The following is a 113882-nucleotide window of genomic DNA, read 5'->3' on the forward strand; positions in this document are numbered from 1 at the left end:
TTAGGCGTCAGGCCGGCGGCTTGTCCATCCGGCGGGGGTCTCCCATGGTGCCGCAGGCTTATCTAGGGGCGCATGCGCCAGCTTGCAGGAGCACCGGGAAGATGCGCCCATAGGCCGCGTCTTGCCTGGCGCGCTGTGGCTTCCGCCCTCGCCAGCGTAGCCTCGTCATCCTCGGCCAAGGCCCAGCCGGCCTCCACCAGCGCGGCGCCCATGTCCATACCGCCTGCCTTGCAGGTGCCGAGTGCGCGCCCGAGCCGGTCGCGGCCCTGCACCCGGCAGGCGATGTCATGCCCCTGAGCCAGCCGGGCCAGCGCCTCGGCCGCGGCGGCGCCGCAGTCGAAGCCGACGCCCTGGGCCGTTGTGCAGGTCTGCCCGCGTTGCGGCGAAAGCAGGCCTGCCAGCCGTAGCGTGCGGCTCCCCAGGCGCAGTGTGTCGCCGTCCGCCACCCGGACCAGTGCGGCTTCCGCCGCCCAATCCTGCTCGCGCGGCGCAAAGCCCGATAGGCTGGCCGGCAGACCGAGGCCGACCAGCCCGAGGGCGAGGAGTGCCGCGCTGCCCCCAAGGGCAGCGCCGCCCCATCGGCGAGACGACCTGGCAGGACGGAAGATGCGGCGGCGGGACAACACGTCGTGAAGCGTTAGACCAGGGAGAGGTACCCCTTCAAGCGATGATCGGCCTCATTCCCGCCGGCCTTTCACTCCGTGCCCCAGAAGGGATCAAGCCTGGAGAAGCGGCGCCAGGCCGGAAGCGTCTGCTGGCGTACGCCGCGCGTCGCCGCCAAGGCCCATCCCTCCGCCAGCCCGACCGCCCAGGCAGGCGCGCCCCGGCCGAGGCCCGCAACCAAGGCCCGAGACGTGACGGTATCATTGGCCACTCCCAGCGCCTGCTGCAGGGCGGCGATACGCTTGAGGAAACGGCGCGCCGGCTTGCCCGGCCACAAGGGGGCGAACAGTTCCGCGGCGTAGCGCAGGCGCTTGGCCTTCAGGCGCAGCTCGTGCAGCGCCGTGTCGGACAGGGAGGCGATATCCCGGCCATCTTTCAACAGCTTGCGGTGGCGCTTGCTCAGGAGCCCCGCGGCGAGAGCCCGCAGGGGGGGCGCCGCTTCGGCGCCTTCCCAGTCCCGCAGGGCTGCGAGCCGCACCGCCTGCCATACCAGCCTGCGGAACACCGGCCCGTCGAGCATCGCGCGCAGCTCCCCGTAGGCAGCGACCCGGCGGGCTTCGGCGGCCCGCAGCAGCCGTGCCCAGCGCCGCTCCGGCCCCAGCGCCGCGGTGAGCTGCGCCCCCAGCTCCGACAGAAACACGTCCCATTCACGCGCCTCGCCCAGCGCCCCCGCGAAGTCACGCAGGGCGGCGTCCAGGCTGCGCAGGGCGGGCCCGTCGAGCGCCGGCCGGAACAGGCGCAAGCAGGAGCGCAGCCGCCGCGCGGCGACACGCAGCTGATGCACCGCCTCCGGGCCGCAATCGGGCCGGGCGGCGGGCGCATGGGTCAGCAGCACGTCGGTGAGATGGGCGATGGCGAGGGCCAGTGCCTCATCCGCCGTCTCCACCACGCCCAGGTCGGGCGGTCCGCGTCGGCCGTCCGGGAGTGCTGCAGGGCTGCGGCGCAGGCCGAGCGCAAGGCGATCGAGCCCCGCCACCGCAGGCAGCAGCGGCAGGTCGTCGGCCAGGGCGCCGACCAGTTCCAGCACAGGCGCCTCCGGCCCTTCCAGCTCCAGCAGCGCCACCGGCCGCGCCGGGTCGCCGATGGTAAGGTCGCCGATGGTGAGATCGCCCGTGCGCAGGCGAAGCGTGACGCCGGCGGCGTCGGGCCTGGTCTGCTGCAGCCGTCCGGCATAGCGGGCGATCGCCTGCAGGGCCTCGCCCCCGGCTTCCGGCGGGGCGGCGCCCACCGGAAGCAACTCCGGCTCGCCGGGCAGCGCGCCGGGCAGCCGTAGGCCGGGGGGCGGCTCAAGGCGGCAGAGGCGGCGGTTGCCTGCGGCCGGGCTGCGCAGCGCCATGCCCGCCCCGGCAAGATGCCCCTCGGCGCTGTCGAGCCAGGTCCATCGCTCCGGCATGGCGCGCGGGCGCCGCAGCTCAGCCAGCGCCGCATGACGCCAGAGTGCGGCCACGGTCTCGGGGGGCAGGGCGAGCTGGAGCCGGAGCACGCGTGCTCTACTCCGCCATTTCCGGCAGGTCGTTCGGCGCGATGAAGCGCACCAGCCGGCCGCTGCCCGCCTCCAGCATCCGCCATGGCGCGGCGACCGCGAACTCCGCCAGGGCGCCGGTCGGGTAGCCGCCGGCCAGCCGCTGCGTGCCCGGAGCGCGCCCCGCCATGCCCGCCGGGCCGGCCAGCGCGAGGGCGAGGTCGTGCAGCCCGGGGTTGTGGGCGATCAGCAGCACGCTGCGGACCGTTTCCGGTGCGCTGTGCAGGGCCTCCAGCAGGCGTGGCCAGGGCGCCAGGTAGAGATCGTCCATCGGTTCGATGATGGGGCTGTCCGGCAGCGGCGCGAGGGCTTCCAGCGTCTGCAAGGTGCGGCGGGCCGAGGAGACGAGCACGATGTCGGGCGCCAGCCCGAGACTGTGCATCACCTCCGCCATGGCGGCGGCCGCGCGTTTTCCGCGCGCGTTCAGCGGGCGGGCATGGTCGGGCAGGCTGGGGTCGTCCCATGACGACTTGGCGTGCCGCAGCAGGAGCAATTGCCGCATGGGCCCCAATCTGGCACGCCGCGTTGCCGCTGTCGCGGGGGGTGGAGGAAACTGAGCGCCCCTTGAGCGGGGTTACGCTTCCCGGGAAGGTTCCCATGTTTCGGTCGTTTGCGGCAGCCGGAGAGGGGAGGCGCATGGCGGAGCGAGTGGTTGTGCTGGGGGCGACCGGCGGGGTGGGCAAGGCGCTTTCGCGCCGCCTGATCGCGCGCGGCGCCGAGCCTTTCCTTATCGCGCGCGACGCGGATAGGCTCGCGGCGCTCGCGCGGGAGATCGAAGCTCCCTTCGCTCCGGCGGATGCCACCGATCCCGACGCGCTTGCCGCCGCCATCGGGCGCGCCGGGCCGCGTCTGGCCGGTCTGGCCTACTGCATCGGCTCGATCCCGTTGCGGCCGCTGAAGCGGCTCACGGCCGCGGACTTCGCCGAGGCCTTCCGGCTGAACGCCACCGGTGCGGCGCTCGCGGTGCAGGCGGCGCAGCCGGCGCTGGCGGCGGCCGACGGCGGCGGCAGCGTCGTGCTGTTCTCCTCCATCGCGGCCCGGGCCGGCTTTCCCAGCCATGCGCTGATCGCCGCGGCCAAGGCTGCCGTCGAAGGGCTGGTGGTGGCGCTCGGGGCGGAGTTGGCGCCCGCGATCCGGGTGAACGCGGTGGCGCCGAGCCTGATGCGCACGCGCATGGCCGCGGCGATGACGGAAAGCGCCCAGATGGCCGAGGCCATCGCGCGCCTTCACCCGCTGCCCCGCCTGGGCGAGCCGGAGGACGCGGCGGCATTGGCGGACTTCCTGCTCTCGCCGCAGGCGGGCTGGATCAGCGGCCAGGTGGTCGGCGTCGATGGCGGCCGCGGCACGCTGCGGGTGAAGGGATGATGCGCCGCCGCGCGCTGCTGGGGGCGCCGCTGCTGGCGCTGCTGCCGCCGACAGCACGGGCCTTTCCCGCCGAGGGCTACCGGTTCCGCCTGATGCGCGAGGGGCGGGAGATCGGCACCCATACCGTGCGGTCCGAGCCGGGCGGCGTGACCCGCACGGCCGTGACGCTGGAAGTGAAGCTGCTTTCCTTCACCGTGTTCCGCATGACGCACGAATATGCCGAGCGCTGGCAGGGCGGGGCGCTGGTCGGATTCGCCGCCCGCACCGTGCGCAACGGCGACGAGGGGCGGCTGAACCTCGTCGCCACGGCTGACGGCCTGCGCGGCGAGGGACCGGAGGGGGCGGTGCGGCTTCCGGCCGAGGCCGCGCCGCTTTCCTGGTGGGCGCCTGCGCATCTGGAGCGCCCGCTCTTCGACACCGCAACGGGCAAGCCGCTTCCCTCCGCGCCGCAACGCAGCCGCCAGGGCGCGCTGACGCGCTGGGAATGGCCGGAGCGCGGCATGGTGGCGCTGTATGACGCCGCCGGCACCTGGGTCGCCTTCTCCATGCGCGGGGATGACGGCAGCACGGTTCGCTACGAGACCGCCTGAGGCCGGCGGGCCAACCGCCGGCCCCGCGGCGTTCAGGCCACTTCCAGCCGCGAGCCGGCGGGGCGCACCACGTCGTCCCGCCGGGGAGCGTGCAGCACCTCGGCGGTGACATCGCGCACGTCCCTGGTGCCGGTCAGTGCCATCGAGACATCCAGCTCCTTGCGGATGATCTCCAGCGCCTGCGTCACGCCGGGGCCGCCGCCGGCCGCCAGCCCGTAGAGCCAGGCCTTGCCGATCATGCAGCCCCTGGCGCCGAGCGCCAGCGCCTTCAGCACGTCCTGCCCCGAGCGCACGCCGCCGTCGAACAGCACCTCGGTCTTGTCGCCCACCGCCTCGGCGATGGCCGGCAGCATGGAGATGGAGGAGGGGGCGCCATCGAGCTGCCGGCCGCCATGGTTGGAGACCACCATCGCGTCCGCCCCGCAGTCGGCGGCGATGCGGGCATCCTCCACGTCCAGCACCCCCTTCAGGATCAGCTTGCCCGGCCAGATCTTGCGGATCCAGGCGACGTCCTTCCAGGAAAGCGAGGGGTCGAACTGGCCGGCGATCCAGTGCGAAAGGGTGCTGAGCCCCTCCTTGGCGCCCGGCGCCTCGGTGAGGTTGCCGAAGGTCTTGCGCCTGCCGCGCAGCACCTCCAGCGCCCAGCGCGGCTTGGTGGCGATGTCCAGCGCGTTCTTCAGCGTCAGCTTCGGCGGCACCGCCAGCCCGTTCTTGATGTCCTGGTGGCGCTGGCCCTGGATCTGCAGGTCAAGCGTCAGCACCAGGGCCGAGCATTTCGCGGCGATCGCGCGGTGCACGAGGGATTCCGCGAAGCCGCGATCGCGCATGACGTAGAGCTGGAACCAGAAGGGCTTCTCCACCGCCGCCGCCACATCCTCGATCGAGCAGATGGACATGGTGCTGAGCGTGAAGGGGATGCCGAAGGCCTGCGCCGCGCGGCAGCCGTGGATCTCGCCATCCACGTGGAACAGCCCGGTCAGGCCGGTGGGCGCGATGGCAAGCGGCATGCTGACCGGCTCGCCCAGCATGGTGCTGGCGGTGCTGCGGTCGGAAACGTCAATCATCACCCGCTGGCGCAGCTTCAGCGCGGCCAGGTCCTCGCGGTTGGCGCGGTAGGTGGCCTCGTCGTAGGAGCCGCGGTCGGCGTAGTCGAAGATGGCGCGGGGAATGCGCCGGCGGGCGATCCGGCGCAGGTCCTCGATATTGGTGACGGGCGGCATGGCGGTTCCTTTGGTGCGGTGGTGCCATTGTCATGCCCTCGCGGCGCTTGGTAAAGTTTTTTGACCAGATTGCGGAGCCGCCATGCCCGAGCCGATCCGTACCCCGCCTCTGGCAAGCGCCGTGGCCAGTCATCTGGAGGAGCTGATTCTGGAAGGGGCGCTGCGCCCGGGCGAGCGCCTGGCCGCGGAACGTGAGCTGGCCGAGGCGCTGGGCGTCTCCCGCCCGTCGCTGCGCGAGGCCCTGGTGATGCTGGAGCGCAAGGGCCTGCTGGCCGGCTCACGCAACGGCACGGTGGTCGCGGATTTCCTGGCGCCGCTCAGCGGACCCCTGGAGGGGCTGTTCGGCCGCAACTCACGCGCGGCCGGCGACTATTTCGAGTACCGCCGGCTGATCGAGCCGGAGGCGGCCGTGCTCGCCGCCCGCCGCATCACGCCGCCCGAGCGGATGGCGCTGGAGGAATGCCTCGTGGCCATGAAGGCCGCCCATGCCCGTGCCGTTCCGGCGGAGGAGGCGGCGGAGGACCTGCGCCTGCACCAGATCGTGCACGAGGCCGCCCATAACCTGGTGATGCTGCACGTGCTGCGCGTCTTCTCAGGCCTGCTGAAGCGCGGGATCTTCCTGAGCCACGAACAGTACTGGCAGCGCGACGCGCTGCGCGCGGCCATCCTGGAACAACATCAGGCGCTGGGCGACGCCATCCTGCGAGGAGATGCGGGGGTGGCGGGCGAGGCCATGCGCGCGCACATTGCCTTCACCGAAACCGCCTTCCACGAGCTTCGGCGGGAGGCCTCGCGCCTTTCCGAGACATTGCGCAAGCGCGACGTGCGCGCGCTGGTCAGCACGCCTGCCCGGCGCGGCGGCGGCATGGCCTGAGGGCAGCGGGCCGGCGCCGCGCCAGGCGGAAGGCTACTCCCAGGGCGCCGCGCCGAATGCGTCGAGCGGGATGCGCAAGTAGCGCCGGCCGTTGCTTTCAGGCGGCGGCAGCCGGCCGCCGGCGATGTTCACCTGCAGCGCGTGCAGGATCAGCTTCGGCATTGGCAGGGTGCGGTCCCGCGCCGTGCGGAGGCGCACAAAGCTTTCCTCGTCCTGGCCCTTTACATGCGCGTTCTGCTCCCGCTGCTGGGCCACCGTGCTTTCCCAGGCCACGGGCCGGCCATTCGGCTGGTAGTCATGCCCGGTGAAGAGACGCGTCCGGTCGGGCAGAGCAAGGATGCGCTGGATGCTGCGCCAGAGCGCCCGCGCGTCGCCGCCCGGGAAGTCCGCCCGCGCCGTGCCGCCATCCGGCATGAACAGCGTGTCGTGCACGAAGGCGGCGTCGCCGACCAGGTAGGTGACGGAGGCCATCGTATGCCCCGGCGAAAAGAGCACCGAACCCTCCAGCCCGCCGATGCGGAAGCCATCGCCATCGCTGAACAGGCGGTTCCACTGGGAGCCGTCGGTGGGGAAGCCTTCGGGGAGGTTGTAGAGCTCCTTCCAGAGCTGCTGGACCTTGACCACCTGCGCGCCCGTCGCTGTTGGCGCGCCGGTCGCGGAGTGCAGATAAGCGGCCGCCGAAAGATGGTCGGCGTGCGGATGCGTATCGAGGATCCATGCCACGCGCAGGCCACGTTCGTGCAGGTGGGCAAGGATCGCATCCGCAGATCGCGTGGCGGTGGAGCCGGATTTCTCGTCATAGTCGAGCACCGGGTCGATCACGGCGCAGGCGCCGCTGCGCGGGTCCGAGACGACGTATTGCAGGCTGCAGGTGCGCGGATCGTAGAAGGCCTTCACGTCCGCCGGCGCAAGCCCCGCGGCCGTTCCGGCGGCGCGTTCAGCGTCATGCATGTCGAAGCCTCCCTCCGCTTGGTCGCTGCCTCCGGCGAGACCGGTCCGGCCTCCCTCCTTCTGCGCCGGGGGACGGCCATGATGATTAGAAGTTCTTGAAAGGAAGTTATCTTAACTGTTGAAGTGCTGTCACCTGGTGGTTGCCCCAGGGCGGCACCCAGCTTGCGGGGCCGCGGCACGCCCACCCCGCTGTGGGCCGCCGCTCCCTGGCGCCGCCGCGCCGCAGGCGCGCCTGCCCGGCATGGAGAAACGGCCAGGCCCTGGAAACCTACCGCACTTGCCGGCCTTCGCGGTTCTCGCATCCGGCGGACCACACGCCGGTTTGCGCCGACGCCGTCACCGCCCTCACGGTCGGCCGCGCCCCTGGCTTCCTGCGGACAGCACCCCGCTTCGTCGTCTCCGCCGGCGCAGGGCGGTCACCATGGCAGGTCGATCCAGGAGAGATGCCCGCCCTTGCCCGCGCCGGTGTCGAGGAACACGGCGCGTCCACCCGCGGCGGAAACGGCGACAAAGGGTCGCCCGTTCAGGCTGCGCATCTCATGCCCGCAATAGACGGTGATGCCGGAGGGAATGCGGTGCACCCAGCTATGCAGCCGCTCGGGGTAGCCGTCGAGCCGTGTGCGGCTGGTCACCTGGCCGAACAGGGCGCGCGGCACCAGCCCCTCGGGCTTGCGCAGGCCGGCATCCGGCGGGGAGGGCTCGCGCAGCATGCGCGGATGGAAGCCTCCATGCACGAAGAGCCAGGGGCCGAGCCGCAGCCAGGCCGGAGCGTGGCTGATCTCCTCAAGCGCGCGTGCCCTCAGCGCAACCCCGTCCGGCGCGGCCTCGAGTTGCGCCAGCGTGACGCCCAGCCCGTCCGGGTCAGGCCGGACCACGGCGCCTGCCAGGGCACGCCGCAGCTTATGGTCGTGGTTGCCGAGCAGGAAGAGGCCGCGCCGCTCCGCGCGCATGGCGAAGGCGAGGCGCAACGCCTCGGCGCTGTCCGGGCCACGATCGGTGAGGTCGCCGAGCTGCAGCACAAAGAGGCGCTTCTCCTGCGCGCCGGCCAGCGCAGCGGAGAAGCTCGCGGCGTCGCCATGCACGTCACCGACCACCCGCAGCCCGGCGAAGTCATGGCGGAGCCGGTGGAGCAGCTCGGCAGGGGACTGGCTCATTCGGCGGCCTTCATGCCCCGCAGGGCGGCGAGGGCGCGGGCGCGGCCGGATTCGGGCGCGACCGCCGGGGCAGGATAGTCGCGGCCGAGCACGACGCCGGCTTCGCGCAGCACCGGCGCCGGGGCGGACCAGGGCTCGTGCAGCCAGCGGTCCGGCAGGCGGGCCAGCTCGGGCACGAAGGCGCGGACATAGGCGCCGCCGCTGTCGAACTTCCGGCCCTGCAGCACCGGGTTGAAGATGCGGAAATAGGGCGTGGCGTCGGTGCCGCAGCCCGCCACCCACTGCCAGTTGGCGCTGTTGTTGGCGAGGTCGGCGTCCACCAGCGTGTCCCAGAACCAGGCGGCGCCGTCCCACCAGGGCTGCAGCAACTGCTTCACCAGCAGGCTGGCCGCGATCATCCGCACCCGGTTGTGCATCCAGCCGTGCCGCCAGAGCTGGCGCATCCCGGCATCCACGATCGGGTAGCCGGTGCGGCCCCGCTGCCAGGCGCGCAGCAGCGCGCGGTCAGGCTGGTAGGGAAAGCTGGCATAGGTGCGGCGCAGCGGCTGCTCCGGCAGCTCGGGGCGGTGCCAGAGCAGGTGGTGGCTGAACTCGCGCCAGAGGATCTCCCGCAGGAAGGTGCCGCGCCCGCCCTGCGGGCCGCTGTGCGGCGCCGCCGCGTGCCACACCTGGCGGGGGGAAAGCTCGCCCCAATGGAGGTGCGGGGAAAGGCGGGAGGTGCCGTCCTCGCCGGGAATGTCGCGGCCTCTGTCGTAGTCGCCGGCGGCATCCTCCAGGAAGCCGCGAAGCCGCGCCTGGGCGCCGGCTTCGCCCGGCGTCCAGAAGTCCGGAAAGGCCGCGGCCCAGGCGCGGCGCGGCAGCAGGCCGAGCTCATCCAGCTTCAGCCCGGCCTCGGGTGGCTTGATGCCGTTCAGCCGGCGCGGCGCGGGCAGGGGCGGCGCCGGCTCGCCCAGTGCCATCACCGCCCGGGCGAATGGGGCGTAGATGGCATAGGGGCGGCCCTGGCCGTTGCGCAGCCGTTCCGGCTCCACCAGCAGCGCACCCTCATGCAGCTCCAGGCGCCGGCCCTCGGCTTGCAGCGCCCCGGCCACCGCGGCGTCGCGCGCCCGTGCCCAGGGGGCATGGTGCCGTCCGGCATGCACCGCCGCCGCGCCGGTCCGGGCAGCCAGCGCGGGAATCACCCGGCGGGCATCGCCGCGCAGCAGCAGCAGGGGCGCCCCGCGCTCCGCCAGGGCGGCGCCCAGCCTGGCCAGGCTGTGGTGCAGCCACCAGCGCGCCGCGGCGCCCGTCGCCCAACGGCCGGCCGCCGCGTCATCCAGCACGAAGACCGGCAGCACCCGCCCCGCGCCAGCCGCGTGCAGCGCGGGGTTGTCGGCGAGGCGGAGGTCCTGGCGCAGCCAGAGCAGGGTCGGGGCGTCGGTCATGCGAAGGATGTGGGTTCGGCGGGCGACCTCGTCAGGGCAGCGGCCAGGTGCTTCATCGGCCCCACCGCCATGCTGAACAGCCGCTCCTTGCCGAGCAGGAAGGCGCGGCCGCCGCGCGGAAAGAGCGCGGCCACGGGTGCCTCGGTGATCGCCAGCCCGCCGGTATAGGCGCCAAAGGAGGGCAGCAGGATGCGGCGCGCGTCGGTCATGAAGCAGGGCCGCGTCACCGCGCCGCAGCGGGTGGCCATGCTGGCCTTGGGGTGGAAATGGCCGCTCAGCTCGAAACCGGCGGCGCTGCCGGGGATGCCCTGGTGGCGGAACACCAGCGGGCCGAGGCGCAACTCCTCCACCGCCTCGCCGGGCAGCGCCTCGGGCGGCAGGGGGTCGTGGTTGCCGAGCACCCACGTGACCTCCCGCCCGTCCAGCGCCTGCCGCAGGGTGGCGCGCTCGGCGGCGGGCATCCGCGCGGCGCCGGCCGCGTCATGGAAGCTGTCGCCGAGGAAGACCAGATGCGCCGGCGCATAGCGCCGCAGCAGCGGAGCGAGGCGGGCCAGCGTCTCGCGCGTGTCATAGGGCGGGACGAAGCGGCCGCGGGCGGCGAAGTGGCTGCCCTTCTCCAGGTGCAGGTCAGAGACGGCGAGCAGCTTCCGGGCGGGCCAGAACAGCACGCCCGCCGGATCGAGGGCCAGGCGTTCGCCGGCCAGGTGCAGGGGCGCGGAAATCATTGCTTTGCGTGCGTTACCGGACGGAAGGCGAAGCGGGAAGGGGCGTTTTCACGCCGCCGGCGGATTGGCGGACTCAGACGGCGCCGTGCCGCAGGCGCTGGCGGGCATGGCGCGGCGGGCGGCGGGGGCCGCGCTCCCGCGGCGGGCGGGGTGCCGGGTGGGAAGCCAGCATCTCCAGTCCCAGCGTCCCGGTGAAGTGCTCGGTGCCGCCGGTCGCCTCCTCCACCAGCGCCTCGGCCTCGGCCAGCAGCGCGTCCTCGGCATTGCCGGCGACCCATTCGCGCCCCTCCTCGATCAGTGCGGGCACGGCCAGCGGCGAGACGCGGTCCAGCGTGCGGTGCCGGATGCGTCCCTTGACGCGGGCCAGCAGCGCGCCGATGCGGCCGACATCGGTGAGGCCGGCCGCCGCCTCGGCGCGGGTGGCGCGCAGCAGGATGTGCTGCGGGTCGTGCTTGCGCAGCACGTCGTAGATCAGGTCGGCCGACATGGTCATCTGCCGCCCGGACTTCTCCTGGCCGGGATGGTGCTTCTCCAGCAGCCCGGCGATGGTGGCGATGTTGCGGAAGGAGCGGCGCAGCATGGAGCTGTCCGCCATCCATTCCTCCAATTCCTCTCCCAGCAGGTCCTCGGCGAAGAGGTGCGCCATGTCCTCCGGCGGAAAGGCGGACCAGGTGGCCAGCACGTAGTCGGTGCCGAGGAAGCCAAGCGGGCCGAAGCCCATGCGCTCCATCCGCCGGGTGAGCAACATGCCAAGGGTCTGGTGCGCCAGCCGCCCCTCGAAGCAGTAAGCGACCAGGAACCACCGGCCGCGATGCGGGAAGGTCTCGATCAGCAGCCCCTCGCGCGGCGGCAGTTCCGAGGCGTGGCGTTGGAGCCGCAGCCATTCCTGCACCGGCGGCGGCAGCTCCCGCCAGCGGCGCGGCTCCGAGAGGATGGCGCGCACGCGGCGCGCGAGGTCGGTGGTCAGCGGCAGCTTGGAGCCGCCATAAGCCGGCACGCGCGGCTCGCCCTCGCCACCCGGCGAGACGACGACCGCGGTGGGGTCCAGCCGCTCGTAGCGCAGCAGCTGGCCGGCGAACATGAAGTTGTCGCCGGGCTGGAGGGTGGAGACGAACCATTCCTCCACCTCGCCCAGCACGGGGCCGCCGCGCAGCCGCACCTTGAGCAGCGGCGTCTCGACAATGGTGCCGAGGTTCATCCGCAACTGCCGCACCACCTGGGTGGAGCGCACATGGATCATCCCCTCGCTGTCGCGGAACAGCTTGCGGAAGCGCTCATAGGCGGTGAGGGCGTAGCCGCCATCCTCGACGAAGCGCAGCGTGTCGTCGAAGTCGCGGCGGGCGAGGGCGGCATAGGGGGCGGCGCGCGTCACCTCGGCGAAGAGATCGTCCGGGTGGAAGGGAGCGTGGCAGGCCATGGCCAGGATGTGCTGCGCCAGCACGTCCAGCCCGCCGGGGCGGGGCGGCTCGCCATCAACGTCGCCCGCCGCCACGGCCTCGATGGCGGCGCGGCACTCCACCACCTCGAAGCGGTTGGCCGGCACCAGCAGGGCGCGGGAGGGCTCGTCCATCCGATGGTTGGCGCGGCCGACGCGCTGCAACAGCCGCGCCACGCCCTTGGGCGCGCCGACCTGGATCACCTGGTCCACCGCGCCCCAGTCGATGCCGAGGTCGAGCGAGGCGGTGGCCACCACGGCCCGCAGCTTCCCCGCCGCCATCGCCGCCTCCACCTTGCGGCGCTGCTCGACGGTCAGCGAGCCGTGGTGCAGGGCGATCGGCAGGTTGTCCTCGTTCAGCCGCCACAGCGCCTGAAAGCAGAGTTCCGCCTGGGCACGCGTGTTGACGAAGATGATGGTCACACCGGCACCCTTCAGTGCCTCGTAGACCTCCGGCATCGAGGCGAGGCCCATATGCCCGCCCCAGGGCAGCCGGCCCGCGGGCAACACGATGTCCAGCGCCGGTGCCGCGCCGCCCATGGCCCGCACCAGCCGTACCGAATCCGGCCGTGCATCCTCCGCCACCCAGGCGGCGATGGCCGCGGGATGCGCGACCGTGGCGGAGAGGCCGAAGCGCCGCATTCCCGGCGCCAGCCGCGAAAGGCGGGACATGCAAAGGGCGAGCTGGTCGCCGCGCTTGCTGCCGGCCAGCGCATGCACCTCGTCCACCACCACGCGGGCGAGGCCGCCGAACATCTCCCCGGCATCCGGAAGGGAAAGCAGCAGGGTCAGGCTCTCCGGCGTGGTCAACAGGATCTGCGGCGGCTGCGCGCGCTGGCGGGCGCGACGGTTGGCGGGCGTATCGCCGGTGCGCGTCTCCACGGTGATGCCGAGGCTCATCTCCTCGACCGGCGTCAACAGGTTGCGGGCGATGTCGACTGCAAGGGCTTTCAGTGGCGACACATAAAGCGTGTGCAGGCCGGGGCGGGGCTCGCGATGCAGCTCGATCAGGCTGGGCAGGAAACCGGCCAGCGTCTTGCCGCCGCCGGTGGGGGCGATGAGCAATGCGGAACGGCCGGCTTCCGCGGCCTCCAGCATGGCGAGCTGATGCGGGCGGGGCCGCCAGCCACGCGCGGCGAACCAGCTTTCAAAAGGTTCTGGCAATGTTCCCATGGGCGCGGCGGATATGGCCCTCGCACCGCGTGCTGCCAAGCCTCGGGCTACTGCAACGCGCCCCAGCGCTCCACCGCCGGTTCGGCGGCGGCCCACTGCCAGCCTTCCGCCTGCCTGCAGGCGGTCGTGATGAAGAGGCCCGCCGGCGGGTCGGTGGGCTTGTCGCCGGCGACGGAGAACAGCACCTCGCGGCAGTTGGCGAGCGGGTTCTCGATTACCCGGGTGACCTCCATCTGGCCTTCGAGGTTCTGGTAGCCGAAGGGCAGGCCGTGGTCGATCTTCCAGGCGCGGCTCTCACCTGGCTGCATGTCCCCGGCCGTGGCTGCGATGGCCTGCTGCTCGTCATGGCGCAGGCCGCGGAACCAGCTCGACAGGGCGGCACTGACCGCGGTGCGGATACCGAGGCCGATCGCATAGCCGATCGCCGGATTGCTGGTGAGCCCGCCCACCGTGATGCCGCCGATGGTGCCGGCAACTTCCCCGCCGCCGCTGGTCAGCTCGCCGCCTTTTCCGCAGCCGGCGGCCAGCAGCGCCAGTGCCATCAGAGCGTGGCGGCGGCTCACTGCAGCGCGCCCCATCGTTCGGTCGCGGGCTCCGCGCTGGCCCATTTCCACTGCGCGCCGTTGCGGCAGATCACGGCGGTATAGAAGCCGCGGTCCGGCGCCTTGGGCGGAGCGGCGGCTGCCGCGCCGGGCTGCGGGCGCATGACCGTCTCGACGGAAAAGACGATCTCGCGGCAACTCAGGCCGAGCCCGCCGATGTCGCGGCTGACGGTGACCTGGCCTTGGTGATCGTCGGTGATCGGCACGGTGTGGGCGATGGACCAGCTCGCCACCTGACCCACGGACAGCGGGCCGGCGGCGGAAGCGATGCTGTCCTGCTCGGCGCGCTGAAGGGTGCGCTGGGTATATTGCAGCCCGGCCCGCGCCACTGACTGTACGCCGAGGCCGATGCCGGCGGCCACCGCGCCGTTATCGGTCACTGCCGTGGAGATCGCGGCGCCGGCGAGGCCGGCTAGGTCGGCCGTGCCTTCGCTGAGGAAGGCGTTGCAGCCCGGCAGCGCCAGCAAGGCGCCCAGCAGCAGGACAGGCTTCATGCCAAGGAGGTGCTCCCTTCGATCACGCCCTTCCTGTCTGGCACAGGGGCGGCGGGGGGCAAACCCCGAAAGCGTCACCGAGGCGGCTACAGGCGCGCGAGCACCTGGTCGGTGAAGGCGGCGGCGCTTCCCAGGTAGCTGGCGGGATCGGTCAACCGGGCAAGCGATTCGGCGTCCAGCACCGCGGTCACGCAGCTGTCGCGGCCCAGCGCCTCGGCAAGGGTGACGCGCTCGGCGAGGGCCGCGTCGCAGGCGCGGGCCACAGCCTCGTGCGCGCCGCCACGGCCAAGCATCGGGGTCAGCCCCATCATCACCGCCTCGGCCATGATCAGGCCGCCACTGGCCTCAAGGTTGCTGCGCATGCGGGCGGCGTCCACGGTCATCCCCTCGGCGATGGTGAGCGCCTGCACCAGCGCCCCATGCGCCAGGGTGAAGGCCTGCGGCAAGGCCAGGGGCTCCGTCTGCCAGGGGCCGGCGCCGCGCTCCTGATCCACGCCCATGGCACCAAGCATCTGCGGCACCAGCGTCTGCACGCTGTGCGCCTGCGCGATGACGTATTCGCAACTGACCGGGTTGCGCTTCTGCGGCATGGAGGAAGCGCTGCCATGGCCGGGGCTGTAGGGTTCCGCGACCTCGGCGACCTCGGTCTGCATCAGCAGCATGACATCGCTGGCGAATTTGCCCAGGGCGCCGGCCAGCAGGCCGAGAAAGCAGGCCGTCTCGGCCATTGAATCGCGCGCCGCGTGCCAGGGTATGTCGGGCGCGGCAAGGTCAAGCTCCCGCGCCAGCGCCTCGGCGACGGCGATGCCGCGCCCGCCAAGGGAGGCGAGGGTGCCCGCCGCGCCGCCGAACTGCAGCTTGAGCACGCGCGGAAGAAGCTGTTCCAGCCTTTGCCGCATGGTGAGGAGCGGCGAAAGCCAGACGGCGCACTTGTAGCCGAAGGTGACCGGCAGCGCCTGTTGCAGGTGCGTGCGCCCGGCCATCACCGTGCCGCGATGCTCGCGCGCGCGGCCCGCCAGGGTGGCGTTCAGCCGGTCGAGATCGGTGGCGAGCAGCACGAAGGCCTCGCGTATCTGCAGCACGACCGCGGTGTCGATGATGTCCTGCGTGGCGGCACCCCAATGCACCCAGCGGCCGGCCTCCGTGCCCGCGAGGGCGGCGAGTTGCCGCACCAGGCCGATCACCGGATAGCCGGCGACGCGCGTCGCGCGCGCCAGGGCAGGGAGGTCCAGCCTCTCCACGGCGGCGGCTTCCGTGATGGCGCTGGCGGCCTCCTCGGGGATGATGCCGAGCCGTGCCTCGGCACGAGCGAGCGCCGCCTCCACCGCCAGCATCTGCGCAAGGAACGCCCGCTCGCCCACCACCATGCGCATCGCATCGGTGCCATAAAGGACGGAAAGCACCGCTCCATCGGCCGGATTGACGGACAGCATCGGGGTCGGCCCTCCCTGGAATCCAGCACGCTCTGGCTGCAACCCCGCCGGAACCCCGAGGTTGCCTGCGCTCCAGCTGGCGCAGCCTGGTCTTACGCCCGGGCTTCGAGATGCGCCATCATGGCTGCGGCCAGCGCCTCGGGCGCCTCGTAGTTCGGGATGTGGCGGGTGCCGGGGAGGGTGACGAGGCGGGCGCCGGGAATGGCCGCGCAAAGCGCGGCCGTGGCCTCGGCCGGCACCACGGGGTCGAGTTCGCCGATCATCACCGTGGCCGGCGCCCTGATCCGGCCGAGCACCTCATCGGCCCGCGCGTCCCGCAGGGCGGCGGCGGCGGCGGCATAGCCCGTCCGGTCCGTGCGCAGGAGCATCCAGCGCAGGCCTTCTCCCGCCGGTGCCTCCGGATGCGCCACCCATCGCGGCATGACCGCATCGGCGAGCACCTGCGTGCCTCCGGCTCGCACCGCCTCGATGCGCGCCTGCCAGGTGACCGGATCGGGAAAGTCGAGGGCGGTGTCGATGAGCAGCAGCGACGCCACACGGTCGGGCGCGTCGGCGGCGAGCTGCAGCGCGACCCGCCCGCCGATCGAGAGCCCCGCCACATGGGCCTGCGCGACGCCAAGGGCGTCGAGCAGCGCCACGGCGTCCTGCGCCAGCCCCCGCATCGAATACTCGCCCGGGCTCACGCCGCTCAGGCCGTGGCCGCGGAGGTCCGGGCGGATGACGCGGAATCGGCGCGCCAGCGCCTCCGCCTGCGGGTCCCAGACGTTCTGCGTCGTGCCGATGGAGTGCAGCAGCAGAAGCGCCGGTGCGTCGGCGCGCCCCTCCACCACGCAGTGCACGAGATGGTCCGCGATCCGGAGGAACATGCCTGGGTAACCCCACTGCCTTTCGGGAGGACCGTCGCTTCCCGGCCGGTCGAGGTCAAGCCTTCCTCCTGCCGCGATCAGCCGCCGGTGAGGCCGGAGACCTGCTGCTCGGCCTGGCCCCGCGTCGCCCAACCGGTGGTGCGCGCCTCGATGGCGGCGGCCACGGCGTACATCGCGACGCCCATGACGGCGGTGACCATCAGCCCGGCGAAGACCAGCGGCACGTCGAAGCGGCTGCTCGCCACCAGCATGAGCTGGCCGATGCCCGCGTTGGAGCCGACCGTCTCCGCCAGGATGGAGCCGACAAAGGCCACGGTGATGGCGATCTTCAGCGAGGCGAAGAAGTAGGGCATCGCCCGCGGCAGGCCGACCTTGCGGATGATGTCGAGCGGCCGGGCGCCGAGGGCGCGCAGCACGTCGCGCAGTTCCGGCTCCACCGTGGCGATCCCGGTGGCGACGTTGACCACGATGGGGAAGAAGCTGATCAGGAAGGCGGTGATGATGGCCGGCACGGTGCCGATGCCGAACCAGATCACCAGGATCGGCACCACCGCCACCTTGGGCACCGAGTTGAAGCCGATCAGCAGCGGGTAGAGCCCATGGTAGAGCAGGGTGGAACTGCCGATGGCGACGCCCAGCGCCAGGCCGAAGACGATGGCGAGGCCGAAGCCGACCAGCGTTGTCATCAGCGTCTGCCAGGCGTTCACCAGCAGCGGCTGCCACCACTGCACCATGCTGGCGGCGATGGCGGAGGGGGCGGGCAGGATGAACGCGTCCACCTGCAATCCGCGCACCAGCACCTCCCAGAGCAGGAAGGTGGCGCCGATGATCAGCCAGGGCAGCAGCGTCTGCAGCCGGCGGCGGCGGCGGGCGGCGGCCGCCATGGCCTCCACGCGGCGGGCGTTGGCGTCGCCGCGGCGCGGCCGGGGCCCAGAGGATGGGGGCCCAGAGGATGGGGGACCAGAGGGCGGGAGACCAGAGGGCGGTGGAGAGGGGGTGGCGTCACGCGGCATCGGCGATCTCCTCGCCTTTGCGGGCGGCGTTGATGTGGTTGCGGAGCTCATGCACGAGGTCCTGGAAGTCCTGCCGGTAGGTGTCGTCCAGGCTGCGCGGGCGCGGAAAAGGGATGCGGCGCTCGGCCAGGATGCGGCCCGGCCGGGAGGACATCACCAGCACGCGGTCGGCCAGGAAGACAGCCTCCTTCAGGTCATGCGTCACCAGGATGACGGTGGGCTTGAGCTGCAGGCAGACCTCCTGGAACTGCACCCAGAGATCCTCGCGGGTGAAGATGTCGAGCGCGCCGAAGGGCTCGTCCAGCATCAGGAGCTGCGGATCATGGATCAGCGCGCGGCAGAGGCTGGCGCGCTGCTGCATGCCGCCCGAGAGCTGGTACGGAAACTTCTTCTCGAAGCCGGAAAGGCCCACCATGGCCAGCAGGCCGCGCGCCTTCGCCTCGTAGGCGGCGCGCTCGGCGCGCAGGCGGCGGCGGTGCGGCTCCACCACTTCCAGCGGCAGCATCACGTTGCCGAGGATGGTGCGCCAGGGCAGCAATGTGGGGTTCTGGAAGGCCATGCCGACCACGGAGAGCGGCCGGTCCACCTCCTGCCCGGCGACCACCACGTTGCCGGCGCTGCTCGGCCAGAGGCCGCTGACGAGCTTCATCAGCGTGGATTTGCCACAGCCCGACGGGCCGACCACGGCGACGAACTCGCCGCGCCGGACGGAGAGCGTGGTGTCCTGCAGGGCCAGCGTGCCTTCCGCGCCGCCATAGCGCATCGAAACGCCGTCAATCTCGACGAAGGCCCTCTCCATGGCCGCCATGCCCTGCACTCCCCGCGCCTGCCGTGCCTCAAGTGCCAAGCGGGAAGGGGAGAAAGCAAGCGCAACAGCGTGGGGGAAGGGACCTGAGACGCCGCTGCGGTGCCGCCAGTGCCTCTCCCTCAGGCATCGGGCCCACAAGGAAGGCAGAAGGGCGTTCCGTTCCGCCTGGGGAAAGCTGCGCAACATACCGCTCCGTGGTGAGTTCCCCGGATTGCACAAGCCGCTCTAGCCTTCCCGCATGACCCCTCTCGAACTTCTTGCGCCCGACGAAATGGGCCGCGCCGACCGCGTGGCCATGGCGGCCGGCATGGCTGGCCCGACGCTGATGCAGGCGGCGGGCGCGGCGGTGGCGCGCGCCGTCCGCGCCCGGTTCCGGCCATGCCGCGTGCTGGTGCTGGCGGGGCCGGGGAACAATGGCGGCGACGGCTATGTCGCCGCGCGGCTGCTGGAACAGGCGGGCTGGCCGGTTGCGATCGCCGCACTGGCCCCGCCGCGACCGGGCAGCGACGCCGCCGGCGCCGCGACGCGCTGGCGGGGGCCGATGGTGCCCTTCGCCGCCGAAGAGGTGGCGCGCGCCGGACTGGTCATCGACGCGTTGTTCGGCGCCGGCCTGGCGCGGCCGCTGGAGGCATCCGTGGTGCACGTGCTGCAGGCCGCGCGTGCGCCGCTTGTCGCCGTGGACGTGCCCTCCGGCCTGGACGGCGCCACCGGCCAGCCGATGGGCTACGCGCCGCAGGCCGCGCTGACCGTCACCTTCTTCCGCCGCAAGCCTGGCCATCTGCTGCTCCCGGGGCGGTCGCTCTGCGGCCGGCTGGAGCTGGCGCAGATCGGGCTGCCGGATTCGGTGCTCGCCGAAATCGCGCCAAGCACGTTTCACAACGGCCCTGGCTTGTGGCGTCTCCCGGTCCGGCCGCCGGAGAGCCACAAGTTCAGCCTTGGCCACGTCACCGTCCCGGCGGGCGCGGCGCTGACCGGGGCGGCGCGGCTCGCGGCAGGCGCGGCACGGCGCGCGGGGGCGGGACTCGTCAGCCTTGCCGCGCCGGACCGCGCCACCGCCATGCTGCTGCGCTCGGGCGAGCCGGGGCTGATGGTGGCGGAGGAGGCACCCGCCGCGCTGCTGGGCGACGAGCGCCGCAATGTTTGGGTGCTCGGCCCCGGCCTGCCGGCCACGCCGGCGACGCGGGACCTGCTGCGCCGCGTGGTGGATGCAGGGCGGCAGGTTGTGGCGGATGGCGGTGCGCTCACGGCGGCGGCGGGAAAGCCGGAGGCGCTGCATGGCGTCAGCGTTCTCACCCCGCATGCCGGCGAGTTCGCCCGGGTCTTCGGGGCGCCCGGCGAGGACCGGCTGGCGGCGGTGCGCGCGGCGGCCGCCAGGCTTTCAGCGGTTGCCGTCCTGAAGGGCGCGGACACGATCATCGCCGCGCCGGATGGGCGCGCCGCCATCAGCGACAACGCGCCACCCGCGCTGGCCACGGCGGGCAGCGGCGACGTGCTGGCCGGCATGATCGCCGGGCTGCTGGCGCAGGGCATGGCACCCTTCGAGGCCGCCTGCGCCGGCGTCTGGCTGCATGGCGCGGCGGCGGAGCGGGCATTGGGCGGACGCCCAGCGGGCGCGCCGCTGCTGCCCGAGGATTTCATGGCGGAAATCGGCGTGAGTCTCGCCTCCGTGCTTTCCTCACGACCCTAGGCTGAGGCATGGTTATCACCATATATTTCGCGGAGTTTCAGTTCCGGACCGCGCCGGGCAGGCTGTAGGAGGCACCATGTCAGACGTCGCCGTAGCGGAAGCCGGGTTGTTCGACCGGGCGCTGAAGCGCGTCGCGCTGCTCTGGCGCGACATGGCTTCCTCGGTCTCCGGCCCGGCCGAGGATGCCTCCTGGGAGGCGCGGATGCGCGCCTGCCTGGAAGCCCGCGGCGGCGAGATCTCGATGCGCAACCGCGCGGCCAGCCTCGCGCAATCCTATACGCAGCTGGACGAGGCGGGGCGGCTGGCCTTTTTCCGGGCGCTGGCGAATTTCGACTCGGACCCGGCGGCGGTGGAGGCGGCGATGCGCGAGGTCAGCGCCGCGCCGGACGTCGCCGCCCGCGCCGCCGCCAAGGCGCGCCTGCGCCGCATGCTGGAGCCGCCGCGGCTGCGGCTGCTGACGCAGTTCTCCACCATCCCCGACGGGGTGAAGTTCCTGGTCAACCTGCGGGCCGACCTGATGCGGATGATGGGGCGGGACCCCATGCTGATGGCGCTGGAGGCCGACCTGCGCGGCCTGCTGGCCAACTGGTTCGATCTCGGCTTCCTGGAACTGCGCCGGATCGACTGGCAATCGCCCGCCGCGCTTCTGGAGAAGCTGGTGGGCTACGAGGCGGTGCACCGCATCCGCACCTGGCGCGACCTCAAGAACCGGCTCGACTCCGACCGCCGTTGCTACGCCTTCTTCCATCCGCGCATGCCGGAGGAGCCGCTGATCTTCGTTGAGGTGGCGCTGGTGAAGGGCCTGGCCGCCTCCGTGCAGAAGCTGCTGGACGAGAAGGCGCCGGTGCAGGACCCGCGCGAGGCCGATACCGCGATCTTTTATTCCATCAACAACTGCCAGCGCGGGCTGGACGGCATCTCCTTCGGCAACTTCCTGATCAAGCGCGTGGTGACGCTGCTCTCCGAGGAATTCCCGAACCTGAAGGCCTTCTCCACCCTGTCGCCGATCCCAGGCTTCCGGCGGTGGCTGGAGGAGCAGCTTATCGAGCCGCAGCCCAACCTGCTTTCTGAGGACGAGGACAAGCTGCTCACCGAGGCTTCCGGCCTGGCGGACGGCCATGCCGCGCTCCGTGCCCTGCTGGCCAGCCGCCGCCCGCTCTCCGAGGTCTGGAGCGGCAAGGCCGAGCCGGTGCTGACGCGGCTCTGCGCCCGTTACCTGCTGGTCGAGACCGGCAAGCGCGGCCGCCGGGCGCTCGACCCGGTGGGCCATTTCCACCTGTCCAACGGCGCGCGGGTGGAGCGCGCCTGCTGGCGCGGCGACATCTCGGACAAGGGCATCCGCGAGAGCCTCGGCTTCATGGTGAACTATCTCTACGACCCCGCACGAATCGAGAGCTATCACGAAACCTATGTCGGCGAGGGCAACCGGCCAGCCGCGCCGGCGCTGCGCAGGCTGGCGCGCAGCGTGCTCTGAGGCCGGGCGCCAGGTCGGGCGGGGCGGGTGTCCTGCCTGCTCAGGCCGGAAGCAGCGCGGCCGGGAGCTGCTCGAATCCCGGCCGCCCGATCAGGTAGCCTTGGAACAGCGTGATGCCGAGGTCGCGCAGCGCCTGGAACTCGTCACGCGTCTCCACCCCCTCGGCCACCACGGTGATATCCAGCTCCGTGCACAGCGCCAGGACATGGCGCAGGATGATCCGGCGGACCCGGTCCCGATCCAGGCCTTGCACGAGGGCCATGTCGAGCTTGACGGTATCCGGCTGAAACTCAGCCAGCAGGCCAAGGCCGGAGTAGCCGGCGCCGAAATCGTCGATCGCGGTGCGGAAGCCGATCTCGCGGTAGCAGGCCAGGATGCGGAGCAGGTGCTCCGGGTTCCGCATCGCCTCGTTCTCGGTGAACTCGAAGACCAGCCGGTTATGCGCCAGCCCGGCCCGGCCTGCGGCCGCCAGGCTGGCACGGATGCAGGCGCGCGGCTCGTAGACGGCATTGGGCATGAAGTTGATGGAGAGCGCCGCTGCAGTTCCGCCCAGCCCGAGGGCACTGGCCATCTCGATGGCGCGGACCCGGCAGGTCTGGTCGAACAGGTAGCGGTTGCGGTCGGTGACCTGGGACATCACGCTGCCGGCACCCTCGCCGTTTGGCCCCCGCACCAGCGCCTCGTAGGCATAGATGGACGTGCCGCCTTCGGCCGAGCAGCGAAGGATCGGCTGGAACGCCATCGAAAGCGGCGGAAGGGTGGCGCTGCCGTCGCGGCAGGCGGCGCAGGCCGGTTTGGGCTCGGCGGATGGGGCGTCCAGGAGGTCCAAGGCGGCAAATCTCCGGCTATTGGCGGCCGTAGACTGCGTGACGCACGATAATGAAAGATAAATGACGCGAGCCTTGGTCCGCCAGCCCTTCGCTCATAGGCTAGGGCCGTCCAAGACTGCGGGTAATGAGGGGAAGCCGATGAACGCAACGCCCGATCCGCGCGCCCTGCGCGCCGATGACGACCCGGCTCACCGGCTGCGGCTGCTGCGGGCGCTGGAACGCAAGCTTCTTTGGCTTTCCGCCTGGACCATCCACCACGCCAACCATATCCGGCCGAACCGCGACGGGCTGAAGGTGGGCGGCCACCAGGCCTCCTCCGCTTCCGTCGCGGCGATCATGACGGCGCTCTACTTCGACATCCTTCGCCCGCAGGACCGGGTGGCGGTGAAGCCGCATGCCGGGCCGGTCTTCCACGCCGTGAACTACCTTCTGGGCCGGCAGGAGCGCGAGAAGCTCTCAACCCTGCGCGCCTTCGGCGGCATCCAGCCCTATCCGAGCCGGGTGAAGGACGGGCCGGAGGTGGACTTCTCCACCGGCTCCGTCGGCCTGGGCGTGGCGATGACCAGCTTCGCCTCGCTGGTGCAGGACTACGTGCGGCTGCACGAGCTGGGGCGGCCGGAGCTGCCGCATGGCCGCCACGTCGCCATCGTGGGCGATGCCGAGCTGGACGAGGGCAACATCTACGAGGCCCTGCTGGAGGGCTGGAAGCACGACGTCCGCGACGTCTGGTGGGTGGTGGACTACAACCGCCAGAGCCTCGATTCCGTGGTGCCGGACCGGCTCTTCGGCCGCATCGAGGGGCTGTTCCGCGACATGGGGTGGAACGTCGTCATCCTGAAATACGGGCGCAAGCTGGAGGCCGCCTTCGCCCGCGAGGAGGGCGAGCACCTGCGCCGCTGGATCGACGACTGCCCGAACAGCCTCTACGCCGCGCTGACCTTCCAGGGCGGCGCCGCCTGGCGCAGCGCGCTGCTGGCCGAGCTGGGCCGGGTGCCCGGCATCCGCGCCATCATCGACCCGCTGACCGACGAGGAACTCGGCGCGCTGATGACCAACCTCGGCGGCCACGACGTTGAGACGCTGACCGAGGCGTTCCGCGCCCAGGAGGCGGCCGGCGACCAGCCGACCTGCTTCATCGCCTATACCGTGAAGGGCATGGGCCTGCCCTTCGCCGGGCACAAGGACAACCATGCCGGGCTGATGACCAAGGAGCAGATGCAGGCCTTCCGCGAGGAGATGCGCATCCGCCCCGGCCATGAATGGGACCTGTTCGAGGGGCTGGACATCCCCGAGGCGGAGCTGCGCGCCTTCCTCGCGCAGCTGCCCTTCGCGCAGCCCCTGACGGCCGAGGGCCGCAGCCTCGCCGCACCCTACGTTCCGGTGCCGGATCGGCTGCCCCCCGCGCGCCTGCCGCCGAACCGCACCCTTTCCACCCAGGCCGCATTCGGCGAGCTGATGGCGGAAATCGGCCGCGGCGGGAAGGAGATGGCGCCGCTCGCCGAGCGCGTCGTCACCACCAGCCCGGACGTGACGGTCTCCACCAATCTCGGCCCCTGGGTGAACCGGCGCGGCATCTTCGACCGGCACCTGAAGAACGACGTGTTCCGCGACGCCAAGGTCGCCTCGGCGCAGCGCTGGGGCATGTCGCCCAAGGGGCAGCACATCGAGCTGGGCATCGCCGAGCAGAACCTGTTCCTGGTGCTCGGCGCGCTCGGCCTCGCCGACCGCATGCACGGGGCGCGGCTGCTGCCGGTCGGCACGGTCTATGACCCCTTCGTCAACCGCGGCCTCGATGCGCTGATCTACGCCTGCTACCAGGATGCGCGCTTCCTGCTGGTCTCCACCCCGTCGGGGCTTTCCCTGGCGCCGGAGGGCGGGCAGCACCAGAGCGTCAACACGCCGCTGATCGGCATGGCCCAGGACCGGCTCGTCGCCTACGAGCCGTCCCACGCCGACGAGCTGGCGATCCTGCTGCGGCACGCCTTCCACCACATGCAGCAGCCCGACGGCTCGGCGGTCTGGCTGCGGCTTTCCACCCGCGGCGTGCCGCAGCCGGAGCGGAGCCTCGACGCCGCGGCGGTGATCGAGGGCGGCTACTGGGCGGTGCCGCCGGAGCCCGGCGCGCGCATCGCCATCGCCTACCAGGGCCCGGTGGCGCCCGAGGCCTGGGCCGCCTTCGAGGCGCTGCGCGAGGAGGAGCCGGGCGCGGGGCTGCTCGCCATCACTTCGCCGGACCGGCTGCATGATGGCTGGCTGAAGGCCCGGCGTGCGGCGCGGCAGGGGCCAGGCGGGGCGCTCTCGCCCGTGGAGCGGCTGCTGGCGCCGCTGGCGCCCGGCGCGGCGATCGTCTCCGTGCTGGACGGGCATCCCGCGGCGCATAGCTGGCTCGGCGCGGTGCGCGGGCATCGCGTGGTTCCGCTTGGGGTGGACCGCTTCGGGCAGTCCGGCGACATTCCCGACCTCTTCCGGGAATATGGCCTGGACACGGACGCCATTCTTGATGCCTGCGCCCAGGCGCTGCTGGAGGGTTGAGCGCCCGCAGGGGGGGGGCTGCTCCCTGCACCTCCGCCGGGGTGACGGCGTCAGCCACCGCTCCGCCTGGCCTCGGCAAGCAGCGCGCCAATCGCCTCATCCGCTTCGCGCGGGTGGCGCAGCCGCAGCACGCGGAGATGGCCGTGGGCTCCCCCCTCAAGCACCGCCTCCAGGCTGGCCCGGCGGCCACGCCACTGGCTCCAGGCCCAGCGGATCGGGTGGCTGGCGCGCCACCAGCTGCGCCAGTCCTCGCGGTTGCCGTTCCAGAGCTCCTGCCGGCCGAGCGCCCGCGACACCGAGCGGCGAACGACCCGCAGCATGATCGGCAGGCGCTCGTAGTCCAGCCAGACCAGGTGCGTGGCACCGCCCCAGAGGAAGGGGCGGACGGCGCTGTAGTTGCCATCCACCACCCAGGCGGGGCCCGCGGTGGCGGCGGCAACGCGGGCGGCGAAGACGTCCGGCGCGGCGGGCGTCCAGCCGGCGTCCCAGTGCAGGGCGTCCAGTTCCACATGCGGGGCATCCAGGCCCTCGGCGAGCGCGCGGGCGAGCGTGCTCTTGCCGGCCCCGGAAATGCCGATCACCACGACACGCATGCAGGTCTCCGGAGGCGGGTTGCGCCGCAGGATGGATCGCCATCCACCGGCGAGGCAACCGTGCCGTCGCCGAGGCTTTTTGCCTTGCGGAACGCGGCTCTGCCGCCTTGCCCCGCGCCTGGTTCGCCCGCGCCCGCAGCGCGCCGCCTCCTGGCCGTGGGCCTCCATCCCGCCAGGAAACGCTGCCCGTGACCACAACGCTCCTTCCACTGTCCCGACGCGGCCTTGTGAGCGGTGGCGCCGTCGGGCTGCTCGGCGCCGGGCTGGCGCGGCCGGCCCTCGCCGCCGGTCCGGTCCCGCCAGCGCCAGCCGATATCGGCCAGGTCGAGAACGGCCGCGTCACCTTCCCGAACTGGAAGGGCGAGGCGGACCGCCCCTCGCCGCCACCGCCGGCGCCGCTGCCGCCGGGAAAGCGGGTGGGCTTCGCCGTGGTCGGCCTGGGCAGGCTTTCGCTGGAACGGATCATGCCCGCCTTCGCGCAATGCAAACGGGCGAGGCCGGTGGCGCTGGTCTCCGGCACGCCCAAGAAGGCGCAGGCGGTGGCGGCGCAGCACGGCATCCGGCCCGAGGCCATCTACGGCTACGGCGAATTCGACAGCATCCGCGACAATCCGGAAGTCGGGGCGGTCTACATCGTGCTGCCCAACGGCATGCATCGCGAGTTCACCCTGCGCGCCGCCAAGGCAGGCAAGCACGTGCTCTGCGAGAAGCCGATGGCCAACTCGGCCGCCGAGGCTGAGGAAATGGTCGCCGCCTGCCGCGATTCCGGCGTCACGCTGATGGTGGCCTATCGCTGCCAGTACGAGCCCTACAACCGCCGCGCCACCGAACTGCTGCGCTCCGGCGAACTGGGCGCGCCGCGCTTCATCGAGGCGGTGAACACCCAGGTGCAAGGGGAGGTGGACCAATGGCGGTTCAAGCGGGCCATGGCCGGCGGTGGGGCGCTGCCCGATATCGGGCTCTACGGTCTGAACGCCGCCCGATTCTACAGCGGCGAGGAGCCGGTGGAGGTGTTTGCCCGCATCCACAGCACGCCGGGTGACCCACGCTGGCGAGAAGTCGAGGAAAGCATCGCGTTCATGCTGCGCTTCCCGTCCGGGCTGATGGCGAGCTGCGCCGCCAGCTATGGTGCGCACGAATGCAAGGACCTGCGGCTGAACCTGCAGAAGGGCTGGGTCGCGGTGGACGATGCCTTTGCCTATGAGGGCCAGTCGCTCCGGCTGGCCCGGCGCGAGGGCAAGGCCGAGAGGGTGGAGGAAATCCGCCTCGGGCAGAAGAACCAGTTCGCCGAGGAGATCGACCACATGGCGGAGTGCGTGCTGTCCGGCAGGGTGCCACGCACGCCGGGCGACGAGGGGCTGCAGGACCACCGGATCATGGAAGCGCTTTATGAGAGCGCCCGGACCGGCACGCCGGTGAGCCTACCGCCCGCGGGAGCGCCGGATGCGACCCGCGGGCCGGAGCCGGAGGCGAACTAGAGCAGATCCCGTTCAGATGGCATCATCGGGACGGGTGAAGATGCTCGTCAAATCAAACGGCTAGAGCGTTTCCCGTGAGCCAGTGCGAACGGAAAATGCTCTAGGCCGCCCTGCCCGGAAAGGCGGCTCCTATCCCTTGCGGAAGAAGGCGGTCAGGCGCCGCATCGCCTCCTCGGCCAGCGCCGGGTTAACGGCGAAGCAGATCCGCAGCTTGCCCTGGCCGGCAGGGCCGAAGGCGGTGCCGGGTGCCACGCCGACCTTCGCCTCGCGCAGCAGCCGGACGGCGAGCGCGCGGGAGTCGGTGACGCCGGCCACGGAAGGCATCAGGTAGAAGCTGCCCTCCGGCGGCTGCACGGTGATGTTCGGCAGCTTGGCGAATCCCTCCAGGAAGATGCGCCGGCTCTCCTGGCAGCGGCCGACCATGGTGCGGATGAAGTCATCGCCCTGCTCCAGCGCGGCAATGCAGGCGTGCTGCAGGAAGGTCGGAATGCTGGTGGTGTTGTACTGGCCGAGATTGTCGAAGACCGGCGCCAGCCCTTCCGGGAAGACCAGCCAGCCGGCGCGCCAGCCCGTCATCGCCCAGTTTTTCGAGAAGGTGTTGGTGACCAGCAGTTTATCCGTGGCGCCACAAATTTCCAGGAAAGAGGGAGCGATGGCGTTGCCATAGGTGAAGTGGTTGTAGACCTCGTCGGAGAGAATCCAGAGGCCCCGCGCGGCGGCGAGGTCGCGCAGCGCCAGCATCTCCGCCTTGGGCATCACCCAGCCCGTCGGGTTGGCCGGCGAATTGATGGCGATCATCCGGGTGCGCGGGGTGAGGGCGGCCTCGATATCGGCCAGGTCCAGCCGGAAGGTTCCGGCGGCGTCCTGGCGCAGCGCGACCGGCACCGGGGTGGCGCCCACCACCTTCACCGCCTCGGCCATGTTGGGCCAGTGCGGGGTGGGGAAGATCACCTCGTCGCCCGGGCTGAGCACGGCCTGCATGGCCTGCATGATGGCGTTCATGCCGCCGACGGTGACGCTGAAGCGCTCCGCCGGCACCTCCACGCCCCAATGGCGGCGGTGATAATCCGAGAGCGCCTGGCGCAGGCGGGGAAGGCCGAGCGAGTAGGTGTAGCGGGTGTGGCCCGCCCGCATGGCCGCGGCCGCCGCCTCGGTGACGAAGTCGGGCGTCGGCAGGTCGCCCTCGCCGACCCAGAGCTTGATCACCTCCGGGTCTTCCAGGCCGAGATAGGCGATCTCGGCGATCTGGTTCTGCGGCAGGCTGCGGATCCGCTCGGGCAGGTCCTCGAAGGGGGAGGAAGCGTGCGGGGTGCCGGGGCTGGTGTTCATGCGGGTCTCCAGGGCGAGCGGCCTGTGTGCCGCCGCGCCGGGGGGCGCGCAAGCCGCCCGCCGGGCGAGGCCACCCTTTCAAAGCGGCGCCCGCTGCGCTAAACGCGCCGGCTTAAGGAGCGCCGGGCCTTCGGCATGCGGGCGTGGTGGAATTGGCAGACACGCTGGATTTAGGTTCCAGTGGCGCAAGCCGTGGGGGTTCAAGTCCCTCCGCCCGCACCATGGGACTGCCGGCCGTTTATGGATTCTCTTCAGGAGCGTGGTGTGGCGATGCAGGTGACCGAGCTGGCAGCCGAGGGGCTGAAGCGGGCCTTTACCGTGGTGGTTCCGGCGGCGGATATCGCCGCGGCGCGCGATCAGCGCCTGACGTCGCTCGCCAAGGACATCCGCCTGCCCGGCTTCCGCCCCGGCAAGGTGCCGATGGGCGTGGTGAAGCAGCGCTACGGCTCCGCCATCATGGGCGAGGTGCTGGAGGAGCAGGTGCAGTCCGCCACCAAGAACGTGGTGGACGAACGTGGCCTGCGCCCGGCGATGCAGCCCAAGGTGGAGCTGGTGAACTTCGCCGAGGGCGCCGACCTCGAGTTCAAGATCGAGCTGGAGCAGCTTCCCGAGATCCCGCTGCCGGACTTCTCGACCATCGAGCTGGAGAAGCCGGTGGCGAAGGTGGGCGACGAGGAAGTCACCAAGGCGCTCGAAGGCATCGCCGCCCGCAACCGCGACCTGGAGGACGTGACCGAGGCGCGCCCCGCCGCGACGGGCGACGTGGTGGTCACCGACTTTGTCGGCCGCCTGGTGGAGGCTGGCGAGAACCTGCTGAACCTGGGCGAGCCGGGCAATATCTCGGTCTTCTCCCATGGCAGCGTGGCGGAGAAGCCCAGCCTGGAGGTTGTCGGCTCCGGCTCCGAGAACGGCGCGGCCTGGGCCGAGGTGAAGCTGAAGGGCGACTACAGCGGCAATGGCCAGCTCGGCCTGCTGCTGGTGCCCCAGCGCGAGTTCCCGGCCCGCTCGGGCGAGAGCTTCCTGGCGGAGGGTGCCTATAGCCTGACCGGCGGCGCCTGGCCTGCTGGCGCCTCGCTGGTGTTCGACATGGTGGAGCGGGACGCCTCGCTCCGGGTGCTGCGGAACAACCAGACGCCGCTGGAGGAGCCAGGTGCGGAGAGCCGCAGCTTCTCGGCGCAGGTGAAGCTGGAGGGCGGCGACGAGGTGGTCATCGCCGCGCCGATCCTGCGCGTGATGATCAAGGAAGCGGCCAGCGTCGAGCTGACCCTGCGCCTGCAGGGGCTGCGGGTTGCGCGGCAGGACGGCGCGGGGAAGCTTTCCGAGCCTTTCCCAGGTGGGTCCGGCAGCGACATGCCGGTGGAGATCGGCGGCAGCGGCTTCATCCCTGGCTTCGCGGAAGGCCTGGAGGGCATCCAGATCGGCGAGACCCGCCATGTGGACGTGACCTTCCCGCCCGAGTACGGCGCCGCCGAGCTGGCCGGCAAGCCGGCCCGCTTCGAGCTGACCGCCAAGGCGCTGAAGAAGCCCGCCCAGGCGCAGCTGGATGACGCGTTCGCCAAGAAGCTCGGCCTGGAAAGCCTGGACGAGCTGAAGAAGCGGATCGGCGAGTCCCTCCAGGGCGAGTACGACCAGCTCTCCCGCCTCAACGTGAAGCGCAAGCTGCTCGACGCCCTCTCGTCGCAGGCCTCCTTCGAGGTGCCGCAGAGCATGGTGGAGATGGAGTTCGCGCAGATCTGGCAGCGCGTCGAAGCGGACATGAAGGCCGGCCGCCTGGACGAGGAGGACAAGGGCAAGGACGAGGAGGCGCTCAAGGCGGACTACCGCGCCATTGCCGAGCGCCGGATTCGCCTGGGCCTGCTGCTCTCCGAGATCGGCCGCAGCAACAACATCCAGGTGAGCAACGACGAGCTCTCCCGGGCGATGCGCACCGAGGCGCAGCGCTATCCGGGGCAGGAGCGGCAGGTTCTGGAGTTCTTCCAGAAGAACCCGCAGGCCATTGAAAACCTTCGGGCCCCGTTGTTCGAGGAGAAGGTCGTGGACTTCATGCTGGAGCTGGCCAAGGTGACCGAGAAGGACGTGCCGGCGGCCGAGCTCTCGGCTGAACCCCAGGCCTGAGGGCACTTCGCCCTTCGATGCGCGGCGGGCCGGGCGCGGGATTTCCGCCCCGGCCCGCAAGCGTGAAGGGGCCCCCCCTCTTTCGCCCACGTGGCGTCTGCCCCATGTTAATCTTCGAAGTCTAGGGTGACGGTGGCTGGCCGGCGCCGGGCCGAAGCGGGCAGGGGCCCGCGGAGGTGCCGGAGCCCCGCCGCCGCGAGAGGATGCTAAGATGCGGGACCGCGATCCGGTCGAACTCTACAACAACCTCGTCCCCATGGTGGTCGAGCAGACCGCGCGGGGCGAACGGGCCTTCGATATCTATTCGCGCCTGCTGAAGGAGCGGATCATCTTCCTGACGGGTCCGGTCTACGACCAGATGTCGTCGCTGATCTGCGCCCAGCTGCTGTTCCTGGAGAGCGAGAATCCCAACAAGGATATCGCCTTCTACATCAACAGCCCGGGTGGCGTGGTGTCGGCGGGCTTGGCGATGTACGACACCATGCAGTACATCCGCGCCCCGGTGAGCACGGTTTGCCTGGGCATGGCGGCCTCCATGGGCAGCCTGTTGCTGACCGCCGGCGCCAAGGGCAAGCGCTTCGCCCTGCCCAACAGCCGGATCATGGTTCACCAGCCCTCGGGCGGTGCCCAGGGGCAGGCGACGGACATCGAGATCCAGGCGCGCGAGATCCTTGCGCTGCGCAAGCGCCTGAACCAGATCTACGTGAAGCACACCGGCCAGCCGCTGGAGGAAATCGAGCGCAAGCTGGAGCGTGACAGCTACATGTCCGCCGAGGAAGCCAAGGAGTTCGGCCTGATCGACCAGGTGGTCGAGGAGCGGCCGCTGGCTCCGACCGAGGTTGCGAAGGGATGATGCCCGGCCGGGAAACCTCAGTGGGGGCTTTCCGGCGGTACCTTCTGCCAGGGAAAGCCGGACCGGCGCGGGCCGTCCGGCTTCCGTTCCGCTTCCCCCTGGATGACAGGGGGGCTACAGTCCCGCAAGATCCGCCGGTCCATTCCCGGAGGGTCCAGGAGCGCGCATGAGCAAGTCCGGCGACTCGAAGAACACCCTTTATTGCTCGTTCTGCGGCAAGTCGCAGCACGAGGTCCGCAAACTCATCGCCGGCCCGACGGTCTTCATCTGCGACGAGTGCGTCGAGCTTTGCATGGATATCATCCGTGAGGAGCACAAGACGCACCTGGTCAAGTCGCGCGACGGGGTGCCGACTCCGCGCGAGATCTGCAAGGTGCTGGATGATTACGTGATCGGGCAGGAGCACGCCAAGCGCGTGCTCTCGGTCGCGGTTCACAATCACTACAAGCGCCTGGCGCATGGCGGGAAGACCGGCGACGTCGAGATCGCCAAGTCGAACATCATGCTGGTCGGGCCCACCGGCTCGGGCAAGACGCTGCTGGCCCAGACCCTGGCCCGCATCCTCGACGTGCCCTTCACCATGGCGGACGCGACCACGCTGACCGAGGCGGGCTATGTCGGCGAGGATGTGGAGAACATCATCCTCAAGCTGCTGCAGTCGGCCGACTACAATGTCGAGCGGGCGCAGCGCGGCATCGTCTACATCGACGAGGTCGACAAGATCAGCCGCAAGTCGGACAATCCCTCGATCACGCGCGACGTGAGCGGGGAGGGCGTCCAGCAGGCCCTGCTGAAGATCATGGAAGGCACCGTTGCCTCCGTGCCTCCGCAAGGCGGGCGCAAGCACCCGCAGCAGGAGTTCCTGCAGGTCGACACCTCGAACATCCTCTTCATCTGCGGCGGCGCCTTCGCCGGGCTGGAGAAGATCATCGCTGGCCGCGGCAAGGGCTCGGGAATCGGCTACGGCGCCGAGGTTCGTGGCCCGGATGAGCGCCGCACCGGGCAGATCCTGCGCGAGGTGGAGCCGGAGGATCTGCTGAAGTTCGGGCTGATCCCGGAGTTCATCGGCCGCCTCCCGGTCGTGGCCACGCTGGACGACCTGGACGAGAAGGCGCTGATCGAGATCCTGACCAAGCCCAAGAACGCCCTGGTCAAGCAGTACCAGCGCCTGTTCGAGATGGAGGCCACCAAGCTGACCTTCACCGAGGACGCGCTGCGCTCGGTCGCCACCCGCGCCATCCAGCGCAAGACCGGCGCCCGCGGCCTGCGCTCGATCATGGAGGGCATCCTGCTCGGCACCATGTTCGACCTGCCGGGGCTTGAGGATGTGGAAGAGGTCGTGGTGAACAAGGAGGTGGCCGAAGGCCGCGCCGCCCCACTGTTCATCTATGGTGAACGGGCAGCGGAGCAGACTTCCGCGTGAGGTCTAGCCCGGCCGGGAAAGCGGGGCTGGCCCACGTGGCTTGCCCTGCGCTCGTGCCGATCCCATCTCATGGGAGATCCCCGTGGTGTGGCGCCGTGCCGAGAATGGGCGGAGCCGCGCCGGCTGTCCTGAGTGAGGTCCCCAATGGCGGATAAAAAACCCGAGTTGATGAGCGGCGAGCTGCTTCCCGTGCTGCCGCTGCGGGACATTGTTGTGTTCCCGCACATGATCGTTCCGCTTTTCGTGGGGCGTGAAAAGAGTGTCCGTGCCCTTGAGGCGGTGATGCGGGAGGACAAGCAGATCCTGCTTGTCGCCCAGCGCAACGCCTCCCAGGACGATCCGGGCGCCGACGATCTGTACGAGGTGGGCACTGTTTCCACCGTGCTGCAGCTGCTGAAGCTGCCGGACGGCACCGTGAAGGTGCTGGTCGAGGGTGGCAAGCGTGCCCGCGTGCTCGGCTTCAAGGAGACGGAGCAGTATTTCGAGGCCTATACCTCGCCGATCGACGAGGCCGAGGCCGAGACCTCCGAGGTGGAGGCGCTTGCCCGCACCGTGGTCTCCCAGTTCGAGCAGTATATCAAGCTCAACAAGAAGATCGCCCCCGAGGTGCTGGTCTCGATCAACCAGATCGACGACGCGGCCAAGCTCGCGGATACGGTCGCCAGCCACCTGAACCTGAAGATCAGCGAGAAGCAGGAGCTGCTCGAGATCTCCAGCGTGGCGCAGCGGCTGGAGCGGGTCTTCGCTCATATGGAGAGCGAGATCGGCGTTCTTCAGGTGGAGAAGCGCATCCGGAACCGCGTCAAGCGGCAGATGGAGAAGACCCAGCGCGAGTACTACCTGAACGAGCAGCTCAAGGCGATCCAGAAGGAGCTGGGCGAGGGCGAGGACGGCAAGGACGAGGCCGCCGAGCTGGAGGCCAAGATCAAGGCCACCAAGCTCTCCCCCGAGGCGCGCGACAAGGCCATGGGCGAGCTGAAGAAGCTTCGCACCATGTCGCCGATGAGCGCCGAGGCGACGGTGGTGCGCAACTACCTCGACTGGATCCTCTCCATTCCCTGGAAGAAGAAGTCGAAGGTTCGCAACGACCTGGCCAAGGCCGAGGCGGTGCTGGACGCCGACCACTATGGGCTGGACAAGATCAAGGAGCGGATCCTGGAGTACCTGGCGGTGCAGTCGCGCTCGCCGAAGATCCGCGGCCCCATCCTGTGCCTGGTCGGCCCGCCGGGCGTCGGCAAGACCTCGCTGGGCAAGTCGATCGCCAAGGCCACCAACCGCAACTTCGTGCGCATGTCCCTGGGCGGCGTGCGGGACGAAGCGGAGGTGCGCGGCCACCGGCGGACCTATATCGGCTCCATGCCGGGCAAGATCATCCAGGGCATGAAGAAGGCGAAGACCTCCAACCCGCTCTTCCTGCTGGACGAGATCGACAAGCTCGGCGCCGACTGGCGCGGCGACCCGTCCTCGGCCCTGCTGGAGGTGCTGGATCCCGAGCAGAACGCCACCTTCGCCGACCACTACCTGGAGGTGGACTACGACCTCTCGGACGTGATGTTCGTCACCACGGCCAACAGCCTGCGCATGCCGCAGCCGCTGCTGGACCGCATGGAGATCATCCGCATCCCCGGCTACACCGAGGATGAGAAGGTGCAGATCGCCAAGCGCCACCTGCTGCCCAAGGTCACCGAGGCCAACGGGCTGAAGGAGGGCGAGTGGAGCGTGTCCGACGAGGCCCTGTTGGACCTGATCCGCTACTACACGCGCGAAGCCGGCGTCCGGAACCTCGAGCGCGAGATCGGTGGCCTGGCCCGCAAGGCGGTGAAGGAGATCGTCTCCAAGAAGGCCAAGAAGGTCGCGATCAACCGCAAGAACCTCGACAAGTATGCCGGGGTGCGGAAGTTCCGCTATGGCGAGGCCGAGGCGGAGGACATGGTGGGCGTGGTCACCGGCCTGGCCTGGACCGAGGTTGGCGGCGAGATCCTCACCATTGAATCCGTCATGGTGCCGGGCAAGGGCAAGGTGCAGACGACCGGCAAGCTGGGCGACGTGATGCAGGAGAGCGTCTCCGCGGCCATCTCCTATGTCCGCAGCCGCTCGGCGAGCTTCGGCATCAAGCCGAATGTCTATGACCGGCGCGACATCCACGTGCACGTGCCGGAGGGGGCCACCCCGAAGGACGGGCCCTCGGCCGGCATCGCAATGGCGACCTCCATCGTCTCGGTACTGACCGGCATTCCCGTGCGCAAGGATGTCGCCATGACGGGCGAGATCACGCTGCGCGGGCGGGTGCTGCCGATCGGCGGGCTGAAGGAGAAGCTGCTGGCCGCGCTGCGGGCCGGCATCACCACGGTGTTCATCCCCAAGGACAATGAAAAGGATCTCGCCGAGATCCCGGACAATGTGAAGAAAGGGCTGACCATCATCCCGGTCGCGCATGTGGACGAGGTGATCAGCAAGGCGCTGGCGCGCGCCCCGGAGGCGATCGACTGGATCGAGCCGGAGGAGGCGACGCCGGCTCCGGCCGACGGCAAGGCCGGCCAGCCAGCCAGCCTGCCGCATTGAACACAGGGGCCGGGGGGTTCGCCTCCCGGCCCTTTTTCCTGGGAAGGCCGGCTGCTGCACTCGCCGGCAGGCGCGCAATGCGAGCTTGGCGTTGACGGAGCAAAATCTCGTTGCCTAGTGTCAAGCCCAGGCGGGCCGGCGCGTCCTGATTCGGCCCATTCTCAGGCGAGGATGAAGCAGTGAACAAGCAGGATCTCGTCGCGGTTGTCGCGGAGACGGGAGAACTCTCCAAGGCCAAGGCCGGCGAGGTGCTGGACGCCGTCTTCGATGCGATCGGCCAGGCGCTCAAGGCCAAGCAGGAAGTCCGGCTGGTGGGCTTCGGCAGCTTCGCGACCTCAAGCCGCAAGGCCGGCAAGGGGCGCAACCCGCGCACCGGCGAGGAGATCGAGATCGCCGCCTCCACCACGGTGCGCTTCAAGGCGGGGAAGGCCCTGAAGGATACGCTGGGCTGAAGCCTTCCCGGTGACATTCGCAGGAGAGGCCGGCGGCGATGCCGGCCTTTCGCGTTTTTTGGGCTTTGCGCCAGGGCGGGCTGGGCGCTAATCGCTGCTCCGGAAGGGTGGGCACTTAGCTCAGCGGTAGAGCGCCTCGCTTACACCGAGGATGTCGGCGGTTCGAATCCGTCAGTGCCCAATCCGGCTCGCCCGAGCGCAAGCCTGGCCAATCGGTTCTTCCGCGGATTGATCATCGAAACGCGACTTTCGTTGATTGACAGGGGGGCGGGGCCGGATTATTCCCCCCTCCACGACGCAAGCGGGTGTAGCTCAGTTGGTTAGAGCGCCGGCCTGTCACGCCGGAGGTCGCGGGTTCGAGCCCCGTCACTCGCGCCAGTTGTCTTGGAACGCCGCCCTGGAACCCAGGGCGGCGTTTCGCGCTTTCGGCCTACGCAATTTCAATGTGCTGCAACGCCCCAGGGCTATGGCGAAGCGAGCCTTGGGGGGGTAATGTCCGCCCCGAGCGTTGCGCTGCGGCACGGTCTGCGGCGTGGCTGGCCATGCGCTCCCCTGCGCTTGGCCGTGATGGGCCGTGGGCCCGAGGGACGGACGCATCATGACCCAGCCACTGCTGGCGAACTATTTCCCGATCCTGGTCTTCCTGGCCATTGCGGCCGCGATCGCCGTCGCCATGGTGGTGGGGAGCGTATTGGCGGCCCGCCAGAAACCCTACGCCGAGAAGGTGTCGGCCTATGAGTGCGGCTTTGAGCCGTTCGATGACACGCGTCGGCGCTTCGATGTCCGGTTCTACCTGGTCGCCATCCTGTTCATCATCTTCGACCTGGAGGTGGCCTTCCTCTTTCCCTGGGCGGTGGCGCTGGGCGACATCGGCTGGCTGGGCTTCCTCTCCATGATGGGCTTCCTGACCGTGCTGACGGTGGGCTTCCTCTACGAATGGCGCAAAGGCGCCCTGGACTGGGAATGAATCCCATGAGTACGAGCAACGAGCTGACCTGGAACAAGCAGGCCCTGCAGCCCGGCGCCGAGCAGGACGCGGTGGTGAAGGCCGCCACCGACGAGATCGAGGATAAGGGCTTCATCGTCGCCAACCTCGACAAGGTGGTGAACTGGGCACGCACCGGCAGCCTCTGGCCGATGACCTTCGGCCTCGCCTGCTGCGCCGTGCCGATGATCCACGCCTACATGCCGCGCTACGACCTCGACCGCTTCGGCACCATTCCGCGCGGCTCGCCGCGGCAGTCGGACGTGATGATCGTGGCCGGCACGCTGACCAACAAGATGGCTCCCGCCCTGCGCAAGGTCTACGACCAGATGGCCGAGCCGCGCTGGGTCATCTCCATGGGCAGCTGCGCCAATGGCGGCGGCTACTATCACTACAGCTACAGCGTGGTCCGCGGCTGCGACCGCGTCGTGCCGGTGGACGTCTACGTGCCGGGCTGCCCGCCCACGGCCGAGGCGCTGGTCTATGGCGTGCTGCAGCTGCAGAAGAAGATCCGGCGGACGGGGAGCATCCTGCGTGGCTGACGACAACGCCATTGCCCCGGCTGAGGCGCCGCGCGCCCCGACGGCCCAGGAAGATCTGCTGAACGCCGTGCTGGGCAGCATCCCGGAAGGGGTGGTGACCGAGTCCCAGATCGCCCGCGGCACGGAAGTGGAGATCCGCGTGCAGCGCGCCGCGATCCATGCCGTGCTGCAGCTTCTCCGCGACGAGGCACGTTTCGCCTTCGAGCAGTGCATGGACATCTGCGGCGTGGACTGGCCCGGCCGGCCTGAGCGCTTCGACGTCGTCTACAACCTGCTGTCGCTGGCGCATAACCACCGCATCCGTGTCATCACCACGACCGATGCCGTGGCGGCGGTGCCGACCGTCTCCGACCTCTGGCCTTCGGCCACCTGGTTCGAGCGCGAGGCCTGGGACATGTACGGCATCGTCTTCAGCGGCCAGTCCGACCTGCGGCGCATCCTCACCGACTATGGCTTCGAGGGCCATCCGCTGCGCAAGGACTTCCCGCTGACCGGCTATGTCGAGGTCCGCTACGACCCCGAGCGGCAGGCCGTGGTCTACGAGCCGGTCAAGCTGCAGCAGGACTTCCGCAACTTCGACTTCCTCTCGCCCTGGGAAGGCATGACCACGCTGCCCGGCGACGAGAAGGTGCACCTCAACCGGATCACCCGCGAATGAGCCTCAGCACCGAAGACACTCCCGCCGCCGCCGGCAAGCGCGTCGTCGAGATCGACAGCCACACCATCAACTTCGGCCCGCAGCATCCCGCCGCGCATGGCGTGCTCCGGCTCATCCTGGAGATGCAGGGCGAGGTGGTGGAGCGTGCCGACCCGCATATCGGCCTGTTGCACCGCGGCACCGAGAAGCTGATCGAGCACAAGAGCTATATCCAGGCGCTGCCGTATTTCGACCGCCTGGACTACGTCGCCCCCATGGCGCAGGAGCACGCCTTTGCCCTCGCCACGGAGCGCCTGCTCGGCATCGAGGCGCCGATCCGCGCGCAGTGGATCCGCGTGCTGTTTGCCGAGATCAGCCGCGTGCTGAACCACATCCTCAACATCACCACCTATGCGCTGGACGTGGGCGCGACGACGCCGAGCCTCTGGGGCTTCGAGCAGCGCGAGGCGCTGCTGGAGTTCTACGACGCCACCTCCGGCTCGCACTACCACGCCAACTACTTCCGCGCGGGCGGCGTGGCGAAGGACCTGCCGGCCGGGCTGACCGACCGCATCGCGGCCTGGGCGGAGCAGTTCCCGAAGTTCGTGGATGACATCGAGCGCCTGCTGACGGGCAACCGCATCTTCAAGCAGCGCACCGTCGACATCGGCATCATGACGGCCGAGGAAGCCTTCGCCTGGGGCTTCTCCGGACCCTGCCTGCGCGCCTCGGGCTGCGCCTGGGACCTGCGCCGCAGCCAGCCCTACGACGTCTACGACCAGCTTGACTTCGAGATCCCTGTCGGCAGCCATGGCGACTGCTACGAGCGCTACCTCGTGCGCATCGCGGAGATGCGCGAGAGCCACAAGATCATCAAGCAGTGCCTGGCGCAGATGCCGAGCGGTCCGATCAAGGTGCAGGACAGCAAGATCGCGCCGCCGAAGCGGGCGGAGATGAAGCGCTCGATGGAAGCGCTGATCCACCACTTCAAGCTTTACTCCGAGGGCTACCACGTTCCCGAAGGCTCGACCTACACCGTGGTCGAGGCGCCCAAGGGCGAGTTCGGTGTGTTCCTCGTGGCGGACGGCACCAACCGGCCCTACCGCTGCAAGATCCGGGCGCCCGGCTTCGCGCATCTGCAAGCCATGGAGAAGCTCTCCAAGGGCCACATGCTGGCGGACGCCGTCTCCATCATCGGCAGCCTGGACATCGTTTTCGGAGAGATCGACCGGTGAGCGCCCAACAGGACGTGAAGCATCACGAGGAACCTGCGAGTTTCGCTTTCGACGCCGAAAGCGAGGCGCAGATCGAGAAGATCCTGAAGCGCTACCCCGCCGGCAAGGAAGCGAGCGCGGTCATCCCGCTGCTCTATGTCGTGCAGAAGCAGATGGGCCGCGCCACCGGCAGCGCCTGGGTGCCGCGCGTGGCGATGGACGTGGTGGCCACCCGGCTGCACATGGCGCCGATCCGCGTCTATGAGGTCGCCACCTTCTACTTCATGTTCAACACCAAGCCGATCGGCCGGTTCCACCTGCAGGTCTGCGGCACCACGCCCTGCTGGCTGCGCGGCTCGGACGAGGTGCTGCGCGCCTGCAAGGATGCCGGCGCGCTCAAGGGCTATGGCGACACCAGCGAGGACGGCATTTTCACCCTGTCCGAGGTGGAGTGCCTCGGCGGCTGCGTGAACGCTCCCGTTCTGGCGGTGGACGACGACTACTACGAAGACCTGGACTACGAGAGCACGGTGAAGCTGATCGAGGCCCTGAAGCGGGGCGAGCGGCCGACGCCCGGCAGCGCCCGCGGCCGCCTCTGCAGCGCGCCCGAGGGCGGGCCGGAGGTGCTGCTCGATATCCCGCTGAAGGCGCCGGCGGACGCCGCCGGGCGGAAGGGAGAGTGATGCCATGCCGCTGAGCGACAAGGACCGCATCTTCACCAACCTCTACGGCATCCACTCCTGGAAGCTGCAGGAGGCGATGCGGCGCGGCAACTGGGACGGCACGGCCGGCATCATCGCCAAGGGGCGGGACTGGATCATCGAGGAGATGAAGCAGTCCGGTCTGCGCGGCCGTGGCGGCGCCGGCTTCCCGACCGGCATGAAGTGGAGCTTCATGCCGAAGGCGAGCCCGGATGGCCGGCCCTCCTACCTCGTCGTCAACTGCGACGAATCCGAGCCGGGCACCTGCAAGGACCGCGACATCGTCCGCAACGACCCGCAGACGCTGATCGAGGGCTGCCTGATCGCCTCCTTCGCCATGGGGGCGCACGCGGCCTACATCTACATCCGCGGCGAGTACTACAACGAGGCCGTGGTGCTGCAGGCGGCCATCGACGAGGCCTACGAGGCCGGGCTGCTCGGCAAGAACGCCGCCGGATCGGGCTGGGACTTCGACCTCTACCTGCACCGCGGCGCCGGCGCCTATATCTGCGGTGAGGAAACGGCGCTGATCGAGAGCCTGGAAGGCAAGAAGGGCATGCCGCGCCTGAAGCCGCCTTTCCCGGCGGCGGTGGGCCTCTATGGCTGCCCGACCACGGTGAACAACGTCGAGACGATCGCCGTGGTGCCGGAGATCCTGCGGCGCGGCGCCACCTGGTTCGCCAGCTTCGGCCGCCCGCGCAACTCGGGCACCAAGGTGTTCTGCATCCAGGGCCATGTGAACAAGCCCTGCAACATCGAGGCCGAGATGAGCATCCCGATGCGGGAGCTGATCGAGCGCTATGCGGGCGGCGTGCGCGGCGGCTGGGACAACCTGCTGGCCGTCATTCCGGGCGGCTCCTCCACGCCGCTGCTGCCCAAGTCCATCTGCGACGACGTGCTGATGGACTTCGACGCGCTGCGCGACCACAAGTCCGGCCTCGGCACCGCCGCGGTGATCGTGATGGACAAGTCCACCGACATCATCAAGGCGATCTCCCGCCTGGCGGACTTCTACAAGCACGAGAGCTGCGGCCAGTGCACCCCCTGCCGCGAGGGCATGGGCTGGCAGAAGCGCCTGATGGACCGGATGGTCGAGGGCCGCGCCGAGATCGAGGAGATCGACCTGCTGGAAGGCGTCACCCGGCAAATCGAGGGCCACACCATCTGCGCCCTGGCCGATGGCGGCGTCTGGCCGGTGCAGGGACTGATCCGGCATTTCCGGCCCGTGATGGAAGAGCGCATCCGGACCTACAAGCAGAAGCACGGCGGCGGCATGCCGCTGGCGGCGGAGTAACGCGCCATGGCGAAGGTCACGATTGACGGGGCCGAGATCGAGGTCCCGAACGGCGCATCGGTGCTGCAGGCCTGCGAGGCGGCGGGCAAGGAAATTCCCCGCTTCTGCTACCATGAGCGGCTGAGCGTCGCCGGCAACTGCCGGATGTGCCTGGTGGAGGTCGAGAAGGCGCCGAAGCCGATCGCCTCCTGCGCCTATCCCGTGGCGGACGGCATGAAGGTGTTCACGGACAGCGCCATGGTCCGCAACGCCCGCCGCAACGTCATGGAATTCCTGCTGATCAACCACCCGCTGGACTGTCCGATCTGCGACCAGGGCGGCGAGTGCGACCTGCAGGACCAGGCGACCGCCTATGGCGGCCAGGGCGGCCGCTACCGCGAGGAGAAGCGGGCGGTGAAGGACAAGTACATGGGCCCGCTGATCAAGACGATCATGACCCGCTGCATCCAGTGCACCCGCTGCGTGCGCTTCGCCACCGAGGTGGCGGGCGTGCCGGAGCTGGGCGCGACCGGCCGCGGCGAGAACATGCAGATCGGCACCTATGTCGAGAAGGCGCTGACCACCGAGCTTTCGGGCAACCTGATCGACATCTGCCCGGTCGGTGCGCTCACCAGCCGGCCCTACGCCTTTGTGGCGCGGCCCTGGGAGCTGCGGAAGACGGACAGCGTGGACGTGCTGGACGCGCTGGGCGCCGCCATCCGCATCGACACGCGCGGCCCCGAGGTCGTGCGCATCCTGCCGCGCATCAATGAGGACGTGAACGAGGAGTGGATGGCCGACCGCGGCCGCTTCTCCTTCGACGGCTTCCGCCGCAAGCGTCTGGACCGCCCCTGGGTGCGCCAGGACGGCAAGCTGCGGCAGGCGAGCTGGGAAGAGGCCTTCGCCGTCATCACCGAGCGGATGCAGGGCATTCCCGGCAATCGCGTCGGCGCCGTGGCCGGCGACCTGGTGGATGCCGAAAGCGCCTTCGCGCTGCGCGAGCTGATGGTGGGGCTTGGCTCGGCCAACCTCGACTGCCGGCAGGATGGCGCGGCGATCGACGCCTCGCGGCGCGACTACTACCTGTTCAACTCCGGCATCGCGGGCATCGACGAGGCGGACGCGCTGCTGATCATCGGCAGCAACCCGCGCAAGGAAGCGCCCGTGCTGAACGCGCGCATCCGCAAGCGCTGGGCGGCGGGCGCGCTGAAGGTGGCCTATGTCGGCCCGGCCGGACTCGACCTGACCTACCACGCCGAGCATCTGGGGGAGGGGCCCGCCGTCCTGTCCGCCCTGCTCGACGGTGGCAACGCCTTCGCCGAGGTGCTGAAGGGCGCCCGGCGGCCGATGGTGATTCTCGGCCGCGGCGCCGTGGCGCGTCCCGACGGCTCGGCGGTGCTCGCGGCGGCCTGGGAACTGGCCCGCGCGGTTGGCGCCCTGACGCCGGAATGGCATGGCTTCAACATGCTGCACCTGTTTGGCGGCCAGGTGGGCGCGCTGGACGCCGGCTTCGTGCCCGGCCCGGATGGGCTTGACCTCGCCGGCATGCTGGCGGGCGGCGTGGACGCGCTCTGGCTGCTTGGCGCCGACGGCTTCGATGCCGGCCTGATCCCGGAGGGCACCTTCGTGGTCTACCAGGGTCATCACGGCGACCGGGCTGCGGCACGGGCGGACGTGATCCTCCCTGGCGCGGCCTATCCGGAGAAGGAAGGCACCTACGTCAACACCGAGGGCCGGGTGCAGCACGGCCGCCTGGCGCTCTATCCGCCCCGCGAGGCCAAGGAGGACTGGCGGATCGTCCGCGCCGCCGGCGCCGCGCTGGGCGTGGACCTCCAGTTCAATACGCTGGATGCGCTGCGCGAGCGGCTGGCGGCGGCGAACCCGGCCTTCCGCCTGGTGGATGGCCGCATTGCCGGCGGCTGCACCGACACCACCGGCCCGCAGGCCGGCAGCACCAGCCTTGGCCAGCAGCCCTTCGCGCTGCCAATCACCGACTACTGGCAGGCTGACGTGGTCAGCCGCGCCTCGCAGGTGATGGCGGAGTGCAGCCGCATCTACAACGACCCCACGCCGCGGCTGGCGGCGGAGTGACCGGGATGGACAGCTTTCTCGCTTCGCCGCTTGGCGTTCTCATCATCACGGTGCTTCAGAGCCTGGCGCTGCTGGTGCCGCTGCTGCTCGGCGTCGCCTATCTGACGCTCGCCGAGCGCAAGGTCATGGCGGCGATGCAGATGCGGAAAGGGCCGAACGTGGTCGGCCCCTTCGGCCTTCTGCAGCCCTTCGCCGATGCGCTGAAGATGCTGCTGAAGGAGACTATCATTCCTTCCGGCGCCAACCGGGGGCTGTTCGTCTTCGGCCCGATGCTGACGCTGATCCTGGCGCTCATCGCCTGGGCGGTGATCCCGGTGAATGACGGTTGGGCGGTGGCCGACATCAACGTTGGGGTGCTGTACCTGCTGGCGATCTCCTCGCTCGGCGTCTACGGCATCATCATCGCCGGCTGGGCTTCGAATTCGAAATACGCCTTCCTCGGCGCCCTGCGCTCGGCCGCGCAGATGGTGTCCTACGAAGTCTCGATGGGCCTGGTGATCGTGACGGTTCTGCTCTGCGTCGGCAGCCTGAACCTGAATGCCATCGTGCTGGCGCAGAAGACCGTCTGGTTCTTCATCCCGCTCTTCCCGATGTTCATCATCTTCTTCATCTCGACCCTGGCCGAGACGAACCGCCCGCCCTTCGATCTGGCCGAGGGCGAGTCCGAGCTGGTGGCTGGCTTCATGGTGGAATACTCCTCCATGACCTTCGCCCTCTTCTTCCTGGGCGAATACGCCAACATGATCCTCATGTCTGCGATGACCTCCATCCTCTTCCTGGGTGGATGGCTGCCGCCGCTCGACGTCGCGCCCCTCAACTGGGTGCCGGGCCCGATCTGGTTCATCCTGAAGATCTGCCTCTGCCTGTTCACCTTCATCTGGGTGCGCGCGACCTTCCCGCGCTACCGCTACGACCAGCTGATGCGGCTGGGCTGGAAGGTCTTCCTGCCGTTCAGCCTGATCTATCTTGTGCTGGTCGCCTTCGTGCTTAAGCTCGCGGGGTGGCTGCCGGCATGAGGTCCCTTGTTCAAATGACGGGCGCGGGCTACCCCCGCGCGACGAGGTGAGAGATGGCATCGCTTGACCGCATGGCGCGCAGCCTGCTGCTGACCGAGCTGGTCTCCGGCATGGCGCTGACGCTGAAGCAGTTCTTCAGCCCCAAGGCCACGATCAGCTATCCCTACGAGAAGACGGCGCTCTCGCCCCGCTTCAAGGGCGAGCACGCGTTGCGCCGCTATCCCAACGGCGAGGAGCGCTGCATCGCCTGCAAGCTTTGCGAGGCGATCTGCCCGGCGCTCGCCATCACCATCGAGGCCGAACCGCGCGAGGACGGCTCCCGCCGCACCACGCGCTACGACATCGACATGACGAAGTGCATCTACTGCGGTCTCTGCGAGGAGGCATGCCCGGTGGATGCGATTGTCGAGGGGCCGAACTTCGAGTTCGCGACGGAGACGCGCGAGGAGCTGTTCTACGACAAGGACAAGCTGCTTGCGAACGGCGACCGGTGGGAGCCGGAGATCGCCAAGCGCCTCGAGCTCGACGCGCCCTACCGCTGATCTTTGCCGCGGGGGAGGGCCTGGTCGTGACGCCCCCGCAGCCATCCTCCACGGCCCCGTCCTCCTGCCAGGGCGGCTCTTTCGGAACGGTGCCATGATGCTGCATCTGCACGCGGGCGGGCTGCGATGATCGCCGCACTCGCCTTTTACGTCTTCGCGGCCATCCTGATCGCCAGCGCGGTCATGGTGGTGACCAGCCGCAATCCCGTGCACAGCGTGCTGTTCCTGATCCTGGCGTTCTTCAACGCCGCGGCGCTGTTCCTGATGGCGGGGGCCGAGTTCCTGGCCCTGATCCTGGTCATCGTCTATGTCGGCGCGGTCGCGGTGTTGTTCCTGTTCATCGTGATGATGCTGGACATCGACTTCGTCCAGTTGCGGCAGGGACTGCAGCGCTACGCGCCGATCGGTGCGGTGATCGGGGCCATTCTCTTCCTGGAACTGCTGTTCGTCTTCGGCTCCTGGCAGTTCGCGCCGGATGTCGCGACGCTGCGGCTGAACGCCGTGCCGGCCGATCCGGCGCTGTCGAACACCGAGGCGCTCGGGCGGCTGGTCTACACGGATTACATCTTCCTGTTCCAGATTGCCGGCCTGATCCTGCTGGTCGCCATGATCGGCGCCATCGTGCTGACGCTGCGCGACAAGCCGGCCAACAGCAAGCGGCAGGACATCGCCGTGCAGCTCGCCCGTGCAGAGGCCGTGCCGCTGACCAAGGTGCCGGCGCGTACCGGCCTCGACAAGCTCGGCATCGTCCGGCGCAAGCTGCCGGAGGCGCCGAAGCCGAAGAAGGTGGCGCACGAGGCGCACGGTCATGGCCACCACGACCACGAAGAAGGCGGGCACCACTGACATGCTGAGCATCGGCCTTGGCCATTACCTCACGGTGAGCGCGATCCTCTTCGTGCTCGGCGTGTTCGGCATCTTCCTCAACCGGAAGAACATCATCGTCATCCTGATGTCTCTCGAGCTGATCCTGCTCGCGGTGAACCTGAACATGGTGGCCTTCTCCTCGGCCCTGCAGGACCTCACCGGGCAGATCTTCGCCATGTTCGTGCTGACCGTGGCGGCCGCCGAGGCGGCCATCGGTCTGGCCATCGTCGTCATCTACTTCCGCAACCGCGGCAGCATCGAGGTGGAGGACGTCTCCACCCTGAAGGGTTAGTCGCATGTATGTCGGTGCTGTCTTCTTTCCGCTGCTTGGCGCCTGCATCTCCGGCTTTTTCGGCCGGTGGATCGGCGACAAGGCGGCGCAGTGGGCCACGGTGGTCTGCATGGCGCTGGCCGCGGTCTGCGGCCTCTATGGCTTCGTCCAGGTCGGGCTGAACCACACGCCGGGCGTGGTCGAGATCGTCAAGTGGATCGATGTCGGCGGGCTGCAGGTCTCCTGGGCGCTCCGCTACGACACGCTCGCGGCAATGATGGTGGGCATGGTCACGCTGATCTCGACCATGATCCACCTCTACAGCGTGGGCTACATGTCGCATGACGAGACGCCCCCGCGCTTCTTCGCGTACCTGTCGCTGTTCACCTTCATGATGCTGATGCTGGTGACGGCCAACAACCTGGTCCAGCTGTTCTTCGGCTGGGAGGGCGTTGGCCTCGCGAGCTACCTGCTGATCGGCTACTGGTACGAGCGCGAGAGCGCCAACCGCGCCGCGATGAAGGCCTTCATCGTCAACCGCGTAGGCGACCTCTTCTTCATGCTCGGCATGGCGCTGACCTTCTGGACCTTCGGCACCGTCGAGTTCGACGGCATCTTTCAGGGCGTCGAGGCGGCCCGGCAGACCACCTTCGCCGGCTATCCGGTGCTGGAGCTGATCGGCCTGCTCCTGTTCCTGGGCGCCATGGGCAAGTCGGCGCAGATCGGCCTGCACACCTGGCTGCCGGACGCGATGGAGGGCCCGACGCCGGTCTCCGCGCTGATCCATGCCGCGACCATGGTGACGGCGGGCGTCTTCCTGATGGCGCGCATGTCGCCGCTGATGGAATACGCCCCGAACGTGCTGGGCTTTGTCGCCGTGATCGGCGGCACCACGGCGCTCTTCGCCGCCAGCGTCGGCATGGTGCAGAACGACATCAAGCGGGTCATCGCCTACTCGACCTGTTCGCAGCTCGGCTACATGTTCTTCGCCATCGGCGTCGGTGCCTACCAGGCGGCGGTGTTCCACCTGTTCACGCACGCCTTCTTCAAGGCGCTGCTGTTCCTGGGCGCCGGTTCGGTCATCCATGCCATGTCGGACGAGCAGGATATCCGCCGGATGGGCGGGATCTGGAAAAAGATCCCTTTCACCTACGCGATGTTCTGGATCGGCTCCCTGGCGCTCGCCGGCGTGCCGCTCTTCGCGGGCTACTACTCGAAGGACATGATCCTGGAGGCCGCCTTCGCCGGCGAGGGCTGGACCGCCACCTATGCCTTCATTTGCGGCATCGCCGCCGCCTTCCTGACGGCCTTCTACTCCTGGCGCCTGATCATCCTGACCTTCCATGGCGCACCCCGCGCGGACCATCATACGATGGAGCACGTGCATGAGAGCCCCTGGGTCATGCTGCTGCCGCTCTTCGTGCTGGCGGTCGGCGCGGTGTTCACCGGCGGCGTGTTCCACGAGATGTTCGTCGGCCACCACTGGGAGGAATTCTGGAACGGCTCGATCGTCAACGCCCCGCATAACCACGTGATGCACGAGGCGCATGAGGTGCCCTCCTGGGTGCCGCTGCTGCCGACGGTTGTGGGCGTGATCGGCATCATCCTGGCCTATGCGCTCTACATGTTCGCCCCTTCCATGCCGGCGCGGATCGCCGCCGCGGTCCCGGGCCTGTACCGCTTCCTGCTCAACAAGTGGTACTTCGATGAGCTGTATGACCGGATCTTCGTCCGCCCGGCGCGCGCCCTTGCCGTGCAGCTCTGGAAAGTGGGCGACGTGAAGATCATCGACGGCATGCCGAACGGTGCCGCCAGCCTGACCGCCCAAGCTTCCGGCCGGGTGGTGCGCCTGCAGTCGGGCCGGGTGGCGAGCTACGCCTTCGCCATGATCATCGGCCTCGTTCTCTTCGTCAGCATCTTCCTGTTCGGGGTCGGCCGATGAACGCCGCGGGTTTCCCTCTGCTCTCGCTGCTCACTTTCCTGCCGCTGGTGGGCGCGGGCATCCTTCTGTTCATCCGGGGGGAGGAGGCGGTCGTCGCCTCCAACGCCCGCTGGACGGCCCTCTGGACCAGCCTGATCACCTTCGCCCTGTCGCTGATCCTCTGGTTCCAGTTCGACAAGACGACGGCCGAGTTCCAGTTCGTCGAGCAGATCAACTGGATGCCGGAGTTCGGCCTCGGCTACCACATGGGCGTGGACGGCATTTCCGTGCTGTTCGTGCTGCTCTCCACGGCGCTGACGCCGCTCTGCATCCTGGCCTCCTGGGAGGCCATCGAGAGCCGCGTGCGTGAGTACATGGTCGCCTTCCTCGTCCTGGAGACGATGATGGTCGGCATGTTCAGCGCGCTGGACATCGTGCTGTTCTATATCTTCTTCGAAGGCGTCCTGATCCCGATGTTCCTGATCATCGGCGTCTGGGGCGGCCCGCGGCGCGTCTATGCCGCCTACAAGCTGTTCCTCTACACCCTGCTCGGCTCGCTGCTGATGCTGCTGGCGCTGCTGGCGCTGTGGTACGAGGCCGGCACCTCCTCCATCCCCGCGATCTTTCAGTTGCAGATCCCGGCCTCCGTGCAGGTCTGGATGTTCCTGGCCTTCCTCGCCTCCTTCGCGGTGAAGGTGCCGATGTGGCCGGTGCATACCTGGCTGCCGGACGCGCATGTGGAGGCGCCGACCGCCGGCTCCGTCATCCTGGCGGGCGTGCTGCTGAAGATGGGCGCCTACGGCTTCCTGCGCTTCTCCCTGCCGCTGCTGCCGCAGGCGACCGAGTGGTTCGCCCCGCTGATCTTCACGCTCTCCGTGGTGGCCGTCGTCTACACTTCCCTGGTGGCGATGGCGCAGGAGGACATGAAGAAGCTGATCGCCTACTCCTCGGTCGCCCATATGGGCATCGTGACCATGGGCATCTTCACCCTCAACCAGCAGGGCATCTCGGGCGCCATCTTCCAGATGCTGAGCCACGGCGTGGTCTCCGGCGCGCTCTTCCTTTGCGTCGGCGTGCTCTATGACCGCGTGCACTCGCGCGAGATCGCGCGCTACGGCGGCGTGGCGAAGATCATGCCGTCCTATGCGATGGTCTTCATGCTGTTCACCATGGCCTCGGTCGCGCTGCCCGGCACCGCCGGCTTCCCCGGCGAGTTCCTGGTCATCGTCGGTGCCTGGCAGGTCAACCCCTGGGTCGCCTTCGGCGGCGCGCTGGGCATGATCCTGGGCGCGGCCTATATGCTGTGGCTCTATCGCCGCGTGATCTTCAGCCGCATCACCCGCGAGGACCTGAAGGCCCTGCTGGACCTCAGCCCGCGCGAGTACATCACGTTCGCGCCGCTCATCCTGCTGACCTTGTGGATGGGCGTCTATCCGTCTTCCTTCCTCTCCTTCTTCGAGGCCAGTGTCGCGGCGCTGGTCACGCGGCATGAAGCCGCGATGGCCCTGCCGCGCTTGGCCGGGATGTGACCGGCATGAACTGGACCCTCATCCTCCCCGAGCTCGTGCTGGCGCTCGGCGGCCTGGTCATCCTGGCCGCCGGCGTGCTGCCGAAGCGGGATCCTGCCTTCGCCGTCAACATGGCGGTCTTCGGCACGCTGCTGCTGACCGCCGTGCTCGTCCTCGGCCAGCCCGAGGGCGTCGCCTTCAACGGCCAGTACGTCGCCGACGCCTTCACCAAGTTCATGAAGCTGCTGGTGCTGGCTGGCGCCGCGCTCGGCCTGCTGCTGGCGATGGACTGGAACGCCAAGGAGGGGCTTGGCCGCTTCGAGTTCCCGGTGCTGCTGTTGTTCAGCAGCCTCGGCATGCTCGTCATGGTTTCGGCCAATGACCTGATCACGCTTTACCTGGGCCTGGAGCTGCTTTCGCTCTCCCTGTATGTGATCGCCGCCTTCAACCGCGACAGCGAGCGCTCCTCCGAAGCCGGCCTCAAGTATTTCGTGCTGGGCGCGCTGGCCTCGGGCATGCTGCTCTATGGCTCCAGCCTGATCTACGGCTTCACCGGCTCCACCAATTTCGACCGCATCGCCGATGCGGTGGGCGCCACGGTGGGCATGCCCTTCGGCCTGGTGGTCGGGCTGGTCTTCGTGCTGGCGGCGCTGGCCTTCAAGATCTCGGCCGTGCCCTTCCACATGTGGACGCCCGACGTCTATGAGGGCGCGCCGACGCCAGTGACCGCCTTCTTCGCCACGGCGCCGAAGGTGGCCGCCATCGCCCTCCTGACCCGCGTCGCCGCCGGCCCCTTCGGGGAACTGGCGGCCCAGTGGCAGCAGGTGCTGATCCTGGCCTCGCTGGGCTCGATGATCCTGGGCGCGCTGGGGGCCATCGGTCAGCGCAACATCAAGCGGCTGATGGCCTATTCCTCCATCGGCCATGTCGGCTATGCGCTGATCGGCCTGGCGGTGGCCAGCGAGATCGGCATCAGCAGCCTGCTGCTCTACATGGCGATCTACGTCTTCACCAGCGTGGGCACCTTCGCCGTGCTGATCGCCATGCGGCGCAACGGGCGGGCGCTGGAGGGCGTCGAGGACCTGGCCGGCCTTGGCCGCACCGATCCTGCCATGGCGCTGGGCATGACGGTGTTCATGCTCTCCATGGCGGGCATCCCGCCGCTGGCCGGCTTCTTCGGCAAGCTCTACGTCTTCCTGGCGGCGGTGCAGGGCGGATACTGGACCCTGGCGGTGGTGGGCGTGCTCACCTCCGCCATCTCCGCCTACTACTACCTGCGCGTCATCAAGGTGATGTACTTCGACGCCGGCACCGCGCTCGATCCGCGCCCCGCGAGCCTCTCCTTCGTGCTGGCCGGCACCGGGCTCTTCACCGTCTTCTTCTTCGTCTTCCCCGCGCCCTTCCTGGCGGCGGCGCAGGCGGCGGTCGCGGCCCTGCTGGGGTGACAGGCGGCGTGGCCGCGTGGCGCCTGACCATCCATGCGGAACTGGCCAGCACGCAGGATGCCGTGCTGGCCGCCGCAGCCGCGGGCGAGCCGGAGGGGCTCGCGGTTCTGGCCCGGCGGCAAACCGCCGGGCGCGGCACCCAGGGGCGGCCCTGGCATTCCAGCTCCGGCAACCTGCATCTCTCCTTGCTCTGGCGGCCACCGGGTCCGGCGCGCGAACTGCCGCAATGGGCGCTGCTTGTCGCCGTGGCCCTGGCCGAAACGGTCGCGTCCTTGCTGCCTCCGGAAGCGTCACTTGCCCTGAAATGGCCGAACGACCTTCTGCTGAACGGGGCCAAGTGCGCGGGAATCCTGACGCAGGCCGCGCCTGACGAACGTGGCGGGATTGCCTGGATCGTCGCGGGCATCGGGGTCAACCTGCGCGAGGCACCTTCCTTGCCGGACCGGCCCACGGCCAGCCTGGCAGGCGGCGGAATCGTTCCGCCCGGTCCGGTGGCCTTCGCCGAAGCCCTCCTTGCCTCCCTCGATCGTTGGCGCGAGGCGCAGCAGGCCGGCGGCTTCACACCCGTGCGGGAGGCCTGGATGCGGCACGGGCCGTCACCCGGCTCCGCGCTGCTGCTGAAGCAGCCGCACGGCCTGGTCAGCGGACGGTACGCCGGCCTGGCCGAGGACGGCCGCCTCCAGCTTCGCGTGGGCAACGAGCTCCTTGCCTTCGCTGCTGGCGAACTGGTCTCCGCGCCCCTCGCGAGCGGCGAACCGCGGCCGATCGGGAGGTAGCATCGCCCGGCAAGGCGCCGAAAGCGCGGCCGGCAAGCCTGGCGGCACACAGCGGGAGCGTCCACCGGTCCGCATCCGCATCGCCGGCTGAAGGCCTGGCCATTGCGGCCGCCCGGCTCGCCGCCCATGCTCTCCGGGAGAAGCTGGAGCAGCACCTTGTCCGCAATCCGTGATCGGTGGTGTGACTGTTCCGGCGCTGCAATCGGACGTTGTCTGGGGTTATGTGACGGTGTGGAAGGACGCAGTGCACCTCATCCCGGCCGCCAAGCCGTCGTACTCTCGCGGGCAGGCCAGCCCGACGGGACTGCGGCCTCGGTGATCAGGCCAATGGAGGCCGTGAGGTTGGCGAATGGCAGGTGCGCTCCCATTTTCCACATGACCGATTTGCCTGACGCGTCCTGGCCCCGGAAGGGCCACGGGCATGACGAGGGCCACGATATCTGCCCTGGCAAGGGCATGACTGCATGGACACCATCACTGGCGAGAGTAGATGAACCTGAACGATAACGGAGACTTGGCCTTCATTCCGCTGGGCGGAACGGGGGAAATCGGCTGCAACCTCAATGTTTATCGCTGCGATGGGCATCTTTTGGCCATCGACTGCGGCATCGGCTTCGGCGGCGCCGAACAGCCGGAGGCCGAGGTCATGGTGCCCGACCCCAGCTGGCTGGCCGAGCGCCGGGACAAGCTCCTGGGCCTCGTGATCACCCATGCGCATGAGGACCATGTCGGCGCCGTCGCGCCGCTTTGGCCGCAACTGCGCTGCCCGATCTACGCCAGCCCGTTCACCGCCGCGGTGTTGCGGCGCAAGCTTGGCGAGGCCGGCCTGCTCCACCAGGTCGAGCTGGTCACGGTTCCTCTCGGTGGAGAGGTGGAGCTGGGACCGTTCCGCCTTCGCTTCATTCGCGTCACCCACTCGGTGCCGGAGCCGCAGTCGATCGCCATTCGCACGCCTCACGGCACGGTGCTGCACACCGGCGACTGGAAGCTGGACCCCGAGCCCCTGATCGGGCAACCGGCCGATGAGGAGGCTTTCGCGGCGCTTGGCCGCGAGGGCGTGCTTGCCATGGTCTGCGACAGCACGAATGCGCTGGTTGAAGGCCATTCCGGCTCGGAGGCGGAAGTCCGCCGCAGCATGACGGCCTTGATCCGCAAGCTGAAGGGGCGCGTGGCCGTCACCTGCTTCGCGACCAATGTCGCCCGCATGGAGTCCGTCGCGCTGGCCGCCCATGCCGCCGGCCGGCAGGTCGCGCTGTTCGGCCGCAGCCTGCGGAATGCCGAGGCGGCGGCACGGGAGTGCGGCTATCTCCAGAATCTTCCGCCCTTTCTTCAGGAGGAGGATGCCGACGACATACCGGACGACCAGCTGCTGATCCTTTGCACGGGCAGCCAGGGCGAGCCGCGCTCCGCCATGGCGAAGATCGCGGCCGATACGCATCCCCGCATCTCCCTTGGGGAGGGCGATACGGTGATCTTCTCCTCCCGCATGATCCCCGGCAACGAGCGCGCCATCCTGCGCATGCAGGACGACCTGGCGCGTGGCGGCTGCAAGGTCATGACCGCCGACGACCACATGGTGCATGTCTCCGGCCACCCGGCGCGGGATGAGCTGCGGCGCCTCTATTCCCTGGTGAAGCCGCGCTTTTCCGTGCCGGTGCATGGCGAATGGCGCCACCTGCAGGAGCACGCCGCCCTGGCCCGGGAAATGGGCGCCACCCCCGTGCTGGTCGAGGATGGGGACGTGCTGCAGCTCGCTCCACGCGCGGGCAACGCGGCGCCGGAGGTGGTGGAGGGCGTGCCCACCGGCCAGCTGGCGCTGGATGGCGAGCGCCTGCTGCCGCTCGATGGCGGCGTGCTCGGCGCCCGGCGGCGGATGCTGTTCAACGGCGTGGTCATGGCCTCGCTGGCGGTGGATCGCAGCGGCCGGGTGCTGGGCAGCCCGCAGATTTCCGCGCCCGGCCTCTTCGACATGGCGGACATGGAGCCCGGCCAGCTCGCCGACGAGCTGGCGCGTGCGGTGACCGACCTGCCATCGGCGCTGAAGCAGGAGGACGACATGCTGCGCGACGCGGCCCGCACGGTGCTGCGCAAGGCGGTCAGCCGGCGCCTCCGGAAGCGACCCAGCGTGGAGATCCACCTGCTCCGCGTGTGAGGAGGGGGAGGCGGCGGCCCTCCCCGCCGCACTTTCTCAGGTAAGGCGGGGCTGCAGCCTCGCCGACCGCGGCGGCGGCAGACGCCGGGCCAGCCGGTGCGCCGGCCGTTCAACCAGGCCATGCATGGCGGCGGCGGCGGGAAGAGCCATCACCGTCGCCATCATTGCCACCACGGCGGGCGCCGTCTGGCCGTGCAGAAGGTGGGTCAGCAGCAGCAGCACCGGCAGGTGCACCAGGTAGAGGCTGAAGGAGACCTTTCCCAGCCAGAGCAGCGAACGCCGCCGCAGGCTCCTGGCGAAGCGGCCGCCCCGCAGGGCAAGCAGGATCAACAGCACCGAGCCGGCGATGACGCCATAGTCATGCGCGGCCATGGCCATGACGACCACCACCACGGCCGCCGCAAGCGCCTGCGTCTCGTCCAGGCGTGGTACGGGCCGCAGGGCGAGCGCCGCGCCGGCGGCGAAGGCCGGCAGGAAGCCGGCACTGGCGGCGAGAGTGCCGAGCAGGCTATCGCCGAGCGAGACGTGCCCCTCCGGCATACCGGCCAGCCGCGCCACCCCGGCGCCCACCAGCGCCACCGCCAGCAGCAGCGCCAGCCGGTCGCGAAACAGCAGCGCAAGCGGCAGCAGCAGCGCGATGCGCCACTCATGGACCAGCGACCAGAGCACCGGATCGAGCTGAAAGCCGTCGCCATGCTCCAGCAGAAGGGCCTGCGCGGCGAGATCGCGCCAGGTCCAGGGCGCCGCCCAGGCAGCGCCGCCCGTGATGTGCGGTGTCTCCGGCGGCAGCGGGCCGGACCAGCTCAGCGACTGCAGGGCTGCGGAAAGCGCCACCGCGGCCAGCACCGGCAGCCCGAGGCGGATGGCGCGCTGCGCCCCGTAATGTGCCCAGCCGCCGCCGCTCAGCACACTGCCGGGTTGCCGCTGCTCCTGCCGCGCCAGTGCGCGGGTCAGGACATAGCCGCTCAGCACAAAGAAGAAGATCACGGCCTGCCGACCCATGCCGATGGGCCGGAGAGGCGTGTCGTTCACGGTCCAGGCCACCCAGCCCGGAACCTCTGGCAGGCTGAGATAGGCGTGGTGCACGACGACGATGAGAGCCGCGATGCCGCGCAACGAGTCGAGCTCGACAAGGCGGGATGAGGAATCTGCTTTCATGGGCTCCCGGCTGCGAACAGGTTCCGGCGCTGCGGCCCGGGAACCGGTGGGAGCACGGCTCGTGAACTGGTGCCGCGCAGAGGAGAACAACGCCGCTGCGCCTGGAGCGCCCGGCAGGCCCGTTGCGAACCATCTTTCTGTGGCAGGGTTGCGGCGGGAGCTTCACGCTGTGGCGAGGAGCGGAAGGCTGGTCTGGCCGGGTACGAGAGCCTATCTCCCGCATCCGAGGGCATAAGAGGGGCGCGCAGTGAACTGGTTTACCGGCTTCGTCGTGTATTTCCTGGTGTGGTGGACCGTCCTGTTCGCGGTGCTGCCGGTCGGCATCCGGCCCGATCCGGATGGACAGGCGCCCGGCAACTGGCGCGGCGCCCCGGAAGCACCGGGAATTGGCCGCAAGGCTCTCTGGACAACCGTGGTGGCGACGGTTGTCTTTCTCGGCATCTACTCCCTCATCACCAGTGACTGGCTGAGCTTCCGTCATGGATGGCTTGCTATGCCCATTGATTAGGCGAAATGCTGAGGTTTTCCTCTGATTTGAACTATTTTTAGGCTTATCGGATCTATGCGCCCAATTTTTCGGCTCTTTCCGGAAGATTTTGTGTTGCGGCGCAGCGAAGATCAGCGCACCTTCGGTTTCAGGAAGAGAGCTGGTTCTCTTCCTGCCGTGTGACTGGCGTTTCCTCCCTAAACTCGGGCCGCACCTTTCAGGTGTGGCCCTTTCTTTTTGCCGAGCCGAAGCATCCTTTTCCCAGGCGCTGAGATCTTCCTGTGTTCAGGCTTGCTGGCCACGTCGATAAGGCTGACGCCCGCGCGTCCTGGAAAAAGCATGATCGCGGCACGGCATTCGCGCCGGGGAACGCCTCGCGGCCCCTGGCATCCTGAGGCCAGCGCCCTTACCTTCGCGCACCGCTGACCGGACGGAGCTGACCCGTGCGCCTCTCCCGCGCCTTCCTGCCCACCCTGAAAGAAGTTCCTGCCGAGGCGGCCATTGCCTCGCACAAGCTGATGCTGCGCGCCGGGATGATCCGGCAGACCTCCGCCGGCATCTATGCCTGGCTGCCGCTCGGACTGCGCGTGCTGCAGAAGGTCAGCCAGATCGTCCGGGAGGAGCAGGACGCCGCCGGCGCCCAGGAAATCCTGATGCCGACGATCCAGAGCGCCGATCTCTGGAAGCAGTCCGGCCGCTACGACGACTACGGCAAGGAGATGCTGCGCATCACCGACCGGCACGAGCGGGAGATGCTCTACGGCCCGACCAACGAGGAAATGGTGACGGACATCTTCAAGTCCTTCGCCCGTTCCTACCGGGACCTGCCGCGCAACCTCTACCACATCCAGTGGAAGTTCCGGGACGAGATCCGGCCTCGCTTCGGCGTCATGCGCGGCCGCGAGTTCCTGATGAAGGATGCCTACTCCTTCGACCTGGACGTCGAGTCCGCGCGCCTTTCCTACAAGAAGATGTTCGTGGCCTATCTCCGCACCTTCGCGCGGATGGGGCTTAAGGCCATTCCGATGCGTGCCGACACGGGCCCCATCGGCGGCGACCTCAGCCACGAGTTCATCATCCTGGCGGAGACCGGCGAGAGCCAGGTCTACCTGCACAGGGACCTGCTGGACTTCGACGTGCTGGCGCAGAAGCCCGACTATGACGGCGACCTGAGCCCCACGGTGGACTTCTGGACCAGCCGCTACGCCGCCACCGACGAGATGCATGACGAGGCCGCCTGGAACGCCATCGGCGCGGAGAGCCAGGTCTCGGCGCGTGGCATCGAGGTCGGCCACATCTTTTTCTTCGGCACTAAGTACAGCGCCAGCATGGGCCTCTCGGTCGCCGGACCGGACGGCAACCCCGTCACGCCCCAGATGGGCAGCTACGGCATCGGCGTCTCGCGCCTGCTTGGCGCCATCATCGAGGCCAACCACGACGAGGCCGGCATCAAGTGGCCGGACGCGGTGGCGCCCTTCCGCTGCGCCATCCTCAACCTGAAGCCGGGCGACCTCGCCACCGATGCGCTCTGTGAGCGGCTCTACAGCTCCCTCGGCGGCGAAGCTGTCTATGACGACCGCAACGAGCGCGCCGGCGTGAAGTTCGCCGATGCCGACCTGGCGGGCTATCCCTGGCAGGCCATCATCGGCCCGCGCGGCGCCGCCCGGGAGGTCATCGAGCTGAAGCGCCGCGCCACCGGCGAGCGGGAGGAGGTATCCCTCGAAGCCGTCCTGTCGCGCATCCTGGGGAACTGACCGCCTGATGTTCGGAGCCTTCGAGCGAAAGGTCGCGTTCCGTTACCTGCGGGCGCGCAAGGGGGAGCGCTTTGTCTCCGTCATCGCCACCTTCTCGCTCGTGGGCATCGCCCTCGGGGTGGCCACGCTGATCATCGTGATGAGCGTGATGGGCGGCTTCCGGCAGGAGCTGCTCGGCCGCATCCTTGGGCTGAACGGCCATCTCGGCGTCTATGCCGCGAGCCAGGGCGGGCTGAACACCTACGACGACATCGCCGCGCGCGTGCGGAAGCTCCCCGGCGTCGCCATGGCCACGCCCATCGTGGAAGGACAGGTACTGCTGACCAGCGAGGCCGGCGGCGCCACCGGCGGCCTCGCGCGCGGCATCAAGCCGGAGGACCTGCGCGCCCGGCCCATCCTCGCCAACAACATCCGCGCCGGCTCGCTCGACGACTTCAGGGGCGACGACGCCATCATGGTCGGCACGCGCCTCGCGCAGAAGCTTGGCTTGAACATCGGCAGCAAGGTGACGCTGGTTTCGCCACAGGGCCGTACCACCGTCATCGGCACCGTGCCGCGGATGCGCGCCTATACCGTCGTCGCCATGTTCGAGGCGGGAATGAACGAGTATGACAGCTCCTACGTCTTCCTGCCGCTGCAGGCCGCGCAGGTCTATTTCCAGATGCGCGACGCCGCCTCGCAGATCGAGGTCTTCGTGCAGGACCCCGACAACGTCCGGAAGGTGACGCAGGAGATCATCCAGGCCCTCTCGCCCATGCCCTTCCGGGTGCTGGACTGGCAGGCTTCCAACAGTTCCTTCTTCGCCGCCGTGCAGGTGGAGCGGAACGTGATGTTCCTGATCCTCACCCTGATCATCGTGGTGGCGGCCTTCAACATCATCTCCTCGCTGATCATGCTGGTGAAGGACAAGGGGCGGGACATCGCCATCCTCCGCACCATGGGCGCCACGCGCGGCGCGGTGATGCGGATCTTCCTGATCTGCGGCACCTCCATCGGCGTGCTCGGCACCGGCATCGGCTTCCTCCTCGGCATGGTGTTCTGCCTGAACATCGAGCGCATCCGCGAGGCGCTGCAGGCGCTCACCGGCACCCAGCTCTTCAGCCCGGAGGTCTATTTCCTCACCCAGCTTCCGGCCGTGCTGGACGCGCATGAGGTGACCCAGGTGGTGCTGATGGGCCTCGGCCTCTCCATCCTGGCCACGCTTTATCCCTCCTGGCGCGCTGCCCGGACCGACCCGGTGGAGGCCCTGCGCAATGAGTGAGGCGCCAAGGCATGATTCCATGGGCACCGAGCGTCTGCGGCTCGCGGCCGTGGAGCGCCGCTACCGCAGCGAGGCGGGCGAGCTTCCCGTGCTGCGCGGCGCCGACCTGACGCTGAACGGCGGCGAGATCGTCGCCCTAGTGGCGCCCTCCGGCACCGGCAAGTCCACGCTGCTGCACCTCGCCGGGCTGCTGGAGCGGCCGGATGGCGGCGAGGTCTTCATCAACGGCCAGGCGGCGGGCAGCCTCGGTGACGAGGCCCGCAGCGCGCTCCGCGGCCGGGCCATCGGCTTCGTCTACCAGTTCCACCACCTGCTGCCCGAGTTCACCGCGCTCGAGAACGTGGTGCTGCCGCAGATGGCCAATGGCACGCCCGAGCGCACCGCCAATGCCCGCGCCCATGAGTTGCTGGCCGGCTTCGGGCTGGAGGGCCGGGAGGCGCACCGCCCCGGGCGGCTCTCCGGCGGCGAGCAGCAGCGCGTCGCCATCGCCCGCGCCCTGGCCAACCGCCCCGGGCTGCTCCTGGCCGACGAGCCGACCGGCAACCTCGACGTGGAAACCTCCGAGCGGGTCTTCGCCCAGCTCCTGGAGGCGGTGCGCGGGGCAGGGGTGGCTGCGCTGATCGCCACCCACAACCCCGAGCTGGCCGCGCGGATGGACCGCGTGGTCACCCTGCGCGAGGGGCACATCGTGCCGGCCTGAACAGGTCCGGGGGGAGGAGGAGTTCTGCCTCCCCCGCGCCGCCTCGTCTTTTCCTGCAAGTCAGGTGACTCCGGCGCGAAGGCGCCGCCTGTGCTAGAACCGGTCTCATGACCGGAAGCTTCGTTCACCTGCACGTCCACTCCGCCTATTCCCTCGCCGAGGGAGCCATCAAGGCGGAAAAGGTGGCGGACCTGGCCAAGGCCAACGGCATGCCCGCCGTGGCCCTGACCGACACGGCCAACATGTTCGGCGCCCTGGAATTCGCCAAGGCTTGCTCGGGCAAGGGCGTGCAGCCGATCATGGGCTGTCAGCTCTGGCTCTCCCGCGCCGCCGCCGACCCGCGCCCCGAGGTCGCCCGCCTCGCGCCCGATTGCGTCGTCGCCCTGGCCACCAACGCGCAGGGGCTGGAGAACGTCCAGCGCCTTTCCTCGCATGGCTTCCTGCGCGACGATCCCTCCGGCAAGCCCGCCATCACCCTGGACCTGCTCCGGCAGCACGCCCAAGGCGTGTTCCTGCTGACCGGCGGCACTTGCGGCCCGCTCGGCCGCCTGCTGTTGGAAGGCCGCCGCGATGCCGCCGCTACCCTGCTGGACGCACTCAAGGAAAGCTTTGGTGACCGGCTGGCGGTGGAGCTGACCCGCCATGGGCTTGATATCGAGCGCGGGTTGGACCCGGCGCTGCTCGCACTCGCCGACCAGGCAAGCCTTCCCATCGTGGCCGCCAACGACGTTTACTTCGCCAAATCGGAGATGTACGAGGCGCATGACGCGCTGCTCTGCATCGCCGAGGGCCGTACCCTCGCCGAGCCGGACCGCCGCCGCCTGACCGCCGAGCACTACTTCAAGTCGGCGGCGGCCATGCGCAAGCTCTTCGCCGACCTGCCCGAGGCCTGCGACAACACCCTCGCCATCGCCCGGCGCTGCGCCGTCATGGCCGAAACGCGCAAGCCCGAGCTGCCGATCTGCCCCAAGGTGCAGCCCGGCATGACAGAGGCCGAGACGGTGCGCGACATGGCCCGGCGCGGCCTGGAGGCGCGGCTCGACGCCCAAGGGACGCCGGATGGCACCACCGACCGCGAGCCCTACCGCTCGCGGCTGGAGTTCGAGCTGAGCATCATCGAGAAGATGGGCTTCTCCGGCTACTTCCTGATCGTCGCCGACTTCATTCAGTGGGCCAAGGAGCAGGGTATCCCGGTGGGGCCGGGCCGTGGCTCCGGCGCCGGCTCGGTGGCCGCCTGGGCGCTGCTCATCACCGACCTCGACCCGCTGCGCTTCGGCCTGCTCTTCGAGCGCTTCCTGAACCCCGAGCGCGTGTCGATGCCCGATTTCGACATCGACTTCTGCCAGGACCGGCGCGACGAGGTGATCCAGTACGTCCGCCGCGAATACGGGCCGGACCGGGTGGCGCAGATCATCACCTTCGGCCGGTTGCAGGCCAAGGCGGTGGTGCGCGACGTCGGCCGGGTCATGGGCATGCCCTATGGCCAGGTGAACAAGATCGCCGAGCTGATCCCCTTCAACCCGGCCAAGCCCATCACCCTGCAGCAGGCGCTCGACGAGGAGCCGCGCCTCAAGGAAATGCGGCGGGCCGACGAGACGGTGGACCGGCTGATGGAAACCGCCCTGGTGCTGGAGGGCCTCTACCGCAACGCCTCCACCCATGCGGCGGGCGTCGTCATCGGCCGCAAGCAGCTGATCGACACCGTCGCGCTCTACCGCGACCCCCGCTCCGACATGCTGGTGACGCAGTACTCGATGAAGTACGTCGAGAACGCCAGCCTGGTGAAGTTCGACTTCCTTGGCCTCAAGACGCTGACGGTGCTGCAACGCGCGGTGGAGATCCTGGCGGAGCAGGGCACCGTGATCGACCTCGCGCGCATCCCGCTGGATGACGCCCGCACCTATGAGATGCTGGCCCGCGGCGATTCCGCCGGCGTGTTCCAGTTTGAAGGGCAGGGGATGCGGGACTGCCTCCGCATGATGCGCCCCGACCGCTTCGAGGACCTGATCGCCGCCGTCTCGCTCTACCGCCCGGGCCCGATGGCGAACATCCCGGCCTATTGCGCCCGCAAGCATGGCGAGCCCTGGGAGCCGGTGCACCCGGCGATGCGGCACCTGGTCGAGGAGACATACGGCATCCTGGTCTACCAGGAGCAGGTCATGCAGATCAGCCAGGACGTCGCCGGCTACTCGCTGGGCGGGGCCGACCTGCTGCGCCGCGCCATGGGCAAGAAGATCCGTTCCGAGATGGAAGCGCAGCGCAAGATCTTCGTGGAAGGGGCGGTGAAGAACGGGGTGCCCGAGGGCAAGGCCGGCGAGATCTTCGACCTGATGGAGAAGTTCGCGGAATACGGCTTCAACAAGTCGCATGCCGCCGCCTATGCGCTGGTCGCCTACCAGACGGCCTACCTCAAGGCCAATCACCCCGTCGCCTTTCTCGCCGCCTCCATGACCTTCGACATGGACAAGACGGAGAAGCTGGCCAACCACATGCAGGAGGCGGCGCGCCTCGGCATCCCCGTGCTGCCGCCGGACGTGAACCGCTCTGCCGCCGATTTTCGCGTGGAGACGCGGGAGGAGGACGGCAAGGCTTGCATCCGCTTCGCGCTTGCCGCGGTGAAGCGCGTCGGCATGCAGGCGATGAAGGACATGGTGAAGGCGCGCGACGTCAAGGGGCCGTTCCGCTCGGTTGCCGACTTCGCCGGGCGCGTGGACCCCAAGCTGCTCAACAAGATGCAGCTGGAGAACCTGGCCCGTGCCGGCGCCTTCGACAGCATGGAGAAGAACCGGGCCAAGATGACCATGGCGGCCGAGGTCATCCTGCGCCGCGCCCAGGCCGCCGCCGAGGAGCGCACCTCCAGCCAGATCGGCCTGTTCGGCGGCGGCGATGCCAAGCCCGAGCCGTTGCGCATGCCCAACCTGCCGGACTGGCCCGAGCTGGAGCGCCTGACCCAGGAGGCGGAGGCGGTGGGCTTCCACCTCTCCGCCCATCCGCTCGACACCTACAAGGAGGTGCTGCAGAAGCTGCGCGTGGTGCCGATCGCCCAGTTGCAGGTGCGGGCGGAGCGGGGCGCCACGCATGTCAAGATCGCCGGCACGGTGGTGAACAGCAAGGAGCGCACCACCCGCACCGGCAGCCGCATGGCCTGGGTGCGCCTCTCGGACGCCACCGGCAGCACGGAGGTGACGCTGTTCTCCGAGGTGCTGTTGCGCTCCCGCCCCCTTCTGGCCGAGGGCTCCGCCGTTCTGGTCACCACCGAGGCGCGCATGGAGGGCGAGACCCTGCGCCTGACCGCGCAGGGAGTGGAGGCGCTGGACAAGGCCGCTTCGGGCGTCGGCCAGATGCTGCGCCTCTGGATCGAGGACGCGGCGGCGGTGGAGCCGATCCGGGACATGCTGAACCGGGAAGGGCCGGGAAAGGGGCGCGTGGTCCTCATTCCCCGCCTCGCCGCCGGCCAGGAGCTGGAGGTGGCGCTGCCTGGCGCCTGGAACGTATCGCCACGGCTGGCGCAGGCCATCAAGGTGGTGCCGGGAGTCTGCGAGGTGGCCACCGGCTGAGGCGTTCGCCTCCCGCTCCACGCGGGAAAGGCAGGGCGGGAAAGGCAGGGCGGGAAGGGCAGGGCGGGCGCGCGTCCGGCAAGCCGGCGTGCCGCCCCGCCTCCCGCATCAGGCGGCCCGGAGCGCGGCCAGGAACTGCTCCATCCGGCCGCGCAGCCCTTCCGCCTGCTCGGCAAGCTTGCTGGAGGCGCCGCGCACATCCTGGGCGGCGCTGCCCGTGCGTTCCGCGTCCTCGCTGACGCCCGCCGCGTGGTGGGATGCCTCCTGCGTGCCGACGGCCGCCTGCGCCACCGCCGAACCGATCTCGCGCGTCGCTTCGGCCTGCTGCCCGGCGGCCTCGGCCACCACCGCCGTCGCCTCGTTCAGCGCCACGATCATCTGCGCGATGCCGCCGATCTCCTGCGCGGTGCGCTCCGTCTCGGCCTGCATGGCGGCGATCTGCTGGCTGATCTCGCCGGTGGCCCTGGCCGTCTGGCTGGCCAGGTTCTTCACCTCGCCGGCCACCACGGCGAAGCCCTTGCCGGCCTCGCCCGCCCGTGCCGCCTCGATGGTGGCGTTGAGCGCGAGCAGGTTGGTCTGGCTGGCGATGCCGGCGATGAGCTGCACCACATCGCCGATTCGCGCCGCCGCCTCGGAAAGCCCGCGCACCGTGCGGTCGGTCTGCTGCGCCGCCGCCGAGGCCTGCTCGGCCCGCGCCGCGCTGTCCCGCACCTGCCGGGCCACCTCGGCGATGCTGGCGGAAAGCTCTTCCGCCGCGGCGGCCACCGTCTGGACGTTGCCGCTGGCCCGTTCCGAGGCGCCGGCGACGAGATTCGCGCGGTCCTTCCCGCTGGCCGCGACCTTGGTCATGCCGCCGGCCGTGGCTTCCATTTCGGACGCGGCCGTCGCCACCATGCGCAGCATGCCGGCGGTTTCCTGTTCAAAGGACTTCAGCAAGGCATCCACACGCTGCGCGCGCTCGATCTGCTGCTGCTGAACCTGCCGCTGGTCCTCCGCCAGTTGCAGCCGCTCGGCCGAGCCCCGGCGCAGCGTTTCCACCGCCGCTGCCATGCTGCCGAGTTCATCGCGGCGGGCGCGATGCGGCACCTCCAGGTCAAGCTCGCCGCCGGCAATGCGGGTGACGGAGGCCGTGAGCGCCTGGACCGGGCGAACAATGCGCGACAGCAGCGTCAGAACCGAGGCCACCGCGGAAACGGCGACGGCCAGCGCCAGACCGAGGGCGGCCAGAAAGGCTGCCCGGGCGCGGTTCCAGGATGCCTCGGTCATCGCCATGGTCTCGTCCAGGGCGGCGTCGCGCAGCTTCAGGATCTCCGCCTGGGAGGCGACGGCCCATGGGCGGAACTCCGGCACGGTGGTGTTCCAGCCCGGGTCGCCGCCGGTGAGCGCAACGCGGCTCTTGCGGATCATCTCCTGCCAGCGGGCCTCGTTCGGCGCGCGTGTGGCGGCCTGCTCCTGCATGGCCGCCTGCAGCGCCGGCCGCTCGGGCATGGCGCGGATCAGTTGCTCCACCGTATCCCAGGCCTGCTCCATGCGGCCGGTCTGGCCCAGCACCGCCTCGAAGGCGGGGAGAGCGACCGGGCCGCCGCTGATCCAGGGGTAGAAGGCCGTGCTGCGGCGGCCCATGAAGTCGCGGTAGTCCATGACCGCGTTGGCCACGCTGATCAGGGCCGCAGCCTCGGGTGAAGCGGCGAAGACGCCGCGCCCCGCCTCGGCGGCCAGTTCGCTCAGCGCCTCCACGCCCTCGTTGCGCAAGGCGTGGGTACGCTTCGGCAGCTCCGGGTCCCGGGCGGCCAGGGGGCGCGCCAGCTCCTCCATGGTGCGTTGCCGCATGGGAAGGATTCGGGCCAGCATGTCCTCCGCGATGCGTGACTTGAAGCCGGCCTCGCGCGCAACGGCGGCGGCGGCGGCGAGCTGCCGGTCGGTCACCTCGGCGGACCGGCGCAGCGTTGCGACATCCGGGTTGTCGAGCCGGAGCTGGCTCGCGTAGGCGCCGACCTCGACGGCGATGGCCGACTGCGCGCGCTGGGAATCGCTCACGGTGCGGGCGGCCAGTCGCGCGGTGCCGCTCTGCTCCAGCTTGGACCAGGCACTCAGGGCCAGCCATCCCGTTGCAAGGGCGCCCGGCACGGCGGCGGCGCAGAAGCAGGCCAAGAAGAAGTTCCGGATGCGCACGGGCAGGCTCCTGTGAGGGTATCGCGCCGCGCAGTATCGGAGGGGAGGGTTAAGGCCCCTTTGCCAAGCCACCGGCGGCTTGGGGCTTGCCGTCACATCGCTTGCTTCGCGGCGGGATCCGTGGCAATTCCTGCGCCGCCGCCCGCGAGCCGGGCTCGAGGCGGCAAATCCGCACGCGGCGCGCCCTTCCGCCATTTCTGGCGAAAGGTCCGGTCTCCCGAGGGAGGTTCGGCGCCGCGGAGGCCGAACCGGACTGCATTCGAAGGAAGGACCGCCACCATGGCGATGCCGGAAGTTTCCCTGCGCCAGCTGCTTGAGGCCGGTGTCCACTTTGGCCACCACACCCGCCGCTGGAACCCCCGCATGGCGCCGTACATCTTCGGCGTGCGCAACCAGGTGCACATCCTGGATCTGCAGCAGACCGTGCCGATGATGGACCGCGCGCTGCGCACCATCCGTGACGTGGTGGCCGGCGGTGGCCGCGTGCTGTTCGTCGGCACCAAGAAGTCGGCGGCCGAGTATGTCGCCGAGGCGGCGACCCGCTGCGGCCAGTACTACGTCAACCACCGCTGGCTTGGCGGCATGCTGACCAACTGGAAGACCATTACCGGCTCCATCAAGCGCCTGAAGCAGATGGATGAGCAGCTCGGCGGCAACACCCAGGGCCTCACCAAGAAGGAAGTCCTGATGCTGACCCGCGAGCGCGAGAAGCTCGACCGCGCGCTGGGCGGCATCCGCGAGATGGGCGGCCTGCCGGACATCCTGTTCGTGATCGACGTGGTGAAGGAGCGCCTGGCGGTCGAGGAGGCCAACAAGCTCGGCATCCCGGTGGTCGCCGTGGTCGACTCCAACGCCGATCCCGAGGGCGTGGCCTTCCCGATCCCCGGCAATGACGACGCCATCCGCGCCATCAACCTGTACTGCGACATGGTCGCCGGCGCCGTGTTCGACGGCATCAGCGCCGAGCTGCAGGCCTCCGGCGTGGACATCGGCGCCTCCGAGGAGCTGGGCGCCGAGGACCTGCCGGCCGTCGAGGGCGTGGACCAGGAGAGCGTGGCCGGCGCCGTGGCCGAGGGCGAGTCGCTGGTCGGCGGTGCCGATGCGCCGGCCGAGCCGGCCACCCCGCAGTCCTGAGCAGAGCCGTCAGACAGGAGCAAACCCATGGCTGAGATCACCGCCGCGATGGTCCGCGACCTGCGCGAGAAGACCGGCGCGGGCATGATGGACTGCAAGAAGGCCCTGGTCGAGAACAACGGCGACGCCGAGGCCGCGGTCGATTGGCTGCGCAAGAAGGGTCTTGCCGCGGCTGCCAAGAAGTCCGGCCGCGTTGCCGCCGAGGGCCTGATCGGCACCGCCACCGGCCCCGAGGTCGGCGGCATGGTGGAGGTCAACGCCGAGACCGACTTCGTGGCCCGCAACGAGCTGTTCCAGAACTTCGTCGCCGAGGTGGCGGGGCTGGTCCTCGTCGTGGGCGATGACGTCGAGCAGCTGAAGGCGGCGACTTTCCCCGGCACCACCCATTCGGTGCAGGACGAGCTGACCCGGCTGATCGCCACCATCGGCGAGAACATGTCCATCCGCCGCGCCAAGCGCTTCACGGTGCCCTCCGGCGTGGTCGCCACCTATGTCCACTCGGCGGTGAAGCCGGGCCTGGGCAAGATCGGCGTGCTGGTGGCGCTCGAGGCGGCCTCGGAGATCGAGGCGCTGGAGACGCTGGGCCGCCAGATCGGCATGCATGTCGCCGCCGCCCGCCCGGAGGCGCTGGACATCAGCGCCGTGGACCCCTCCGCCCTTGAGCGCGAGAAGGCGGTGCTGACCGAGCAGGCCTCCACCTCTGGCAAGCCCCCCGCCATCATCGAGAAGATGGTCGAGGGCCGGGTGCGCAAGTACTACGAGGAAGTGGTGCTGCTGGAGCAGGTCTGGGTGCATGACGGCGAGAGCCGCGTGAAGGCCGTGGTGCAGAAGGCCGGCGCCAAGCTGGCCGGCTTTGCCCGGTTCCAGCTCGGCGAGGGCATCGAGAAGCAGTCCAGCGACTTCGCCGCCGAGGTCGCGGCTGCCGCCGGCACCGTCTGATCCGACCAGCCCCGGGCGGACGCTCCCGCGTCCGCCCGGGATCGCCTGCCGCATCGCCCGGGCGCCGGATTGCCGGCCGCATCCGCGAAGCGGCCGTTGACTTAGTCGTGGCCTTGTCGCGCCCAGATGCGGCCCGTATCGTGCCATGGCTCTCCTGACGCTTCCTGATCCCGGATCCCCGCCCATGCCAAGTCCGATCTACAAGCGCGCCCTGCTCAAGCTCTCGGGTGAGGCGCTCATGGGCTCCCGCGACTACGGGCTGGACACCAACACGGTCCGCGAGATCGCGCAGGACATCAAGGGGGTGGCCGAGCTCGGGGTCGAGGCCTGTGTGGTCGTGGGGGGCGGCAACATCTTCCGCGGCGTCGCCGGCGCCTCCGCCGGCATGGACCGCGCCCAGGCCGACAGCATGGGCATGCTGGCCACGGTGATGAACGCCCTGGCCCTGCAGAGCGCGCTGGAGAAGCTCGGCGTGCCGACCCGCGTGCAGTCGGCCATCCCGATGAGCAGCGTCTGCGAGCCCTTCATCCGCCGCCGCGCCCAGCGCCACATGGAGAAGGGACGGGTGGTGATCTTCGCCGCCGGCTCCGGCAACCCCTTCTTCACCACCGACACCGCCGCCGCGCTGCGGGCCGCCGAGATGAACTGCGACGTGCTGCTGAAGGGCACCCAGGTGGACGGCGTCTATTCCGCCGACCCGCGCAAGAACCCGCATGCCGAGCGCTACGTCACGCTGACCTATCTGGAGATGCTGGCCCGCGACCTTGCCGTGATGGACGCCGCCGCGATCAGCCTGGCGCGCGAGAACAAGCTGCCGATCATCGTCTTCAATATCCACGAGCCGGGCGCCTTCACCGCCGTGATGCAGGGCGAAGGCCGCTTCACCACGGTCGTGGATCAATAAGAAGGAAGCCCCGGTCATGGCCGCCCCAGCCGATCTGAACACGCTGAAACAGGACCTCTCGCGCCGCATGGATGGCGCCCTGGACTCGCTGAGGAAGGAGTTCTCGGGCCTGCGCACCGGGCGCGCCTCGCCGGCGCTGCTGGAGCCGATCCGGGTGGAGGTCTATGGCGCCGTGCAGCCGCTGGTGCAGGTGGCGAACATTTCCGTCTCTGGCCCCAGCATGCTTTCCGTGCAGGTTTGGGACCGCGGCGCCACCAAGGCGGTGGAGGTCGCCATCCGCGACTCCGGCCTCGGCCTGAACCCGCAGGCGGAGGGCCAGACCATCCGCGTGCCGCTGCCGCCGCTGACGCAGGAGCGACGCAACGACCTGGCCAAGCAGGCGGCGAAATATGCCGAGGCCGCCAAGGTGGCGGTGCGGGGCGTCCGCCGCGATGGCATGGACCAGATCAAGGGCTGGGAAAAGAAGTCCGAGATCGGCAAGGATGAGGCGAAGGACTGGTCCGACGAGGTGCAGAAGCTTACCGACCTGACCATCAAGAAGGTCGATGAGTTGCTCGCCGAGAAGGAAAAGGACATCAAGGCCGTCTGATCACCCCATGAGCGCCGCGTCCCTGAACCAGCCTCTTGCGGCGCTGCCGGATCTGGCGGCCCCTCCTGACGGCCCACTTCATATTGGCCTGATCATGGATGGCAACCGCCGCTGGGCGAAGGCCCGCGGCCTGCCGCGCGCCCTTGGCCACAAGGCCGGGGTGGAGGCGGTGCGCCGTGCCATCCAGGCCGCGGCCGATGCCGGCATCGGCTGGCTGACCCTTTTCGCCTTTTCCTCGGAGAACTGGCGCCGCTCGGCCGATGAGGTGCGCGACCTCACCGGCCTTTTGCGCATCTATCTCCGCCGCGAGGTCAACACGCTGGCCAGGAACGGCGTGCGCCTGCGCGTCATCGGCGAGCGGGACCGCTTCGGGCCGGAAACGGTGGCCGCCATCGAGGCGGCGGAGCAGGCCACCGCGCACAACACCAAGCTGAACCTGACCGTGGCGCTGTCCTATGGCGCGCGCGCCGAGATCGCCGCCGCGGCACGCGCCGTGGCCCAGGACGTCGCGGCCGGCCGCCTCGACCCGGCCAGCATCGACGAGGAGACGGTCAGCCGGCGCCTGGCCACGCATGGCATGCCGGACCCGGACCTGATCATCCGCACCTCCGGCGAGCAGCGGCTCTCGAACTTCCTGCTCTGGCAGGCCGCCTATGCCGAGTTCGTTTTCCTTGACGTCCTGTGGCCGGACTTCGACGCGACCCATCTGGGTCAGGCCCTGGTCGAGTACCGCCGCCGCGTCCGCCGCTTCGGGGTGGGCAGCGGCTGAGGATGGGAGCGCCTCCAGGCTCCGAAGCACCGTCGGCGAAGCGCTGGCGCGACCTGAAGAAGCGGGCCATCTCGGCGGCGGTGCTGGGGCCTGGCGCGCTGCTCTGTGCCTGGCTGGGCGCGCTGCCCTGGACGGCGCTGATGGCGCTGGCGGTGGCGCTGCTCTGCTGGGAATGGGTCCGGCTCTGCGGCTTGCGCAGCCGCGCCTGGCCGGGCGCCGCCCTGCCCGCCGTGGTGTTCGTGGCCTGCGCCCTGGCGGTCCTTGAACGGCCGGTGGCCGGGCTGGTGGTTCTCGGGCTGGGCTTCGCGGCCACCTGGGCGACCGTCCCGCGTCTGCATCGCGCCGCCGTGCCTCCCCCGCCGGCGAGCTGGCTTGCCCTGGGCGTGCTCTATATCGGCATCGCCGGCATCGCCCTGATCGAGCTGCGGCACGACAACGAGGCCGGGCGCGGTAACATCCTGTTTCTCTTCTTCGTGGTCTGGGCCAGTGATATCGGTGCCTACATGTTCGGGCGCCTGCTCGGCGGGCCCAAGCTGGCCCCCGCCATCTCCCCCGGAAAGACCTGGTCGGGCGCCATGGGCGGCCTAGTCTCCACCATGCTTGTCGGCTGGCTCGCCGCCGCCTGGCTGGCGCCGGGCACACCTTCGCTGGTGCGGGTGCTGGGCGTGGCGGCGCTGCTCGGCGTCGCCACCCAGCTCGGCGACCTGCTGGAAAGTGCGGTGAAGCGCCACTTCAAGGTGAAGGACAGTTCGATGTTGATTCCCGGCCATGGTGGCTTGCTGGACCGGCTGGACGGCCTGATGGCAGCGGCGCCGGTTGCCGCGCTGCTCGCCTTCGCCATCGGCTATGGGGTGCCCCTGTGGCACTAGGTCTGCCGGACCGGACGCGCCGCCTCACCATTCTCGGCAGCACGGGCTCGGTGGGCCGCAGCACCGTCGCGCTGCTTGATGCCACACCAGAGGGGAGCTTCGCCGTCGCCGCGCTGGTGGCAGGGCGTGACGCCGACGCCTTGGCCGAGCAGGCGCTGCGCTTGCGGCCGGACATCGCCGTCCTGGCTGACGAGGCCGCTGCGCCGCGGTTGCGGGATCGGCTGGCAGGCTCGGGGATAGCTTGGGCCTGCGGCCGGGACGCCGTGCTCGCCGCTGCCGCCATGCCGGCGGACTGGACCATGGCCGCCATCGTCGGTGCGGCCGGGCTGGAGCCGACCCTGGCGGCGCTGCGCAACGGCGGCACGCTGGCGCTGGCCAACAAGGAGTCGCTGGTCTGCGCCGGAGAGCTCGTGATGCGCGCCGTGCGCGAGGCCGGCGCGACGCTGCTGCCGGTGGATTCCGAGCACAACGCCATTTTCCAGACCCTGGACGCGCGCGACCCTGCGGCGGTGGAGCAGATCGTGCTCACCGCCTCCGGTGGGCCGTTCCGCGAGATGCCCCTGGAGCGCATGGCCCGTGTCACGCCCGAAGAGGCCGTGCGCCATCCCGTCTGGTCCATGGGCGCCAAGATCAGCGTCGACTCCGCCACCATGATGAACAAGGGCCTGGAGCTGATCGAGGCGGCGCGGCTTTTCCCGGTGCCGGAGCCGCGCATCGGTGTGCTCGTGCATCCCCAGTCGGCCGTGCATGGCATGGTGCAGTATGCCGATGGATCGCTGCTCGCCCAGCTCGGCACGCCGGACATGCGCACGCCCATCGCGCACGCCTTGGCCTGGCCGCGCCGCATGTCGGTGGACCTGCCGCGGCTCGACCTCGCGGCGCTGGCCCGGCTGGAGTTCCACGCGCCTGATATGAATCGTTTCCCCGCCTTGCGCCTCGCGCGCGAGGCCTTGCGGGCGGGGGCGGGGGCCACCACCATCTTGAATGCCGCGAACGAAGTGGCCGTCGGGCTGTTCCTGCAGCGGCGGCTCGGCTTCCTCGACATCGCCGCGGTGGTGGAGGAGACGCTGGCGGCGCTGGGCGCGCCGGACGTGCCCGACCTCGCCGCGGTGCTGGCGTTGGACGGCGCCGCGAGGCAGGATGCCTCGGCCCGCGCGGCACGCCGCGCGGCCTGAACACGCCCCGGTTCCCTGCTGCCCGCGGCGCAGGGACGGCCCGGGCAGGAGAACGCGATCTTGGACCTGTTGCCTGAGCCCTTCCGCTCGATCGTCGCTTTCATCGTGGTGCTGGGCGTGCTCGTCTTCATCCACGAGCTGGGCCATTACCTCGCGGCCCGCTGGCGCGGCGTGCATGTCGAGGTCTTCTCCATCGGCTTCGGCAAGCGCATCCATAGCTGGGTGGACCGGCACGGCACGGAGTGGCGGCTTTCATGGCTGCCGCTCGGCGGCTTCGTGAAGCTGCATGGCCAGGAAGGGCCGGCCGAGGCCGACCCGGAGGTGCGCGCCGCCTGGCGCGCCGGCTGGACCTTCCACGACAAGCCGGTGAGGGACCGGGCGATCGTTGTCGCCGCCGGGCCGATCGCCAATTTCCTGCTCGCCGCCGTCCTTTTCGCCGGCCTCTACATGACTGTGGGCCAGCCCCAGCCGACCGCCACGGTGGGCGCCGTGGTGGCGGGCAGCGCCGCGGAGCGGGCCGGACTGCAGCCGGGCGACCGGATCCTCAGCCTGGATGGCGCCCCGGTGACGCGCTTCGAGGAAATCCAGCGCCACGTTCAGCCGCGCGCCGGCCAGCCCGTCGAGATCCGCATCCAGCGGAGCGGCGCGGAGGAAAGTGTGCAGGCCACGCCGGAGGGGCGCGAAGCGAACGGCTCCACGGTGGGGGTGCTGGGCATTTCCGGCGGCGTGCCGGAGTTCACGCGGCTGAACCCGGTGAGCGCCGTCTGGGCCGGGGTCGAGCAGACCGCCAACGTCACCGTGCAGACGCTGGCTGGCCTGTGGCAGATGATCTCGCACCAGCGTGGCACCGAGGAGCTCGGCGGGCCGTTGCGCATCGCCCAGATCTCCGGCCAGGTGGCGCAGCTCGGCCTCGCCAGCCTGGTGTCCTTCATGGCGGTGCTGTCGGTGAACCTGGCGCTAATCAACCTCTTTCCGATTCCGGTGCTGGATGGCGGCCATCTGCTGTTCTACGCCGCCGAGGCCATCCGGGGCCGCCCGCTGCCGCCGCGCGCCATCGAGTACGGCTTCCGGGCCGGATTCGCCCTCCTCCTGGCGCTGTTCGTCTTCGCCACCTGGAACGACCTTTCCAGCCTGGGCGTGGTGCGCTGGGTGAGCGGGCTGGTCGGCTGACGCGGCGGGCGGCGTCTCGGTACTTCAATCGCAGCTTGCGCGCCACTCGCTAACAGACTGAAAAATTTCCTGATCCGCGAGATCGCCCCGCTCCCCCTCAGGGGGTGGCGGGGCGTCGCGTTCCCGGCTAGTCTCCGCCGCCCGAAGCCCCTGTTCGCGGGGGTTCCAAGGCCTTTCTCCTGGCCCCCATCAACCGGCCCCGGATCCGACCTTTGCACGCCACCCGCGCCCTTCTGCTCGCCGCCACCTGCCTCGTGCCCGTGCTGATGCCGCCCGAGGCCGTCGCACAGCCGCGCAACGCGCCGCGCCGCGCCGCCCAGCCCGCGCGGCAGCCCGCGGGGCCGGTGGTCAGCCAGATCGAGGTGCAGGGCAACCAGCGCATCGAGGCCGATACCGTCCGGTCCTACATGCTGCTCCAGCCCGGCGACGCCTACGATGATGCGCGCGCCGACCGCAGTCTGCGCACCCTCTTCGCGACCGGCCTGTTCAAGGACGTGCGGATCAGCCGCCAGGGCGACCGCGTGATCGTGCAGGTCCAGGAGAACCCGATCGTCAACCAGGTGGCCTTCGAGGGGAACAGCAAGCTCTCGGACGACACGCTGCGGCCCGAGATCCAGCTCCGCCCACGCGCCGTCTTCACCCCTGCCGCGGCCCAGGCCGACCGGCAGCGCCTGCTGGAGCTCTATGCGCGCCGCGGCCGCTTCGCCGCCCGGGTCGAGCCGAAGATCATCGAGCGCGACCAGAACCGGGTGGACGTCGTCTTCGAGGTCACGGAGGGCGATGCCGCGCTGATCAGCCGGATCAACTTCGTCGGCAACGAGAATTACTCCGACAGCCGGCTGAAGGAGGTCGTCGCTTCCAAGGAGGCGGCCTGGTACCGCCCCTTCAGCTCCGCCGATACCTATGAGCCGGAGCGGCTGAACTTCGACCGGGAGCTGCTGCGGCGCTTCTACCTGCGCGAGGGCTTCGCCGACGTGAGCATCACCGGCGGCGCCGCTGAGCTGGCGCCGGACCGCAGCGGCTTCTTCGTGACCTACACGATCAACGAGGGGCCGCGCTACCGTGTCGGCGACGTCGAGATCAAGTCCAGCCTCCGCAATGTCGGCCCGGAGCGGCTGCGGCGGGTCATGGAGATCTACAAGGGCGACTGGTACGACGGCGATGCCATCGAGCGCACGACCGAGGCGCTGACCGACGAGGCGAACCTTGCCGGCGCCCCCTTTGTCGAGGTCGAGCCAAAGATCACGCGCGATCGCGAGAAGCACCTCGTCAACATCGTCTTCGACGTGCACGAGGGAAGCCGCGCCTATGTCGAGCGCATCGACATCACCGGCAACACCCGCACGCAGGACCGGGTGATCCGCCGCGAGTTCCGTCTTGCCGAAGGCGACGCCTTCAATGCCGCGCAGTTGCGCCGGTCGCGCCAGCGCATCCGTGACCTCGGCTTCTTCAACGACGTGCAGGTCAATCCGGTGCCCGGCTCGGCGCCCGACCGGGTGGTGCTGAACACCCAGGTTTCCGAGCGCGCCACCGGCGAGATCTCGCTGGGCGGCGGCTACTCGACCGATGCGGGCGCCCTGGCCGATTTCGGCCTGCGCGAGCGCAACATCGTCGGTACCGGCGTGGATGCGCGGTTCAACACCACCATCGCGCAGCGCCGCAGCCAGGTGGACATCTCGGTCACCGATCCGGCCTTCCTCGACCGCAACCTCTCGGTTGGCGCCGATGTGTTCTACATCGTGCGCGACCTGACGGATTACTCGGGCTTCGAGGAGCGCCGCGCCGGCTTCAGCCTGCGCGCCGGCTACGAGTTCAACGAGCGCCTGCGCCAGTCCTGGGCCTATACGCTGTCGCGCCGCAACGTGTTCAACGTGGACAGTGACGCGAGCCGCTACATCCAGGAGCAGAAGGGCGTCACCGTCCTGTCGCAGATCGGCCAGACGCTGACCTACGACACGCGCGATTCCCGCCTCGACCCGCACAGCGGCTATGTGGTGCGCCTGGGCACCGACCTCGCCGGCCTTGGCGGCGATGTCAGCTACGTCCGCATGCGGCTGGACGGCACCTACTACATTCCCTTCGAGCGCTGGCTCGGCAATCCCGACTACGTGCTCGCGATCTCGGCCGGCGCAGGTCACCTCGTGACCTACGGCGGCAAGGATGAGCGGATCATCGACCGCTTCTTCCTGGGCGGCGAGAACCTGCGCGGCTTCGCCGTGGCCGGTGCCGGCCCGCACGACACCTCCACGGGGGATTCGCTCGGCGGCCGCACCATCTGGACGCAAAGCACGGAGATGCGCTTCCCGCTCCCCGGCGTGCCGTCCGAACTCGGCCTGCTCGGCCGCGCCTTCGTGGATGTCGGCTCGCTGAGCGGGTCCGTGGACGACCCGGTGGTCGCCGACGATGCCTCGCCCCGCGTCGGCGCCGGCGTCGGCATCTCCTGGCGCAGCCCCTTCGGGCTGATCAACATCGACCTGGCGCAGGCCGTGGTGAAGAAGCCCTACGACGACACGCAGGTCTTCCGCTTCGGCTTCGGCACGCGCTTCTGAGTTTCCGTACGGAGTTTACCCAAATGGCCCGACGCGCTTCCACCGCGCTTGCGGCGGTCCTGCTGTCTTCCGCGCTGATCCCGGGAGGGGCGGCGTTCGCGCAGCAGCAGGAATGGTTCGTTCCCAACCAGCAGTCCGGGCAGCCGCAGCGTCCCGCGCCGCAGCGCCAGGCTCCGCCGCAGCGGGCAGTGCAGCCCAACCCGGCCCCGCTGCCGGCCGGCGAGCAGCCGCCGGCCGCCGTTATCGGCATTGTTGACGTGCCGGCGGTGCAGCGGGACTCCACCGCTTTCAACCAGGTGCGGGAGGAGATCGAGAAGCGGCGCCAGAAGCTGAACGACGACCTGCAGCGCGAGCAGGCCCGCTGGCGCGAGGAGCAGCAGGCGCTGGCGAACCAGCGCAGCGGCCTCTCCCCGGAGGATCTGCGTGCGAAGGAGCGCGACCTGCAGGAGCGCGTGACCGACGCCCAGCGCGTCTTCCGCGACCGCTCGCGCGACATCGAGCAGGCGGCGCAGCAGGCGCTACAGCAGATCGAGCAGGCGCTGGCGGTGGTGATCCGGCAGGTCGCGGCCAGCCGCAAGGTGAACCTCGTGCTGCCGCGTCCGCTGGTGATCTACAACGAGCCGCCCTTCGACCTCTCGCAGGAGGTCTCGACGCAGCTCAACAAGGTACTGAAGTCGGTCAAGGTCGCGGCGGAGGAGAACACGGCGCCGACACCGGCGCCGGCCGCCAGCCGTCCCGCCCAGGGCCAGCAGCAGAAGCGGAACTGAGGCCGTGGCCGCCGACCCGCGCTTCCATCCGGCCGCCGGTCCTTTCGCGCTTGCGCAGGTGGCCGAGGCGGGGGCGGCGCAGCTCCGCGGCGATGGCGAGCGGCGCTTCCGCGACGTGGCGCCGCTGGACGCCGCGGGACCGGAAGAGGTCGCCTTTCTCGATGGGCGCCGCAACCTGAAGGCCATGCAGGCCAGCCGTGCCGGTGCCGTGGTGCTGCGGCCGGAATTCGCCGAGGCGGTGCCGGAAGGCTGCGCGGCGTTGGTGAGCCCGGCGCCCCCCCTGGCCTTCGCGCGCATCGCCGCGCTGTTCCACCCGGCGCCCCTGCTGGTGCCGGGCATCCACCCCACCGCCAGCGTGGCGCCCGACGCGGTGCTTGGCGAAGGCAGCGAAGTCGGCCCTTATGCCGTTGTCGGTGCCGGCGCGGTCCTGGGCGCCCGCGCCTATGTCGGTCCGCACGCCGTTGTCGGCTCCGGCTGCGTCTTCGGCGACGATGCCCGCATTCATGCTCATGCCAGCGCGATCTGCTGCCTCGCGGGGCACCGGGTCACCCTGCATCATGGTGCGCGGGTCGGGCAGGAGGGCTTCGGCTTCGCGCCCACGCCGGAGGGCCGCTTCGTCACCATTCCACAGCTCGGACGGGTGGTGCTCGGCGACGAGGTGGAGATCGGCGCCAACGCCTGCGTGGACCGCGGCGCGCTCGGCGACACCGTGCTGGGGGCGGGCACCCGGCTCGACAACCTGGTGCAGATCGGTCACAACGTTGTCACGGGCCGCGGCTGCGTGATTGTTGCACAGGTCGGCATCTCTGGCTCGACGCGCCTGGGCGACCACGTGACCATTGCCGGCCAGGCGGGGCTGACGGGCCATCTGAACATCGGCTCCCGGGCGCGGATCGGTGCCCAGGCCGGAGTGCAGAGCGACATCCCCCCCGGCCAGGATGTGACGGGATCGCCGGCCATGCCGGTCAAGGATGCCTTGCGAGCGGCACTCTACCTGCGGAAAGTGGGCGCCCGCCGGGCGGCGGAAGCCGGTTCCTTGCAGGACCGCGCAGATCAGAAGGGGCCGCCCGGCGGGCGGTCGGGACAGACGGACTAAACGCACATGGACCAGCAAGAACAGACCGGCTCCGATCCGGCGGCGAAGCAGAGTCTGGAGGTTTGCGACATCGCCCGCATCATGCGGGCGATTCCGCACCGCTACCCGTTCCTGATGGTCGACCGCGTGGTCGAAATGGCGCTCGGCGAGAGCGCGATCGGCATCAAGAACGTCACCATCAACGAAAACTACTTCCAAGGGCACTTCCCGGCGCATCCAGTGATGCCGGGCGTGCTGATCATCGAGGCCATGGCGCAAACCGCCGCCGTTCTGGTGGTCGAGACGCTGGGGCCAAGCGCCCAGGGCAAGCTGGTCTATTTCATGAGCGTCGAGAACGCCAAGTTCCGTCGCCCGGTCGGCCCTGGCGACCAGCTGCGCATCCATATCCAGAAGGAGCGCTCGCGAGGGAACGTCTGGAAATTCAATGCCTTGGCCCGAGTCGATGGCGTCGTGGTGGCCGAGGCCAGCTACGCCGCGATGATCCTGGACCGCTGATCGGAATACGTGTGAGCGTGACGCAGACAGAGCGCGGAATTCACCCTTCCGCCGAGATCCACCCCACCGCCATCGTCGCGCCCGGCGCGGCCATCGGGCCCGGCTGCCGTATCGGGCCGTTCTGCATCATCGGCGCCGAGGTGACGCTGGGCGAGGGCGTGGTGCTCGACTCCCATGTCTCCGTGGACGGGATCGCCGAGATCGGCGCGGGCGTGCGTGTCAGCCCCTTCGCCACCATCGGGCATTTGCCGCAGGACCTGAAGTACAAGGGCCAGCCGACCCGCGTGGTGGTCGGCGCCGGCACCATGGTGCGCGAGCATGCCACCATCCATCGGGGCAGCGTGGGCGGCCACGGCGTGACGACGGTCGGGCCGGACTGCCTGATCATGGTCAACGCCCATGTCGGGCATGACTGCACGCTGGACCACCACGTCATCCTGGCGAACAACGTCATGCTCGGCGGGCATGTGGCGATCGCCGACACCGTTTTCGTCGGCGGCGGCGCGGCGATCCACCAGTTCGTCCGCATCGGCCGGCAGGTGGTGGTCGGCGGCATGAGCGGCGTCGAGGCGGATGTCATTCCCTTCGGTGCCGTGATGGGCAACCGTGCCCGGCTGACCGGCCTGAACCTGATCGGCCTGAAGCGCCGCGGCTTCCCGCGCAGCCAGATCGGCACCCTGCGCGCCGCCTACCGCAGCCTGTTCCGCACCGCGGGCGCCTTCCAGGGCCGGGTGGAAGCCACCGAGGCCGCTTTCGGCGAGGACCCGGTGGTGCGCGAGATCCTGGCCTTCATCCGCGCCGACAGCCATCGCGGCCTCTGCCGCGCGGGCCGCGAGATGCTGGAGGATGAGGACGCCGAGGCCGAGGCCTGAGGCCATGGGTGCGCCGCTCGGCATGATCGTCGGCGGCGGGCTGCTGCCGCAGCGGGCGGCCGCTGCCGCGGCGGCCGCCGGCCGGATGCCGCATGTCGTGATCCTGGAAGGCTTCGGGAATCCCGCCGACTACGCCGGCTACCCGCACATCGTCTGCCGCCTTGGCGCCGGCGGTCAGATGCTGGAATGGCTGCGCGGCTCCGGCGCGCGCGACCTGGTGCTCGCCGGCAGGGTGACCCGGCCGAGCTTTTTCGCTCTGCGGCCTGATGCCGGCGCGGCGCGGCTGCTGCCGCGCATCGGGGTCAAGGCCTTCGGCGGCGACGACTCCCTGCTTCAGGCGGTGCTCGGCGTGCTGCGGGAGGAAGGCTTCAACCCGATGCCGGCGCAGGACGTGATGCGGGAGCTGCTGGTGGCCGAGCCCGCCGCCTTGACCTCCCTCCTTCCCGACGAGGCGGCACGCCAGGACATCCGCCGCGGCATTGCCGTGGTGCGGGCGCTGGGCGCCGCCGATATCGGCCAGTGCACGGTGGTGCAGCAGGGGCTGGTGCTGGCGGTGGAAGCCATCGAGGGCACCGATGCCATGCTTGCCCGCGCCGGGTCACTGCGCCGCGAGGGACCGGGCGGCGTGCTGGTGAAGATCCTGAAGCCGGGGCAGGATCGCCGCGTTGATCTGCCGACCATTGGGCCGGACACCGTGGCCGGTGCCGCCGCAGCTGGGCTGCGTGGCATTGCCATCGAGGCGAACGGCACCATCGTGGTGGATCGGGCGGCGACCGTCGCGGCGGCCGAGGCGGCGGGCCTGTTCCTGATCGCCCTCGACCCGGCCGCGCTGGTCTGGTCTGAACCGCATTCCTGACGGAGGAGAACCGCGCATGAGCAGCTTCCTGCATACCATGATCCGCGTCGGCAACCTGGAGCGGAGCGTTGATTTCTACACCCGCCTGCTGGGCATGAAGGAACTTCGCCGCAACGACGTGCCCGAGGGCAAGTACACCCTGGCCTTCGTCGGCTTTGCGCCGGAGAGCACCGGCGCCGGGGTCATCGAGCTGACCTACAACTACGGCACCGAGACGTACGATCTGGGCAATGCCTTCGGCCACCTCGCCATCGGCGTTCCCGACATCTACGGCACCTGCGAGAAGCTGCGCGCGGAGGGCGTGAAGATCACGCGCGAGCCGGGCCCGGTGAAGTTCGGCACCACGGTGATCGCCTTCATCGAGGATCCGGACGGCTACAAGATCGAGCTGATCGAGCGCAAGTCGGCCGAGGCCGGCACGCGCGGCTGAGGCCCGCCAGGCGGGGAGAGGGCGCAGGCGCGCGCTCCCCGCTCAGGCTTCCTCGATGAGAGCGCAGGCGGTGTGGCAGAGCAGCCCGTCCGGCGCTTCCAGGGCCTCCAGCGCACCCGCCTCATCAAGTCCTGGCAGCGGCAGCAACGGCCCCACGCCGCCCTCCTTCTGCCGCAGCATGTGGAGGGCGCGCGAGGAGCGTTGCCGCTCCGGCGGTTCCGTCTCGCCGAAGGCAAGGGCGAGCGGCTTCCGGACGACCGGCAGGCGCAGGGGCGAAAGCGCCTCCACCTCCAGCGGGCTCAGCTCCAGCCGCTCCTCGACGGGCGCCAGGTCGTAGAGGCCCGAGATGCCCAGCCCCGCCGCGACGCGCGGATGGTCCAGCAGCAGCGCCGCCAGCAGGGCGCCCGCGCCCCAGCCGCAGACCAGCACCGGGCCGGCGACGCCATGCAGCGGCCCCTGCGTGTTGAGCCAGTCGAGGGCCCGGTGCAGCTCGCGGACGATACGGGTGAGGCTGGCGCCCGGCACCGGGCTGTGGCCCGGCAGTGCGGCCGCCCAGCCATGCGCGAGCAGCCCTCGCGCCAGCGTGCCCCAGGTACGGTGGCCACCAGCGCCCCAGGGGCCTCCGGGCAGCAGCACGAGGCAAGGTGCCACCGGGCTGACGGCCGGAAAGAGGTCCCACAGCCGATGCTCGCCGGAGGCGTAGGGCAGGTCCAGCTTGCCGGGCCTTGCGATGCGCAGCGCGGCGGAGTCCGCGGCCCACTGGGCAGTGCGCTCGGCGGCGGAGCGCGCGACCACACGGCGGATCAGGGCTGATGCCGGCCGCCCCTGCGGCGTGCCAGCCGGCGTGGCGCTCATGCCGCGCTCACCGGACGGTTGCGGGAGAATACGGAGTTCTTCCAGTAGGGCGTGCGCGGCATGCGGGAGGCTCCGGCTGGCAGGTCACCCCAGGAGCTCTGCAACCTCCGTGCCGCGCGGAGGGAACGCCTGTTCAGCTTGCCGGAGCGACCATCAGCGGCGTCAGCGCTGCCTTTAAACTGGGCGGCACCGGCTGGGTGCGGCTCTGTGTCGCGGCATCCACATGCACGTGGATGAAGTGCCCTTCGGCGCAGGCGGTGTCCTGGCCCGGCCGGAAGATGCCGATCTCGTAGCGGACCGAGCTGTTGCCGATATGGGCGACCCGCAGGCCGGCCGTCAGCACGTCGGGAAAGTAGGCGGGTGCGTGGTGGCGGCAGAGCGTCTCGACCACCACGCCGAACACCTCGCCGTTGCGCATGTCGAGGCCGCCTGTCGCGTTCAGGAAATGCGCGACCAGCGTGTCGAAATAGGTGTAGTAGACCGCGTTGTTGACGTGGCCGAAGCTGTCCTGGTCGCCCCAGCGGGTCGGAATCTCCAGAAAGAAGCGGTAATCGGCCCGGTGGGGGATGGTCTTGCCCATGGGGATGGGGGCCTCCTGCTTTTGCTGTGACGCTTTTCTCACGTGCGGCCGTAAAACAACGCCCGGCATGTCGGCCAGGGCTTCGCCCGGGCGCCGCGCTTTTGTATAGGTTATGTATCCCTGGCGAACAGGATGCCTCCCGGCAGCGGAACGCTGCCAGACGGGCGACCCGCCGCGCCGGAAGCCTCTCACGCCGCCCCCAGGCCAGGATCGCCACCGCAGCCGATGTCAGCCCCCGCCGCCAATCCCCGCCTTGAGCCATTCCGGCTGCGCGGTGCCAATTTCAACCTGCTTGTGCTTCGGCTTCTCGATCCACGGCCTGAGGTGATCATTCCCGCGCTGGCCGATCAGTTCCGCCGGGCGCCGGGCTTCCTCCGCTTCGCGCCGCTGGTGATCGGGCTGGATGATCTCGCGGTGGCGCCGCATGAGGTGGATTTCGCCGCCCTCGCCGCCGAGCTGCGTCGCATCGAGATCACGCCCATCGGCACGGTGGGCGGCACGCCGGAGCTTCGCGGCGCCGCGCAGGGCGCCGGCCTGCCGCCGCTGCGCCCGGCCGGCGGCAGCAAGGAAGAGGACGTCGCCCTGGCCGCGCCCGTGGCCACGCCAGCGGCGCCCGCCGCCGCGCCGCAGGAACCCGTCGCTCCGCCGCTGCCCCCCGGCACTGCCCGTCCGACCATGGTGATCGACCATGCGGTGCGCGCGGGCCAGCGCATCTGGGCGCAGGGCGCGGACCTGATCGTCAACGGAACGGTGAATCCCGGCGCCGAGGTCATTGCGGACGGCAACCTGCACGTCTACGGCGCCCTGCGGGGGCGAGCCATCGCCGGCGGCGCGGAGAACACCGAGGCGCGCATCTTCGCGCTGAATTTCGAGCCGGAGCTGGTTTCCATCGCGGGCTACTACGCGGTACGGGAAGGCTTGACGGACGCCCCGATCGGCAAGGCCGTGCAGGTCCGGCTGATCGGCGAAAATATGCGATTCGACCGGCTGGGCTGACTGGGCTGCCTGCCGGCACAAAGGAGAGACTCATGGCGCAAGTGATCGTGGTGACGTCCGGCAAGGGAGGGGTCGGCAAGACCACAAGCTCCGCCGCCTTCGCCACCGGTCTCGCCCAGAGCGGCAAGAAGACGGTGGTGATCGATTTCGACGTCGGCCTGCGCAACCTCGACCTCATCATGGGGGTCGAGCGGCGCGTGGTGTTCGACATCGTCAACGTCATCACCGGCGAGGCGAAGCTCAACCAGGCGCTGATCCGCGACAAGCGGGTGGACACTCTCTCCATCCTTCCCGCCAGCCAGACGCGCGACAAGGACGCGCTGACCAAGGAAGGCGTCTCGACGATCATCGACGAGTTGTCGAAGGACTTCGATTACATCGTCTGCGACAGCCCGGCGGGCATCGAGAAGGGCGCGCTGCTGGCGCTCTACTTCGCGGACCAGGCCGTCATCGTCACGAATCCGGAAGTCTCCTCGGTGCGCGACAGCGATCGCATCCTGGGCGTCCTGCAGTCGCGCTCCAAGCGCGCGGAGGAGAAGCGCGACCCGGTCAAGGAGCACCTGATCGTCACCCGCTACGATCCCAACCGGGTCGAGAGGGGCGAGATGCTCAAGCTGGAGGACATCCGCGAGATCCTGGCGATCCCGCTGCTCGGGGTCATTCCGGAGAGCGAGAGCGTGCTGAAGGCCTCGAACACGGGCAATCCCGTGATTTTGGACGAGGTATCCAACGCCGGACTGGCCTACAAGGACGCCGTCGCGCGATTCCTGGGCGAGGAGCGGCCGCACCGCTTCCTTGAGCCCGAGAAGAGGGGCTTCCTGTCGCGCCTGTTCGGGGGGAGGGCCGCATGAGTTGGCTCGACGTCTTTCGCGGCGCCCGCAAGCCGCCGCCAAGTGCGGGCGCCGCCAAGGAGCGGCTGCAGATCGTGCTGGCGCATGAGCGCATCAGCCGCACCGGCACCGATTTCCTGCCGCGGTTGCAGCGCGAGCTGATCGAGGTCGTGGCGCGCTATGTCGCCATTGATCCGAAGGCGGTGAACGTCTCGCTCGACCGTGGCGGCGACATGAGCACCCTCGCCATAGAGGTCGAGCTGCCCGGGCCGGAGAAGGTGGTTATCACGCCGGGCATCAAGACCGACACCAGCCCCGCCTGAGGGCGGGGCGCGCCGCCGGCCGCCGCATAGCCCCGCCTTCCGAGAAGGGCGGGGCGGATGCCTCAGCGCGAGGCGGAAAGCTCGGTTTCGAGCGCCTTGATCTTGGCGGTCAGCGACTGCCGCAGGGATGCGGCGGCATGCGGCTTCAGCGCCGCCAGCGCCTCCTTCAGGTCGCGCAACTGCCGCTTCTTCTCCTCCGTCGAGCGGGAGATGGGGCGGCTGCCGGAAAGCTGTCCGTCAAAAGCACGCATGGTGGCAAGTCCTTCGGATGCCCCGCCGGCCACGAGGATGGGCCGGCACGGGAGGGTAGAATCGGGGTGGGTCAGAGACCGTTCAGCTTGCGGAGCAGGCTGAGGAGGGTGGTGCGCTCCTGCTCCGAGAGCGGCGACACCATGCGGCCCTCGTAGTCGTCCACTGAAGCCTTGAGGGAAGGCAGCAAGGCCGTTCCCTCGGGGCTCAGTCGCAGCGCCTGGGTGCGGCGGTCGCCGCTGACCGGCTGGCGTTCCACCAACTGCCGCTCGGTCAGGCGCTGCATCGCCGGGCTGAGGGTGGACTTGTCCAGCGCCGCCGCCTGGGCGAGCTGGCCAAGGGTAATGCCGGGATTGGCCTCCACCAGGCAGAGCAGCGCGAACTCGCTGGCGGTGACGCCCCTTCCCGAGGTGGCCTCCGCGAAGCCAGCCTGCATGCGGCCATGCGCACGGCGCAGCAGATGCCCCAGCAGCCCCGGCAGGGGGCCGAGGTCGATCGGCTCCTGCCTTGCTCGCACCGCGTCCATCGGAGCAGCCTAGCGCACAAAGCGGCGGTGCGGAACCATGCTGCCATGCACCGCCGAAGAGGCGCGGCTCCCCGTCAGTACTCGAACTCGTAGGAGAGCCCGACCCGCTCGCCGACCTCGCCGCCCGTGCTGCTTTCCAGCTTCAGGCGCGGCGTCAGCTCCACCTCGACCCCGACACGGGGACCGCCCTTGGTCCCCTGCTCGACGCCCACGTAGACGCCGTCGCCGATATAGCCGCCGGCCTCCAGCGAAGGGTTGGCGGCGTTGCTGTTGTTGCCCGAGCCGCTGTCGGAGTCGCTGGCGCTGCCCACGCCCAGCCGGTCAAGCCCCAGCTTGTCGGCGATCCGGCCGAAGAAGCCGCGCGACCCGCCTGGACCGAGGCCGGCGAGGCTGGCGGCACCGCCGGCCAGCTGCGCGATTTCGAAGGGTGAAAGCTTGTTCAGCGGCCGGTTGAAAAGCAGCCGTGCCAGGATCTCGTCCTGCGGCATTTCCGGCGAGGAGCTGAAGGTGATCTTCGGATCGTTCGCCGGACCGGAAATCGAGAGGGTGATGCTCACGCCCTGCGCCGAGGTCGTCGCGTTGAAGTCCAGCCGCGGCGTCAGCGTGCCGTCGAAGGTCAGGCTGCCCGAGTTGAAGCTCAGCCGGCGGTCGAGCAACTGGAACGTGCCACGGCGGAGGGTGAAGGCCCCTTCCGGTTGCGGACTGGCGGCGGTTCCGCCAACGGTCAGCGAGCCGCCCAGCTCGGCATCCAGCCCACGGCCGCGCACCAGGATCGATTGCGGCGCCTCCACCTTGACGTTCAGCGCGATCGGCGGGGCCGCCGGGCCCGGCGCGACGGGCTTTGGCGCCGCCGCCCCGCGTTCGCGGACGTCGCCCAATGTGGGCACGCCGCCGCCCGGCAGGCTTTGCGGGATGGAGATCGCCACACGCTGCAGCCGCACCGTGCCGCCAAGGGCCGGGCTGGTCTGGAGCGGCCCGGTGAAGCGCAGGTCCGCATCCATCAGCGCGGTGACAAGCTCGCTCTGCAGGGGCGTGGCGTCGCGGGCGGTGATGTCGATCTGCGCCGGAATGCCGGGAGCGAAGGGCTCGGCATAGCCCTGCATGGCGATGCGGCCGCTGCCGGCGCGCGCGACGAGGTTCTCCAGCAGCACCCGCTCCCCCTCCGCGCGCAGGCGGCCGGTGATGTTGGTCAGCCGCAGGCCATAGATGGGGTTGCGCACCTCGCCATTGGCCAGCGTGACGCCGCCGTTCAGCTTCGGCGCGCCCAGCGTTCCGGAGGCGCCTCCGTCGATGGTGATCCGGCCGGCCACCTGGTTGGCGCTGCCGCCGAGGGTAGGCGAGGCGAGCGGCTGCAGGTTCGCCTGCCCGGTGACCCGCGCGGAAAGCGGCGCGGTGGCGCCTGGGCCCTGCGGCAGGGTGGCCTCGGCGTCGAGCGTCATGACCTTGCCCATGCGCAGCGCGGCATTCGCGCGGACGGCTCCGCTGCCGGCCCGATGGGCTTCGACGCGCAGCGTGGCGGCCGGCCAGCCCGTCGCCCAATCGGCTCCGGTGCGCAGGTTGGTGCCGTTCAGCGTGGCGTTCACCTCCGGCGCCGAGACCGGGCCGGTGATCCGCGCCTCGCCGACAACGGTGCCGGAGAGCGGCGGCTGCGGGGCGAACTGGTTGACCACGGAGGCCGGCAGGGCAGCCAGCGCGACGCGGATGTCGGCGGTGTCCGGACCCCAGCGGCCGCTGATGGTGAAATCACCCGCCGGCTGCGCCACCAGGCGCATGCCGGGGATCTCAATGGCCCCATTGGGCAGCCGCCGGACCGTGGCGGGCTGGGCCAGCCGCACGCCCATCCCGCCCTGCTGCGCGGTGAAGGCGGCGATGTCGAGCCGCATCCCCTGCTCGGTCTGCGCGAACTGCCCACGGCCCTGGACGTTCGCCTGCGGCAAGTCGGCCTTCACGTTCCAGTCAAGCGCCGCGTTGCTGCCCTTGAGGTTGGCATCCACGGAATAGGGCTGCCCGGCGAGCTGGAAGTTGCGGGTGGCGGCATGGGCGTCCACCAGCTGCCGCCCGTCGGGTGCGGTGTTCAGCTTCGCCTCGACCCGCAAGCCGCCCGCGACCGGCTGACCGATCAGCCCGGCAAGCGGCGCCAGGTTCTCCGCCGCAACGTTCAGGTTGCCGTCGAAGCGGATCGTGGCGGTGTTGAACGCGCCCTCGGCCGTGGCCTGGGCGGGGCCGAAATTGGCCTGCGCCTCCGTCAGGCGCACGAGGTCGCCATCCCGTGCCGCGTGCAGGGCCACCGAAACCGGCTGGCCCTCGGCCTGCGCGGTGAGCCGTAGGGTGCCGGCCATGCCGCTGACCGAAGGCAACTCGGCGCTCAGGTCCAGCGCTTCGATGCGTCGCTCGGCGGCCACCAGGCCAGGACTCTGCAGATGGGCCGCGATGGCCGGATCAGCGACGGGACCGGTGACACGCGCTTCCAGCGTGGCGGGCCCGGAAAGCTCGGGGCGGACCACCTGCAACTCGGGCACCGTCAGCTTCGCCTGGAGGTCGAGCTGGTCCCAGCCGGTGCCGCTGGCCTCCAGGGTGGCGCCGCGGCCGCGCACGGTGAGGGAATCGATGCGGAAGGCGGTGCCGGCATACTCGACGACCGGCTCGGGGCCGAGCACGCCGGCCAGCGGGTCCGGCCCGGTCAGCCCGTGCGGACGCAGCGTCGCCTCGATCTGTTCGCCGTTCGCGACGCGGGCGTTCAGGTCCACCCCTTCCCAGCCCACGATCTGCGGCACCAGCGAGCCGAGCGCGTCGGAGGAGGCCAGATGCGCCTCGGCTTCCAGCAGGTCCATGTTGCCCTTGGCGATCACCTCGCCGGCGGGGGCGGTGAGGTGCAGCCGGTTGAGGACGGGCTGCTTGTTGGCAAGGACGCCGCCCTCGAACGCGAAATCCAGGCTGGCGACCGGCGGCGGCGCCAGCGGGGTCGGCGCGTCGAGATGGCCCTGAAGGGTCAGCGAGCCGCTGCCATCCGGCGCCATGGCCAGCCTGCCATCGGCCTTGAACCCGGCCTGGCCACCGAAATCGGCGATGGCGCGGAGGTCGGCGCCGCTGGGCGGGCCTTCCAGGTGCAGCGAAAGCTGAGCCGGAGCGTCCGGGATGCGGAGCGCCGTGGCAAGCACGCCCTGCGGCGGTTCGCTCGCCTGGAGATCCACCAGAAGCTGCTGTTTCGGGTCCATCCGGAGCTTAAGGCTGAGCTGTCCGTCGGCCTCCAGCCGCTGCGCCGTCAGGTCGGCGGTCAGCGCCGCGTCGGTCAGGCTGGCGGTGCCGTTCAGCGAAAGGGCGAAGCCGGGCTTGGCCCCGTGCTCCTCCACCGTCGCGGCAACCAGTTCGCGCGGGATCTCGATCCGGGCGACGGAGAGCTTCTCCACGAAAAGATCGACCGGCAGGTTCGGCAGGCTGGGCAGCAGCGACTGGTTCTGCTGGTCGGGCGGCGGCGGCGGGGGCTGCTCGCCGCTCGATTCCGGCAGGCGCAGCAGGGCAATGCGGGCTGCCGTCAGTTCGGAAATGCGGAGGTCGCGCCGCAGCAGCGCCATCAGCCCGAAGTTGAGGCGGACATCATCCAGTTCCAGCCAGGGACCCTTGGCGTCGGCCATGGTCAGGCGGGTGAAGCTGATCGCGCCGGGAACCGGGCGGAGACCTTCGATCTGCAGGCCGGGCACGAAGCGCTTCAGCAGGCTGACCACCATGCGGCCCGCGGCACCGGAGATCAGTCCCGGCTCAGGCGCGGCTTCCACGGACGTCGCCTTGTCCTCGGGCGCGGCGCCGGCCTCCAGCACCGGCAGACCGAGGCCGAGGATCAGGCCGAGCACGAGGAACCCGCGAAAAACACGCCGCATCAGAAAGCCTGCCCGATACCAACATAGAAGCCGAAGGCGGCGTCGCCGCGCTCCTTGTTCAGCGGAACGGCGAAATCGGCACGGATGGGGCCGATGCCGGTGAGATAGCGCACGCCCAGGCCGGCGCCGAACTTCATGTTGCTGAAGTCGGGCGTCTGGTCCTGCGTGACGGAGCCGGCATCCACGAAGGCCGCCATCCCCCAGGGACCGCTGACCCGCTGCCGCAATTCCACCGTGCCTTCCACCAGGGAGAGGCCGCCGGCCGGCTCGTCGAGCCTCGTCCGGGGGCCGATGGACTGGTAGTCGTAGCCGCGCACCGAACCGCCGCCGCCCGCGTAGAAGCGCTTGTCCGGCGGCACGCCCTCGAAGGAGGCGCCGACAATGCTGCCCACCGCGCCGCGCAGCGCGAGGATGCTGCCCTTGTCACCGGTGAAGTCGTAGTAGGTGCTGACCTCGCCGCGCAGTCGGGTGAAGACGTTGCCCTGGCCAATGCTGTAGATCGGGTTCACCAGGAGAGCGGCGCGCAGGCCGCGGCTCGGGTTGAGCGGGCTGTCCACATCGCTCCAGGTCAGCTGCCCAAGCAGGCCGATGAGCTGGTAGTTGGTCGTCACGTCGTCCTGCGTCACCCGGCTGAACTCCACCTGGGGACCGAAGGTGAAAGTCAGCCGCTTCGACACCTTGCGCTCCACCAGCGCGCCGAAGACGAAGGCATCGCGGTCATAGGCGTCGAGCCGTTCGCGGATGCCGGCGACATCGAGCGTGAGCGTCTGGTTGCGGCCGGCGAACCATGGCGTGCGCAGGCTGGCGGCCAGCTTGCCGCCGGTATCGCTGGTGTCCCCGGTCGTGCCGAGGCGGTTGATCTCCGCCTCCAGCCGCAGCCGCTCGGCCCCGCCGAACAGGTTGCGGTGCTCCCAGTATGTGCTGAAGGTCGGGCCGTAGCGGGTCTCATAGGCGGCGGTGAAGCCGAGGGCGTGCAGCGGCCGTTCCAGCACGGTGTAGGTGAGGGGCAGGCGCCCCTCCTCGTTCAGCCGGTCCGCCGCGCGGCTGCGCACCGTGCTGAACACCCCGAGGCTGAGCAGGTCCTGCCGCTTCTTCTCGATTTCCTCCTCGCTGTAGATCTCGCCTTCCAGCGGCTGAACGACGCGGCTGACCAAATCGCTGTCGGTGCGTTCCTCCCCGGTGACGGTGGGGCGGGCGAAGCGGGCCTGCGGGCCGGCATCGAGGGTGAAGGCCACCTGCATGGTGTGGCTGTCATGGTCCACCGTGACGCGCCGGCTGACGTCCACGAAGGGATGGCCGGCATCCTTCAGGCGGGAGGTGATCTTGTTCTGCGCGTCGATGATGGGCTGGGCGCGGGCGGGGCTACCCTTCTCCAGCTCCACCGGGCCGGCCTGTTCCGCCGAGACGCCGCCCGGCTTGGTGTCCAGCGTGATCGAATCGATGTGGTACTGCGGCCCGTGCTCCACCGTAATGGCGACCGGGATGGGACCCTCGCGGCCGGCCAGCCGGTCGGCGAGGCCAGGCGTGTTCGGCGGCTCACCGGCAACGGTGATGCTGGCGGTGCCGCTGTAGTAGCCCTCGGAGCGCAAGGCGTCGCGCATGTTGTCGCGGTCGGCAAGCGCGCGGCTGACCAGGCCGAAAGCGTCCACCGGGGCCCGCTCGCGCAGTTGCTCGAGCGCCGAGGCGCGGCGAATCGCCTCGTCCAGTGAATCATCGCCCGTCTCGGGAAGATCGACCTCGTATTCCACGGTGGGCGCGGCTTCGGTCTCCCCGCCGGCCTCCGGCTGCGCCCGGGGCGCGCCCTGCGCGGCGGCAGGCGGCAGCAGGACGTGCGGCAGCGCCGCCAGCAGAGTGGCCGTGAGCGCAGCCCAGGGGAGGTGAGGTTTGAGGCGCATCGTCTTACGGGCTATGCCTTCTCGGATGGATCCGACCCTTGCTGAAACACTGACCGGCTGGCGCAGGCATCTCCACGCCAATCCGGGCCTTACCCTGCACGAGGGCCCCACCGCCGCCTTCGTCGTCGAGAAGTTGAAGGAGCTGGGCGTCACGGATGTTGCCACCAATGTCGGTGGTCACGGCGTTGTGGCAACCCTTCATCGGCCGGGCAGCAACCGCAGCGTCGGGCTGCGCGCCGACATGGACGCCCTGCCGATCGAGGAAGCGGCGCAGGATCTGCCCTGGCGCAGCACCAATTCCGGCGTGATGCACGCCTGCGGGCATGATGGCCACACCACCGCGCTGCTGGGCGCCGCGGCGCTGCTGATGCAGGACCAGAACTGGAGCGGCACGGTGCGCCTGGTGTTCCAGCCGGCGGAGGAAGGCGGCGGGGGCGCGGCCGCGATGGTCAAGGACGGCCTGTTCCAGCGCTTCCCCATGGACCGAATCTTCGGCTGGCACAACTGGCCGGGCCTTCCTGCGGGCACCATCGCCGTCCATGACAGCGCGGTGATGGCGGCCGGCAACCGCTTCGAGATCGCCATCGAGGGCCATGCCGGCCATGCCGCGCTGCCGCACCTGACGCGCGACCCGATCGTTGCCGCCGGGCACACCATCGTCGCCTGCCAGTCCATCGTGGCGCGCAGCCTCGACCCGCTTGACACCGGGGTGGTGAGCCTGACCATGGTGCATGGGGGCGAGGCGCAGAACCAGATCGCCGCCCGCGTGCTGATCAGCGGCAGCATGCGCTTCGTGCGCGACGAGGTGGGCGAGCAGATCCGCGCCGGGCTGCGCCGGGTGGCGAAGGGCGTCTCCGCCACCTTTGGCGTGAAGGCCAAGATGCGCATCCTGGGCGGCGTGCCGGTGACGCGGAACCACCCGGAGGAGCGCGAACTCGCCGCCGAGGCCGCTGCCGCCGTCACCGAGATGCGCCGAGACGTGCCGCCGGCCATGACGGGAGAGGACTTCTCGCACTTCCTGCACGAGGTGCCGGGCGCCTTTGTCTGGATCGGCAACGGCCCCTCGAATGGCGGGCGCGAACTGCACAACCCGCATTACGACTTCAACGATGCGGTGTTGCCGGTGGCCAGCGGCTTCCTGGCGGAGACGGCGCGGCGCGCACTGGCGCAGACGCGGGGCTGAGGCGCCGGCGGCACGGTCCGTTCGGGCATTGGGGGCCGGCATGGAACTTCCAACGCAGCCCGACCGTGGCGGTTGCAGGGCGGCCGTTCCGCGCAGGGCGGGGTTGCGCCGGCCGGCGCTCCGTGCCGATCTTTTCAGGATGAACCGGAAGGACGCGGCATGATCCCGCTTGTGCAGACGCCACGCATCAGCATCCCCAAGCTCGGCCTCGGCACCTGGAAGCTCGCTGGCGCGGAAGGCCAGGCGGCGGTGGAGAGCGCCCTGGCGCTGGGCTACCGCCACCTCGACACCGCCGACCGCTACGGCAACGAGGAGGCGGTCGGCGCCGCCATGGCCGCTTCCGGCGTGGCGCGCGACGAGATCTTCCTGACCAGCAAGGTCTGGTACGACAACCTGGCGCCGGAGGCGATCCGCCGCTCGCTGCAAGGCTCGCTGCGCAAGCTCTGCACACCCTATCTCGACCTGTTCCTGGTCCACTGGCCGGCACCGGACATGGACCTCTCCGCCGTCGTCCGCACCATGCAGGCCGTGCGCGACGAGGGGCTGGTGCGCCGCTGGGGCGTGTCCAACTTCCCCCTTGGATTGATGCGGCGGCTGGAGGAGGCCGGCGCCGAGCCGGCCTGCCTGCAGGTCGAATACCACGCGCTGCTTTCCCAGCAGCGGCTGCTGGACTGGTGCCGCCCGAGGGGCATCGCGCTGACCGCCTACTCACCGCTTGGCCAGGGCGCGCTGGCGGAGCAGGCGGTGCTGCAGGAGATCGGCCGCAAGCACGGCGCGACGCCGCTGCAGGTGGCGCTGGCCTGGCTGCTGCAACAGGAGGGTGTGGTGGTGATCCCCAAGGCGGCGCGCAAGCAGAGCCAGCAGGCCAACCTGGATGCCGTGGCGCTGGCGGCGAAGCTGGACACCCAGGACGTGGCCGCCATTGACGCCATGCCCAAGGACTGGCGCCGGGTGAACCCGGATTTCGGCCCCGACTGGAACGCCTGAGCGCGGGCAGGGCGGGCGCTCAGGCCTCCGGCGGCTCCTCCAGCAGGGCGAGCCAGAGCGGCTCCTTCACCTTGTCGAGGAAGGCGCGGTGGGCCTCCAGCTCCGCCGCGCTCGGCACGATCGGGCGCGGCACGCGGGTGACCGGCACGGCGTCGAGCTGGATGGCGGCGGGCGCGGAGACCGCCGGCCGGCTGGCCAGCTCCAGCCCCGGCTGCTTGCCGCCCATCAGCTCAAGATAAACCTGCGCCAGCAGCTGCACGTCGAGCAGCGCGTTGTGCGAGGTGCGCATCGAGTTGTCGATGCCGTAGCGCCGGCAGAGCGCGTCCAGGCTGTTGGGCAGGCCGGGGAAGCGCTTCTTGGCGAGCACCAGCGTGTCCACCATCCGCGCGCGGTCGATAATGGGGTGGCCGGCCTTCTTCAGCTCGAAGTCAAGGAAGGCGAAGTCGAAAGGCGCGTTGTGCGCGATCACCGGATCGGCGCCCAGGAACTCCAGCATGGCGGGCGCGACCTCGGCGAATTTCGGCTTGCCGCGCAGCATCTCCCAGGTGAAGCCGTGCACCTTCACCGCTTCCTCCGGCACCTCGCGCTCGGGGTCGATCAGCACGTGGAAGTGCCGGCCGGTGGGCACGAGGTTGACCAGCTCCACCGCCGCGACCTCCAGCACGCGGTCGCCGGTCAGCGGGTCGAAGCCGGTGGTTTCGGTGTCGAGCACCAGGGCGCGGCTCATCGGAAGTTCTCCAGCAGGCGCCGGATCGCCCGGCGCGCATGGGCGCGGGACAAGCCGGTGCGGATGACGAAATCGGCGCGGCGGCGCTTCTCGGCATCGGGCGTCTGGCGGGCCAGGATGGCGGCCAGCCGCTCCGGCGTCATGCCGCGTCGCGCCAGCACCCGGGCACGCTGCACAGGGGCGGGCGCCGAGACCACCACGACGGCGTCGCAGCGCGCCTCGGCGCCGGTCTCGAAGAGCAGCGGGATGTCCAGCACCACCAGCCGCCGCCCCGCGCGCCGTGCGCCGCCGAGGAAGCGGCGCTCCTCCGCCCGCACCAGCGGGTGGACGATGCCTTCCAGCCGGTTCAGCGCCGCCGGATTGCCGAGCACGGCGCGGCGCAGCGCCTCGCGGTCCACCATGCCGTCCCGCACGGCGCCGGGAAAGGCAGCACCGATCGGCGCCACGGCACGGCCGCCGCGCCCCTGCAGCCGGTGCACCGTGGCGTCGGCGTCGAAGACCGGCACGCCGAGGCGGCGGAAGGTGTTCGCCGCAGTGGACTTGCCCATGCCGATGCCGCCCGTCAGGCCCAGGATCTTCATGCGGTGCGCGGGATGTCGCTGGCCAGGAAGTCGCGCAGGGTGGCATCCACCTGCGGCATAATGCCGAACCAGGCGGCGAAGCCGGGCCGTGCCTGGTGCAGCAGCATGCCCAGGCCGTCCACGGCGCGCAGGCCACGCGCCCGGGCGGCGGCGAGCAGCGGCGTCTCCAGCGGCACATAGACGGCGTCCGCCACCACGGCATGGCCAGGCAGGGGAGCGAGGCCGATCGCCAGCGGCGGCTGCCCGGACATGCCGAGGCTGGTGGCGTTCACCAGCAGCGCCGCATCGGCCAGCGGCGGCGCGCTGGCGACCTCCACCGGCCCGCCGAGCGCCTGCGCCAGCGCCTCGGCGCGCGCCGTGTCGCGGTTGACGATGGTCAGGCGCGGGCAGCCGGCGTCCAGCAGGGCGGCGGCGATGGCGCGCGCCGCGCCACCGGCGCCCAGCATCACCGCTGGCCCATCGCTCGCCTGCCACTCCGGCGCCTGCTCGCGAACGCTTTCCAGGAAGCCGAACCCGTCCGTGTTGGCGCCGAGGATGCGGCCGTCGCGGAAGACCAGCGTGTTCACCGCCCCGGCGCGGCGGGCGCTCACCTCCACCGTGTCGCAGAGGGCGAAGGCCGCCTCCTTGTGCGGGATGGTGACGTTCGCTCCCTGGAATCCGAGCGTCGCCAGGGCACGGACGGCGGCGGCGAAGTCCTCCGGTCGCACCGGCAGGGGGAGATAGGTGCCGTCGATGCCGTGCCGCTCCAGCCAGGTGCCGTGCAGCCGCGGGGAGCGGGAATGGGCGACGGGCCAGCCGAGCACGCCCGCCAGTTTCGCCTTGCCGGAGAGGATCGCCATGCCGGCATGAATCCGCTGCGCGGGCCCTGGGGTCAATGGGCAAGGCCGGGGGAATGGCTCCCTCCCGCCTTCTCCCGCGCCATCCCCTCTGGCGTTCCGTGCCGGCCGATGCCACCACTCTCCGCCAGAGAGAGACAGACGGAGCGTTCCATGGCGCGAGCATTGAAGGTGGCGGTCCAAATGGACCCCATCGAAAGCATCAACATCGACGCCGACAGCACCTTCGTGCTGATGCTGGAGGCGCAGGCGCGCGGGCACCAGCTCTGGTTCTACCCGGTGAAGAACCTGACCCTGGCCTCGGGCCGGATCCTGGCGCGGATGCAGCCGGTCGAGGTGCGGCGCGAGAAGGGCAACCACTACACGCTGGGCGAGGCGGCCGAGTACGACCTTTCCACCATGGACGTGGTGCTGATGCGGCAGGACCCGCCCTTCGACATGGCCTACATCACGGCCACCCATATCCTGGAGCACATCCACCCCAAGACCCTGGTGGTGAACGACCCGGTGCATGTCCGCAATGCGCCGGAGAAGCTCTTCGTGATGCATTTCCCGGACCTAATGCCGGAGACGATGATCACCCACGACCCCCTGGAGGTGCGGAAGTTCCGCGAGAAGCATGGCGACATCATCGTCAAGCCGCTTTTCGCCAATGGCGGTGCCGGGGTGTTCCACCTTCGTCCCGAGGACGGCAACCTCAACGCCCTGCTGGAACTCTATGCCGAGCGTTCCCGCGAGCCGCTGATGATCCAGAAGTATGTTCCAGCCGTGCGGCAGGGCGACAAGCGCATCATCCTGGTGGACGGCGAGCCGATGGGCGCCATCAACCGGGTGCCCGCGACCGGCGAAAGCCGCTCCAACATGCATGTCGGCGGGCGGCCGGAAAAGGTGGCGCTGACCGAGCGCGACAAGGAGATCTGCGCCCGCATCGGGCCGGAGCTGAAGGCGCGGGGGCTGATCTTCGTCGGCATCGACGTGATCGGCGACTATCTCACCGAGATCAACGTCACCTCGCCCACGGGGCTGCAGGAGATCGCCCGCTTTGACGGGGTGAAGCTGGAAAAGGCGATCTGGGACGCCATCGAGGCCCGGCGCTGAGCCGTGCCTGGCCGGGGCAGGCGCGGCGCGCCCGTCCCGCCCGGGTTCCTTCAGGCGGTGCCGAGCAGCCGGATCAGGCCAAGGCTCACCGCGCCCAGCGCCAGCAGCGACAGCACCACCGTGGCGGACACGCGGGCACCCGCACGCGCCACGATCCGCACATCCACGCCCAGGCCGAGCGCGGCCATGGCCAGCACGGTCAGGATACCGGTCACCGAGGCCAGGGGCGCCAGCAGCGCCTCGGGCACCGCGCCCAGCGCGCGCAGCACGGCCAGCGCGACAAAGCCGATGATGAACCAGGGCACCAGCCTGGCGAAGCCGGGGCGCTTTCCGCGGCCTTCCTGCCGGCCATCCGCCAGGGAAAGGGCCAGCACCACCGGCCCCAGCATCAGCACCCGGACGAGCTTGACCAGCGTGCCCATCTGCACCGCGAGCACGCCGGCCGGCGCGGTGGCGGCCAGCACCTGCGGCACGGCATAGACCGTCAGTCCGGCCAGCACGCCGTACTGCAACTCGCTCAGGCCGAAGAGCGGCATCAGCAGCGGCAGGCTCAGCACCATGACCACGCCCAGCACGGCGGTGAAGGCGATGGAGGCGGCGACGTCCTTCGCCTGCGCCCCGATCACGGGTGCCACGGCGGCGATGGCCGAGTTGCCGCAGATGGAATTGCCGCAAGCTACCAGGACAGCCATGTGCCGCGGCAGGCCGAAGGCGCGCCCGATGCCGTAGCTGAAGACAATGGAGAGCGTCACCACCACCGCGATCCCAAGGATCAGCGCGGGTCCTGCCGCCAGCATTGCCGTCAGGCTGAGGGAGGCGCCCAGAAGCATCACCGCCACTTCCAGCAGCGTCTTGGCGCTGAAGGCGATGCCGGGTGCCAGGGCCTTGGGCGGCACCCAGAGGCTGCGCAGCAGCGTGCCGACCAGGATGGCCAGCACCAGCGGCTCAAGCCAGGCATGGCCGAACAGCGCTGCCTCGACCCGGGCGAGCACGACAGCCACCGCGGAGACGCCCGCGCAGAGCACGATGCCAGGCGCGAGTTCTCGCAGCCGGTGCATCAGCCCGGACGAGGATTGGGAACCAAGGGCGGAGGACATTGCGGCGACTCGCGTGTTGCATCGGTGTTGCGGAGAATGCCGCGACCGTTTCGTTCGATCCAACGCGTTGTTCTTGTGATTTCGTTCGATATAATCGATGAGCCGTGACCCTTGAGCAACTCCGTATCTTCGTCGCCGTCGCCGAGCGCGAGCACATCACCCGTGCGGCGGAGGCGCTTCATCTGACGCAGTCCGCCGTCAGCGCCGCCGTCCGCGCGCTGGAGGCGCGGCACGGCATCACGCTGTTCCATCGGGTTGGCCGCCGGATCGAGCTGACGGAGGACGGCCGCATCTTCCGCGCCGAGGCGACCGCCGTGCTGGCGCGCGCCGATGCGGCGGAGCTGGTGCTTTCCGAAATGGGGGGAACGCTGCGCGGCACCCTTCGCGTGCAGGCGAGCCAGACCGTCGCCTCGTACTGGCTGCCGCCGCTGCTGGTCCGCTTCCGCACCACCTGCCCGGGCGTGGCGGTGGAGGTCGGGGCGGGCAACACCCGCAGCGTCGCGCAGGCGGTGCTGGACGGTGTGGCGGAACTGGGTCTCGTCGAAGGCGAGGTGGATGATCCGGCTTTGGCGCAGACCGTGCTGGCGCGTGACCAGCTCGTCGTGGTTGTCGGCCCCCGCCACCCCTGGGCTGGCCAGGGGCCGATCGCCACCTCCCGCCTGCTGGAAACGACCTGGATCATGCGCGAGGCGGGCTCCGGCACGCGGGCGGCCTTTGAGCAGTGGCTGCCGGGGTGGGGACTGGCGCCCGAGGCGCTGACCATCGCCCTTGAGCTGCCGAGCAACGAAGCGGTGCTGGCCGCGGTGGAAGCGGATGGCGGCGCAACCGTCGTCTCGGAGCGCGCCGCCGGGCCGCATCTTGGGGCGGGGCTCCTGGTGCAGGCGCAGGTCGCGCTGCCGCCGCGCAGCTTCAAGGCGCTGCGGCACAAGGAGCGCTACGCCAGCCGCGCCTCGCGGGCGCTGCTGGAACTGGCGCTGCAGGGATGAGGATGGATCAGTACAGACGGTGACCGTTGCCGTAGGGCACCACCAGCTCGTCCTTGTCCACCATGTTCAGCAGCGCGCGGGCGCGCTCGTCGAGCTGGTCGCGGTCAATGCGGTCGCCGCGGAGGCCCGCCACCTTGCGCTCCATGAGGTCACGCTCTGCTTCAACGTGAACCAGCGTGACCTTCGCGCCGACGATTTCAGCGGCCTTGGCCTCGCGCGCGAGCGAACCCACGCGAGGACCATGCACGGCGTACCAGGCGAAGTGCCAGATCAGCCCCGCGAAAACCAGCGGTAGCCAAAGAACCTGGACCATTCGCTTCATGGCACGCATCGGGTCGTCCTGCATTCTAGGAAACGCAAGCACTTAACGGCAGGAGCGGGGCGCGCTGCAAGGGTTGCTTCAAGAGTCCGGGCGCTTTGTCACCGCGCGTGGCCTGCCGGACACGCGGGAGCGGGCGCCGCCTGCCCCCGCGCCGGTCCGCTTAGCGCTTCAGGATGGTCCGCCCGGCATAGCGGGCCGCCGGGCCGAGGCCCTGCTCGATGCGGATGAGCTGGTTGTACTTGGCCAGCCGGTCCGAGCGGGAAAGCGAGCCGGTCTTGATCTGCCCGCAATTGGTGGCAACGGCGAGGTCGGCGATGGTGGCGTCCTCGGTTTCGCCCGAGCGGTGCGACATCACCGCCGTGTAGCCGGCGCGGTGGGCGGTCTCCACCGCCTCCAGCGTCTCCGTCAGGGTGCCGATCTGGTTGACCTTCACCAGGATGGAGTTGGCGGTCTTCTTCTCGATGCCCTGGCGCAGGCGCTCGGGGTTGGTGACGAAGAGGTCGTCGCCGACCAGCTGCACCTTGTCGCCCAGGCGGTCCGTCAGCAGCTTCCAGCCGGCCCAGTCATCCTCGGCGCAGCCGTCCTCGATGGAGATGATGGGGTACTTGCCGCAGAGGTTGGCCAGGTAGTCCACCATGCCGGCGGCGTCGAGCTTCTTGCCCTCGCCCTCCATGTCGTAGGTGCCGTCCTTGAAGAACTCGGTGGAGGCGCAGTCGAGGGCGAACATGATGTCCTCGCCGACGCGGTGGCCGGCCGCCTCGCAGGCCTTGGCGATGAAGCCCAGCGCCTCCTCGGCGGACTTCAGGTTCGGCGCGAAGCCGCCCTCGTCGCCCACATTGGTGTTGTGGCCGGCGTCATGCAGCGCCTTCTTCAGGCTGGCGAAGACCTCGGCGCCGATGCGGGCGGCATCCGCCGCGCTGCCGGCGGCCACCGGCATGATCATGAATTCCTGGATGTCGATCGGGTTGTCCGCATGCTGGCCGCCGTTGATGATGTTCATCATCGGAACCGGCAGGGTGCGGGCGAAGACGCCGCCGACATAGCGATAGAGCGGCACGCCATAGTGCTCGGCCGCCGCCTTGGCGGTGGCGAGGGAGACGGCGAGGATGGCATTGGCGCCCAGCCGGCCCTTGTTGGGCGTGCCGTCGAGCGCCAGCATGGTCTCGTCGATCTTGACCTGCTCGGTGGCGTCCATGCCGGAGAGCGCGTCGAAGATCTCGCCCTCGACATTGGCGACGGCCTTCTGCACGCCCTTGCCGTGGAAGCGGGCCTTGTCGCCGTCGCGCAGCTCGACGGCTTCGTGCGCGCCGGTGGAGGCGCCGGACGGAACGGCGGCGCGGCCGACCGCCCCGCTGTCGAGAACCACATCCACCTCGACCGTCGGGTTGCCGCGCGAGTCGAGGATCTCTCGGGCGATGATGTCGGCAATGGCGGTCATTCCGGGCCCCCTTGGGTATATCGGATGAATCTTTGGACTGAGCGCGGATAAGACGACCGCCGTCCCAGGGCAAGGTCTGACCTGGGCCGAAGCGGGCGAAGTTTTCGTGTCCGCATGGAATGGCGAGGTGCGTGGCGGCGGTGGCGGCAGCCGGGCAGGCGGCGGCGCCGGAGCTTAACTGCGTCGCTTCAGAGCGCCCCGCCGAGGCCCTGGTCGGGTTCGCCGCGGCGAGCCTGTGCGCTGTCATGCGGTGAATGCCGGACCCCGCCGCCGCATGGACCTCTCCCCATCAAAGGCGGGGAGCCAGCACGCGCCGTGGACGGAGCAGCGATGAGGAGGGGACTGCGCTCGGCAGCTGCCGCGCGTTGCTGCGGGGCGGGAGGGGAAAGCTGCCGTGCCGGCCCTGCAGGCACCCTGCAACTTTCCCTTCGCATCGTCAGGAGGCGGATTAGCGGAAAGCCAAGCGCCTCAGGTCACGCCAACACAGGCCGGCGTCAGACAGGGCGACCCTGATGCTCCTCGCTGTTCGCCGCATCCGCCATTTTGCCCTGCAGGAGGGACGCCGCCTCGCCACTCTCGGCCTCGCCGCCGAACCAGTGGTTGACCGCCCAGATGGCCGCCTGCGTGCGGTTCGCGGTCTGCGTCTTTCGCAGCAAGGCTTTGACATGGACCTTCACCGTGGCCTCGGTGATGTCCAGGTCGCGGGCGATCATCTTGTTGGAGAGGCCATCCACCAGGCACTGAAGGATCTGGCACTCGCGCTTGGACAGGCTGATGGTGCGCGACCGCTCGGCGAAGCGGGGCATTGCCTCGGCGGCGGGCCGCGAAGGCGTCAGGTCGGAAGCGATGGCGCCATCGGGCTGCAGCCAGGCCGGATTGAAGACCAGCTGCGCCAGGTTCCCTGGAAGCAGGTGCTGGCCGTTCAGCACCAGCTCAAGGGCGCGCCGCAGCACCTCGGCGGAAATGTCGCGGGAAAGGAAAGCCTCCACGCCCGACCGCACGGCATGGAGCAGCGAGGCGGGTTTGCTGCAATCGGTGAGCACAACCGCCTTCAGCCCGCCGAAACGCAGCCGCGCCTTCTGGATTTCGGGCAGCGCGGCTTCTATCCCGCCGTCCGAGTCCAGAGTTTGGATCAGGAGCTGGATGCTGGTTCCCGCGGGCACGTTCTGGAGGGCTTCACCGAGCGTCGCCCCCTCAGCGACGACGGCGAGCGCCTGCGACGAAATCAGGCGCCGCAACGCTTCGCGGGAAAGACGCCGTGGATCAACGACAACAATGTTGACCGGACTGAGGTCCTCGGCGTCGGCGGAGAACTCGATGCTCATGGAGATTAGCCTCCGAGAAGATCAAATACCTGGTTGAACTTTCCGCTGGCGAATTGCCAAACCGAGAAGTTGAAACCTCTTTGCTTTGTTCTGTACCCTTCTGGATCTTCGGATTAATTAGAGCGTTTCCGTCACCATTATTTACACATATGCATGATTATGGGGGAAACCCTCAACCAACCTCAAATTGCATCATCGCGAGCAGGAGACGGTGAAAGGAAGTTAATGCTATTTGAAGTTGTGAAAGAGGTCTGAAACAACGATCTTTGCGTGCAAGGGAAGCTTTGGCCATTCCCAGGAATGGCGTTCCAGGTGAAAAGCTTAAGATATTTCGTTATGACGCGAGTTGCCGATCGCATGAACGTTATTGAGAGGTAACGTCGGCAACCCTCGGTTCCACGGCGAGCGAGCCGCGCCACGGGAGGCCGGTGCCTGATCTTGGCTGATTCCGCCGTGGAGGCGGCGGCGCCCAGCCCCGGAACTAGGTCCTGGTACGCTCGCAGCAACAGGGGAAAGGCATCAGGGCCTTCCAGCGGGCTGATCCACCGCGAACGGCCCGCTTCCGGCGGAAAAAAGGGCGCCTGCCGCGCGAACAGCGGCAGGCGGGCCGCGTCAGACCAGCCGAGCCTGCTTCACCGCCGCCCCAATGAAGCCGGCAAACACGGGATGCGGTTGGAAGGGCTTCGACTTCAACTCGGGATGGTATTGCACGCCCAGAAACCAGGGATGGTCCGGGTACTCGACGATCTCCGGCAGAAGCCCGTCAGGCGAAAGGCCGGAAAAGCGCAGCCCGGCGTCCTCCAGCCGCTCCCGGTAGCCGATGTTCACCTCGTAGCGGTGGCGGTGCCGCTCCTCGATCTCCCCATGGCCATAGACCTGCCGGACCAGGGAGCCCTCGGCAAGCACGGCGGTGTAGGCGCCAAGCCGCATGGTGCCGCCCAGGTCGCCCGCGGCGGTGCGGCGCTCACGCTCGTTGCCGCGCAGCCATTCCGTCAGCAGGCCGACCACCGGCTCCTCGGTCGGTCCGAACTCGGTGGAGGAGGCCTTTTCCAGCCCCACCAGGTTCCGGGCCGCCTCGATCACCGCCATCTGCATGCCGAAGCAGATGCCGAGGAAGGGGATCTTCCGCTCGCGGGCGAAGCGCACCGCCTCGATCTTGCCCTCCGCCCCACGCTCGCCAAAGCCGCCGGGCACCAGGATGCCGTGCACCCCCTCCAGCCGCTGCAGCGCGTTCGGCGTCTCGAAGATCTGGCTGTCCACCCAGTCCATCTTCACCTTCACGCCGTGGTGGATGCCGCCATGGGTCAGCGCCTCGGCCAGCGACTTGTAGGCGTCGAGCAGCGAGATGTACTTGCCGACCACGGCGATGCGGACCTCGCCCTCCGGGTTCTCCAGCCGCTGGACGATGCGCTTCCAGCCCGCCAGCTCCGGCTCGCCGTAGATGGAGAGGCCGAAATGGCGCAGCACCTCGCGGTCCAGCCCCTCGGAATGGTACTGCAGCGGCACGGCGTAGATCGAGCTGGCGTCCAGCGCCGGGATCACGCTCTCCGGCCGCACGTTGCAGAACAGCGCGATCTTGCGGCGCTCGTTCTCCGGGATCGGCCGGTCGCAGCGGCAGAGCAGGATCTGCGGCTGGATGCCGAGGCCGAGCAGCTCCTTCACCGAGTGCTGCGTCGGCTTGGTCTTCAGCTCGCCGGCGGAGGGGATGTAGGGCACCAGCGTGAGGTGCATGAACAGGCTGCGCTGCGGCCCCAGCTCGTTGTGAAGCTGCCGCAGTGCCTCCAGGAAGGGCAGGCTCTCGATGTCGCCCACCGTGCCGCCGACCTCGATCAGCACGAAGTCCAGCCCCTCGGTATCGGCCGTGGCGGCGTCCTTGATGGCGTCGGTGATGTGCGGGATGACCTGGACGGTGCCGCCCAGATAGTCGCCGCGCCGCTCCTTGGCGATCACCTCGGCATAGATGCGGCCCGAGGTGTAGGAATCACCTTTGGTCGCGTGCACGCCGGTGAAGCGCTCGTAATGGCCGAGGTCGAGGTCGGCCTCCGCCCCATCGTCGGTCACGAAGACCTCGCCATGCTGATACGGGCTCATCGTGCCCGGATCGACGTTGAGGTAGGGGTCAAGCTTGCGAATGCGGACCTTGTAGCCCCGCGCCTGCAGCAAAGCGCCGAGGCTGGCCGCCGCGATGCCCTTGCCGAGAGAGGAAACCACGCCGCCGGTGATGAAAACAAACCGCGTCATGGGCGTCCTTTCTAGCGTGTGGCGCGTCGGGCGGAAAGCGAAAGCGCGGCGACGCTGCTGCGTGTTGGAAGCGGGGCCGGAATGGCCCGCGCCGAAGGGCACGGCCCGGCCCTCCGGCCACCTTATGCCCTCATCAAACAGGTCGGGCGCCTGGGGGTGCCCCAGCGCCCGATTCGGCGGCTCAGTTGTTCGGTACGCTGGCCGGCGGCGGGGTGGCCGGCTGCGCCGGCGCCGCGGGGACAGCGGGAGCCGGCTGGCCGGGCGCCGCCGGCTGCGGCTGCAGCGGCTGCTCACCGGTGACGGCGGGCGGCGGCGGCGCATCCAGGATGGAGCTGCGCTGCGACTGGCCACGGCCCAGCAGCGCCATCGCCAGGGCCAGCGCCATGAACAGCGTGGCCAGCACGGCGGTGGTACGGGTCAGCAGGTTGGCCGTGCCGCGCCCGCTCATGAAGGCTCCCATGCCCTGCGAGGAGCCGATGCCGAGCCCACCCCCCTCGCTGCGCTGCAGCAGCACGACGCCGATCAGCGCGAGGGTGACGAACAGGTGCAGGACAAGCAGGATGGTCATCATGGCGCTGCGCTCTTAGCCGCCTTCCGGAAAGGACGCCAGCGGCAAGCGCATGCCGACAGAGCGGAAATCCGCTCCGCGCGCTAGCAGGGCTCGTCGTGCGCGGCCGGGGAGGGCGGCGGCAGGTCGAGCGTGACCAGCAGCCCGCGGTCGTCCCCGGGTGCGTGCCATCGCAGCGTGCCGGAAAGCTTCTGACTCAGGCCGTGGATCAGGACCATTCCCAGCCCCGTGGCCTCCGCCGGCACGAAATCGGGCGGCAGGCCGCCGCCCGCGTCCTGCACGCTCAGCCGCAGCCCGCCGTCCGGCTGGCGGCGGCATTGCAGGTCCACCGCGCCGGCGCCGTACTTCGCCGTATTGGTCAGCAGCTCGGTGACGATCAGCCCGATCGCCACCGCGTCGTCGGCCGAATACTCCGCCACCTCCACCGCCACATGCAGCGGCCGCCCGGCATCGGCAAGGCCAGAGGCGTAGTGCAGATCCTCGCAGAGCCCCTGCAGATAGTCCGCGAGGTCCACATGGCCGATGCGGCTGCTGCGGTAGAGCCGGTCGTGCACCCGGGCGATGGTGGAGACGCGCTGGGCCGCCTCCTCCAGCAGCGCGCGGGAGGATGGGTCCGGCGTGATGCGCGCCTGCATCGCCAGCAGGGAGCGCGTGACGGTCAGGCTGTTCTTTACGCGGTGGTCGATCTCCCGCATCAGAAGGTCCTTCTGGCGCAGCAACTCGTCACGCGCCCGCAGCGCCTCTTCCGCCTCCCGCGCCCGCGCCTCCGCCAGCGCCGCCAGCCGGTTCCGCTCCTGCCGGGCGCGCTCGCGGTCGATCGCAACGCCGAGCGTGTTGGCAAGGGCCTGGAGGAAGTTGGTGTCGTCCGGGGTGAAGGGCTCGCCGTCGCGGCTGTCAGCCTCCAGAACACCATAAGGCGTGCTTTCGCCACGGATGACGACATTGGCGGCGCGGCGAACGCCATGCTCGACCAGCAGCCTCGGGATCTGGAACCGGGATTCCTCCGACAGGACGTTGGAGGTCACCGGCCGGCCGGTGCGAAAGGCATAGCCGGCCGCGCTCTCCATCTCGCTCCCGATCCGCGCATGACCCACCACGCCGGGCCGCCAGCCCACGCCGGCCCGCACCAGGAAGCTGTTCTCCTCCGGCAGGTACTCCAGCACCTTGGTGAAGTCGCTGCCGAGGCCGCGCGCCGCCAACTGGGCAGCCATGTCGAAAAGAACCTGCAGGTCTTGCGATCGCAGGGCGGCGATGCCGAACTCGGCGATCAACGCCTGCTGGTGCAGGCGAATGACGACGTCCTGGTGGGCTTCCATGATCTGATCCGTCCAGGGCCGCGCAACGAGGCCCATGACGTTCCCTTACAACGGCGCCGCCAAGCCCGCGATCACGCAGCCCGCCATGGCGCGGCTTCACCGGGCAATCTCACGACAGCGTGTTCCAGTGCGGCGTGATCCAATGGAACTTCACACGCCGGCATCCTTCGCCGGCAGCCCGGCCGCTTCACGCAGCAGGCGGAACGCCATGCCGACGCTGGCCGCGCGCACCGTGCTCCGGTCGCCCGGCAGCACCTGCCGGTGCGCCAGCGTGGCACCGCCGCGCCGCGCCGCGGCGAAATGCACGAGGCCGACCGGCTTCCCCGGCGTGGCGCCGCCCGGCCCGGCGATGCCGGTGATGGAGACGGCGAGATCAGCTCCGGAATCGCGCACCGCTCCCTCGGCCATCGCGCGGGCGACCGGCTCGCTGACGGCGCCGAACTCGGCCAGCAGCGCCTCGGCCACACCCAGCATCCGCTGCTTGGCGGCATTGGAGTAGGTGACGTAGCCCGCCAGCAGCGTGGCCGAGGAGCCGGGAACGGCGGTGAGCGCGGCGCTCACCAGGCCGCCGGTGCAGCTTTCGGCGGTGGCCAGGGTGAGGTTCCGCGCCTGCAAGGCCTGCAGCAAAGCCGCGGCTTCAGCCAGGGTTTCGGCATCGAGCAGCGTGTTCACGACAGGACCTCCCAGAAGCGCAGCGCCAGGATCAGCGCCGCGGCGAGCGCGCCCGCGATCAGGTCGTCCAGCATCACCCCGGTCGTGCCCTTCTGCCGGTCGGCCCAGCCCACCGGGCCAGGCTTGGTGATGTCGAACAGGCGGAACAGCACAAAGGCCAGGATGACGCCCGTGGCCCCTGCGCCCAGGGGGAGCGCGGCGAGGGCGATGCTCTGCCCCGCGCCCTCGTCGATCACCACCCAGCCCGGGTCGGTCCGCGCATCGGGCAGGCGCTCCAGCGCCCACCACCCCAGCAGGGCCAGCAGCGCGGCGAGGGCGAGGCAGGCATCCGGCCCGAGCAGAACGGTGGGAAGCACGATGGCGCTGCCCCAGGTGCCGGGCGCGGGGCGGATAAAGCCAACGCCGCCCAGGCTGGCCACGAGGCGCGGCAGCGTCGCCGCCGGAAGCGGCGGCGCCGCGAGCGGAGTGGACATCAGCGTGCCGTTCCGACCGGCAGCCAGGGCTTCAGCGGATGGTCGAGCCCGCCGGCGCCGCGCAGCGCCCGGTAGATCACCGCGTTCTCCACCACCCGCTGCACGTAGTTGCGCGTTTCGCTGAAGGGGATCTGCTCGATCCAGTCGATCAGGTCCACGCCGCCGGCACTGGCCGGCATGCGGGGGTCGCCATAGGTGACGATCCACTCGTCCACCCGCCGCGGCCCCGCGTTGTAGGCTGCGGCGGCCATGGCGAGGTTCCCGAAGCGCGCGAGCTGGTCGCCCAGATATTGCGCGCCAAGGCGCAGGTTGTGCTCGGGCTGACCGGTCAGCCAGGCGGCCTGGTGCGGGATGTCGAGCTGCCGCGCCACCAGCGTGGCGGTGGAAGGCAGGAGCTGCATCAGCCCGCGCGCGTTGGCGGACGAGACCGCGCCGGGATCGAAATTGCTCTCCTGGCGACTGATGGCATAGACGAAGGCGGGCTCGACGGGGGCGTTCTCCGGCACGGGATAGGGTGTCGGGTAGCCCTCCGCGATCATGGTCACGCCGTCGATCCCCGCGCGGCGCGCCACCCAGACGGCATTGTCCGGCCGGCCGATGCTGTTGGCCAGCCGCGCCGTCAGCACCTGCTCGGCGGGATCGGCGGCGGTGTCCTCCAGGCGCAGCAGAAAGGTGCGCGTGCGGTCGGTGTCGCCAAGGTCGGCGAGCGTCAGAACCGCCTGGGCCATCTCCTTGCCGAGAAAGGCGTTGGCGGCTTCGGCGGTTGGCTGCGGCGCGGGCACGGCGGCGATGCGGGCGGCGAGCTGCGGCGACGTCTCACCGAGCGCCAGGGCACCGAGCTGGCCATAGAAGGCGGTCGGCAGCGCCGCGGCGGCGGCGAACTGCGCCCTTGCCTCCTCGGCGCGGCCCCGCGCGGCGGCGGCGCGGCCGCGCCAGTAATGCGCCCGGGCGCGGGTGATGACGCTGCTGCTGTCCTCGCCCAGGCGGGCGAAGTGCTCGGCCGCGCGCGCGGGATCGTTCAGCTTCCGCAGCGCGATGAAGCCGGCCAGGAACTCGCCATCATGCAGCGCGGCACCGTCGGTCTGCCCGTGCACCGCGGCGACGCGATAGGCGGTGGCGGCGTCGCCCAGCCGCAGAAGCTTGCGGGAAAGGATCTGCCGCTCGGTCCAGACGGCACGGGCCGCCTCGTCGGAAAGGTTCCGCTGCACCGGCTCGGCCCGCTGCCAGATTGCCGCGGCTTCGCGGTCACGGTCCTGCCGGCGCAGGAAGCGCGCCAGCTCCATCGCTAGACCCAGATCGGATGCGGTACGCGGTGCGGCGCCTGCCTCGGCGCTCGCCTGGCCCGCGGCCAGCGCCAGCCGCAGCTCGCCGCTGAGCCGCGCATCCGGTGGCAGCAGGGGCAGCATGCGGGCCGCGGCGGCGGTCTGGCCAGTCCAGGCAAGGCGCTCGAAACGGGCGCGATGGTGCTGCGGGGTCAGCACGCCGCCCAGGGCGGCAAGAAAGGCGGCTTCGGCCTGCGCATCAGGCGTCGCGTTGCGCCAGCCGGCCTCCACCACGCGCTGCGCGGCCGCCGTATCGCCCTGGCGCTGCAAGGCCTCGGCGAGTTGCCGGACGGCCGGCAGGCCGCGCGGCGGCGTGCCGGCGAAGAGCCGCAGCACCAGCGCATCCTCGGCCAGCACGGGCAACGCTTCCTCGCCGCGCTGCGCCAGGGTTGCCTGCAGCGGCCAGCCGGGGTTGGCGGCAAGGAAATCCGCGACCTCCGCCGCCGTGGCCTGGCCCCGCACCTGCAGCCGCATCCAGGTGACGATCTTGTCCGCCAGCGGGTCAGCGCCCTGGTCTGCCAGGGCCTGCGCCTCGCTCCACCGCCCGGTATTCGCGGCGATGATGGCGGCGCGGCCGGCGGCCCGGGCCTGCTCCGGGGCCCAGGGCTGCGCCAGGGCAGGTGCGGCGGCCAGAGCCAGGGAGGGGAGCAGGGCCAGGGCCAGGGCGCGGCCCCGGGAGAGGTCCAGGGAGGAGCCCCGGGAGAAGCGAAGCAGGGAGGAGCGCGAGGCGGAAAGCATGGGTGCCAAAGTTAACCGATCCGCGAGCACTTGTCCTGGCGTTTGGAAGGGCCGAGCGGCCTCCGGCGCTTGTGCGGGGACGGGCGGGCGCCTAGCTTCCCGCCAGCATGCCGCCGCCATTCCGGGAAAGAAAGCCTCGTCCGATGTTCAAGGGATCCCTCGTCGCGCTGATCACGCCGATGGCCGAGAACGGCGCCCTCGACGCGAAAGCGTTCCAGGACTTCGTGGAGTGGCAGGTTTCCGAGGGCACCGCCGGGCTGATCCCGGTCGGCACCACCGGCGAGAGCCCGACCCTCTCCCACGAGGAACACCACCGGGTGGTGGAGATGTGCGTCGAGGCGGCGGCAGGGCGGGTGCCGGTGATCGCCGGCGCCGGTTCCAACAGCACCGAGGAAGCCATCGCGCTGACCCGCCACGCCAGGGAGGCGGGCGCCGACGCCGCGCTGGTGGTCACGCCCTACTACAACAAGCCGACGCAGGAGGGGCTCTACCTGCACTTCACCGCCATCGCCGACGCGGTGGACCTGCCGATCATCATCTACAACATCCCGCCCCGCAGCGTGATCGACATGTCCGTGGAGACCATGGCGCGGCTGGCGAAGCACCCCAACATCGTCGGCGTGAAGGATGCGACGGCCAACCTGACCCGGCCGCTGCATACCCGGCTCGCCTGCGGGCCGGACTTCTGCCAGCTTTCCGGCGAGGATCACACGGCGCTCGCCTTCCGCGCGGCCGGCGGCGTCGGCTGCATCAGCGTGACCGCCAATGTCGCGCCGCGCCTCTGCGCGCGGATGCACGCCGCCTGGGAAGCCGGCCAGATCCAGGAGGCCATGGAGATCCAGGACCGGCTGACGCCGCTGCATGACGCCATGTTCTGTGAAACCTCGCCCGGGCCGGTGAAGTATGCCGCCAGCCTGCTCGGCTACTCCTCGGCGCGTTGCCGGCTGCCGCTGGCGCCGGTCGGCGACGCCAACCGGGCGCGCGTCAAGGCCGCCATGGTGGCCGCCGGGCTGCTGAACTGAGAACGCGGCCAAGGAGGCGCCGCCCCCTTGGATCCCCCGCCGGGGGGACTCCATTCCCCCGGCCCCCGCCTTCAGGGGGAATTGCTTCAGGAACGATATGGCCGAACCCCGCAAGAAAGCCCTGATCAGCCACGGAACCGCCGCGCAGAACCGCAAGGCGCGCTTCGACTACAAGATCAACGAGACCGTGGAGGCCGGCATCGTGCTGGTCGGGCCGGAAGTGAAGTCGCTGCGCGCCGGCCGCGCCGCGCTCGCCGACGCCTGGGCCGGGGAACGGGACGGCGAGCTCTGGCTGTTCAACACCTACATCCCGGAATGGCAGGCGGGCAGCTTCGTCGCCAGGTTCGAGCCGCGCCGGCCGCGCAAGCTGCTGCTGCACAGGAAGCAGATGCGCGAGCTGATCGGCGCCGTGACCCGCGAAGGCGTCACCATCGTGCCGCTGGAGATCCTGTTCAACGACCGCGGCATCGCCAAGGTCGTCCTCGGCCTCGCCGAGGGCAAGACCAAGGCCGACAAGCGCCACGCCATCGCGGAGCGCGACTGGCAACGCGACAAGGCGCGGCTGATGCGGGAGCGCGGCTGAGCCGCGGTTCTCCCGCCGGCCAGGGGCGCCTACTCCTTGAAGGACGCCTCGTGGCGGAGCAGCGTGCCGGAGCGGTCCTCCAGCGTGAGTTCGAGACGGTCGGAGCTGGGCGCCAGCTGGAAGGGATTGGCGCGGTCATAGCGCTGGAAGTGCAGGGTGAGGGTCAGGCCCTGCTCCGGCCAGTTGCGCCGCTGGATTGAGTCGCGCTCCACGTCGTTCAGCTCGCCCGTCATGGTCAGGCCCTGCTCCATGGCGGTCTCGATGGCGATCAGGTGGCTCTTTCTCTGGCACGCCGCCTCGATGGCCTGCTTGAGCACCGCGAAAGCCTTGAGTGCCTCGGATTTGGGGGTGGAAGTCTCGGACATGGCCTGCGTCTCCCGAAAGGCGTGGGTTTAGTTTGCGCGGACCGGAGGGAGTTTCAAGCGCCACCCGGACCACTGGAAGGGCACGCGAAGGCCGGCTGCGTGCCGCCCTGCTGCCTTGTCTCAGCCGGGTGCGTCGATGCGGCGGTAACGCGCCTCGGCGAACTCGAAGGCGCCGAACAGGGCGAGGCCCAGCGCCACCAGGCCGAACAGAACCCGCCCGAAGGGCTGCTGCTGCAGCGCGATCAACGCGCCGCCCAGGCCGCGCACCTCGCTTGCATCGGACTGCCAGGCCGCGAAGATGATGAAGCCGCCAATGAGCATGAACACCACGCCCCGCGCGGCAAAGCCGATCCGCCCCAAGGGCACCACCCATCGGGCAGCGTCGCCCGGGCAGCGGAGATGGCGGGTGAAGACGCAGCTCCATGCGAGGTACAGCATCACAACACCGACCGCGGCGACCACGGCGCCGCAGAGGGCCACCAGCACCTCGCCGGCGGGCTGCGCCAGCAGCCAGCGCGTCCAGTCACGTGCCGACTGGCCGTCCTCGCTGCGGGCCGCAGCTCCGATCAGCAGGCTGACGGCGAAGATGCCGAGGCTGACATAGGCGAACGCCGAGACGAGCTGGCCGCCGCGGATCACGAGCGCCTTGGCTTCCCGGCCCCGGTTGTCGGCATCGAGCAGCGACTGGAAGCAGCGCCACAGGGCGAAGCCGAAGAGGCCGAGCGCCACGGCACCCAGCATCACGCTGCCGAACGGGTGCAGCAGCAGCTCCTGCAAGGCGCCCTTGGAGCCGGTCGCCTGGCCGCCGCCGGCGCCGAAGGCGCCGATCAGCGCCAATATGCCGATCAAAAGGTTGACGACGCCCCGCGCGGCATAGCCGAGACGGGCAAGCAGTTCCAGGGCGGGACGCGGCGAGGGCATGGGTGAGCTCCGGGCAGGGGCTTCGCTGCCTCTGCAACGCCGCAGCTCAGGCTTCGGATGCAGGCCAGGCGTGCTCGGGCGCCGGACGGGCCGGCGGCAGCCGCACCAGGAGGAACAGCATGATCGCCATGGCTGGCAGCGCGGCCGCCGTGGTGAGCAGAAAGAAGTCCGGCCATCCCAGCCAGGCCGCCAGGCTGCCCGAGCTCGCGCCCAGCGTCCGCAGCGGCACCGCCGCCAGCGAGGAGAGCAGGGCGTACTGGGTGGCGGTGAATGCCCGCGTGGTCAGGCTGGAGAGGTAGGTGACGAAGGCGGCGTCAGCCAGGCCGTCGGTGAAGTTCTCCACGCCCACCTGCGCCCAGAGCATCGGCATGTCATGCCCGGCATGGGCCAGCGCCACGTACATCAGGTTGGAGAGCATCTGCGTCATGCCGGTCAGCACCAGGGCGCGGGCGGTGCCGATGCGCACCACCAGCCAGCCCCCGGCCAGCGCGCCCAGCAGCGTGGCGAAGAGGCCGAAGACGCTGCCCACCGCCGCCACCTCGACACGGCTGAAACCCATCTCGCGGTAGAAGGGCGCCGTCATCACCCCGGCCAGCGCCTCGCCCAGCTTGAAGAGGGCGATGAACAGCAGGATGGCCAGCCAGTAGGGCCGCCGCGTGAAGTCGGCGAAGGGGTCCACCACGGCGGCCCGCATCCGCGCCGCCCAGGCCAGGGCGGGCCGGGGCGCCGCGGCCGGCTCGGCAGCCAGCGCCACGGCCAGGAAGCCCACGCCCACCAGCGCCGCGCAATAGGCGAAGGCCGCCGTCCAGCCGACGAAGTTGGCGACCGTCAGCGCGCCCGCATTGGCGGCCAGCAGCGCCCCGCGATAGCCCCAGACGTAGTAGGCGAGGCCCAGGCCCTGCTGCCGCTCCTCCAGGATCTCGATGCGGAAGGCGTCCACCACGATGTCCTGGCTGGCCGAGAGGAAGGCGACCAGCACGGCCACTGCCACGGTGACCTCCGGCGCCGTGGCCGGGTTGGTGAAGCCCATCGCCAGGATCGCCAGCGCCAGCACCGGCTGGATACTCGCCAGCCAGCCCCGCCGCCGCCCCCAGGCGCGGAACAGCGGCGGCGCCGAGTGGTCGATCAGCGGCGACCACAGGAACTTCAGCGAGTAGGACAGGCCGACCAGGGCGGTCAGCCCGATCGCCGTCAGGTCGATGCCGGTTTCCGACATCCATTGCCGCAGCACGAAGGCGGTGAGCGGCAGCGGCACCCCGGAGGAGAAGCCGAGGGCCAGCATGATGAGGAAGCGGCGATCATTGGCGATCGCGGGGAGGGTGAGGCGCATGCGGCGCTCAACCTGCCATGCGGGCGGCCGGTTTTGAACTGTCGGAGTAGGCGGGCGCGGCGATCGTCTCGGCGCCCGGCGCGGGAATGGCCAGATAGGCGATGCGCTTGGCCTCGCGCCGGCCCTGCGTCACCGTGTCCAGGATCAGCCCGCAGGCGCCGGAGAGGAAGGAGAGCAGCAGAAAGGCGACCGAGGCCAGGAAGGTCGGCAGGCGGGGCACCAGGCCGGTTTCCAGGTAGGTGCCGAACACCGGCAGGAAGAAGCCGGCGGAAAGCAGCAGGAAGGCCAGCCCGAGGGTGCCGAAGAACAGCAGCGGCCGCTCGCGCTGGATCAGCCGGACGATGGTGCGCAGGATGCGCAGCCCGTCGCGCCAGGTGTGCAGCTTGGAGATCGAGCCCACGCCGCGCTCCCGATAGGCGGTGGGCAACTCGCCGACCGGCAGGCGCAGCTCCAGCGCGTGCACGGTGAACTCGGTTTCCGTCTCGAAGCCCGTCGCCAGGGCGGGAAAAGATTTCACGAAGCGCCGGGAGAAGCAGCGGTAGCCCGAGAGCACGTCCGAGACGCGCTTGCCGAAGACCAGCCGCACCATTCCCGTCAGCACCCGGTTGCCCAGGCGGTGCCCGGGCCGGTAGGCGGCCTCGGCGCTGGCGACGCGGATGCCCGTCACCATGTCCAGCCGCTGCTCCAGCAGCATCCGCACCATGGCGGGGGCGGTGGCGGGGTCATAGGTGCCGTCGCCGTCCACCAGGAGGTAAAGGTCGGCCTCGATGTCGGCGAACATCCGCCGGACCACGTTGCCCTTGCCCGGCAGACGCTCGCTGCCGAGCGTCGCGCCGGCGGCGGCGGCCACGGCGCGTGTCTCATCGGTCGAGTTGTTGTCATAGACATGGATGGCGGCCTCCGGCAGCGCGGTTCGGAAACCCGCCACCACGCCGCCGATGGCCGCCGCCTCGTTGCGGCAGGGGATCAGGACGGCAAGCCTGGGCGCTCCACGCATCCGATCCCCCTCGCGGTTCCGCCGTGTTGTGGCGGCGAGGCTAGCCCATGTTCACCATGATCGTCTTCTTGTGCGTGAAGTGCTCCAGCATGGCTTCCAGCGAGGCCTCCTTGCCGAGCCCGGAGGACTTCACGCCGCCATAGGAGAGGTTGGCCTGCACCACGAGGTTCTGGTTGATCTGCACCAGCCCGGCCTCCAGCTTGTGGGCCAGGTTCAGGCCGACCTTCAGGTTGTTGGTCCAGAGGCTGGCGGCCAGGCCGTATTCGCTGTCATTCGCCTCCGCCAGCACTGCCTCCGGGTCGTCGAAGGGGAAGATGCAGGTGACGGGGCCGAAGATCTCCTCCCGCACCAGGCGGCTCTCCCTGGTCAGGCCGGTGAAGATCACGGGCTGGATGAACAGGCCCTTCTTCAGCGCAGGATCATCCGGCATGGCGGAGCAGGCGCGGCCGGTGGCCCCGGCGGTGGCGCGGCCCTCCTCGATGAAGGCCTTCACCTTGTCGAACTGGCCGTCGGAGATGATGGTGCCGATGTCGGTCTTCTCGTCCAGCGGGTCGCCCATCACCATCTGGTCGACCTTCGCGGCCATGGCGTCCACGAACTTCTGGAAGATCGGCCGCTCCACATAGATGCGGCTGGCGGCGGTGCAGCTCTGCCCCTGGCGGGTGAAGCGCATGGAGGTGAGGGCGCCGGCCAGGGTCTTGTCGAAGTCGCAGTCGGCGAAGACGATCATGGGCGACTTGCCGCCCAGCTCCAGCGTCACCGGGATCAGCTTCTCGGCCGCCGTCCGGTAGACGATCTTGCCGGTCTCGACCGAGCCGGTGAAGGTCACCTTGCGCACCAGCGGGTGCGCCACCAGCGGCGCGCCGCATTCCGGGCCGAAGCCCGAGACCATGTTGAACACGCCCGGCGGCAACACGCGGTTCATCAGCTCGCAGATGCGCAGCACGGCGAGCGGCGCCTCCTCGGCGCTCTTCACCACCACCGAATTGCCGGCCACCAGGGCGGGCGCGACCTTCAGCGCCATCAGCAGCATCGGCACGTTCCAGGGGATGATGGCGCCGACCACCCCGAGCGGCTCGCGCACCGTCACGGAGAGCACGTCCGGCGCAAAGGGCACGGTCTCCCCCTTCAGCTCGCCCCCCAGCCCGCCGAAGAACTCCAGCACGTCGGCCACGGTGTTGGCCTCGACCCGGCTCTCGGTGCGCAGCGCCTTGCCGGTCTCCAGCGCGATCAGCCGGCCCAGCTCCTCCACATGGTCGCGGATCAGCGCCGCGGCCTTGTGCACCAGCGCCCCCCGCTTGCGGGCGGGCAGCTTGGCCCATTCCTTCTGCGCCTTCGCGG

The 113882-nt window shown here is 69.9% G+C and carries 100 protein-coding genes, 3 tRNA genes and 2 pseudogenes (1 of these 105 running past the window's edge); 61 read left to right on the forward strand and 44 right to left on the reverse strand.

Annotation, left to right across the window (positions count from 1 at the left end; genetic code table 11):
- Positions 1-62: 62 nt before the first annotated feature.
- The 3 genes from E0493_RS07340 to E0493_RS07350 form a co-directional block, all read right to left on the reverse strand.
- Complete coding sequence (locus E0493_RS07340) at positions 63-623, reverse strand: thermonuclease family protein (RefSeq protein ID WP_160936290.1); 561 nt, start codon at positions 621-623, stop codon at positions 63-65.
- Positions 624-694: 71 nt separating this feature from the next.
- Complete coding sequence (locus tag E0493_RS07345) at positions 695-2146, reverse strand: CYTH and CHAD domain-containing protein (RefSeq protein ID WP_160936291.1); 1452 nt, start codon at positions 2144-2146, stop codon at positions 695-697.
- Positions 2147-2153: 7 nt separating this feature from the next.
- On the reverse strand, positions 2154-2687 hold the full coding sequence (locus E0493_RS07350; protein WP_160936292.1) for a SixA phosphatase family protein: 534 nt from the start codon (positions 2685-2687) through the stop codon (positions 2154-2156).
- Positions 2688-2821: 134 nt separating this feature from the next.
- Between E0493_RS07350 and E0493_RS07355 the strand changes: the two genes are divergently transcribed.
- Complete coding sequence (locus E0493_RS07355; RefSeq protein WP_160936293.1) at positions 2822-3550, forward strand: SDR family NAD(P)-dependent oxidoreductase; 729 nt, start codon at positions 2822-2824, stop codon at positions 3548-3550.
- Complete coding sequence (locus tag E0493_RS07360) at positions 3547-4140, forward strand: DUF6134 family protein (protein WP_160936294.1); 594 nt, start codon at positions 3547-3549, stop codon at positions 4138-4140. The genes E0493_RS07355 and E0493_RS07360 overlap by 4 nt, the downstream gene beginning before the upstream one ends.
- Positions 4141-4172: 32 nt before the next feature.
- On the opposite strand, the gene E0493_RS07365 is transcribed toward E0493_RS07360, so the two are convergent.
- Positions 4173-5360, reverse strand: coding sequence for an alpha-hydroxy acid oxidase (locus tag E0493_RS07365; RefSeq protein WP_160936295.1), 1188 nt, complete (start codon positions 5358-5360; stop codon positions 4173-4175).
- Between the two features lie 82 nt (positions 5361-5442).
- Between E0493_RS07365 and E0493_RS07370 the strand changes: the two genes are divergently transcribed.
- Positions 5443-6234 carry a FadR/GntR family transcriptional regulator gene (locus E0493_RS07370; RefSeq protein ID WP_160936296.1) on the forward strand — a complete coding sequence of 264 codons (792 nt, stop codon included), beginning with the start codon at positions 5443-5445 and terminating at the stop codon, positions 6232-6234.
- 33 nt (positions 6235-6267) lie between these two features.
- Here the strand turns inward: E0493_RS07370 and E0493_RS07375 are convergent, their stop codons facing one another.
- The 11 genes from E0493_RS07375 to E0493_RS07425 form a co-directional block, all read right to left on the reverse strand.
- Positions 6268-7185 carry an MBL fold metallo-hydrolase gene (locus E0493_RS07375; protein WP_160936297.1) on the reverse strand — a complete coding sequence of 306 codons (918 nt, stop codon included), beginning with the start codon at positions 7183-7185 and terminating at the stop codon, positions 6268-6270.
- Positions 7186-7601: 416 nt separating this feature from the next.
- A complete protein-coding gene (locus E0493_RS07380) occupies positions 7602-8339 on the reverse strand; it encodes a metallophosphoesterase (protein ID WP_160936298.1) in 738 nt (245 codons plus the stop codon).
- Positions 8336-9763: a cryptochrome/photolyase family protein gene (locus tag E0493_RS07385; RefSeq protein ID WP_160936299.1), complete on the reverse strand. Its 1428-nt coding sequence runs from the start codon at positions 9761-9763 to the stop codon at positions 8336-8338. Before E0493_RS07385 ends, E0493_RS07380 begins: the two co-directional genes overlap by 4 nt.
- On the reverse strand, positions 9760-10488 hold the full coding sequence (gene pdeM / locus E0493_RS07390) for a ligase-associated DNA damage response endonuclease PdeM (protein ID WP_160936300.1): 729 nt from the start codon (positions 10486-10488) through the stop codon (positions 9760-9762). Before pdeM ends, E0493_RS07385 begins: the two co-directional genes overlap by 4 nt.
- A gap of 73 nt (positions 10489-10561) precedes the next feature.
- Entirely contained in the window at positions 10562-13096 is a 2535-nt protein-coding gene (locus E0493_RS07395; RefSeq protein WP_160936301.1) for a ligase-associated DNA damage response DEXH box helicase, read from the reverse strand.
- Positions 13097-13143: 47 nt separating this feature from the next.
- Positions 13144-13659 (reverse strand): hypothetical protein, encoded by a 516-nt coding sequence (locus tag E0493_RS07400; RefSeq protein WP_202396977.1) that lies wholly within the window; start codon positions 13657-13659, stop codon positions 13144-13146.
- Complete coding sequence (locus tag E0493_RS07405) at positions 13656-14192, reverse strand: hypothetical protein (RefSeq protein WP_160936303.1); 537 nt, start codon at positions 14190-14192, stop codon at positions 13656-13658. Before E0493_RS07405 ends, E0493_RS07400 begins: the two co-directional genes overlap by 4 nt.
- An 86-nt stretch (positions 14193-14278) precedes the next feature.
- A complete protein-coding gene (gene pcaB / locus E0493_RS07410; protein WP_160936304.1) occupies positions 14279-15625 on the reverse strand; it encodes a 3-carboxy-cis,cis-muconate cycloisomerase in 1347 nt (448 codons plus the stop codon).
- Positions 15626-15717: 92 nt separating this feature from the next.
- Entirely contained in the window at positions 15718-16491 is a 774-nt protein-coding gene (locus E0493_RS07415) for an alpha/beta fold hydrolase (RefSeq protein ID WP_160936305.1), read from the reverse strand.
- 77 nt (positions 16492-16568) lie between these two features.
- On the reverse strand, positions 16569-17375 hold the full coding sequence (locus E0493_RS07420) for an ABC transporter permease (protein ID WP_160936306.1): 807 nt from the start codon (positions 17373-17375) through the stop codon (positions 16569-16571).
- Between the two features lie 118 nt (positions 17376-17493).
- Positions 17494-18312 carry an ABC transporter ATP-binding protein gene (locus tag E0493_RS07425; RefSeq protein WP_202396978.1) on the reverse strand — a complete coding sequence of 273 codons (819 nt, stop codon included), beginning with the start codon at positions 18310-18312 and terminating at the stop codon, positions 17494-17496.
- A 238-nt stretch (positions 18313-18550) separates the two neighbouring features.
- On the opposite strand from E0493_RS07425, the gene E0493_RS07430 reads away from it, so the two are divergent.
- Both E0493_RS07430 and E0493_RS07435 read left to right on the forward strand, forming a co-directional pair.
- Positions 18551-19999: an NAD(P)H-hydrate dehydratase gene (locus E0493_RS07430; protein ID WP_160936307.1), complete on the forward strand. Its 1449-nt coding sequence runs from the start codon at positions 18551-18553 to the stop codon at positions 19997-19999.
- A 76-nt stretch (positions 20000-20075) separates the two neighbouring features.
- Positions 20076-21473 carry a malonyl-CoA decarboxylase gene (locus tag E0493_RS07435; protein ID WP_160936308.1) on the forward strand — a complete coding sequence of 466 codons (1398 nt, stop codon included), beginning with the start codon at positions 20076-20078 and terminating at the stop codon, positions 21471-21473.
- Between the two features lie 40 nt (positions 21474-21513).
- Here the strand turns inward: E0493_RS07435 and E0493_RS07440 are convergent, their stop codons facing one another.
- Positions 21514-22302: an EAL domain-containing protein gene (locus E0493_RS07440; RefSeq protein ID WP_235913641.1), complete on the reverse strand. Its 789-nt coding sequence runs from the start codon at positions 22300-22302 to the stop codon at positions 21514-21516.
- 139 nt (positions 22303-22441) lie between these two features.
- Between E0493_RS07440 and E0493_RS07445 the strand changes: the two genes are divergently transcribed.
- Positions 22442-24835, forward strand: coding sequence for a 1-deoxy-D-xylulose-5-phosphate synthase N-terminal domain-containing protein (locus E0493_RS07445; RefSeq protein WP_160936309.1), 2394 nt, complete (start codon positions 22442-22444; stop codon positions 24833-24835).
- 50 nt (positions 24836-24885) lie between these two features.
- Here the strand turns inward: E0493_RS07445 and E0493_RS07450 are convergent, their stop codons facing one another.
- Complete coding sequence (locus tag E0493_RS07450) at positions 24886-25428, reverse strand: P-loop NTPase family protein (protein WP_160936310.1); 543 nt, start codon at positions 25426-25428, stop codon at positions 24886-24888.
- Between the two features lie 188 nt (positions 25429-25616).
- Between E0493_RS07450 and E0493_RS07455 the strand changes: the two genes are divergently transcribed.
- Positions 25617-26906: a Gfo/Idh/MocA family oxidoreductase gene (locus E0493_RS07455; protein ID WP_367614465.1), complete on the forward strand. Its 1290-nt coding sequence runs from the start codon at positions 25617-25619 to the stop codon at positions 26904-26906.
- A gap of 129 nt (positions 26907-27035) precedes the next feature.
- Here E0493_RS07455 and E0493_RS07460 read toward each other — a convergent pair whose 3' ends face one another.
- Positions 27036-28235, reverse strand: a complete 1200-nt coding sequence (locus E0493_RS07460; RefSeq protein ID WP_160936311.1) for a pyridoxal phosphate-dependent aminotransferase — start codon at positions 28233-28235, stop codon at positions 27036-27038.
- A 137-nt stretch (positions 28236-28372) separates the two neighbouring features.
- Here E0493_RS07460 and E0493_RS07465 point away from each other — a divergent pair.
- From E0493_RS07465 to E0493_RS07585, 25 genes and pseudogenes are all read left to right on the forward strand, one after another.
- A tRNA-Leu gene (locus E0493_RS07465) sits at positions 28373-28457 on the forward strand.
- Between the two features lie 48 nt (positions 28458-28505).
- Positions 28506-28919: pseudogene (locus E0493_RS23280) on the forward strand (trigger factor); the annotation flags it as partial.
- Positions 28920-29555: 636 nt separating this feature from the next.
- Positions 29556-30350: pseudogene (gene tig, locus E0493_RS07475) on the forward strand (trigger factor); the annotation flags it as partial.
- 211 nt (positions 30351-30561) lie between these two features.
- The gene (gene clpP, locus E0493_RS07480) at positions 30562-31203 is read left to right on the forward strand and encodes an ATP-dependent Clp endopeptidase proteolytic subunit ClpP (protein WP_160936312.1); all 642 of its coding nucleotides are present in this window, start codon (positions 30562-30564) and stop codon (positions 31201-31203) included.
- Between the two features lie 166 nt (positions 31204-31369).
- A complete protein-coding gene (clpX, locus tag E0493_RS07485; protein ID WP_160936313.1) occupies positions 31370-32626 on the forward strand; it encodes an ATP-dependent Clp protease ATP-binding subunit ClpX in 1257 nt (418 codons plus the stop codon).
- A 144-nt stretch (positions 32627-32770) separates the two neighbouring features.
- Positions 32771-35188, forward strand: coding sequence for an endopeptidase La (gene lon, locus E0493_RS07490; RefSeq protein ID WP_160936314.1), 2418 nt, complete (start codon positions 32771-32773; stop codon positions 35186-35188).
- Positions 35189-35367: 179 nt separating this feature from the next.
- On the forward strand, positions 35368-35640 hold the full coding sequence (locus E0493_RS07495; protein ID WP_160936315.1) for an HU family DNA-binding protein: 273 nt from the start codon (positions 35368-35370) through the stop codon (positions 35638-35640).
- Positions 35641-35749: 109 nt separating this feature from the next.
- Positions 35750-35821 (forward strand) — tRNA-Val (locus E0493_RS07500).
- Positions 35822-35941: 120 nt separating this feature from the next.
- Positions 35942-36018, forward strand: a tRNA-Asp gene (locus E0493_RS07505).
- A 220-nt stretch (positions 36019-36238) separates the two neighbouring features.
- Positions 36239-36607, forward strand: a complete 369-nt coding sequence (locus tag E0493_RS07510) for an NADH-quinone oxidoreductase subunit A (RefSeq protein WP_160936316.1) — start codon at positions 36239-36241, stop codon at positions 36605-36607.
- Complete coding sequence (locus E0493_RS07515; RefSeq protein ID WP_160936317.1) at positions 36604-37167, forward strand: NuoB/complex I 20 kDa subunit family protein; 564 nt, start codon at positions 36604-36606, stop codon at positions 37165-37167. The genes E0493_RS07510 and E0493_RS07515 overlap by 4 nt, the downstream gene beginning before the upstream one ends.
- A complete protein-coding gene (locus E0493_RS07520; RefSeq protein WP_367614466.1) occupies positions 37160-37825 on the forward strand; it encodes an NADH-quinone oxidoreductase subunit C in 666 nt (221 codons plus the stop codon). Before E0493_RS07515 ends, E0493_RS07520 begins: the two co-directional genes overlap by 8 nt.
- The gene (locus E0493_RS07525) at positions 37822-39039 is read left to right on the forward strand and encodes an NADH-quinone oxidoreductase subunit D (protein WP_160936319.1); all 1218 of its coding nucleotides are present in this window, start codon (positions 37822-37824) and stop codon (positions 39037-39039) included. The genes E0493_RS07520 and E0493_RS07525 overlap by 4 nt, the downstream gene beginning before the upstream one ends.
- On the forward strand, positions 39036-39701 hold the full coding sequence (locus tag E0493_RS07530) for a complex I 24 kDa subunit family protein (RefSeq protein ID WP_160936320.1): 666 nt from the start codon (positions 39036-39038) through the stop codon (positions 39699-39701). The genes E0493_RS07525 and E0493_RS07530 overlap by 4 nt, the downstream gene beginning before the upstream one ends.
- A 4-nt stretch (positions 39702-39705) precedes the next feature.
- Positions 39706-41013, forward strand: a complete 1308-nt coding sequence (gene nuoF, locus E0493_RS07535; RefSeq protein WP_160936321.1) for an NADH-quinone oxidoreductase subunit NuoF — start codon at positions 39706-39708, stop codon at positions 41011-41013.
- Positions 41014-41019: 6 nt separating this feature from the next.
- Positions 41020-43083, forward strand: a complete 2064-nt coding sequence (nuoG, locus tag E0493_RS07540) for an NADH-quinone oxidoreductase subunit NuoG (RefSeq protein ID WP_160936322.1) — start codon at positions 41020-41022, stop codon at positions 43081-43083.
- 5 nt (positions 43084-43088) lie between these two features.
- Positions 43089-44099: an NADH-quinone oxidoreductase subunit NuoH gene (gene nuoH / locus E0493_RS07545; protein WP_160936323.1), complete on the forward strand. Its 1011-nt coding sequence runs from the start codon at positions 43089-43091 to the stop codon at positions 44097-44099.
- Between the two features lie 53 nt (positions 44100-44152).
- Positions 44153-44641 (forward strand): NADH-quinone oxidoreductase subunit NuoI, encoded by a 489-nt coding sequence (gene nuoI, locus E0493_RS07550; protein WP_160936324.1) that lies wholly within the window; start codon positions 44153-44155, stop codon positions 44639-44641.
- 126 nt (positions 44642-44767) lie between these two features.
- Positions 44768-45487: an NADH-quinone oxidoreductase subunit J gene (locus tag E0493_RS07555; RefSeq protein WP_160936325.1), complete on the forward strand. Its 720-nt coding sequence runs from the start codon at positions 44768-44770 to the stop codon at positions 45485-45487.
- A gap of 1 nt (position 45488) precedes the next feature.
- Entirely contained in the window at positions 45489-45800 is a 312-nt protein-coding gene (gene nuoK, locus E0493_RS07560) for an NADH-quinone oxidoreductase subunit NuoK (RefSeq protein WP_160936521.1), read from the forward strand.
- A 4-nt stretch (positions 45801-45804) separates the two neighbouring features.
- Positions 45805-47721, forward strand: coding sequence for an NADH-quinone oxidoreductase subunit L (gene nuoL, locus E0493_RS07565; protein ID WP_160936326.1), 1917 nt, complete (start codon positions 45805-45807; stop codon positions 47719-47721).
- A complete protein-coding gene (locus E0493_RS07570; RefSeq protein ID WP_160936327.1) occupies positions 47718-49229 on the forward strand; it encodes an NADH-quinone oxidoreductase subunit M in 1512 nt (503 codons plus the stop codon). The genes nuoL and E0493_RS07570 overlap by 4 nt, the downstream gene beginning before the upstream one ends.
- 5 nt (positions 49230-49234) lie before the next feature.
- Entirely contained in the window at positions 49235-50653 is a 1419-nt protein-coding gene (gene nuoN / locus E0493_RS07575) for an NADH-quinone oxidoreductase subunit NuoN (protein WP_160936328.1), read from the forward strand.
- A gap of 8 nt (positions 50654-50661) precedes the next feature.
- Entirely contained in the window at positions 50662-51429 is a 768-nt protein-coding gene (locus E0493_RS07580) for a biotin--[acetyl-CoA-carboxylase] ligase (RefSeq protein ID WP_160936329.1), read from the forward strand.
- A 490-nt stretch (positions 51430-51919) separates the two neighbouring features.
- Positions 51920-53581, forward strand: coding sequence for a ribonuclease J (locus E0493_RS07585; RefSeq protein ID WP_202396980.1), 1662 nt, complete (start codon positions 51920-51922; stop codon positions 53579-53581).
- Between the two features lie 36 nt (positions 53582-53617).
- Here E0493_RS07585 and E0493_RS07590 read toward each other — a convergent pair whose 3' ends face one another.
- Entirely contained in the window at positions 53618-54739 is a 1122-nt protein-coding gene (locus E0493_RS07590; RefSeq protein ID WP_160936330.1) for an acyltransferase family protein, read from the reverse strand.
- A gap of 247 nt (positions 54740-54986) precedes the next feature.
- Here E0493_RS07590 and E0493_RS07595 point away from each other — a divergent pair, with 247 nt between their 5' ends.
- The 5 genes from E0493_RS07595 to dnaE all read left to right on the forward strand — a co-directional run bounded on the left by E0493_RS07595 (position 54987) and on the right by dnaE (position 62498).
- Positions 54987-55247 carry a DUF1467 family protein gene (locus E0493_RS07595; protein WP_160936331.1) on the forward strand — a complete coding sequence of 87 codons (261 nt, stop codon included), beginning with the start codon at positions 54987-54989 and terminating at the stop codon, positions 55245-55247.
- 422 nt (positions 55248-55669) lie between these two features.
- Entirely contained in the window at positions 55670-56980 is a 1311-nt protein-coding gene (gene proS, locus E0493_RS07600; RefSeq protein WP_160936332.1) for a proline--tRNA ligase, read from the forward strand.
- Positions 56981-56987: 7 nt separating this feature from the next.
- Positions 56988-58241, forward strand: a complete 1254-nt coding sequence (locus E0493_RS07605) for a lipoprotein-releasing ABC transporter permease subunit (RefSeq protein ID WP_160936333.1) — start codon at positions 56988-56990, stop codon at positions 58239-58241.
- Positions 58242-58260: 19 nt separating this feature from the next.
- Positions 58261-58941, forward strand: coding sequence for an ABC transporter ATP-binding protein (locus E0493_RS07610; protein WP_235913642.1), 681 nt, complete (start codon positions 58261-58263; stop codon positions 58939-58941).
- Positions 58942-59048: 107 nt separating this feature from the next.
- Entirely contained in the window at positions 59049-62498 is a 3450-nt protein-coding gene (dnaE, locus tag E0493_RS07615; protein ID WP_160936335.1) for a DNA polymerase III subunit alpha, read from the forward strand.
- 108 nt (positions 62499-62606) lie between these two features.
- Here the strand turns inward: dnaE and E0493_RS23860 are convergent, their stop codons facing one another.
- The gene (locus tag E0493_RS23860) at positions 62607-64670 is read right to left on the reverse strand and encodes a methyl-accepting chemotaxis protein (RefSeq protein ID WP_160936336.1); all 2064 of its coding nucleotides are present in this window, start codon (positions 64668-64670) and stop codon (positions 62607-62609) included.
- A gap of 279 nt (positions 64671-64949) precedes the next feature.
- Between E0493_RS23860 and rpsB the strand changes: the two genes are divergently transcribed.
- The 15 genes from rpsB to gloA all read left to right on the forward strand — a co-directional run bounded on the left by rpsB (position 64950) and on the right by gloA (position 79284).
- Positions 64950-65804: a 30S ribosomal protein S2 gene (gene rpsB, locus E0493_RS07625; protein ID WP_160936337.1), complete on the forward strand. Its 855-nt coding sequence runs from the start codon at positions 64950-64952 to the stop codon at positions 65802-65804.
- Between the two features lie 27 nt (positions 65805-65831).
- Entirely contained in the window at positions 65832-66743 is a 912-nt protein-coding gene (tsf, locus tag E0493_RS07630; RefSeq protein ID WP_160936338.1) for a translation elongation factor Ts, read from the forward strand.
- 184 nt (positions 66744-66927) lie between these two features.
- Positions 66928-67647, forward strand: a complete 720-nt coding sequence (pyrH, locus tag E0493_RS07635; RefSeq protein ID WP_160936339.1) for a UMP kinase — start codon at positions 66928-66930, stop codon at positions 67645-67647.
- A gap of 16 nt (positions 67648-67663) precedes the next feature.
- Positions 67664-68236, forward strand: a complete 573-nt coding sequence (gene frr / locus E0493_RS07640; protein ID WP_160936340.1) for a ribosome recycling factor — start codon at positions 67664-67666, stop codon at positions 68234-68236.
- 7 nt (positions 68237-68243) lie between these two features.
- A complete protein-coding gene (locus E0493_RS07645; RefSeq protein ID WP_160936341.1) occupies positions 68244-69005 on the forward strand; it encodes an isoprenyl transferase in 762 nt (253 codons plus the stop codon).
- 2 nt (positions 69006-69007) lie between these two features.
- Positions 69008-69874, forward strand: coding sequence for a phosphatidate cytidylyltransferase (locus tag E0493_RS07650; RefSeq protein ID WP_160936342.1), 867 nt, complete (start codon positions 69008-69010; stop codon positions 69872-69874).
- Positions 69865-71049 carry a 1-deoxy-D-xylulose-5-phosphate reductoisomerase gene (dxr, locus tag E0493_RS07655; protein ID WP_367614467.1) on the forward strand — a complete coding sequence of 395 codons (1185 nt, stop codon included), beginning with the start codon at positions 69865-69867 and terminating at the stop codon, positions 71047-71049. Before E0493_RS07650 ends, dxr begins: the two co-directional genes overlap by 10 nt.
- A gap of 60 nt (positions 71050-71109) precedes the next feature.
- Positions 71110-72219 carry an RIP metalloprotease RseP gene (gene rseP, locus E0493_RS07660; protein WP_408888607.1) on the forward strand — a complete coding sequence of 370 codons (1110 nt, stop codon included), beginning with the start codon at positions 71110-71112 and terminating at the stop codon, positions 72217-72219.
- Positions 72220-72431: 212 nt separating this feature from the next.
- Complete coding sequence (bamA, locus tag E0493_RS07665) at positions 72432-74768, forward strand: outer membrane protein assembly factor BamA (RefSeq protein ID WP_160936343.1); 2337 nt, start codon at positions 72432-72434, stop codon at positions 74766-74768.
- 23 nt (positions 74769-74791) lie between these two features.
- Positions 74792-75535, forward strand: coding sequence for an OmpH family outer membrane protein (locus tag E0493_RS07670; protein ID WP_160936344.1), 744 nt, complete (start codon positions 74792-74794; stop codon positions 75533-75535).
- A 4-nt stretch (positions 75536-75539) separates the two neighbouring features.
- Positions 75540-76631 carry a UDP-3-O-(3-hydroxymyristoyl)glucosamine N-acyltransferase gene (gene lpxD, locus E0493_RS07675; RefSeq protein WP_160936345.1) on the forward strand — a complete coding sequence of 364 codons (1092 nt, stop codon included), beginning with the start codon at positions 75540-75542 and terminating at the stop codon, positions 76629-76631.
- Positions 76632-76637: 6 nt separating this feature from the next.
- The gene (gene fabZ / locus E0493_RS07680) at positions 76638-77126 is read left to right on the forward strand and encodes a 3-hydroxyacyl-ACP dehydratase FabZ (protein ID WP_160936346.1); all 489 of its coding nucleotides are present in this window, start codon (positions 76638-76640) and stop codon (positions 77124-77126) included.
- A gap of 17 nt (positions 77127-77143) precedes the next feature.
- Positions 77144-77998 (forward strand): acyl-ACP--UDP-N-acetylglucosamine O-acyltransferase, encoded by an 855-nt coding sequence (gene lpxA, locus E0493_RS07685; RefSeq protein ID WP_367614468.1) that lies wholly within the window; start codon positions 77144-77146, stop codon positions 77996-77998.
- Positions 77999-78002: 4 nt separating this feature from the next.
- Positions 78003-78854 (forward strand): LpxI family protein, encoded by an 852-nt coding sequence (locus E0493_RS07690; protein ID WP_160936347.1) that lies wholly within the window; start codon positions 78003-78005, stop codon positions 78852-78854.
- A gap of 16 nt (positions 78855-78870) precedes the next feature.
- Positions 78871-79284 (forward strand): lactoylglutathione lyase, encoded by a 414-nt coding sequence (gloA, locus tag E0493_RS07695; RefSeq protein ID WP_160936348.1) that lies wholly within the window; start codon positions 78871-78873, stop codon positions 79282-79284.
- A gap of 42 nt (positions 79285-79326) precedes the next feature.
- Here the strand turns inward: gloA and E0493_RS07700 are convergent, their stop codons facing one another.
- Entirely contained in the window at positions 79327-80139 is an 813-nt protein-coding gene (locus tag E0493_RS07700) for an alpha/beta hydrolase family protein (protein WP_160936349.1), read from the reverse strand.
- Positions 80140-80272: 133 nt separating this feature from the next.
- A complete protein-coding gene (locus E0493_RS07705) occupies positions 80273-80719 on the reverse strand; it encodes an acyl-CoA thioesterase (protein WP_160936350.1) in 447 nt (148 codons plus the stop codon).
- A gap of 225 nt (positions 80720-80944) precedes the next feature.
- Here E0493_RS07705 and minC point away from each other — a divergent pair, with 225 nt between their 5' ends.
- From minC to minE, 3 genes are read left to right on the forward strand one after another with little or no spacing between them, the layout of a single operon-like run.
- Complete coding sequence (minC, locus tag E0493_RS07710) at positions 80945-81715, forward strand: septum site-determining protein MinC (protein ID WP_160936351.1); 771 nt, start codon at positions 80945-80947, stop codon at positions 81713-81715.
- A gap of 32 nt (positions 81716-81747) precedes the next feature.
- The gene (gene minD, locus E0493_RS07715) at positions 81748-82566 is read left to right on the forward strand and encodes a septum site-determining protein MinD (protein WP_160936352.1); all 819 of its coding nucleotides are present in this window, start codon (positions 81748-81750) and stop codon (positions 82564-82566) included.
- The gene (minE, locus tag E0493_RS07720) at positions 82563-82868 is read left to right on the forward strand and encodes a cell division topological specificity factor MinE (protein ID WP_160936353.1); all 306 of its coding nucleotides are present in this window, start codon (positions 82563-82565) and stop codon (positions 82866-82868) included. Before minD ends, minE begins: the two co-directional genes overlap by 4 nt.
- 62 nt (positions 82869-82930) lie before the next feature.
- Here the strand turns inward: minE and E0493_RS07725 are convergent, their stop codons facing one another.
- The 4 genes from E0493_RS07725 to E0493_RS07740 all read right to left on the reverse strand — a co-directional run bounded on the left by E0493_RS07725 (position 82931) and on the right by E0493_RS07740 (position 89413).
- The gene (locus E0493_RS07725; RefSeq protein WP_160936354.1) at positions 82931-83119 is read right to left on the reverse strand and encodes a hypothetical protein; all 189 of its coding nucleotides are present in this window, start codon (positions 83117-83119) and stop codon (positions 82931-82933) included.
- A 71-nt stretch (positions 83120-83190) separates the two neighbouring features.
- Positions 83191-83643 carry a MarR family winged helix-turn-helix transcriptional regulator gene (locus E0493_RS07730; RefSeq protein WP_160936355.1) on the reverse strand — a complete coding sequence of 151 codons (453 nt, stop codon included), beginning with the start codon at positions 83641-83643 and terminating at the stop codon, positions 83191-83193.
- A 74-nt stretch (positions 83644-83717) separates the two neighbouring features.
- A complete protein-coding gene (locus tag E0493_RS07735; RefSeq protein WP_160936356.1) occupies positions 83718-87518 on the reverse strand; it encodes a translocation/assembly module TamB domain-containing protein in 3801 nt (1266 codons plus the stop codon).
- Entirely contained in the window at positions 87518-89413 is a 1896-nt protein-coding gene (locus tag E0493_RS07740) for an autotransporter assembly complex protein TamA (RefSeq protein ID WP_160936357.1), read from the reverse strand. The genes E0493_RS07735 and E0493_RS07740 overlap by 1 nt, the downstream gene beginning before the upstream one ends.
- A 25-nt stretch (positions 89414-89438) precedes the next feature.
- On the opposite strand from E0493_RS07740, the gene E0493_RS07745 reads away from it, so the two are divergent.
- Complete coding sequence (locus E0493_RS07745; RefSeq protein ID WP_160936358.1) at positions 89439-90596, forward strand: amidohydrolase; 1158 nt, start codon at positions 89439-89441, stop codon at positions 90594-90596.
- A gap of 159 nt (positions 90597-90755) precedes the next feature.
- The gene (locus E0493_RS07750; RefSeq protein WP_160936359.1) at positions 90756-91583 is read left to right on the forward strand and encodes an aldo/keto reductase; all 828 of its coding nucleotides are present in this window, start codon (positions 90756-90758) and stop codon (positions 91581-91583) included.
- Between the two features lie 19 nt (positions 91584-91602).
- On the opposite strand, the gene dnaQ is transcribed toward E0493_RS07750, so the two are convergent.
- From dnaQ to E0493_RS07765, 3 genes are read right to left on the reverse strand one after another with little or no spacing between them, the layout of a single operon-like run.
- Positions 91603-92310 carry a DNA polymerase III subunit epsilon gene (dnaQ, locus tag E0493_RS07755; protein ID WP_160936360.1) on the reverse strand — a complete coding sequence of 236 codons (708 nt, stop codon included), beginning with the start codon at positions 92308-92310 and terminating at the stop codon, positions 91603-91605.
- Entirely contained in the window at positions 92307-92891 is a 585-nt protein-coding gene (gene coaE, locus E0493_RS07760) for a dephospho-CoA kinase (protein ID WP_160936361.1), read from the reverse strand. The genes dnaQ and coaE overlap by 4 nt, the downstream gene beginning before the upstream one ends.
- Positions 92888-93730 (reverse strand): shikimate dehydrogenase, encoded by an 843-nt coding sequence (locus E0493_RS07765; RefSeq protein WP_160936362.1) that lies wholly within the window; start codon positions 93728-93730, stop codon positions 92888-92890. Before E0493_RS07765 ends, coaE begins: the two co-directional genes overlap by 4 nt.
- Positions 93731-93880: 150 nt before the next feature.
- On the opposite strand from E0493_RS07765, the gene gshB reads away from it, so the two are divergent.
- Positions 93881-94825, forward strand: a complete 945-nt coding sequence (gene gshB / locus E0493_RS07770) for a glutathione synthase (protein ID WP_160936363.1) — start codon at positions 93881-93883, stop codon at positions 94823-94825.
- 50 nt (positions 94826-94875) lie between these two features.
- Here gshB and E0493_RS07775 read toward each other — a convergent pair whose 3' ends face one another.
- Positions 94876-95883, reverse strand: coding sequence for a YeiH family protein (locus E0493_RS07775; RefSeq protein WP_160936364.1), 1008 nt, complete (start codon positions 95881-95883; stop codon positions 94876-94878).
- A 143-nt stretch (positions 95884-96026) separates the two neighbouring features.
- Between E0493_RS07775 and E0493_RS07780 the strand changes: the two genes are divergently transcribed.
- Positions 96027-96908, forward strand: coding sequence for a LysR family transcriptional regulator (locus tag E0493_RS07780; protein ID WP_160936365.1), 882 nt, complete (start codon positions 96027-96029; stop codon positions 96906-96908).
- A gap of 7 nt (positions 96909-96915) precedes the next feature.
- Here E0493_RS07780 and E0493_RS07785 read toward each other — a convergent pair whose 3' ends face one another.
- The 9 genes from E0493_RS07785 to E0493_RS07825 form a co-directional block, all read right to left on the reverse strand.
- Complete coding sequence (locus tag E0493_RS07785; RefSeq protein ID WP_160936366.1) at positions 96916-97239, reverse strand: FtsB family cell division protein; 324 nt, start codon at positions 97237-97239, stop codon at positions 96916-96918.
- A 151-nt stretch (positions 97240-97390) separates the two neighbouring features.
- Complete coding sequence (gene eno / locus E0493_RS07790) at positions 97391-98668, reverse strand: phosphopyruvate hydratase (protein WP_160936367.1); 1278 nt, start codon at positions 98666-98668, stop codon at positions 97391-97393.
- Between the two features lie 494 nt (positions 98669-99162).
- A complete protein-coding gene (locus tag E0493_RS23065) occupies positions 99163-99993 on the reverse strand; it encodes a LuxR C-terminal-related transcriptional regulator (RefSeq protein WP_202396982.1) in 831 nt (276 codons plus the stop codon).
- A gap of 612 nt (positions 99994-100605) precedes the next feature.
- A complete protein-coding gene (locus E0493_RS07800) occupies positions 100606-102234 on the reverse strand; it encodes a CTP synthase (protein WP_160936368.1) in 1629 nt (542 codons plus the stop codon).
- Between the two features lie 181 nt (positions 102235-102415).
- Positions 102416-102805, reverse strand: a complete 390-nt coding sequence (gene secG / locus E0493_RS07805) for a preprotein translocase subunit SecG (protein ID WP_160936369.1) — start codon at positions 102803-102805, stop codon at positions 102416-102418.
- A gap of 80 nt (positions 102806-102885) precedes the next feature.
- The gene (locus E0493_RS07810) at positions 102886-104118 is read right to left on the reverse strand and encodes a sensor histidine kinase (RefSeq protein WP_160936370.1); all 1233 of its coding nucleotides are present in this window, start codon (positions 104116-104118) and stop codon (positions 102886-102888) included.
- Positions 104119-104268: 150 nt separating this feature from the next.
- Positions 104269-104781, reverse strand: a complete 513-nt coding sequence (locus E0493_RS07815) for a CinA family protein (RefSeq protein WP_160936527.1) — start codon at positions 104779-104781, stop codon at positions 104269-104271.
- A 5-nt stretch (positions 104782-104786) separates the two neighbouring features.
- Positions 104787-105263: a phosphatidylglycerophosphatase A family protein gene (locus E0493_RS07820; RefSeq protein WP_160936371.1), complete on the reverse strand. Its 477-nt coding sequence runs from the start codon at positions 105261-105263 to the stop codon at positions 104787-104789.
- Positions 105263-107323, reverse strand: coding sequence for a lytic transglycosylase domain-containing protein (locus tag E0493_RS07825; protein WP_160936528.1), 2061 nt, complete (start codon positions 107321-107323; stop codon positions 105263-105265). Before E0493_RS07825 ends, E0493_RS07820 begins: the two co-directional genes overlap by 1 nt.
- A 143-nt stretch (positions 107324-107466) precedes the next feature.
- On the opposite strand from E0493_RS07825, the gene dapA reads away from it, so the two are divergent.
- A complete protein-coding gene (gene dapA, locus E0493_RS07830; protein WP_160936372.1) occupies positions 107467-108345 on the forward strand; it encodes a 4-hydroxy-tetrahydrodipicolinate synthase in 879 nt (292 codons plus the stop codon).
- A gap of 97 nt (positions 108346-108442) precedes the next feature.
- Positions 108443-108928: an SsrA-binding protein SmpB gene (smpB, locus tag E0493_RS07835; RefSeq protein WP_160936373.1), complete on the forward strand. Its 486-nt coding sequence runs from the start codon at positions 108443-108445 to the stop codon at positions 108926-108928.
- Between the two features lie 29 nt (positions 108929-108957).
- On the opposite strand, the gene E0493_RS07840 is transcribed toward smpB, so the two are convergent.
- The 5 genes from E0493_RS07840 to E0493_RS07860 all read right to left on the reverse strand — a co-directional run.
- On the reverse strand, positions 108958-109293 hold the full coding sequence (locus tag E0493_RS07840) for a hypothetical protein (protein ID WP_160936374.1): 336 nt from the start codon (positions 109291-109293) through the stop codon (positions 108958-108960).
- A gap of 120 nt (positions 109294-109413) precedes the next feature.
- Entirely contained in the window at positions 109414-110214 is an 801-nt protein-coding gene (locus E0493_RS07845) for a DUF1206 domain-containing protein (protein ID WP_160936375.1), read from the reverse strand.
- 46 nt (positions 110215-110260) lie between these two features.
- Positions 110261-111544 carry an AmpG family muropeptide MFS transporter gene (locus E0493_RS07850; protein ID WP_160936376.1) on the reverse strand — a complete coding sequence of 428 codons (1284 nt, stop codon included), beginning with the start codon at positions 111542-111544 and terminating at the stop codon, positions 110261-110263.
- Positions 111545-111551: 7 nt separating this feature from the next.
- On the reverse strand, positions 111552-112541 hold the full coding sequence (locus tag E0493_RS07855; RefSeq protein ID WP_160936377.1) for a glycosyltransferase: 990 nt from the start codon (positions 112539-112541) through the stop codon (positions 111552-111554).
- A 40-nt stretch (positions 112542-112581) separates the two neighbouring features.
- Positions 112582-113882, reverse strand: partial view of an aldehyde dehydrogenase family protein gene (locus E0493_RS07860; protein ID WP_160936378.1) — the 3' portion only. Its footprint extends 211 nt past the window's final position; only the last 1301 of its 1512 coding nucleotides appear in the window; the start codon falls outside the window, past its right edge; it ends in the stop codon at positions 112582-112584.

Origin of the sequence: Teichococcus coralli, assembly GCF_009829925.1 — a bacterium.
GTDB classification, from domain to species: Bacteria; Pseudomonadota; Alphaproteobacteria; order Acetobacterales; family Acetobacteraceae; genus Pseudoroseomonas; species Pseudoroseomonas coralli.

Coding starts and splice junctions, on each gene's coding strand:
- E0493_RS07350 (WP_160936292.1), bottom strand. CDS start 2,687: ATGCGGCAATTGCTCCTGCTGCGGCACGCCAAGTCGTCATGGGACGAC.
- E0493_RS07355 (WP_160936293.1), top strand. CDS start 2,822: ATGGCGGAGCGAGTGGTTGTGCTGGGGGCGACCGGCGGGGTGGGCAAG.
- E0493_RS07360 (WP_160936294.1), top strand. CDS start 3,547: ATGATGCGCCGCCGCGCGCTGCTGGGGGCGCCGCTGCTGGCGCTGCTG.
- E0493_RS07365 (WP_160936295.1), bottom strand. CDS start 5,360: ATGCCGCCCGTCACCAATATCGAGGACCTGCGCCGGATCGCCCGCCGG.
- E0493_RS07370 (WP_160936296.1), top strand. CDS start 5,443: ATGCCCGAGCCGATCCGTACCCCGCCTCTGGCAAGCGCCGTGGCCAGT.
- E0493_RS07375 (WP_160936297.1), bottom strand. CDS start 7,185: ATGCATGACGCTGAACGCGCCGCCGGAACGGCCGCGGGGCTTGCGCCG.
- E0493_RS07380 (WP_160936298.1), bottom strand. CDS start 8,339: ATGAGCCAGTCCCCTGCCGAGCTGCTCCACCGGCTCCGCCATGACTTC.
- E0493_RS07385 (WP_160936299.1), bottom strand. CDS start 9,763: ATGACCGACGCCCCGACCCTGCTCTGGCTGCGCCAGGACCTCCGCCTC.
- pdeM (WP_160936300.1), bottom strand. CDS start 10,488: ATGATTTCCGCGCCCCTGCACCTGGCCGGCGAACGCCTGGCCCTCGAT.
- E0493_RS07395 (WP_160936301.1), bottom strand. CDS start 13,096: ATGGGAACATTGCCAGAACCTTTTGAAAGCTGGTTCGCCGCGCGTGGC.
- E0493_RS07405 (WP_160936303.1), bottom strand. CDS start 14,192: ATGAAGCCTGTCCTGCTGCTGGGCGCCTTGCTGGCGCTGCCGGGCTGC.
- pcaB (WP_160936304.1), bottom strand. CDS start 15,625: ATGCTGTCCGTCAATCCGGCCGATGGAGCGGTGCTTTCCGTCCTTTAT.
- E0493_RS07415 (WP_160936305.1), bottom strand. CDS start 16,491: ATGTTCCTCCGGATCGCGGACCATCTCGTGCACTGCGTGGTGGAGGGG.
- E0493_RS07420 (WP_160936306.1), bottom strand. CDS start 17,375: ATGGCGGCCGCCGCCCGCCGCCGCCGCCGGCTGCAGACGCTGCTGCCC.
- E0493_RS07425 (WP_202396978.1), bottom strand. CDS start 18,312: ATGGCGGCCATGGAGAGGGCCTTCGTCGAGATTGACGGCGTTTCGATG.
- E0493_RS07430 (WP_160936307.1), top strand. CDS start 18,551: ATGACCCCTCTCGAACTTCTTGCGCCCGACGAAATGGGCCGCGCCGAC.
- E0493_RS07435 (WP_160936308.1), top strand. CDS start 20,076: ATGTCAGACGTCGCCGTAGCGGAAGCCGGGTTGTTCGACCGGGCGCTG.
- E0493_RS07445 (WP_160936309.1), top strand. CDS start 22,442: ATGAACGCAACGCCCGATCCGCGCGCCCTGCGCGCCGATGACGACCCG.
- E0493_RS07450 (WP_160936310.1), bottom strand. CDS start 25,428: ATGCGTGTCGTGGTGATCGGCATTTCCGGGGCCGGCAAGAGCACGCTC.
- E0493_RS07460 (WP_160936311.1), bottom strand. CDS start 28,235: ATGAACACCAGCCCCGGCACCCCGCACGCTTCCTCCCCCTTCGAGGAC.
- clpP (WP_160936312.1), top strand. CDS start 30,562: ATGCGGGACCGCGATCCGGTCGAACTCTACAACAACCTCGTCCCCATG.
- clpX (WP_160936313.1), top strand. CDS start 31,370: ATGAGCAAGTCCGGCGACTCGAAGAACACCCTTTATTGCTCGTTCTGC.
- lon (WP_160936314.1), top strand. CDS start 32,771: ATGGCGGATAAAAAACCCGAGTTGATGAGCGGCGAGCTGCTTCCCGTG.
- E0493_RS07510 (WP_160936316.1), top strand. CDS start 36,239: ATGACCCAGCCACTGCTGGCGAACTATTTCCCGATCCTGGTCTTCCTG.
- E0493_RS07515 (WP_160936317.1), top strand. CDS start 36,604: ATGAATCCCATGAGTACGAGCAACGAGCTGACCTGGAACAAGCAGGCC.
- E0493_RS07525 (WP_160936319.1), top strand. CDS start 37,822: ATGAGCCTCAGCACCGAAGACACTCCCGCCGCCGCCGGCAAGCGCGTC.
- nuoF (WP_160936321.1), top strand. CDS start 39,706: ATGCCGCTGAGCGACAAGGACCGCATCTTCACCAACCTCTACGGCATC.
- nuoG (WP_160936322.1), top strand. CDS start 41,020: ATGGCGAAGGTCACGATTGACGGGGCCGAGATCGAGGTCCCGAACGGC.
- nuoH (WP_160936323.1), top strand. CDS start 43,089: ATGGACAGCTTTCTCGCTTCGCCGCTTGGCGTTCTCATCATCACGGTG.
- nuoI (WP_160936324.1), top strand. CDS start 44,153: ATGGCATCGCTTGACCGCATGGCGCGCAGCCTGCTGCTGACCGAGCTG.
- E0493_RS07555 (WP_160936325.1), top strand. CDS start 44,768: ATGATCGCCGCACTCGCCTTTTACGTCTTCGCGGCCATCCTGATCGCC.
- nuoK (WP_160936521.1), top strand. CDS start 45,489: ATGCTGAGCATCGGCCTTGGCCATTACCTCACGGTGAGCGCGATCCTC.
- nuoL (WP_160936326.1), top strand. CDS start 45,805: ATGTATGTCGGTGCTGTCTTCTTTCCGCTGCTTGGCGCCTGCATCTCC.
- E0493_RS07570 (WP_160936327.1), top strand. CDS start 47,718: ATGAACGCCGCGGGTTTCCCTCTGCTCTCGCTGCTCACTTTCCTGCCG.
- nuoN (WP_160936328.1), top strand. CDS start 49,235: ATGAACTGGACCCTCATCCTCCCCGAGCTCGTGCTGGCGCTCGGCGGC.
- E0493_RS07585 (WP_202396980.1), top strand. CDS start 51,920: ATGAACCTGAACGATAACGGAGACTTGGCCTTCATTCCGCTGGGCGGA.
- E0493_RS07590 (WP_160936330.1), bottom strand. CDS start 54,739: ATGAAAGCAGATTCCTCATCCCGCCTTGTCGAGCTCGACTCGTTGCGC.
- E0493_RS07605 (WP_160936333.1), top strand. CDS start 56,988: ATGTTCGGAGCCTTCGAGCGAAAGGTCGCGTTCCGTTACCTGCGGGCG.
- E0493_RS07610 (WP_235913642.1), top strand. CDS start 58,261: ATGGGCACCGAGCGTCTGCGGCTCGCGGCCGTGGAGCGCCGCTACCGC.
- dnaE (WP_160936335.1), top strand. CDS start 59,049: ATGACCGGAAGCTTCGTTCACCTGCACGTCCACTCCGCCTATTCCCTC.
- rpsB (WP_160936337.1), top strand. CDS start 64,950: ATGGCGATGCCGGAAGTTTCCCTGCGCCAGCTGCTTGAGGCCGGTGTC.
- tsf (WP_160936338.1), top strand. CDS start 65,832: ATGGCTGAGATCACCGCCGCGATGGTCCGCGACCTGCGCGAGAAGACC.
- pyrH (WP_160936339.1), top strand. CDS start 66,928: ATGCCAAGTCCGATCTACAAGCGCGCCCTGCTCAAGCTCTCGGGTGAG.
- frr (WP_160936340.1), top strand. CDS start 67,664: ATGGCCGCCCCAGCCGATCTGAACACGCTGAAACAGGACCTCTCGCGC.
- E0493_RS07645 (WP_160936341.1), top strand. CDS start 68,244: ATGAGCGCCGCGTCCCTGAACCAGCCTCTTGCGGCGCTGCCGGATCTG.
- E0493_RS07650 (WP_160936342.1), top strand. CDS start 69,008: ATGGGAGCGCCTCCAGGCTCCGAAGCACCGTCGGCGAAGCGCTGGCGC.
- E0493_RS07670 (WP_160936344.1), top strand. CDS start 74,792: ATGGCCCGACGCGCTTCCACCGCGCTTGCGGCGGTCCTGCTGTCTTCC.
- fabZ (WP_160936346.1), top strand. CDS start 76,638: ATGGACCAGCAAGAACAGACCGGCTCCGATCCGGCGGCGAAGCAGAGT.
- E0493_RS07690 (WP_160936347.1), top strand. CDS start 78,003: ATGGGTGCGCCGCTCGGCATGATCGTCGGCGGCGGGCTGCTGCCGCAG.
- gloA (WP_160936348.1), top strand. CDS start 78,871: ATGAGCAGCTTCCTGCATACCATGATCCGCGTCGGCAACCTGGAGCGG.
- E0493_RS07700 (WP_160936349.1), bottom strand. CDS start 80,139: ATGAGCGCCACGCCGGCTGGCACGCCGCAGGGGCGGCCGGCATCAGCC.
- E0493_RS07705 (WP_160936350.1), bottom strand. CDS start 80,719: ATGGGCAAGACCATCCCCCACCGGGCCGATTACCGCTTCTTTCTGGAG.
- minC (WP_160936351.1), top strand. CDS start 80,945: ATGTCAGCCCCCGCCGCCAATCCCCGCCTTGAGCCATTCCGGCTGCGC.
- minD (WP_160936352.1), top strand. CDS start 81,748: ATGGCGCAAGTGATCGTGGTGACGTCCGGCAAGGGAGGGGTCGGCAAG.
- minE (WP_160936353.1), top strand. CDS start 82,563: ATGAGTTGGCTCGACGTCTTTCGCGGCGCCCGCAAGCCGCCGCCAAGT.
- E0493_RS07725 (WP_160936354.1), bottom strand. CDS start 83,119: ATGCGTGCTTTTGACGGACAGCTTTCCGGCAGCCGCCCCATCTCCCGC.
- E0493_RS07730 (WP_160936355.1), bottom strand. CDS start 83,643: ATGGACGCGGTGCGAGCAAGGCAGGAGCCGATCGACCTCGGCCCCCTG.
- E0493_RS07735 (WP_160936356.1), bottom strand. CDS start 87,518: ATGCGGCGTGTTTTTCGCGGGTTCCTCGTGCTCGGCCTGATCCTCGGC.
- E0493_RS07740 (WP_160936357.1), bottom strand. CDS start 89,413: ATGCGCCTCAAACCTCACCTCCCCTGGGCTGCGCTCACGGCCACTCTG.
- E0493_RS07745 (WP_160936358.1), top strand. CDS start 89,439: ATGGATCCGACCCTTGCTGAAACACTGACCGGCTGGCGCAGGCATCTC.
- E0493_RS07750 (WP_160936359.1), top strand. CDS start 90,756: ATGATCCCGCTTGTGCAGACGCCACGCATCAGCATCCCCAAGCTCGGC.
- dnaQ (WP_160936360.1), bottom strand. CDS start 92,310: ATGAGCCGCGCCCTGGTGCTCGACACCGAAACCACCGGCTTCGACCCG.
- coaE (WP_160936361.1), bottom strand. CDS start 92,891: ATGAAGATCCTGGGCCTGACGGGCGGCATCGGCATGGGCAAGTCCACT.
- E0493_RS07765 (WP_160936362.1), bottom strand. CDS start 93,730: ATGGCGATCCTCTCCGGCAAGGCGAAACTGGCGGGCGTGCTCGGCTGG.
- gshB (WP_160936363.1), top strand. CDS start 93,881: ATGGCGCGAGCATTGAAGGTGGCGGTCCAAATGGACCCCATCGAAAGC.
- E0493_RS07775 (WP_160936364.1), bottom strand. CDS start 95,883: ATGCACCGGCTGCGAGAACTCGCGCCTGGCATCGTGCTCTGCGCGGGC.
- E0493_RS07785 (WP_160936366.1), bottom strand. CDS start 97,239: ATGCGTGCCATGAAGCGAATGGTCCAGGTTCTTTGGCTACCGCTGGTT.
- eno (WP_160936367.1), bottom strand. CDS start 98,668: ATGACCGCCATTGCCGACATCATCGCCCGAGAGATCCTCGACTCGCGC.
- E0493_RS23065 (WP_202396982.1), bottom strand. CDS start 99,993: ATGAGCATCGAGTTCTCCGCCGACGCCGAGGACCTCAGTCCGGTCAAC.
- E0493_RS07800 (WP_160936368.1), bottom strand. CDS start 102,234: ATGACGCGGTTTGTTTTCATCACCGGCGGCGTGGTTTCCTCTCTCGGC.
- secG (WP_160936369.1), bottom strand. CDS start 102,805: ATGATGACCATCCTGCTTGTCCTGCACCTGTTCGTCACCCTCGCGCTG.
- E0493_RS07810 (WP_160936370.1), bottom strand. CDS start 104,118: ATGGAAGCCCACCAGGACGTCGTCATTCGCCTGCACCAGCAGGCGTTG.
- E0493_RS07820 (WP_160936371.1), bottom strand. CDS start 105,263: ATGTCCACTCCGCTCGCGGCGCCGCCGCTTCCGGCGGCGACGCTGCCG.
- E0493_RS07825 (WP_160936528.1), bottom strand. CDS start 107,323: ATGCTTTCCGCCTCGCGCTCCTCCCTGCTTCGCTTCTCCCGGGGCTCC.
- dapA (WP_160936372.1), top strand. CDS start 107,467: ATGTTCAAGGGATCCCTCGTCGCGCTGATCACGCCGATGGCCGAGAAC.
- smpB (WP_160936373.1), top strand. CDS start 108,443: ATGGCCGAACCCCGCAAGAAAGCCCTGATCAGCCACGGAACCGCCGCG.
- E0493_RS07840 (WP_160936374.1), bottom strand. CDS start 109,293: ATGTCCGAGACTTCCACCCCCAAATCCGAGGCACTCAAGGCTTTCGCG.
- E0493_RS07845 (WP_160936375.1), bottom strand. CDS start 110,214: ATGCCCTCGCCGCGTCCCGCCCTGGAACTGCTTGCCCGTCTCGGCTAT.
- E0493_RS07850 (WP_160936376.1), bottom strand. CDS start 111,544: ATGCGCCTCACCCTCCCCGCGATCGCCAATGATCGCCGCTTCCTCATC.
- E0493_RS07855 (WP_160936377.1), bottom strand. CDS start 112,541: ATGCGTGGAGCGCCCAGGCTTGCCGTCCTGATCCCCTGCCGCAACGAG.